Source organism: Sporosarcina sp. P16b, assembly GCF_002743065.1.
GTDB lineage: Bacteria > Bacillota > Bacilli > Bacillales_A > Planococcaceae > Sporosarcina.
The window spans coordinates 57,388-146,091 of record NZ_PDYO01000007.1 but is presented as its reverse complement, the minus strand read 5'-3'; the positions used below and the strand labels follow the sequence as shown (position 1 = coordinate 146,091).

89 protein-coding genes and 1 riboswitch (1 of these 90 only partly in view) are annotated in these 88,704 nt (G+C 40.8%); of the genes, 65 read left to right on the top strand and 24 right to left on the bottom strand.

Annotation, left to right across the window (positions count from 1 at the left end; all coding sequences use genetic code 11):
- Positions 1-98: 98 nt before the first annotated feature.
- On the bottom strand, positions 99-287 hold the full coding sequence (locus CSV77_RS16765) for a hypothetical protein (protein WP_144034673.1): 189 nt from the start codon (positions 285-287) through the stop codon (positions 99-101).
- A gap of 164 nt (positions 288-451) precedes the next feature.
- Here CSV77_RS16765 and CSV77_RS10545 point away from each other — a divergent pair, with 164 nt between their 5' ends.
- From CSV77_RS10545 to CSV77_RS10430, 24 genes are all read left to right on the top strand, one after another.
- Positions 452-979 (top strand): DUF2179 domain-containing protein, encoded by a 528-nt coding sequence (locus CSV77_RS10545; RefSeq protein WP_099631664.1) that lies wholly within the window; start codon positions 452-454, stop codon positions 977-979.
- A complete protein-coding gene (locus CSV77_RS10540; protein WP_099673386.1) occupies positions 976-1,161 on the top strand; it encodes an NETI motif-containing protein in 186 nt (61 codons plus the stop codon). The genes CSV77_RS10545 and CSV77_RS10540 overlap by 4 nt, the downstream gene beginning before the upstream one ends.
- A 127-nt stretch (positions 1,162-1,288) precedes the next feature.
- Positions 1,289-1,389: riboswitch (purine riboswitch) on the top strand.
- 160 nt (positions 1,390-1,549) lie between these two features.
- Positions 1,550-2,038 (top strand): 5-(carboxyamino)imidazole ribonucleotide mutase, encoded by a 489-nt coding sequence (gene purE, locus CSV77_RS10535; protein WP_099673385.1) that lies wholly within the window; start codon positions 1,550-1,552, stop codon positions 2,036-2,038.
- Between the two features lie 2 nt (positions 2,039-2,040).
- Positions 2,041-3,162, top strand: a complete 1,122-nt coding sequence (gene purK / locus CSV77_RS10530; RefSeq protein WP_099673390.1) for a 5-(carboxyamino)imidazole ribonucleotide synthase — start codon at positions 2,041-2,043, stop codon at positions 3,160-3,162.
- A 36-nt stretch (positions 3,163-3,198) separates the two neighbouring features.
- Positions 3,199-3,453 carry a phosphoribosylformylglycinamidine synthase subunit PurS gene (purS, locus tag CSV77_RS10525; protein ID WP_099636891.1) on the top strand — a complete coding sequence of 85 codons (255 nt, stop codon included), beginning with the start codon at positions 3,199-3,201 and terminating at the stop codon, positions 3,451-3,453.
- The gene (purQ, locus tag CSV77_RS10520; protein WP_099673384.1) at positions 3,450-4,133 is read left to right on the top strand and encodes a phosphoribosylformylglycinamidine synthase subunit PurQ; all 684 of its coding nucleotides are present in this window, start codon (positions 3,450-3,452) and stop codon (positions 4,131-4,133) included. The genes purS and purQ overlap by 4 nt, the downstream gene beginning before the upstream one ends.
- Positions 4,123-6,354 (top strand): phosphoribosylformylglycinamidine synthase subunit PurL, encoded by a 2,232-nt coding sequence (gene purL / locus CSV77_RS10515; protein WP_099673383.1) that lies wholly within the window; start codon positions 4,123-4,125, stop codon positions 6,352-6,354. Before purQ ends, purL begins: the two co-directional genes overlap by 11 nt.
- Positions 6,330-7,754 (top strand): amidophosphoribosyltransferase, encoded by a 1,425-nt coding sequence (gene purF / locus CSV77_RS10510; RefSeq protein ID WP_099673382.1) that lies wholly within the window; start codon positions 6,330-6,332, stop codon positions 7,752-7,754. The genes purL and purF overlap by 25 nt, the downstream gene beginning before the upstream one ends.
- 11 nt (positions 7,755-7,765) lie before the next feature.
- Positions 7,766-8,821 carry a phosphoribosylformylglycinamidine cyclo-ligase gene (purM, locus tag CSV77_RS10505; RefSeq protein WP_099673381.1) on the top strand — a complete coding sequence of 352 codons (1,056 nt, stop codon included), beginning with the start codon at positions 7,766-7,768 and terminating at the stop codon, positions 8,819-8,821.
- Positions 8,818-9,390 carry a phosphoribosylglycinamide formyltransferase gene (gene purN / locus CSV77_RS10500; RefSeq protein ID WP_369802758.1) on the top strand — a complete coding sequence of 191 codons (573 nt, stop codon included), beginning with the start codon at positions 8,818-8,820 and terminating at the stop codon, positions 9,388-9,390. Before purM ends, purN begins: the two co-directional genes overlap by 4 nt.
- A gap of 49 nt (positions 9,391-9,439) precedes the next feature.
- Complete coding sequence (gene purH / locus CSV77_RS10495; protein ID WP_099673380.1) at positions 9,440-10,975, top strand: bifunctional phosphoribosylaminoimidazolecarboxamide formyltransferase/IMP cyclohydrolase; 1,536 nt, start codon at positions 9,440-9,442, stop codon at positions 10,973-10,975.
- A 21-nt stretch (positions 10,976-10,996) separates the two neighbouring features.
- Positions 10,997-12,256, top strand: a complete 1,260-nt coding sequence (gene purD, locus CSV77_RS10490; RefSeq protein ID WP_099673379.1) for a phosphoribosylamine--glycine ligase — start codon at positions 10,997-10,999, stop codon at positions 12,254-12,256.
- Positions 12,257-12,605: 349 nt separating this feature from the next.
- Positions 12,606-14,321 (top strand): adenine deaminase C-terminal domain-containing protein, encoded by a 1,716-nt coding sequence (locus CSV77_RS10485; RefSeq protein ID WP_099673378.1) that lies wholly within the window; start codon positions 12,606-12,608, stop codon positions 14,319-14,321.
- Positions 14,322-14,357: 36 nt separating this feature from the next.
- Positions 14,358-15,344: a DUF3048 domain-containing protein gene (locus CSV77_RS10480; protein WP_233212219.1), complete on the top strand. Its 987-nt coding sequence runs from the start codon at positions 14,358-14,360 to the stop codon at positions 15,342-15,344.
- Positions 15,345-15,370: 26 nt separating this feature from the next.
- On the top strand, positions 15,371-15,691 hold the full coding sequence (locus tag CSV77_RS10475) for a YerC/YecD family TrpR-related protein (RefSeq protein ID WP_099631677.1): 321 nt from the start codon (positions 15,371-15,373) through the stop codon (positions 15,689-15,691).
- A gap of 82 nt (positions 15,692-15,773) precedes the next feature.
- Positions 15,774-16,472: a heptaprenylglyceryl phosphate synthase gene (gene pcrB, locus CSV77_RS10470; protein ID WP_099673376.1), complete on the top strand. Its 699-nt coding sequence runs from the start codon at positions 15,774-15,776 to the stop codon at positions 16,470-16,472.
- 44 nt (positions 16,473-16,516) lie between these two features.
- Positions 16,517-18,751, top strand: coding sequence for a DNA helicase PcrA (gene pcrA / locus CSV77_RS10465; RefSeq protein ID WP_099673375.1), 2,235 nt, complete (start codon positions 16,517-16,519; stop codon positions 18,749-18,751).
- A gap of 27 nt (positions 18,752-18,778) precedes the next feature.
- Positions 18,779-20,806 (top strand): NAD-dependent DNA ligase LigA, encoded by a 2,028-nt coding sequence (ligA, locus tag CSV77_RS10460; protein ID WP_099673374.1) that lies wholly within the window; start codon positions 18,779-18,781, stop codon positions 20,804-20,806.
- A complete protein-coding gene (locus CSV77_RS10455) occupies positions 20,790-21,923 on the top strand; it encodes a CamS family sex pheromone protein (protein ID WP_099673373.1) in 1,134 nt (377 codons plus the stop codon). Before ligA ends, CSV77_RS10455 begins: the two co-directional genes overlap by 17 nt.
- 88 nt (positions 21,924-22,011) lie before the next feature.
- Positions 22,012-22,299 (top strand): Asp-tRNA(Asn)/Glu-tRNA(Gln) amidotransferase subunit GatC, encoded by a 288-nt coding sequence (gene gatC, locus CSV77_RS10450; protein ID WP_099673372.1) that lies wholly within the window; start codon positions 22,012-22,014, stop codon positions 22,297-22,299.
- Between the two features lie 56 nt (positions 22,300-22,355).
- Positions 22,356-23,819 carry an Asp-tRNA(Asn)/Glu-tRNA(Gln) amidotransferase subunit GatA gene (gatA, locus tag CSV77_RS10445; protein WP_099636902.1) on the top strand — a complete coding sequence of 488 codons (1,464 nt, stop codon included), beginning with the start codon at positions 22,356-22,358 and terminating at the stop codon, positions 23,817-23,819.
- A gap of 2 nt (positions 23,820-23,821) precedes the next feature.
- Complete coding sequence (gene gatB / locus CSV77_RS10440) at positions 23,822-25,252, top strand: Asp-tRNA(Asn)/Glu-tRNA(Gln) amidotransferase subunit GatB (RefSeq protein WP_099631684.1); 1,431 nt, start codon at positions 23,822-23,824, stop codon at positions 25,250-25,252.
- Positions 25,253-25,351: 99 nt separating this feature from the next.
- On the top strand, positions 25,352-25,921 hold the full coding sequence (locus CSV77_RS10435) for a thioredoxin family protein (RefSeq protein WP_099673371.1): 570 nt from the start codon (positions 25,352-25,354) through the stop codon (positions 25,919-25,921).
- A 75-nt stretch (positions 25,922-25,996) separates the two neighbouring features.
- Positions 25,997-26,920 (top strand): diacylglycerol kinase, encoded by a 924-nt coding sequence (locus CSV77_RS10430; protein ID WP_099673370.1) that lies wholly within the window; start codon positions 25,997-25,999, stop codon positions 26,918-26,920.
- A 116-nt stretch (positions 26,921-27,036) separates the two neighbouring features.
- On the opposite strand, the gene CSV77_RS10425 is transcribed toward CSV77_RS10430, so the two are convergent.
- Positions 27,037-27,468 carry an NUDIX hydrolase gene (locus CSV77_RS10425; protein WP_099631687.1) on the bottom strand — a complete coding sequence of 144 codons (432 nt, stop codon included), beginning with the start codon at positions 27,466-27,468 and terminating at the stop codon, positions 27,037-27,039.
- A 315-nt stretch (positions 27,469-27,783) separates the two neighbouring features.
- Between CSV77_RS10425 and CSV77_RS10420 the strand changes: the two genes are divergently transcribed.
- The 5 genes from CSV77_RS10420 (at position 27,784) to CSV77_RS10405 (ending at position 32,271) form a co-directional block, all read left to right on the top strand.
- Positions 27,784-29,121: a cytochrome ubiquinol oxidase subunit I gene (locus tag CSV77_RS10420; protein WP_099631688.1), complete on the top strand. Its 1,338-nt coding sequence runs from the start codon at positions 27,784-27,786 to the stop codon at positions 29,119-29,121.
- Complete coding sequence (locus CSV77_RS10415) at positions 29,118-30,143, top strand: cytochrome d ubiquinol oxidase subunit II (RefSeq protein ID WP_099673369.1); 1,026 nt, start codon at positions 29,118-29,120, stop codon at positions 30,141-30,143. The genes CSV77_RS10420 and CSV77_RS10415 overlap by 4 nt, the downstream gene beginning before the upstream one ends.
- A 12-nt stretch (positions 30,144-30,155) precedes the next feature.
- Positions 30,156-30,290: a cytochrome bd oxidase small subunit CydS family protein gene (gene cydS, locus CSV77_RS17280; protein ID WP_255397320.1), complete on the top strand. Its 135-nt coding sequence runs from the start codon at positions 30,156-30,158 to the stop codon at positions 30,288-30,290.
- 67 nt (positions 30,291-30,357) lie between these two features.
- On the top strand, positions 30,358-31,722 hold the full coding sequence (gene rlmD / locus CSV77_RS10410) for a 23S rRNA (uracil(1939)-C(5))-methyltransferase RlmD (RefSeq protein WP_099673368.1): 1,365 nt from the start codon (positions 30,358-30,360) through the stop codon (positions 31,720-31,722).
- Positions 31,723-31,956: 234 nt separating this feature from the next.
- Positions 31,957-32,271: a hypothetical protein gene (locus CSV77_RS10405; protein WP_099673367.1), complete on the top strand. Its 315-nt coding sequence runs from the start codon at positions 31,957-31,959 to the stop codon at positions 32,269-32,271.
- 215 nt (positions 32,272-32,486) lie between these two features.
- On the opposite strand, the gene CSV77_RS10400 is transcribed toward CSV77_RS10405, so the two are convergent.
- Positions 32,487-33,119 (bottom strand): cupin domain-containing protein, encoded by a 633-nt coding sequence (locus CSV77_RS10400; RefSeq protein WP_369802754.1) that lies wholly within the window; start codon positions 33,117-33,119, stop codon positions 32,487-32,489.
- Between the two features lie 387 nt (positions 33,120-33,506).
- Between CSV77_RS10400 and CSV77_RS17275 the strand changes: the two genes are divergently transcribed.
- From CSV77_RS17275 to CSV77_RS10395, 4 genes are all read left to right on the top strand, one after another.
- Positions 33,507-33,629 (top strand): hypothetical protein, encoded by a 123-nt coding sequence (locus CSV77_RS17275; RefSeq protein WP_255397323.1) that lies wholly within the window; start codon positions 33,507-33,509, stop codon positions 33,627-33,629.
- A gap of 53 nt (positions 33,630-33,682) precedes the next feature.
- A complete protein-coding gene (locus CSV77_RS17270; protein ID WP_255397360.1) occupies positions 33,683-33,805 on the top strand; it encodes a hypothetical protein in 123 nt (40 codons plus the stop codon).
- Between the two features lie 53 nt (positions 33,806-33,858).
- Positions 33,859-33,981: a hypothetical protein gene (locus tag CSV77_RS17265; protein ID WP_255397325.1), complete on the top strand. Its 123-nt coding sequence runs from the start codon at positions 33,859-33,861 to the stop codon at positions 33,979-33,981.
- Between the two features lie 152 nt (positions 33,982-34,133).
- Positions 34,134-35,093, top strand: coding sequence for a bile acid:sodium symporter family protein (locus tag CSV77_RS10395; RefSeq protein WP_099673365.1), 960 nt, complete (start codon positions 34,134-34,136; stop codon positions 35,091-35,093).
- A 46-nt stretch (positions 35,094-35,139) separates the two neighbouring features.
- On the opposite strand, the gene CSV77_RS10390 is transcribed toward CSV77_RS10395, so the two are convergent.
- The gene (locus CSV77_RS10390) at positions 35,140-35,319 is read right to left on the bottom strand and encodes a hypothetical protein (protein ID WP_099673364.1); all 180 of its coding nucleotides are present in this window, start codon (positions 35,317-35,319) and stop codon (positions 35,140-35,142) included.
- A gap of 114 nt (positions 35,320-35,433) precedes the next feature.
- Between CSV77_RS10390 and nagZ the strand changes: the two genes are divergently transcribed.
- From nagZ to CSV77_RS10365, 5 genes are all read left to right on the top strand, one after another.
- The gene (nagZ, locus tag CSV77_RS10385; protein ID WP_158232062.1) at positions 35,434-37,080 is read left to right on the top strand and encodes a beta-N-acetylhexosaminidase; all 1,647 of its coding nucleotides are present in this window, start codon (positions 35,434-35,436) and stop codon (positions 37,078-37,080) included.
- Between the two features lie 18 nt (positions 37,081-37,098).
- Positions 37,099-37,731 (top strand): esterase/lipase family protein, encoded by a 633-nt coding sequence (locus tag CSV77_RS10380; protein ID WP_099673362.1) that lies wholly within the window; start codon positions 37,099-37,101, stop codon positions 37,729-37,731.
- A 103-nt stretch (positions 37,732-37,834) separates the two neighbouring features.
- On the top strand, positions 37,835-38,629 hold the full coding sequence (locus CSV77_RS10375; protein WP_099673361.1) for a VLRF1 family aeRF1-type release factor: 795 nt from the start codon (positions 37,835-37,837) through the stop codon (positions 38,627-38,629).
- Positions 38,630-38,822: 193 nt separating this feature from the next.
- On the top strand, positions 38,823-41,186 hold the full coding sequence (locus CSV77_RS10370; RefSeq protein ID WP_099673360.1) for a penicillin acylase family protein: 2,364 nt from the start codon (positions 38,823-38,825) through the stop codon (positions 41,184-41,186).
- A gap of 293 nt (positions 41,187-41,479) precedes the next feature.
- Positions 41,480-42,781 (top strand): purine/pyrimidine permease, encoded by a 1,302-nt coding sequence (locus CSV77_RS10365; protein ID WP_099673359.1) that lies wholly within the window; start codon positions 41,480-41,482, stop codon positions 42,779-42,781.
- Positions 42,782-42,819: 38 nt separating this feature from the next.
- On the opposite strand, the gene CSV77_RS16925 is transcribed toward CSV77_RS10365, so the two are convergent.
- Positions 42,820-42,993, bottom strand: a complete 174-nt coding sequence (locus tag CSV77_RS16925; RefSeq protein ID WP_158231675.1) for a hypothetical protein — start codon at positions 42,991-42,993, stop codon at positions 42,820-42,822.
- Positions 42,994-43,139: 146 nt separating this feature from the next.
- Between CSV77_RS16925 and CSV77_RS10360 the strand changes: the two genes are divergently transcribed.
- Entirely contained in the window at positions 43,140-43,694 is a 555-nt protein-coding gene (locus CSV77_RS10360; RefSeq protein ID WP_099631700.1) for a DJ-1/PfpI family protein, read from the top strand.
- An 85-nt stretch (positions 43,695-43,779) separates the two neighbouring features.
- Here the strand turns inward: CSV77_RS10360 and CSV77_RS10355 are convergent, their stop codons facing one another.
- Positions 43,780-44,403, bottom strand: a complete 624-nt coding sequence (locus CSV77_RS10355) for a Yip1 family protein (protein WP_158232061.1) — start codon at positions 44,401-44,403, stop codon at positions 43,780-43,782.
- Positions 44,404-44,545: 142 nt separating this feature from the next.
- Here CSV77_RS10355 and namA point away from each other — a divergent pair, with 142 nt between their 5' ends.
- Positions 44,546-45,565 carry an NADPH dehydrogenase NamA gene (gene namA, locus CSV77_RS10350; protein WP_099673357.1) on the top strand — a complete coding sequence of 340 codons (1,020 nt, stop codon included), beginning with the start codon at positions 44,546-44,548 and terminating at the stop codon, positions 45,563-45,565.
- A gap of 17 nt (positions 45,566-45,582) precedes the next feature.
- On the opposite strand, the gene CSV77_RS10345 is transcribed toward namA, so the two are convergent.
- Positions 45,583-46,080: a metallophosphoesterase family protein gene (locus CSV77_RS10345; protein WP_099673356.1), complete on the bottom strand. Its 498-nt coding sequence runs from the start codon at positions 46,078-46,080 to the stop codon at positions 45,583-45,585.
- Positions 46,081-46,180: 100 nt separating this feature from the next.
- Between CSV77_RS10345 and CSV77_RS10340 the strand changes: the two genes are divergently transcribed.
- The 4 genes from CSV77_RS10340 to CSV77_RS10325 all read left to right on the top strand — a co-directional run bounded on the left by CSV77_RS10340 (position 46,181) and on the right by CSV77_RS10325 (position 48,386).
- Positions 46,181-46,549: a carboxymuconolactone decarboxylase family protein gene (locus tag CSV77_RS10340; RefSeq protein ID WP_099673355.1), complete on the top strand. Its 369-nt coding sequence runs from the start codon at positions 46,181-46,183 to the stop codon at positions 46,547-46,549.
- A 94-nt stretch (positions 46,550-46,643) separates the two neighbouring features.
- Positions 46,644-47,396 (top strand): YqcI/YcgG family protein, encoded by a 753-nt coding sequence (locus CSV77_RS10335; protein ID WP_099673389.1) that lies wholly within the window; start codon positions 46,644-46,646, stop codon positions 47,394-47,396.
- 261 nt (positions 47,397-47,657) lie between these two features.
- On the top strand, positions 47,658-47,999 hold the full coding sequence (locus CSV77_RS10330) for a CHY zinc finger protein (RefSeq protein ID WP_099673354.1): 342 nt from the start codon (positions 47,658-47,660) through the stop codon (positions 47,997-47,999).
- Positions 48,000-48,059: 60 nt separating this feature from the next.
- On the top strand, positions 48,060-48,386 hold the full coding sequence (locus tag CSV77_RS10325) for a hypothetical protein (RefSeq protein ID WP_144034672.1): 327 nt from the start codon (positions 48,060-48,062) through the stop codon (positions 48,384-48,386).
- Positions 48,387-48,432: 46 nt separating this feature from the next.
- Here CSV77_RS10325 and CSV77_RS10320 read toward each other — a convergent pair whose 3' ends face one another.
- Positions 48,433-48,840: a YugN family protein gene (locus tag CSV77_RS10320; RefSeq protein ID WP_099631707.1), complete on the bottom strand. Its 408-nt coding sequence runs from the start codon at positions 48,838-48,840 to the stop codon at positions 48,433-48,435.
- Between the two features lie 161 nt (positions 48,841-49,001).
- On the opposite strand from CSV77_RS10320, the gene CSV77_RS10315 reads away from it, so the two are divergent.
- Positions 49,002-49,982 (top strand): YsnF/AvaK domain-containing protein, encoded by a 981-nt coding sequence (locus tag CSV77_RS10315; RefSeq protein ID WP_099636915.1) that lies wholly within the window; start codon positions 49,002-49,004, stop codon positions 49,980-49,982.
- A gap of 78 nt (positions 49,983-50,060) precedes the next feature.
- Positions 50,061-50,303: a hypothetical protein gene (locus tag CSV77_RS10310; RefSeq protein WP_099631709.1), complete on the top strand. Its 243-nt coding sequence runs from the start codon at positions 50,061-50,063 to the stop codon at positions 50,301-50,303.
- A 39-nt stretch (positions 50,304-50,342) separates the two neighbouring features.
- Here CSV77_RS10310 and CSV77_RS10305 read toward each other — a convergent pair whose 3' ends face one another.
- Positions 50,343-50,837: a TspO/MBR family protein gene (locus CSV77_RS10305; RefSeq protein WP_099673352.1), complete on the bottom strand. Its 495-nt coding sequence runs from the start codon at positions 50,835-50,837 to the stop codon at positions 50,343-50,345.
- 54 nt (positions 50,838-50,891) lie between these two features.
- Complete coding sequence (locus CSV77_RS10300; protein ID WP_099673351.1) at positions 50,892-52,466, bottom strand: amidohydrolase; 1,575 nt, start codon at positions 52,464-52,466, stop codon at positions 50,892-50,894.
- A 244-nt stretch (positions 52,467-52,710) separates the two neighbouring features.
- Here CSV77_RS10300 and CSV77_RS10295 point away from each other — a divergent pair, with 244 nt between their 5' ends.
- A complete protein-coding gene (locus CSV77_RS10295; protein WP_099673350.1) occupies positions 52,711-53,040 on the top strand; it encodes a YunC family protein in 330 nt (109 codons plus the stop codon).
- Between the two features lie 95 nt (positions 53,041-53,135).
- On the opposite strand, the gene CSV77_RS10290 is transcribed toward CSV77_RS10295, so the two are convergent.
- Together CSV77_RS10290 and CSV77_RS10285 are read right to left on the bottom strand one after the other, a co-directional pair.
- Complete coding sequence (locus CSV77_RS10290) at positions 53,136-53,372, bottom strand: hypothetical protein (RefSeq protein WP_099673349.1); 237 nt, start codon at positions 53,370-53,372, stop codon at positions 53,136-53,138.
- A 30-nt stretch (positions 53,373-53,402) separates the two neighbouring features.
- Positions 53,403-53,591, bottom strand: a complete 189-nt coding sequence (locus tag CSV77_RS10285; RefSeq protein ID WP_099631713.1) for a hypothetical protein — start codon at positions 53,589-53,591, stop codon at positions 53,403-53,405.
- A 642-nt stretch (positions 53,592-54,233) separates the two neighbouring features.
- Between CSV77_RS10285 and CSV77_RS10280 the strand changes: the two genes are divergently transcribed.
- Positions 54,234-58,082 (top strand): AAA domain-containing protein, encoded by a 3,849-nt coding sequence (locus CSV77_RS10280; protein ID WP_099673348.1) that lies wholly within the window; start codon positions 54,234-54,236, stop codon positions 58,080-58,082.
- Between the two features lie 4 nt (positions 58,083-58,086).
- Positions 58,087-58,821, top strand: coding sequence for a hypothetical protein (locus tag CSV77_RS10275; RefSeq protein ID WP_099673347.1), 735 nt, complete (start codon positions 58,087-58,089; stop codon positions 58,819-58,821).
- 39 nt (positions 58,822-58,860) lie between these two features.
- On the opposite strand, the gene CSV77_RS17035 is transcribed toward CSV77_RS10275, so the two are convergent.
- Positions 58,861-59,019, bottom strand: coding sequence for a hypothetical protein (locus tag CSV77_RS17035; protein ID WP_199173172.1), 159 nt, complete (start codon positions 59,017-59,019; stop codon positions 58,861-58,863).
- Between the two features lie 234 nt (positions 59,020-59,253).
- On the opposite strand from CSV77_RS17035, the gene CSV77_RS10270 reads away from it, so the two are divergent.
- From CSV77_RS10270 to CSV77_RS10260, 3 genes are all read left to right on the top strand, one after another.
- Positions 59,254-59,547: a KGG domain-containing protein gene (locus tag CSV77_RS10270; RefSeq protein WP_099673346.1), complete on the top strand. Its 294-nt coding sequence runs from the start codon at positions 59,254-59,256 to the stop codon at positions 59,545-59,547.
- A 591-nt stretch (positions 59,548-60,138) separates the two neighbouring features.
- Entirely contained in the window at positions 60,139-60,468 is a 330-nt protein-coding gene (locus CSV77_RS10265) for a KGG domain-containing protein (protein ID WP_099673345.1), read from the top strand.
- Between the two features lie 261 nt (positions 60,469-60,729).
- Positions 60,730-61,281 carry an integrase gene (locus CSV77_RS10260; protein ID WP_099673344.1) on the top strand — a complete coding sequence of 184 codons (552 nt, stop codon included), beginning with the start codon at positions 60,730-60,732 and terminating at the stop codon, positions 61,279-61,281.
- A gap of 30 nt (positions 61,282-61,311) precedes the next feature.
- Here the strand turns inward: CSV77_RS10260 and CSV77_RS10255 are convergent, their stop codons facing one another.
- Together CSV77_RS10255 and CSV77_RS10250 are read right to left on the bottom strand one after the other, a co-directional pair.
- Entirely contained in the window at positions 61,312-62,046 is a 735-nt protein-coding gene (locus CSV77_RS10255) for an HAD-IIB family hydrolase (RefSeq protein WP_099673343.1), read from the bottom strand.
- Complete coding sequence (locus CSV77_RS10250) at positions 62,015-63,232, bottom strand: glycosyltransferase (protein WP_099673342.1); 1,218 nt, start codon at positions 63,230-63,232, stop codon at positions 62,015-62,017. Before CSV77_RS10250 ends, CSV77_RS10255 begins: the two co-directional genes overlap by 32 nt.
- Positions 63,233-63,377: 145 nt before the next feature.
- On the opposite strand from CSV77_RS10250, the gene CSV77_RS10245 reads away from it, so the two are divergent.
- The 3 genes from CSV77_RS10245 (at position 63,378) to CSV77_RS10235 (ending at position 67,123) form a co-directional block, all read left to right on the top strand.
- On the top strand, positions 63,378-64,586 hold the full coding sequence (locus tag CSV77_RS10245; protein ID WP_099673341.1) for a CDP-glycerol glycerophosphotransferase family protein: 1,209 nt from the start codon (positions 63,378-63,380) through the stop codon (positions 64,584-64,586).
- 84 nt (positions 64,587-64,670) lie between these two features.
- Positions 64,671-66,029: a sodium-dependent transporter gene (locus CSV77_RS10240; protein WP_099631721.1), complete on the top strand. Its 1,359-nt coding sequence runs from the start codon at positions 64,671-64,673 to the stop codon at positions 66,027-66,029.
- 290 nt (positions 66,030-66,319) lie between these two features.
- Positions 66,320-67,123, top strand: a complete 804-nt coding sequence (locus CSV77_RS10235) for an alpha/beta hydrolase family protein (protein ID WP_099673340.1) — start codon at positions 66,320-66,322, stop codon at positions 67,121-67,123.
- 191 nt (positions 67,124-67,314) lie between these two features.
- Here the strand turns inward: CSV77_RS10235 and CSV77_RS17370 are convergent, their stop codons facing one another.
- Positions 67,315-67,497: a hypothetical protein gene (locus tag CSV77_RS17370; protein WP_158232060.1), complete on the bottom strand. Its 183-nt coding sequence runs from the start codon at positions 67,495-67,497 to the stop codon at positions 67,315-67,317.
- Positions 67,498-67,595: 98 nt separating this feature from the next.
- Here CSV77_RS17370 and CSV77_RS10225 point away from each other — a divergent pair, with 98 nt between their 5' ends.
- The 7 genes from CSV77_RS10225 (at position 67,596) to cax (ending at position 76,668) form a co-directional block, all read left to right on the top strand.
- On the top strand, positions 67,596-69,536 hold the full coding sequence (locus tag CSV77_RS10225; RefSeq protein ID WP_099673338.1) for an alkaline phosphatase family protein: 1,941 nt from the start codon (positions 67,596-67,598) through the stop codon (positions 69,534-69,536).
- 208 nt (positions 69,537-69,744) lie between these two features.
- Positions 69,745-70,770 carry an ABC transporter ATP-binding protein gene (locus tag CSV77_RS10220; protein ID WP_099673388.1) on the top strand — a complete coding sequence of 342 codons (1,026 nt, stop codon included), beginning with the start codon at positions 69,745-69,747 and terminating at the stop codon, positions 70,768-70,770.
- Positions 70,745-71,764: an ABC transporter ATP-binding protein gene (locus CSV77_RS10215; protein ID WP_099673337.1), complete on the top strand. Its 1,020-nt coding sequence runs from the start codon at positions 70,745-70,747 to the stop codon at positions 71,762-71,764. The genes CSV77_RS10220 and CSV77_RS10215 overlap by 26 nt, the downstream gene beginning before the upstream one ends.
- Entirely contained in the window at positions 71,761-73,389 is a 1,629-nt protein-coding gene (locus tag CSV77_RS10210) for an ABC transporter substrate-binding protein (RefSeq protein WP_099673336.1), read from the top strand. The genes CSV77_RS10215 and CSV77_RS10210 overlap by 4 nt, the downstream gene beginning before the upstream one ends.
- A 93-nt stretch (positions 73,390-73,482) precedes the next feature.
- Complete coding sequence (locus tag CSV77_RS10205; protein ID WP_099673335.1) at positions 73,483-74,487, top strand: ABC transporter permease; 1,005 nt, start codon at positions 73,483-73,485, stop codon at positions 74,485-74,487.
- A gap of 17 nt (positions 74,488-74,504) precedes the next feature.
- The gene (gene nikC, locus CSV77_RS10200) at positions 74,505-75,401 is read left to right on the top strand and encodes a nickel transporter permease (RefSeq protein ID WP_099631728.1); all 897 of its coding nucleotides are present in this window, start codon (positions 74,505-74,507) and stop codon (positions 75,399-75,401) included.
- A 220-nt stretch (positions 75,402-75,621) separates the two neighbouring features.
- Entirely contained in the window at positions 75,622-76,668 is a 1,047-nt protein-coding gene (gene cax / locus CSV77_RS10195) for a calcium/proton exchanger (protein WP_304442355.1), read from the top strand.
- Positions 76,669-77,343: 675 nt separating this feature from the next.
- Here the strand turns inward: cax and nspC are convergent.
- From nspC to speD, 6 genes are read right to left on the bottom strand one after another with little or no spacing between them, the layout of a single operon-like run.
- A complete protein-coding gene (gene nspC / locus CSV77_RS10190) occupies positions 77,344-78,480 on the bottom strand; it encodes a carboxynorspermidine decarboxylase (protein ID WP_099673333.1) in 1,137 nt (378 codons plus the stop codon).
- A 10-nt stretch (positions 78,481-78,490) separates the two neighbouring features.
- Positions 78,491-79,690: a saccharopine dehydrogenase family protein gene (locus tag CSV77_RS10185; protein ID WP_099673332.1), complete on the bottom strand. Its 1,200-nt coding sequence runs from the start codon at positions 79,688-79,690 to the stop codon at positions 78,491-78,493.
- A gap of 16 nt (positions 79,691-79,706) precedes the next feature.
- Positions 79,707-80,567, bottom strand: a complete 861-nt coding sequence (speB, locus tag CSV77_RS10180; RefSeq protein ID WP_099673331.1) for an agmatinase — start codon at positions 80,565-80,567, stop codon at positions 79,707-79,709.
- Positions 80,557-81,408: a polyamine aminopropyltransferase gene (speE, locus tag CSV77_RS10175; RefSeq protein ID WP_099673330.1), complete on the bottom strand. Its 852-nt coding sequence runs from the start codon at positions 81,406-81,408 to the stop codon at positions 80,557-80,559. The genes speB and speE overlap by 11 nt, the downstream gene beginning before the upstream one ends.
- Positions 81,408-82,886 carry an aminotransferase class I/II-fold pyridoxal phosphate-dependent enzyme gene (locus CSV77_RS10170; protein WP_099673329.1) on the bottom strand — a complete coding sequence of 493 codons (1,479 nt, stop codon included), beginning with the start codon at positions 82,884-82,886 and terminating at the stop codon, positions 81,408-81,410. Before CSV77_RS10170 ends, speE begins: the two co-directional genes overlap by 1 nt.
- Positions 82,873-83,697 carry an adenosylmethionine decarboxylase gene (gene speD / locus CSV77_RS10165; RefSeq protein ID WP_099631735.1) on the bottom strand — a complete coding sequence of 275 codons (825 nt, stop codon included), beginning with the start codon at positions 83,695-83,697 and terminating at the stop codon, positions 82,873-82,875. The genes CSV77_RS10170 and speD overlap by 14 nt, the downstream gene beginning before the upstream one ends.
- A 384-nt stretch (positions 83,698-84,081) precedes the next feature.
- On the opposite strand from speD, the gene CSV77_RS10160 reads away from it, so the two are divergent.
- Positions 84,082-84,489 carry a PaaI family thioesterase gene (locus CSV77_RS10160; protein WP_099673328.1) on the top strand — a complete coding sequence of 136 codons (408 nt, stop codon included), beginning with the start codon at positions 84,082-84,084 and terminating at the stop codon, positions 84,487-84,489.
- 42 nt (positions 84,490-84,531) lie between these two features.
- Positions 84,532-85,422 carry a DMT family transporter gene (locus CSV77_RS10155; protein WP_099673327.1) on the top strand — a complete coding sequence of 297 codons (891 nt, stop codon included), beginning with the start codon at positions 84,532-84,534 and terminating at the stop codon, positions 85,420-85,422.
- Positions 85,423-85,463: 41 nt separating this feature from the next.
- Here CSV77_RS10155 and CSV77_RS10150 read toward each other — a convergent pair whose 3' ends face one another.
- A complete protein-coding gene (locus CSV77_RS10150; protein ID WP_099631738.1) occupies positions 85,464-85,619 on the bottom strand; it encodes a DUF1540 domain-containing protein in 156 nt (51 codons plus the stop codon).
- A gap of 95 nt (positions 85,620-85,714) precedes the next feature.
- Between CSV77_RS10150 and CSV77_RS10145 the strand changes: the two genes are divergently transcribed.
- A complete protein-coding gene (locus CSV77_RS10145) occupies positions 85,715-87,031 on the top strand; it encodes a cytochrome P450 (protein ID WP_099673326.1) in 1,317 nt (438 codons plus the stop codon).
- 54 nt (positions 87,032-87,085) lie between these two features.
- Here the strand turns inward: CSV77_RS10145 and CSV77_RS10140 are convergent, their stop codons facing one another.
- A protein-coding gene (locus CSV77_RS10140; protein WP_099673325.1) for an AAA family ATPase crosses the window boundary here: on the bottom strand, positions 87,086-88,704 show its 3' portion. It continues 115 nt past the right edge of the window; 1,619 of the gene's 1,734 nt are visible here — the last part of the coding sequence; its start codon lies beyond the right edge, outside the window; it ends in the stop codon at positions 87,086-87,088.

The window sequence follows — 88,704 nt, the reverse complement described above, 5'->3', positions numbered from 1 at the left end:
AACCACTCATAACTTTCGTGGAGGAACAGTTGTCACTTTAACTGTTTCTCCACGAAAGTACAGCAAGCGTAGCGCGGTAGGCTTTTCAACATAACCGCTCAATAAATGGTGTCCACTTTCTTGACAGAAGACCATATCCGCTCAATGAAGCGTGCCATGCGCTCTATCGTTCCGCTTCCTCGCTCAATGCACCCACACCATCGCTCTACGTCAACGGTAATCCGCTCAATGCACCCACACCATCGCTCTACATCAACGGCAATAATCCGCTCAATAAAACCCATCAAGTGTACTATTCATCCCCTTATTTGACTACACGACTCCTGTCATGCATTCTATCCTTCTCGTCCACTCCACAAGCGTCCATCGTAATCTACCATTTAATAGACTTTCCTTGAGTTTTTAACTAAGGCGCGATACGATTATCCTACTTGTTTAAAGGAGTGATGCAATGGTAATGATATTAATAATTTTTGCAATCAATATTGTCTATGTTACTTTCATGACAATACGAATAATCCTGACACTGAAAGGCTATCGTTATATTGCTGCAACTGTGAGTATGATAGAGACAGTAATATACGTCATCGGGCTTGGTTTAGTACTTGATAATCTAGATCAAATTCAAAACTTGATTGCTTATGCGCTCGGGTATGGCATCGGGGTTATTATTGGTTCGAAAATTGAAGAACGTTTAGCACTTGGTTATATAACGGTTAACGTGATAACGGCAGATATCGATAAAGAAATGCCTGCTGTGTTGCGAAAACTTGGATATGGTGTTACAGACTCGGCAGCTAATGGACTAAGTGGTTATCGTTCAACTATGCAAATTTTGACGCCTCGTAAATACGAAGTGCAACTGTATAAAACGATAACGGAACTAGATCCGAAAGCCTTTATTATATCGTATGAACCTAAGTCGATACACGGTGGCTTCTGGGTGAAGAGTGTGAAAAGAGGCAAGTTATTCAAATGAGTAAACAAAAGGTCTGGTTTGATAGAGAAGAAAATGAAACGCTTGATGAATGTTTGGAAAGAATTCAAAGTTTGGGATATACCGTTGTTGCTAGAAGAGAGAAACCCCTATTTAAACAGGTTGGAGAAGAGTATATTCCAATAAGACAACAAACACAGTTTCAAGCTATCAAAAATAGCTAATAACTGTTAAGGGAAAGAGAACTAACGTTTAACCATTCATATGTCAACTTAAAGACGAATGATTGTAAAAGACCTATAATGTAATGTTCGTCTTTTAGTTGACGGATTATGTATTAATTGATAATATAATAAGAGTAAATGAGTTCCCCGTATATGCCGCAGAATTGGCTGTGGCGTTTCTACCAAGACACCGTAAATGTCTATACTATGTGGGAAAGCAATTTTTCTTGGATAATCATGGAGAATGGCTAAGTTACGATAGCTACGTATCCATATTGGTAAGGGTCCTTGAAAGTTCTGCTTTTTGTGCATGTGAAAAGTGGAGTTTTCAAGGACCTTTTTATTATTTTATATTAAATCATGTTGTGCATGAAGGAGCGGATTAGATTTGGAACCGAAGATTGGGATCATAATGGGCAGTAAGAGCGACTGGGAAACAATGAAGCATGCATGCGACATATTGGATGAACTAGGAGTTCCTTATGAAAAGAAAGTAGTGTCGGCCCACCGTACACCGGATTTCATGTTCGACTATGCGGAACAAGCGGAGAAAAAAGGATTATGCGCTATTATCGCAGGAGCAGGCGGAGCTGCCCATCTACCAGGGATGGTTGCAGCAAAAACGCTAGTTCCTGTTATTGGTGTGCCTGTGCAGTCTAAAGCATTGAATGGTATGGACTCGCTGTTATCCATCGTTCAAATGCCAGGAGGTGTACCTGTAGCGACTATGTCAATTGGTAAAGCGGGTGCTACAAATGCAGGCCTCCTTGCAGCTCAAATGCTCTGTGCACAAGATGAAGTATTACGCAATAAACTGCAGCAAAGACGCGATGAAATGAAGGAAATCTCGCTAGAAAGCAGTGGTGAATTAAATTGAAAATGATTCAACCAGGACAAACAATCGGTATCATCGGTGGTGGACAATTGGGACGGATGATGGGACTTGCGGCAAAAGAGGCTGGTTTCAAGATTGCGGTACTTGATCCAACAAAGAACTCCCCTTGCGGACAGTTAGCTGATATCGAAATAGTGGCTCCGTATAATGATGAAGAGGCATTGAATGAATTAAGCCAAGTAAGTGATGTCATTACATTTGAATTTGAAAATATCGACTATGAAGGTTTGAAGCGGCTGACAAAGAAAGCTTACGTACCTCAAGGTGCTGAACTAGTCCGTATCACACAAAACCGCATCAATGAAAAGGCCGAAATTCAAGCGGCTGGAGTACAGATTGCGCCTTACATAACCGCTGAAACATATAAAGAGTTAGAAGAGAAAATTGATGATCTTGGGTTCCCATGTATCGTGAAAACTGCTTTTGGAGGCTATGACGGTAAAGGTCAAGTAAAGCTTGAATCAAGAGATCAAATTGAAAGTGCCAAAGACTTGTTTACACATTCTCCTTGTATAGCAGAGGCATTTGTTCCATTTGAAAAAGAGATTTCCGTTATCATTCAAAGAAATCCAGCAGGACAAACATATTGCCTACCAATTGCTGAAAATATTCATAAACATCATATATTGCACGAATCGATTGTTCCGGCACGAGTAGAACAAAGGGTTCTGGAGCAAGCAGAAAATGCTGCAAAGAAAATCGCAGGCCATTTAGAATTAATAGGAACACTAGCAGTTGAAATGTTCGTACTGCCTGACGGTGAAATCATGATTAATGAATTAGCACCGCGTCCGCATAACTCTGGTCACTATTCAATTGAGGCATGTAACATCTCACAATTCCATCAACACGTTCGTGCAGTCTGTGGTTGGCCGTTACGTGAGCCGAAGTTATGGGGGTCGTCCATAATGGTGAATGTACTTGGGGAACATGTAGCACCGCTTCAAGAACGTATCGCGGACTATCCAGATTGGTCCATTCATTTATACGGCAAAGCAGAAGCAAAAGAAAAACGTAAAATGGGTCACGTGACAATTATGACAGAAAACCTTGAAAAAACTTTGCAAGAAATTGAACAGTCCGGTATTTGGCAAGATATTAACTAATAAAAACTATTATTTCCACTTTGGGAGGAACCGAAAATGACGAAAGTAACAATTTATGTAACACTACGTGAAAGTGTTGTAGATCCACAAGGCATCGCGACAACTGAAGCACTTCAAAAGATGGGCTATGAAGACGTGAAAAGTGTACGGGTTGGAAAATTAATCGAATTAGAGCTTGATGGATCAGAACAGACAATCGAAGCACGCGTGAATGAAATGTGTAACGATCTATTAATTAATAAAGTCATTGAAGATTATCGCTTTGAAATCGGGGAGGTTGCCAGCAAATGAAGTTCGCCGTTCTAGTATTCCCAGGTCTTACTTGTGATCTTGATATGTACCATGCAATTGAGGAAACAGTAAAGCAAGATGTTGAATACGTTTGGCATACAGAGGCCGACCAACTCGATTCATTCGATGCGGTTCTATTACCGACAGGCACTTCATACGGCAACTACTTGCGTCCGGGTGCATTGGCGAAAAGTTCACCTGCGTGTAAACAATTACAAGCATTTGCTGAATCAGGTAAATTAGTTCTTGGCGTAGGTAATGGTTTTCATATCTTAGTAGAAGCAGGCATTCTCCCAGGTGGATTCTTACGTAATCAAAGCTTGAAATTCCGTTCAGCCCTAGAAACAGTACGGGTGGAAAATAATAATACTGCTTTTACAAAAGACTATACACAAGGTCAAATGCTCACATTGCCAGTTGCTAATGAATTTGGTAACTACTATGCGGACGAGCAGACAGTGGAAAAACTAAAAAACAATAATCAAATTGTTTTCACATATGCGAATGAAAATACAGATGGTAGTACAGAAGCTATCGCGGGTATTACAAATGACAGAGGCAATGTTCTCGGTATGATGCCACTACCTGAACGTGCAGTAGAAGCAATCATCGGTGGAACAGATGGAACGGCTTTATTCCAATCAATCATGAACAGTCGGGGTGAACAGCATGTCAATTAATCACGAACCTACAGCGGAGCAAATTAAAGAAAATCGTCTATATCTCCAAATGGGCATGACGGATGCAGAATATGAGCGTGCAGTGGAAAAACTTGGGCGTATTCCGAATTATGTGGAAACAGGTCTGTTTTCAGCTATGTGGTCGGAGCACTGTTCATATAAAAGCTCAAAATCTGTATTACGCAGATTTCCTACTGAAGGTGCACGTGTACTACAGGGACCGGGTGAAGGTGCTGGAATTGTAGACATCGGTGACAACCAAGCTGCCGTTTTTAAAATGGAGTCTCATAACTCACCATCTGCAATCGAGCCTTTCATTGGTGCAGCAACAGGTGCTGGCGGAATTATTCGGGACGTATTTTCTATGGGTGCACGTCCGGTAGCATTAGTAAATTCACTTCGTTTTGGAGATTTAACAGAACCTCGAGATAGATTTTTGTTTGAAGAAGCAGTTGCTGGAATTGCAAGTTACGGTAATGCAATGGGAATCCCAACAGTAGCCGGTGAAGTCCAGTTCGATCAGTGCTATTCGAAGCGTCCATTAGTCAATGCGATGGCAGTCGGTTTGTTGAATCATGAAGATATTCAAAAAGGTGTTGCGGCTGGTATTGGCAACACAGTGATATACGCAGGTGCTACAACAGGACGTGACGGGATTCACGGAGCGACCATGTCTTCTTCTGAATTATCTATTGAAGAAGAGCAAGAACTGCCGGTAATGCAGGCGGGAGATCCATTCATTGAAAAGTTATTGATGGAGGCTTGCTTAGAACTAGTTCAATCAGATGCGTTGATCGGAATTCAAGATATGGGTGCGGCGGGTCTAACTTCATCAGCAGCAGAAATGGCTTCAAAAGCCGGCTATGGCGTGGAATTGAACTTAGACCTTGTACCACAGCGTGAAGAGAATATGACAGCGTATGAAATGATGTTGTCCGAATCTCAGGAACGTATGTTGATCGTGGTGAAAAAGGGTCGGGAAGAAGAAGTGATTGCCCTCTTCACAAAGTACGGAATTACTGCAGCGACAATTGGACATGTAACAGATGACAAAATGCTGCGTTTGCTTCATAAAGGTGAAGTTGCAGCAGAAGTTTCGGCAGATCTACTAGCTGAAGATGCACCGAGCTATCAGAAAGAATCTAAAGAACCTGCATCATTTGCGAAAAACCAAGCGATTGAAAACAAAGAACCACAAGTAACGGACTTAAAAGAAACTTTACTCGACTTATTGCAACGTCCTACGATTGCTTCTAAAGAGTGGGTATATAATCAGTTCGACACAGGTGCAAGAACGAATACAGTTTTAGCACCAGGGGCATCTGCAGGTGTGATCCGTGTTAGAGGAACAAACAAGGGTATTGCAATGACGGCGGATTGTAACTCTCGATTCATTTATTTGGATCCAGAAGTTGGCGGTAAGATTGCGGTAGCTGAAGCTGCACGTAACCTTGTATGTTCAGGCGCAGAACCAATCGCTTTGACTGACTGCTTGAACTTCGGTAGCCCAGACAAGCCAGAAGTATTCTGGCAGTTGGAAAAATCAGCGGACGGTATTTCAGAAGCATGTCGTAAATTAAATGCACCGGTCATTGGTGGTAACGTATCTCTTTCCAACGAAGTAAACGGTGTGCCAATCTATCCAACACCAACCATTGGTTTGGTAGGAATCGTCCATGATTTAGGTCAAGTGACAACGCCTGGTTTCAAACAAGCTGGAGATGCAATCTATTTGATCGGTCAAACAGAAACAGAGTTTGGCGGCAGTGAGTTGCAACAAATGATCGAAGGAAAGATCTTCGGTAAATCACCTGCAATCGATTTAGACATAGAGGCAACTCGTCAACAACAGCTTCTTGGGGCAATCCAAGCTGGAATCATCCAATCGGCTGATGATTTGTCAGAAGGCGGATTTGCAGTAGCGCTTTGTGAAGGTACATTTGGTTCACAAGGTTTGGGTGCTGACGTAACAGTGGAAGGCTCAGCAATCACTGCGTTATTCAGTGAAACACAGTCACGTTTCTTGGTTACTGTACAAGCTGATCAAGTAGCCGCATTTGAAGAGAAAGTTCAAGATGCTGTGAAAATAGGAACGGTAACAGATGGCGAAGAAATCGTCATCAAAGACGCAGAGGGAACTGTCTTAGTAGAAGGGACGGTAGAAGAATTCCAAACTGCTTGGAAAGGGGCAATCGCATGCTTGCTGAACTCAGAGGACTAAACGAAGAGTGCGGCGTATTTGGGATATGGGGACATGACGATGCAGCACAACTTAGCTATTATGCATTGCATGCTCTTCAGCATCGTGGACAAGAGGGGGCTGGTATCGTCGTAAAAGGCGATAATGGCCTCCATGCAGTTAAAGGTGAAGGCCTGGTCAATGAAGTGTTCTCAGGTGAAAAGTTGGACTCGCTTGAGGGACGAGGCGCAATAGGGCAAGTTCGTTATACGACAAAAGACGGACGTGGTATAGAAAATGTTCAACCACTTGTCTTTCGTTCCACAACGGGTAGCTTGGCGATTGCGCATAATGGGAACTTGATCAATGCGACAGATTTGAAAGAACATTTGGAGCGGCAAGGTAGCATCTTCCAAAGTACATCCGATACAGAAGTACTTGCTCACTTAATAAAACGAAGCAGTGGTTCACGTAATCATCGTGACCGGGTGAAGAAGGCACTGGCTATTTTAAAAGGTGCATTTGCATTCGTTTTAATGACAGATGAAGGGTTGATGGTTGCGCAAGATCCAAACGGTATGCGTCCATTATCTTTGGGGAAAATTGGTGATGCATGGGTCGTTGCTTCAGAAACTTGTGCGTTTGAAATTATCGGTGCTGAGTATGTTCGTTCTGTGGAACCAGGTGAATTGCTAATCATCAATGATAATGGATTAGTGTCTGAGCGTTTTGCAGAACCGGCAGACAACGCGATGTGTTCTATGGAGTATGTCTATTTCTCTCGTCCTGATTCAGATATCGATGGGATCAATATTCATGCCGCGCGTAAACGTTGTGGGAAGCAACTGGCGCGTGAAGTACAAATCAGTGCAGATGTCGTCACTGGGGTTCCGGATTCTAGTATTTCAGCAGCTATAGGATTCTCTGAACAAAGCGGGATTCCATATGAATTGGGATTAATCAAAAATCGCTATGTTGGACGAACGTTTATCCAGCCATCTCAAGCATTGCGTGAAAAAGGCGTAAAAATGAAACTGTCACCTGTACATCAGGTCGTTTATGGTAAGCGTGTGGTTATGGTCGATGATTCAATTGTTCGTGGAACGACATCTAAACGAATAGTCTCCATGCTTCGCGATGCGGGAGCAAAAGAAATACATGTCGTCATTGCTTCACCGCCATTAATCGCGCCGTGTTATTACGGTGTAGATATTAGTTCAGATTCAGAATTACTTGCGACAGGTCGTACTATAGATGAAATGCGCGATGTGATTGGTGCAGATTCACTATCATTCCTATCAATAGAGGGAATGTTGGAATCGAATGGCCGGTCATCTGAAATGAAAAACTGCGGACAATGCTTGGCTTGTTTCACTGGTGAGTATCCAACAGAGATTTATTCGGATACGGCAATGCCGCACGAAAAAGAAATCGTACGATAGGAGGCCTTTCCATGTCGAAGGCATATGAAAAAGCGGGAGTAAATATTGAAGCTGGCTATGAGTCAGTTGAACGCATGAAATCTCACGTAGCACGAACATCTCGTAAAGGTGTAGCAGGTGCATTTGGTGGATTTGGCGGAATGTTCGATTTATCTGCACTCGAATATAAAGAACCAGTACTAATTTCTGGAACAGACGGTGTTGGCACGAAGTTGAAATTGGCTTTCATGGCGGACCGTCATGACACAATTGGAATAGACTGTGTCGCAATGTGTGTAAATGATATCGTAGCGCAAGGTGCTGAGCCTCTCTATTTCCTTGATTATGTAGCATTAGGTAAAGCAGTTCCTGAAAAAGTGGAAGCAATCGTCAAAGGTGTAGCGGATGGTTGTGTACAATCGGGGGCAGCATTGATTGGTGGAGAAACGGCTGAAATGCCAGGACTTTACGAAGAAGATGAATACGATTTGGCTGGTTTTGCCGTAGGAGCGTGTGAAAAGAGCAAGCTTGTTACGGGTGAACGTGTGCAAGCAGGAGACGTACTAGTTGGAATCGCATCGAGCGGTATTCACTCGAACGGCTACTCTTTAGTACGCCATATTGTATTCGAACAATTGGGCGCCGATATTAACGATACGATTGAAGGCTATGAAGATCTTGGCACAGTAGCTGATGCACTGTTAAAGCCAACTAAAATCTATGCAAAGCCGGTACTTGAAATGCACCAACAGCTTGACGTGCACTCCATGGGTCATATTACAGGCGGTGGATTCTTTGAAAACCTTCCGCGTATGTTCACTGAAGAATTTGGAGTAGAAGTAGATCTAGGTGCTTGGCCAGTACTTCCTGTATTCCACATGTTGAAAGAAAAAGGTGAATTAACAGATCGTGACTTATATAGCGTATTCAACATGGGTGTTGGATTCGTTGTAGCCTTGCCGGAAGCAGAGGCTGAAAAAGCAATTGAAATCGCAAAAGCGCACGGTGAAGAAGCATATGTAATCGGACGTGTTACGAAGCATGCAGGCGTAACATTTAACGGTGAGCATGACGGGACATTGTCATAATGAATAAAGTAAAGATCGCAGTATTTGCTTCAGGAAGCGGTAGTAACTTTGCCGCTTTGGCAGAGGCTTGTAAAGCGGAGCGAATTCCAGCTGAAATCGTTTTGATGGTAACAGATAAACCAGATGCTTTCGTCAATGAACGGGCGAATGAAAAAGGTATTTCAATTGCAGCCATACGTCCTCGTGACTTCGAAACGAAAGAAGCATATGAACAAGCAATACTCAAAGCATTACAAGAAGCACAAGTGGAGTGGCTAATATTAGCTGGCTATATGCGATTGATCGGTCCAGTTTTATTGGATGCATATCCTGAACGGATTATCAATATCCATCCATCGCTGTTGCCTTCATTCCCAGGTAAGGATGCAATTGGACAAGCAGTAGCTGCTGGCGTTAAAGTAACTGGTGTCACAGTTCATCTGGTAGACGAGGGGATGGATACGGGTCCGATTTTAGCGCAACGCGCAGTGGATGTTGTTGATGGGGATGCCGAGCAGACCGCTTTAGCTATCCATGCCGTAGAACATGAATTATATGTAGCAACATTGCAAAACGTATTTAAAAATTGATGAGCCTGTTGAGATGACAGGCTTTTTTTATAAACTGGAGGGAATTCCTTTGAAAAAACGCGCATTGTTAAGCGTATCGGATAAAAGTGGAGTAGTAGAATTTGCGAAAGAACTTGAACAGCTTGGATATGAATTATTGTCTACTGGTGGTACGATGAAGCATTTGAAAGACAATGGCGTTGCCGTAACGGCTGTAGATGAAGTAACAGGATTCCCTGAAATCATGGAAGGCCGCGTGAAAACGTTGAACCCGATGATTCACGGTGGGTTACTTGCAAAACAAGATGACCCTGGACATCAAGCACAAATGGAAGAGCACGGCATCCAGCCAATCGATGTAGTTTGTGTGAACTTGTATCCATTCAAAGAAACGATTTCCAAACCAGATGTATCAGCGGAAGATGCAATCGAAAATATCGATATCGGTGGACCAGCAATGCTTCGCGCCTCTGCGAAGAACCATGCATACGTAACAGTCATTGTGGATGCAGCTGACTACAGTGTAGTACTTGACGAACTAAAAGCGGATGGCAAGACGACTCTTGAAACACGCCGTCGTTTGGCAGCTAAGGTCTTCCGTCATACGGCGGCTTATGATTCATTGATTTCAGGCTACTTAACAGACCTTGCAGGCGAACAATTCCCGGAACAAGTTACCTATACATACGAGTTGAAGCAACCATTGCGTTATGGAGAAAATCCCCATCAGCAGGCAGCATTCTATAGCCGTCCGCTTGGATCTGATTTCTCGATTGCCTATGCGGAACAGCTTCATGGAAAAGAACTATCTTATAACAATATCCAAGATGCGAATGCAACGATACAAATCGTTAAGGAATTTTCCGAGCCTGCAGCTGTAGCAGTTAAGCATATGAATCCATGTGGTGTGGGTACAGGAGCAACCATTGCTGAAGCTTTCCAAAAAGCCTACGAAGCAGATGCTACGTCTATTTTTGGCGGAATCATTGCATTGAACAAAGAAGTAGATCAGGAAACAGCAGTGCAACTTGCTGATATATTCCTTGAAATCGTTATTGCTCCTTCGTTTACAGAAGAAGCACTTGAGACGTTGACGAAAAAGAAAAATATTCGTCTCTTGACGATTTCATTTGAACAGCAGAAAAAAGATCAGTGGAACACGGTATCTGTTGAGGGCGGATTATTAATGCAACAGCCTGATGCCCACGGTTTTGAAGAAGCGGATATCAAAGTGGCAACAGACCGTGAGCCGACTGAGGCAGAATGGAATGCGATGAAACTTGGATGGGCCGTTGTGAAACACGTGAAATCTAATGCAATCGTCATTACGGATGAGCACATGACAATCGGTGTTGGCGCAGGTCAGATGAACCGTGTAGGTGCTGCGAAAATTGCTCTGACACAGGCAGGCGAACGTGCAAAAGGGGCAGCTCTTGCTTCTGACGCATTTTTCCCTATGGATGATACGGTTGAAGCAGCGGCAAAAGCGGGCATTACAGCAATCATTCAACCGGGTGGTTCGGTGAAAGATGAGGATTCCATTAAAAAAGCCAATGAATACGGCATTACGATGGTATTCACAGGCGTACGTCATTTCAAACATTAATAGTGCAGGGAGTAGATGAACATGAAAGTACTTGTAATTGGAAGTGGCGGTCGTGAACATGCGATAGCCAAACAGTTCAACCAAGCGCCTTCTGTATCGGAAGTATTTGTGGCGCCTGGTAATGACGGAATGCAGCAAGATGCAACATGTGTCCATATTGCAACTACAGACTTTGAAGCTTTAGCAGATTTCGCAATTGAACAGCGTGTTACGTTGACGTTTGTTGGACCAGAACAGCCGCTTGCGGAAGGTATTGCTGATTACTTCCTAGAAAAAGGTTTAACAGTATTCGGTCCGACCCAGGCAGCTGCTCGTATCGAAGGTAGTAAGTCATTCGCTAAGGAGATCATGGACAAATATGATATACCAACAGCGGCTTATGGAACTTTCACGGATGCTGAAGAAGCAAAATCATTCATCCGTGAACAAGGTGCTCCAATCGTAGTGAAGGCTGATGGATTAGCAGCTGGAAAAGGCGTAATTGTCGCAATGGAATTACAGGAAGCATTAGACGCGGTAGATGACATGATCGGCAATCAAAAGTTCGGTGAATCATCATCACGTGTGGTGGTAGAAGAATTTTTAGATGGCGAAGAGTTTTCATATATGTCGTTCGTCCATGATGGACAAATCTATCCAATGGTAATTGCACAAGATCATAAACGTGCGTATGATGGAGATCGTGGTCCAAATACAGGTGGAATGGGAGCTTATTCCCCAGTCCCACAAATTTCGGATGCAATTGTGCAGGAAGCGTACGATCGTGTAGTCGTACCAACCGTTGAAGCTATGACGGAGGAAGGAATTCCTTTCACAGGAATCCTGTATGCTGGTTTAATACTTACTGATCAAGGTCCGAAAGTTATTGAATTTAATGCCCGCTTTGGTGATCCTGAAACACAAGTTGTCTTGCCACGTATGAAGTCGGATTTTGGTAAGTTCATGGAAGCCCTGATGGCTGGAGAATCATTTGATCTTGAGTGGAATGAAGAAGCGATGTTAGGCGTAGTCATTGCATCGGAAGGGTATCCTAACGACGTAGTGAATGGTCACGCACTTCCTAACCTTGATGTACTAACAGATCAAGGGCTTGATGTATTCCATGCAGGGACTAAACTGGAAGATGATCGCTTTATCGGAAATGGTGGTCGTGTACTTCTCGTTGCAGCGAAAGCAGCCACTTTAAAAGAAGCACAAGAAAAAGTCTACACTGGTCTCGCTGATCAACAATGGGATGGATTCTTCCATCGTACGGATATCGGATGGCGTACATTTGAATAATAGATGAAACAGGATTGTCTTAGAAGTGTTGTCTGACTTCTAAGACAGTCTTTTTTTAATACTGAAGGAAGATGTTTAGTGTTTACGAACTTATAGTAAATGCTGCATACACCTTAGTTGAGTTGAAAAATATGTTATCCACAGCATTTTTTATGATCTGTGGTTTATAAGTGGAAAAGGTGTGGGTAAGTTGTTGGTAATGTGTGTAAGTTTCCAGTATTTTGTGGATTAGTGAAAATCTACTTGTGGACAACCTTTGTACGACACATCTATTCGGGATTGGATTGCTATGTTACTATAAAGCAATAGTTAACAAATAGTTAAAAAACTTTTAGGGACGGTGATCTGCATGTGGAGTGCGAAAGAAATACAGTCGCAACTAGCGATTATTAATGGTCAGAAAGCGCCTGACATCGTAATTGAAAATGCTACCTACTTACATTCTATATTCAAGAAATGGATGCAAGGGAATATTTGGATTCAGGGTGACCGGATTGTCTATTTAGGGGAACGCATGCCGGCTTTGCTTGAAGGAACAGAACGTGTCGATGCTTCAGACAAGAAAATAGTACCGGGATATATCGAGCCGCATGTTCATCCATTCCAATTATATAATCCCGAAACATTTGCAGACTATGCCTCTCGCCGTGGAACAACGACTTTTATATCAGATAACCTCATCTTGTTTTCAATGCTGAATCAGCAAACTGCAATTACATTCATTGATCAACTAAATGAACTGCCATTTGCATTTTATTGGTGGGCACGTGTTGATTCACAAACCGTACTGCAAAATGAAAAAGAACTTTTCAATCCAGTAGATATTGTGAAATGGATGGAGCGTCCTGATGTGTTGATGACAGGAGAGCTGACAGGTTGGCCTAAATTACTACAAGGTGATCAAAATATGATGCAGTCATTAGTAGAATCAAAACGTCTTGGTAAAAAGATTGAAGGACATTTTCCGGGTGCATCGGAACGTACACTGGCCCGGATGAAATTACTTGGAGCGGACGGCGATCATGAAGCGATGACTGTGGATGAAGTAGAAAGACGCTTGCAGCAAGGGTATGCTGCCACATTACGCTATTCATCAATTCGTCCCGACCTACCAGATTTATTGAAAGGTATTGTAGAGAAGGAATGGGATGTCTTTGATCATTTGATGATGACGACTGATGGTTCTCCACCTTCGTTCTACCGTGAAGGTGTTATGGACCAATGCATCCAGGTAGCACTTGACGCGGGAGTATCACCGATTGATGCGTATCAAATGGCATCGTATAACGTGGCGAGGTACTATGACATTACGGACTTGCATAGTGTAATTGCGACGGGCCGTTTTGCGACATTGAACTTTTTAGAGAATGAACATAACCCTGTGCCGACTGACGTGTTATCTAAAGGGAAGTGGGTTCTACGAGATAGTACATCGTCTGACGCCTTTAAAGCAGTAGATTGGAAAGCATTACCGACATACGAATTGCCTTATGAACTGACAGATGAAGACTTCACATTCTCATCTTCAATAGGGATTCAGATGGTCAATGATGTTATTACGAAAGTATACGAAAGTGATCTGGATCTCACTAATCCCACTATTGCTACTGGTGATGAGTGCTATTTGATATTACTGGATAAGAACGGAAAATGGCGAGTCAATACTATGTTGAAAGGGTTTGGTAATAATCTGCAAGGTTTTGCATCTTCCTATTCAAATACTGGAGATGTATTATTGATAGGACAGGATTGGCAAGAGATGAAGAGAGCATTTAATGAAATCAAGAATATAGGTGGAGGCATGGCACTCGCTGAAAATGGTAAAATTATTGAAACATTACCATTAGTGGTAGCAGGCGGACTGTCAGTTCAACCGATGGAAGTGATCATCGAAGAAGAGCTAGCAATGAGAAAAGCATTAGGAGAACGTGGCTATGCACATGGAGATGCTATATATACATTATTATTCCTTCAATCTATTCACTTGCCATATATCCGAATCACGCCAGTTGGTGTCTTGCAAGTAATGAAAAATGAACTATTAATTCCTCATGTAGAAAGGTAGGAACGTATATTGTTAGGGAATGGACGGAAGTTACTCATGATAGCCTTAGTTAGCGCAGTATGTCTTGGAGGTTGTTCTTCGAAAGATCAATCTGAACCGGAGGAACAAGAAAAAACGAATGAAGTATCGTTGTTTACAGGCGAGATAATTGCAGACTCCATAGATAACCGTCCTGTTTTAGCGACCATTAGCAATATACCTGCTGCACGTCCGCAGTCGGGACTTTCAGATGCCGATCAGATATATGAATTCTTAGCAGAAGGTCAAGTTACGCGCTATGCTGCACTTTTTCAAAGTAAAGTACCGGATCAGTTAGGGCCAATTCGAAGTGCACGTGATTATTTTGTACAATTAGCTGTAGGTATGGATGCATTTTATATAGCGCACGGTTATAGTCCGGATGCAAAAAAATTACTTGATGATCGAGTAGTCGATCATATAAATGGCATAAATCATGACGGGACATTATTCGAACGTTCAGCAGAACGCCGTGCTCCACATAACTCTTATATTTCAAAGGGACATATTGAAGAAGCTTTTAGTCTCGTGAATGCTTCTGAAAAGATCACTGCACGGCCGTCCTTTTCTTTCCTAAATCCTAATGAAAGTGATAAAATAGGGGATATGGCATCAACGGTACAAGTATCGTATAGTTCAGACCCGAATTTTATTAGTACGTATCAATATAATCAACAAGCAAATCGGTATTATCGTTCTGTCAATGGCATTGATACAGTGGATAAGTTAAACGAACGACGAATAGAATTAGCGAATATTATCGTGATGGAAATGGATCATCAAACAGTTGATCAAAAAGGCCGACTTGCAATAGATCTAGAATCAGGTGGCCCTGCTATGCTGTTTCATGAAGGGATCGCTAAACCGATCGAATGGCAAAATAAAGATGGGTTTTTAACTCCAATGGATCAAGGTATACCTGTTAAATTAACCGTAGGAAAAACTTGGATCCACATTGTTCCATCATTATCGGGTCCTTCTGCTTCCGTCACTTATACTCCGTAAGATCGACATAGAGAGAGGGCGAGAACATGCAAATAGATAAAATTCGCGGAGAACAAATAGATCAATTGTTTCAAGCCATTCTACAGCTGAAAAATGTAGAAGAATGTTACATGTTTTTCGATGACATTTGCACGATGAGCGAAGTTCAATCACTAGCACAAAGACTGGACGTCGCACATAAACTTAAACTGAAAAAAACATATGATAGTATCCAACAAGAAACAGGTGCAAGCACAGCTACGATTTCCCGCATACGTCGTTGCGTAGACTACGGGTCTGGTGGTTACAACCTCATGTTGGATCGACTCTATCCTGAACTCCAAAACAACCAAACAAAAAACGACTAACACAACCGGCCAGGGATAAAACCCCACCGGTTTTTTAAAAGTTATATAAAACGAATATACTAAAAGAAGGTGGAAAGAAAATATGGACTATAAAACATGGCGGCATGCATTTAAAATTGATCCGGCCAAATACCTCTCAGATGAACAGATAGAAGCGGTGGCGGAATCTGGAACAGATGGAGTCATCATCGGTGGATCTGACGGAATTACATTGGAAAACGTACTTGATTTACTTGCACGTTTCCGTCGCTTTTCCGTGCCACTTGCATTAGAAGTATCTACTGTAGAATCGGTAACACCAGGCTTCGATTATTACTTCATTCCAACGGTCTTAAATACGACAGATTCGAAATGGCTGAACGGTTTGCATCACGAAGCACTTCGAGAATACGGCCACATGATGAACTTCGATGAAATGGTTACAGAAGGTTACTGCATTTTAAATCCGGATTGTACAGCCGCGAAAGTGACAGGTGTAGATCGTGTTCCGGATGAAGAAGATGTACAAGCATATGCACGTATGGCTGAACACTTATTTTCCTTGCCGATTTTTTATTTAGAGTACAGTGGACAATACGGTGATCCACAAATTGTTCGGTCAGCGAAAGAGTTACTAACTAACACTCGCCTCTTTTATGGTGGTGGAATTCGCTCAACAGAACAAGCAAAAGAAATGGCGGCCATTGCAGATACTGTAGTGGTAGGAAATGTTGTATACGAAAATCTACAAATGGCTCTTAAAACAGTCGATGCTGTGAAATCTGTTCCTTTACCTGTGTGAGTAATATATAATGAGAACAAATGTTCATTAAAGGCGGTACGAATATGAATAAACTATCAGATGATTTACTAAAAGGCATGAATCCTGAGCAAGCGCGCGCGGTCAAAACGACAGAAGGCCCTTTGCTAATTATGGCGGGTGCTGGTTCAGGAAAGACTCGTGTATTGACGCACCGAATTGCATACTTGGTTGTGGAAAAACAAGTGTATCCTTCCAATATATTGGCCATTACATTTACCAATAAGGCGGCACGTGAAATGCGTGACCGAATTGATGGCCTACTTGGTCCGGGTTCTGGAGAACGTATGTGGGTTTCAACATTCCACTCGATGTGTGTTCGAATTCTACGTAGGTTCGTGGATCGAATCGGTTTATCCAAAAACTTCACGATCCTTGACAGTGCGGATCAACTAACTGCAATGAAACGTGTTTTGAAAGAACTGAATCTCGACCCGAAGCAGAATGATCCGCGAGCAATGCTCGGAATAATTAGCAATGCGAAAAATGAATGTATGGATGCGATTGAATTCCGGAAAAATTCGAATCCTCAAAACCCTCATGAACGTACAGTAGCAGATATTTACGATCGTTATACTAAAAAACTACGTCAGAACCAATCAATGGATTTTGATGATTTAATTATGATGACCACGGTCTTGTTTGAACGAGTTCCTGAAGTGCTCGAGTATTATCAAAATAAATTTCAGTATATTCATGTGGATGAGTACCAAGATACAAATAACGCGCAGTATCGTCTCGTGAAAATGCTGGCATCAAAATTCCGTAATGTCTGCGTAGTAGGCGATTCCGATCAGTCAATCTATCGCTGGCGTGGTGCGGATATCGGTAATATTCTGTCTTTCGAAAAAGATTATAAAGAAGCGAATGTTATTCTTTTGGAACAAAACTATCGTTCCACCAAGAGAATTTTGCAAGCAGCAAATGAAGTGATCGACAATAACAAAAGTCGCTATGATAAGAAATTGCGCACAGATAACCCCGAGGGCGAATTAATCTCAATCTATAAAGCGCGCGACGAAAAAGATGAATCACAATTTGTTGTGCAACAAATCATTGAGTTAAAAGAAAAACTAGGATTAACATTGGATCAATTTGCGATACTCTATCGAACTAATGCACAATCTCGTCTAATTGAGGAATATTTATTGAAGTCAAATCTCGATTATACAATTGTAGGCGGGACGAAGTTCTATGACCGCAAAGAGATTAAAGATCTACTCGCCTATTTACGTCTCATTGCGAATAACGATGATGACCTAGCTTTAGCGAGAATCATTAATGAACCTAAACGAAGCATCGGTGCAACTTCATTTGAACGCATGGCTACTTTTGCATTACAAAATGAACGCTCCATATTTGATTCGCTGCAGGAAGTGGATTTCATGGGTTTACCTAAACGAGCATTAACAGAAGCGGTAAAATTCCATGAACTCATCAATGGATTCACTCAAATGCAAGAGTTTTTATCAGTAACTGAACTAGTGAAAGAAGTCATTGATAAGTCAGGCTATCGTGAGATGTTGGAAAAAGAAAAATCCATTGAAGCAGAAAGCCGTCTGGAAAATATTGAAGAGTTCCTATCGGTTACAGAAGCGTTTGAGAAACGTGCTGCGGAAGAAGAGGAGGAACCTTCACTCGTTGCATTCTTGACAGACCTCGCTTTAGTAGCGGATATCGATACGTTGGATAAAGAAGAGAACACTTCTACTGAAAAAATCGTCCTAATGACGATGCACGCAGCAAAGGGCTTAGAATTCCCCGTGGTCTTCGTTCTCGGCATGGAAGAAAACATATTCCCACATATTCGGGCACTGACAGATCCGGAAGAAATGGAAGAAGAAAGAAGACTCGCGTATGTGGCGATTACACGCGCGGAACAGCGCCTTTACCTGACTAGCGCAGGTCACCGGATGTTGTTCGGTAAATCAAGCTTTAATCAACCATCCCGTTTCCTCAATGAAATCTCGCAAGAACTGACAGAGCTGTTGGCCGATGGGAATGGCATGAGTGTACCTTTCGCCCAAGCACCTAAAGCAAAAGCCAAACGTCCTGCGGTCAAACGTCCAGCCTATAATGAAAGTGGCGGAGAAAAAATGCAGTGGAAACCCGGAGACAAGGCATCCCATAAAATATGGGGAACTGGAACGGTTGTGAGTGTTAAAGGTAAAGCAGATGATATGGAACTGGATATTGCATTCCCAAATCCAGTAGGTATTAAGCGATTATTAGCTAAATTCGCACCGATTGAAAAAGAATAAAGCCTCTTTAAGGAGTGTGGAAAATAGATGGATGATGTTCTAGAACTAGAGAAGCGGGTAGCGGAGCTCAATAAAACATTGCATAAATACGGGCGCGCATACTATGACTTGGATGCCCCCATCGTTCCCGATTCAGAATATGATAAGAAGATGAAGGAATTGTTGGCGATTGAAAAAGAACATCCCGACTTGATCTATCCTGATTCACCGACACAACGGGTGGGTGGAGAACCACTTGAGGTGTTTAAAAAAGTCGTTCATCGTTATCCAATGCTAAGTTTAGCGAACGCCTTTAATGAAGAAGACTTAAAGGATTTCGATAGACGGGTAAAAGAAGCAACAGGTAACGCGGTGTATGTTTGTGAACTGAAGATCGATGGTCTTGCCGTTTCATTGCAATATGAAGAAGGTCGCCTTGTGCAGGGCGCTACTCGTGGAGATGGTTCAGTTGGAGAAGACATCACAGCTAACTTAAAAACTATTCGCTCAATTCCACATAAATTGAATGAGCCTTTAACGATTGAAGTGCGTGGCGAAGCGTATATGCCGAAGAATTCATTTGTTAAATTGAATGAATACCGTGATGAAGCGGGTGAAGTTCCTTTTGCCAATCCACGAAATGCAGCTGCGGGATCACTTCGTCAACTAGACTCAAAAGTAGCAGAGAGCAGAAATTTAGCTACTTTCATTTATGCGGTAGGCGGCGATGCAGATGTCTATGGTCTAGATAGTCACACGGATGCGCTCAATAAAGTGGATGAACTAGGTTTGACGACGAATAAAGAACGTAAGCGTTGTACAACAATTGAAGAAGTATTGGACTACGTAGCCTACTGGTCAGAAAATAGACTACACCTTGATTATGAAATTGACGGTATTGTAATAAAAGTCGATAACTTCGAATCGCAGGAGCAACTGGGCTATACGGCAAAGAGTCCTAAATGGGCAATTGCCTATAAGTTCCCTGCAGAAGAAGTGCACACTCAACTGTTGGATATTGAGTTAAGCGTAGGGCGGACAGGTGTAGTGACACCAACAGCTATTCTTGAGCCCGTTCTTGTGGCAGGTACGACAGTGGGACGAGCATCTTTGCATAACGAAGACTTGATCCGAGAGAGAGATATTCGTATCGGTGATCACGTCGTGTTGCGAAAGGCAGGCGATATCATACCTGAAATCGTCATGTCATTGAAAGAACAGCGAACGGGTGAAGAAGAACCATACCATATGCCTGACAACTGTCCTGTTTGCGATTCAGAACTTGTTAGGATTGAAGGGGAAGTAGCGCTGCGTTGTGTGAACCCTAAATGTCCCGCGCAGATGAAAGAAGCGTTAATCCATTTCGTTTCAAGAAGAGCCATGAATATAGATGGCGTGGGCGAAAAGCTTATTGAACAATTGTATAAGGCTAATTTGGTACAAGATGTATCTGATTTATATATTTTAACGAAAGAGTCGCTATTGAGCTTGGAACGGATCGGTGAGAAATCCGCAGCAAATATTTTGACGGCCATTGAACAGTCGAAAGAGAATTCATTGGAAAAATTGCTATTTGGATTGGGTGTTCGTCATGTCGGTGAAAAAGTTGCAAGAATCTTAGCGGAAGAATACCGTACTCTCGATGTGTTAGAACAAGCAACAGAAGAAGACCTTATGAAGATTTTTGAAATCGGTGCGATAGTTGCTGATTCTGTGACAACGTACTTTAGTACAGAAGAAGTTCACGAAGTGATGAACAAGTTGCGCTCTTACGGTGTAAATACCGTTTATAAAGGTGCCACACGTGAAGAGTTGCCAACTACTGGACCTTTCGCCGGAAAAACCATCGTATTGACAGGAAAGCTCTCAGAATTGACGCGTGGTGAAGCTAAAGAACAAATTGAATCACTTGGCGGAACTGTTAGCGGCAGTGTTAGTAAGAAAACAGATCTGGTCATTGCGGGTGAAGATGCAGGATCCAAATTGACCAAAGCAAAAGAATTGGGGATTGAAATTTGGGACGAACAAGCTATGCTTGATGCCCTTGGAGTGGATATGAATGAAAAGAAAGACTAAATGGCTTATAACGGGTATTCTGTCGGCAGTATTGCTGACAGGCTGTGTACCTTCGCCGAGCGATGATCAGGAAAAAGCAGTGCAGGAAACAGAAGAGAGTGAGCAGGAAATGGTGCTCATCCCTGATGCTCAAATTAAAAAATCCTATTACCGGACACCGGTTCCATTTAAAAAGAGCGCCAGCCGGGGGTTGATCGTCAATAATCTCCATACGAAGTACGATATTCAGGAAACAGAGGAAGGCTTACTGCGCCTGTCATCGTTGTATTACGACCCGAAAGATTATTTCTTCCAGGAGGGTCAGTATATTGACCGCGATACTGCGAAGCAATGGATCTCCAGAAAATCCAATTTTGAAGCAGGTCTCAATCCCGCAATAACCGATGATATGTCACCGGCTCAAATTGCAGATGAGGCACCGATATATCTTGCACATATCGTCGAGCAAAACTATTTACAAATGACGGACGATAAAAAAGTGAAATTGGCTGGCATTTCTATTGGACTAGCGATGAATTCGGTGTATTATCCACGTGAAGCCAGTGAACGTCGGATTGATGATAAAACAATTGAAGAAAAAGGCAAGAAGATGGCGGATATTATTTTAAGTCGGTTACGCAGTAAACCAGAGCTTGCTGATATACCAATAGCGGTTGGACTGTTTAAGCAAGAAAGTCGCAACGATATTGTACCCGGTACATATTTTGCCACTTCATTTGCTGCAAAAGGAAAAAAAGAATTCACGGGTTGGAAAGAAGTAGACGAGCAGTATGTATTACTTCCCGCGACTTCAACAACAGGGAATTATCGTGACTTGAATACGACATTCAAGAACTTCAAACAAGACATTGATGATTACTTCCCGAGCTTTGTAAATGTCATTGGAACAGCTTTTTATAAAGATCAGAAACTCAATTCATTACGCGTGGAAATTCCTATACAATTTTTTGGCAAGACGGAGCTGATTGGGTTTTCACAATACTTAACTTCATTGGTTAAAACACATTTTAAAGATGTTCCCATTGAAGTAAGTGTTACCTCAGTAAATGGGCCCGAAGTGCTGATTGTAAATGACAAGGATCGGGAGGAACCGTTTGTACACGTCTACGGATATTAACAGATTTTAGGGAGTAACACGAACTTTCCAAGAAACTGATTAAATGGTATGATTAATTGTACGATTGCAAAATGAGGAGGAACGATGTATGACAACATTTTCGAAAGAAGACGTCAAGTATTTTGCGGATTTCGTCCGTATTGGCCTCTCCGAGGAAGACAAAGAAAATTTCTCTGCAAAGATAGCAGATTTGATTGAAAGTGTAAGTGATTTAAAAGATGTGGATGTTACAGGTGTAAAACCTATGACGCACCCAGTTGCTATGATCAACGTCTTACGTGAAGATGAGCCAAAAGATATCTTGGACCGTGAAGTAATGCTGGCCAGTGCAGAAGATCAGGAAGATGGACTTATCAAGGTTCCGGATATTCTGTAATCGAATTCACAGTATAAAATACTATTATTGGCACAATGACAGTAGGAGGAAAAGTGATGACGTTAACTAGTAAAACAGCAACTGAACTTCAAGCTCTTTTACAAAAAGGGGAAGTTACTGCTAAAGAAGTAACAGAGGCAACATTACAAACGATTGAACAGCACGAAGAGAAAATCAACGCGTTCATTCACGTCGCAAAAGAAGAGGCAACAAAGCGTGCAGAACAGCTTGATCAAGAAGCTGCAACTACACGTGGCCGCCTTTTCGGAGTTCCAATCGGTATTAAGGACAATATTGTAACAAAAGATATGAAGACAACATGCGCAAGTAAAATGTTGGAAGACTTCGTACCTGTTTACAATGCTACGGCTATAGAAAAATTGGAAGCTGCGGGCGCAATTAATATTGGAAAACTCAATATGGACGAATTTGCAATGGGTTCTACAACTGAAACATCTTTTTTCGGTAATACATTAAATCCTTGGAATACAGACTATGTACCCGGTGGCTCTTCAGGCGGTTCGGCAGCAGCGGTCGCAGCAGGTGAAGTCCCACTATCCCTCGGTTCGGATACGGGTGGTTCAGTTCGTCAACCAGCTGCATTCTGTGGAATTGTTGGAATGAAACCTACATACGGTCGTATTTCACGTTTTGGTTTGACAGCTTTTGCTTCCTCACTTGATCAAATCGGTACCATGTCACGTACTGTGGAAGATAACGCATTATTGCTAAGTGTAATCGCGGGAGAAGATGACAATGATAGTTCATCTTCTGCAAAAGCAGTTCCTGATTTCACAGCAGCTCTTACAGGCGACATAAAAGGTCTGAAGGTTGCAGTTCCGAAACCTTACTTAGGCGAAGGTGTTGATACAGAAATCGTAGCGGCAGTAAGAGAAGCAATTTCTGTATTGGAATCACTTGGAGCGGTTTGTGAAGAAGTAGAATTGCCACATATTCAATATGCGCCAACTACGTATTATGTAATCTCTTCTTCAGAAGCTCAATCCAATCTTTCACGTTTTGATGGATTGCGTTATGGCTATCATACTGAAAACGCTGAAAACCTCGAACAAGCATATTTCCGTACACGTCAAGAAGGTTTTGGTGATGAAGTGAAAAAACGCATTATTTTCGGTACGTATGCAATGAGTGCGGATCATCATGAAGATCTGTATGTACGCGCACAAAAGACACGTACATTGATTGCACAAGACTTTGACTCTGTATTTGAAAAGTATGATGTAGTAATTGGACCAACTGCTGCTACAACAGCATTTAAACTTGGCGAAACAGGCGGTGATCAGCTCGTTCATTATGCAAATGATGTCTTGGCTGTACCAGCGAACCTGACAGGCCGTCCAGCACTATCCGTACCGTGTGGTTTCGTTAACGAACTACCAGTTGGAATGCAACTCATGGGTAAGCACTTTGACGAGGAAACATTATATAAAGTCGCCCATGCCTATGAGCAAGCAACTGATTTCCACAAACGCACTCCATCGATTCAGGAGGGGAAATAATCATGAACTTCGAGACAATTGTCGGATTAGAAATCCACGTAGAGCTTAAAACAGATACTAAAATCATGTCTCCAGCACCCGCTCATTTTGGGGCAGAGCCGAATAAAAATATACACGTAACAGACATCGCGTATCCTGGTGTTTTACCTACGTTAAATAAAAAAGCTGTTGAATTTGGAATGAAGGCATCTATGGCACTAAACTGTGACGTTGCGCCGATCATGAACTTTGACCGCAAGCATTACTTCTATCCTGATAATCCGAAAGCTTATCAAATCTCTCAAGACAAGCGTCCTGTAGGAGCAAACGGTTGGATTGAAATTGAAGTAGACGGTAAGAAGAAAAAAATCCGTATTGAACGTGTACATTTAGAAGAAGATGCAGGTAAACTAACGCATACAGAAAATGGCTATTCATTAGTCGACTTAAACCGTCAAGGAACACCGTTAATCGAAATCGTTACAGAAGCAGATGTGCGTTCTCCAGAGGAAGCATATGCATTTCTGGAAAAACTAAAAGCGATCATTCAATATACAGGAGTATCTGACGTACGTATGGAAGAAGGCTCACTTCGTTGTGATGCAAATATTTCCTTACGTCCATACGGTCAAGAAAAATTTGGAACGAAGACAGAGTTGAAAAACTTGAACTCGTTTAACTTTATTCGCCGCGGTATTGCTAATGAAGTAGCGCGTCAGGAAAAGATTCTCTTGTCTGGCGGTACTATTCAACAAGAGACTCGTCGTTATGATGAGGCAACTGGTGACACGGTATTGATGCGGATTAAAGGCAGTGCCAATGATTATCGCTTTATTAATGACCCGGACTTACCTGAAGTTCATATTGAACAGGAATGGATTGACCGTGTTCGTAAAGAAATTCCTGAATTACCAGATGCTCGTAAAGCACGTTATGTGTCTGAACTGGATCTTCCGGAATATGACGCACACGTACTAACTTTAACAAAAGAAATGTCTGATTTCTTTGATGCAACAGTAAAAGCTGGAGCGGATCCTAAATTGGCTTCCAACTGGTTGATGGGGGATGTATCTGCCTATTTAAATGCAGAATCGAAAGAACTGCACGATACTCCACTGACGCCTGAAAACTTGGCGCAACTTGTAAAATTGATTACAGATGGTACGATTTCTTCTAAAATCGCGAAAAAAGTATTTATTGATCTCGTGAAAAAAGGCGGAAACCCTGCCGATATCGTCAAAGAAAAAGGACTTGTCCAAATTTCCGATGAAGGTACATTGCGTACAATCATTACCGAAATTCTAGACAACAACGAACAATCAATAGAAGACTTTAAAAATGGTAAGGATCGCGCAGTTGGGTTCTTAGTTGGACAAGTTATGAAAGCTACCAAAGGACAAGCGAATCCACCACTTGTTAATAAATTATTGATGGAAGAGATCAAGAAGCGCTAATCTATCAATTAAATGAAAACGTTCCAGGAGAGGTCAAAATAGCCTGAACCTGGACGTTTTTCCACGTTAACTTACACAGTGAAACAGGGGGGGATTGTATTGAAAACAGAACAACAATATTTTGAAGATGCTGTATCCCTTCAAACGAATATGGACAAAATGGAAACAAATAAGGAAAACAGTTTTTTGATCTATAATGCATTTGAAGTACCACAGGATGATGAATTTATTGAATTGTTGAAAGAAAAGCAACCCCATATTTTAGTCATTACAGAAGACTGGTGTGGAGATGCCATGCTAAATAATCCCATCCTTCGAAAAATTGCTGAAGCTGCCAATCTAGATGTTCGCGCTGTTTTGAGGGATGAAAATCCAGAGCTGATTGATCGATATTTGACGAATGGTGGACGTTCGATTCCTATGTATCTGCTATTAAATGCTGCAGGTGAGGTAGTGGGTAAGTGGGGACCACGGGCACCAGTACTTCAAAAGTTTGTCATGGATGGTCGTGCCAAGTTGCCAGCTAAAGATGCACCTGATTTTGAAGATAAACAAAAGATGTTTTATTCTCAGTTGATGGCTGAATATACATCTAAGCCCGATAATTGGCTTGCCGTTTATAGTGATATTCGGTCGCCATGGCTTCCTGTTTTACAATTGTCTCAATAATTATGTGTAAGAAACCATTTGAAAATGGTAAAGGTCTGATTTGTTTCAGACGCGAAAGGATCGAGGGGAAAGTGTATGAAACGTGCACGCATTATTTATAATCCGACTGCAGGAAGAGAAGTCTTCCGTAAACATTTAGCAGAAGTCCTCGAAAAATTGGAGAATGCGGGTTATGAAACATCCGCTCACGCTACAACTTGCGAGGGTGATGCAACAGCGGCAGCGCGAGACGCGGTTCGCAGAGGTTTCGATGTGATTATTGCTGCAGGTGGCGATGGGACGCTCAATGAAGTAATTGAAGGTGTCGGACATTTTGACAAACGTCCAAAAATCGGCTTGATACCTATGGGAACAACGAATGATTTTGCAAGAGCATTGCGTATACCAAGAGAAATAGATGACGCTGTAGATATCATTTGCCAAGGTGATTCGATTCCGGTCGATGTAGGTTTGATGAATGATCGCTACTTTATTAATATAGCGGGTGGCGGCCGAATGACGGAATTGACATATGAAGTTCCAAGCCGTTTAAAAACAGTAATTGGTCAGTTGGCTTATTATTTAAAAGGAATTGAAATGTTGCCTTCCATACATTCCAGTCATCTTCGTATTGAGTATGATGGAAATGTATTTGATGAGGAAGCCATGATGTTTTTGATTGGCTTGACCAACTCGGTTGGCGGGTTTGAGAAATTAGCACCTAACTCCAGTATCAACGATGGATATTTTACATTGCTTATTTTAAAGAAATGCAATATTGCCGAATTTATTCGTGTGGTTACGCTAGCTTCCCGCGGAGAACATCTGGATGATCCTTTAGTTGTTTCAGCGAAGGCGGAAAAAATTGTGGTGACTTCCAAAGACGAAGTGTTATTGAACTTAGATGGAGAGTACGGTGGCGTATTGCCAGCAACTTTCCAAAATTTGTATCAACATGTCGAGATGTTCGTACCGCTTCAGAAATTACGCCCTCAGGATAAAGTGAAGCAAATCAAATAAAAGAAATAATAAAAAGACTATTCCAGTCGAATTACTAACGTTCGGATGGAATAGTCTTTTATTGTGAAAAATTAATTGGGTGAGCCCGATGCAATGCGCATCGTATCAGGTCGATATCAGATGTATTCAATCGCTTCTCCTTGTTTAGCAGCTAACTTTGGCACTTCTTTCAACGGCATCCAACGATAGCTGAATAATTGACCTGCGTCTTTACCTTCACCTTCTACGATATATTCCCATTCGTGCTTGTTTTCTCCTGTATAGGAAAAGTGGAAAATCGTACGTTCATAAATTACATTTTTATCTTCAGGGAAATATTTTGAAGCTTTTACTTTACCTTCTAGTATAAGTTCATCACGCACGATACCGGATTCTTCTTCGATTTCTCGATATAATGCATCCAATAATAGTTCGTTGCGTTCGATTGTACCACCAGGAACTTGTAAACCTGCTTCAGGCTGATCCTTTTGCTCATAAACGAGCAATTTACGGTGTCTGCCTTCCCCTTTTGTAATATACGCTATGACTTTTCTTTTTACTCTTTTCATTGACTTTCACCTCTCATTAGTTAACTAATTATACTGTAAAAACTAACAAATTACAAGTGAAATGGGTTAATTTATTAGTATACAATAATAAGATGTGCTATGAATGCAGAAATACGTCTAAATTTCAACAAATCGCTTTAAATAGGTTATTGAAAGGTGTTTTAAGGGAAAGCCTAAAATAGAATTGTGCTTAGGAGTGATTGGGTGTATAAAAGTCAAGAAAAGCGTTTGATGTGGTTGGCATTTATTGTAGCGGGTATAATGTTGCTATCAATTATTGGAAGATTATTCTCGTGAAAAGAGGAGGTGGCCTGTGTGGATCCAGTTTTATATTCTAGAATCTTGACCGAACTAACTTTATCGTTTCATATTATCTATGCCACCATAGGGGTCGGTGTCCCGCTCATGATTATGCTAGCCCAGTGGGTGGGTATCAAGAAAAACGATGAGCATTATATTTTGTTGGCTAGACGTTGGGCACGCGGTTTCGTTATCACGGTGGCAGTAGGGGTAGTGACAGGAACAGCAATTGGTTTGCAGTTGTCCTTATTATGGCCGAACTTTATGGAGCTTGCGGGAAATGTGATTGCATTACCATTATTTATGGAGACATTCGCTTTCTTCTTTGAAGCAATTTTCCTCGGTATTTACCTTTATACATGGGATCGTTTTGAAAATCAAAAGAAGCATTTTCTACTCCTTATCCCTGTCGCGCTTGGAGCTTCATTCTCCGCAGTATTCATAACCATTGTAAATGCCTTTATGAATGCACCACAAGGCTTTAACCTAGTGAATGGGGAATTAATTAACGTCAATCCACTTGTGGCAATGTTTAATCCTGCCATGCCCACAAAAGTGGCACACGTAGTCGGGACAGCTTATATGACATCCGCCTTTTTATTGGCGGCTATTGCAGCATTCCGTTTGTTGCGTGGTTCGAATCACGTCTATCATAAAAAAGCGTTATATCTGACATTGAAAGTGGGATTCATTTTTAGTGTGAGTGCAGTGTTGGTTGGAGATTTATCAGGTAAGTATTTAGCAGAGTATCAACCTGAAAAACTGGCGGCTGCAGAATGGCATTTTGAAACGGAAGAAAATGCTCCTTTAATTTTGTATGGTGTGTTGGACGATGGGGAAGTTAAATACGCCATTAAAATACCGTACGCACTTTCTATATTAGCGCATGGATCTCTTAGCGCAGAAGTCGTTGGGTTGGATCAATTTCCTGAAGAAGATATCCCTCCTCTCTATATTCATTACCTCTTTGATATTATGGTAACGATCGGAATGACATTAATGATGTTGTCAGCTATATACTGGATTGGTATGTGGCGAAGATGGTCATTTGTCGAGTCACGCTTATTCCGTTGGCTAATTGTCGCGGGAGGACCACTCGTTTTCATTTCTCTTGAAGCGGGTTGGTGGCTAGCGGAAGTAGGACGTCAGCCGTGGATATTGCGTAATATTATGCGTACTTCGGAAGGCGCGACAACTAGCGGGCAAGTACCGACTATGCTTGTGCTTTTTGCGCTTCTTTACCTGGTTCTAGGAGTCGGTAGTGTTGTTGTTTTAAGGAGAATGTTCATCAGGAATCCTGTAGAACAAGAAATCAAAGATCGGCAGCAGGAGAGGGGCGGTGACATTCGATGAATATCGAAATTCTTGGGATTACGGTATTGTGGGTGTTTTTGTTCGGCTACATTCTAATTGGTGCCATTGATTTTGGAGCAGGTTTTTTCAACGCATACAGTTTATTTACGGGCAGACAGCGAATATTGACTAATGTCATTCAGCGCTACTTATCGCCAGTCTGGGAAGTAACGAATGTCTTTTTAGTATTCTTCTTCGTAGGAATTATTGGATTCTTCCCGAAAACTGCCTTTTATTATGGCACCACATTGCTAGTCCCGGTGAGTTTTGCCATTATTCTTCTGGCAGTTCGAGGTTCCTACTATGCATTTGAGACGTATGGAGCCCGTGGTCATAAAGGATATTCATTTGCCTACGGTTCCACGGGTTTATTACTTCCGGCATCACTATCGATTGTATTAACAATTTCTGAAGGTGGATTTATTGAAATAGTGAATGGACAACCGGTTTTGGATTACTGGAAGTTGTTCACTAGCCCATTAACTTGGTCGATTGTAGTGCTTAGCATAGCGGCAACACTTTATATCTCTTCCGCATTTTTGACGTGGTATGCGAACAAAGCCGGGGATCACGAGGCGACGCATCTTTTGAGGAAATACGCGCTGATCTGGGCATTTCCAACGATCATCGCAGCTGGCGGGATTATATTTGAATTACGTAAGCATAATCCGCTCCATTACGAGAGTATTCAAACGTTCTGGCCTTTGTTTTTGATATCGCTCGTACTGTTTCTGGGTACGATTTACCTCATTTGGAGACAGCGTCATTATGGTGTGGCGTTCAGTTTACTAATGGGACAGTTCGTGTTCGCTTTCTTTGGCTATGGGGCATCGCATTATCCGTACTTGCTCTACCCGTATTTGACGATCTACGATAGCTTTACGAACCAAGCAATGGCGGTTGCTTTAATCATTGCTTTCATATGTGGATTATTGTTGCTAATTCCATCGCTTTATTTACTATTACGTATGTTCCTGTTCAATAAAGAATACGTAAAAGGAAACGAAAATCATCATGCATAAGGAGGCAATACGATGAATGAATTTTTGATTTTCTATGCGCCTTTTTTGGTGATCATTGCGGGTATACTATTATCGTTCTTTGTGGTCTTGAAAGACGATGCAGTGACTAGAAATGAGTATAAGGACAATAAAGAAACAGACGTGTGATTACGTCTGTTTTTTTGTTTGCTTCCCCGTGTTACACTAGAAGTATCTGAAAGATGGAGGAAAAATCATGAGCTTTGCAGTAAATAAAAATGAAAAGATACGAGTGACGATAGAAGATCTGACACATGATGGAGCGGGCGTAGCGAAAGTAGAAGGCTATCCGTTATTCATTCAAGGAACGTTGCCTGGAGAAACAGTCGATGTCCATGTATTGAAGACATTGAAGAAATATGGATTCGCCAAACTGCTAAATATCGTGGAACCATCTCCATCCCGTGTAACGCCACCTTGTCATGTATTCCCGACATGTGGTGGATGTCAATTGCAGCATTTGTCCTATGAGAGTCAGTTGATACAAAAACGCAAATCGGTACGCGATGTAATGGATCGGATAGCTAAGCTCCCTGATGTGCCTGTACATGAAGTAAAAGGCATGAGTGATCCGTGGCGTTACCGCAATAAATCACAAATTCCATTTGATACGGAGAACGACCGTGTAATTACTGGCTTCTATAAAGCTCGTACACATCACATTGTCGATACAGATGTTTGTCTAATCCAAACGAAAGAAGCAGACGAACTGATGACGATGCTTAAGTATAAACTTCAACAGCTTGGTATCGAGACGTATGACGAACATACACACAAAGGTTTGCTACGTCATGTAATCGTTAGAAAAGCACGTCAGACGGGTCAAGTCATGGTTGTACTCGTTACGCGACATAAAAAGTTCCCGCAAAAAGACGCGGTAGTCGAATTAATTCTACAACAATTACCGAACGTGACGTCTATTATGCAAAATGTGAATACAGCGAATACGAATGTCATCATGGGGAATGAAATGATTAATCTATACGGAGCGGATGTCATTATTGATCGGATTGGAGATACTGAATTCGAGATTTCAGCACGTTCTTTCTATCAAATAAATCCTATTCAAACGGAAGTACTGTACCAACAGGCACTTGATTATGCTGACCTAACCGGAAATGAAACGGTAGTGGATGCGTATTGTGGAATAGGAACGATTTCATTGTTCTTGGCTAAACAAGCGAAGGCTGTTTACGGAGTTGAAATAGTACCGCAGGCGATAGAAGATGCAAAGCGTAACGCGGAACTAAACAGTATTACTAACGCACATTTTGAAGCAGGTCCTGCAGAAGAGGTTATTCCAAATTGGTACGCGCAAGGTAAGCAATTTGATGTATTAGTCGTCGATCCACCACGTAAAGGGTGCGATGAAAAATTACTAGAAACCATTCTAACTTATAAACCGAAGAAGATTGTGTATGTGTCTTGTAATCCAGGAACATTGGCACGTGATTTACGCATTCTCGAAGATGGGGGCTATCGCACGAAGGAAGTCCAGCCGGTAGATATGTTCCCGCATAGTAGTCATGTGGAGTGTGTGGCGTTGATAGAGTTGAAATAACTTGGCGACAACGGGTTAGTAATTTTAGTAAATATAGATGTATATTTTAAAAACCCTCGGACGGATAGTTTGAGGGGTTTTTGATCTCCCTAGGGAATCATACTGATATGTAAAATACGCAACGATCGATACTGTATTTGAATAAATAATGAAAAACGATCGAAGAAATATCGTAAGTATCGACTTCATGTTACAATTACTGAATGAATTAATAATGTGAAGGAGGTTACACAAATGGCATTAGGTATATTGGAGATCATGTATATAGTTTTAATAATTATAGCTATAGGAATTCAAGTTGTATTATATAAAAGTAAAACCAATAACAGTATAATCATTATCAATATGTTATTTGGCCTACTTTTATCCTACTTGGCGTTTACATCTTTTCCTACAAACTTTACAATTCAAAAAACTCTATCTATTTTAATGGGGATTGTAGCTGTATTGGCAGTTGTTATGAAGTTTAGAAGTAATGAGCTTGTGTTTTTAAGTAAAATTGCGTTCTCGATTTCTATCGTGGTTAGCTTAGGGTTGCTGTTTTTATAAAATATCTTTTACTGTGAAAACAAAATGCCTATTCGCTTAGGTGAAAGGACAAAATAGTATATTCCAATTCAGTTGATCAGCTTGCGACATTCGATGTATTTAAACACCTATAAATAAGGATGAAGTGAATAGAAATGATAAAGACAAGACACTGTGTAAATGAGTGCCTTGTCTTTTTTTATTTTTCAATCATAGCAACAGCATATTTAAGCATACTAGATATACTTATTGTGAGCAGGATGTGGGGATTCCATTTCTTCCGCAATCGCCTTCGTTTCATGAATCGTACCGTACGGATGATTTGGCGGTGCATAAATAGAATACAATTTGATAGGAACAGTACCGGTATTTAATAAATTATGCCAAGTCCCAGCTGGAATAATAACAATATCCTGATCTTGAACGTGTCGCTCGAGGTCTACTTGATCTTTTCTATGTCCTATTTGAACCATACCTTGCCCTTCCTCAAGCCGAATAAATTGATCGGTATGTGGGTGCATTTCCAAACCCACATCTTCTCCCGGCGAAATACTCATAAGTGTGAGCTGAAAATGGTCACCTGTCCATAGTACGGTACGGAACGTTTGGTTTCGTGTTATTGCCTCTTCTATATTGATCGTGAAAGGCATTGGCCCATAATCCGTTCGACCATCGTGTGGTAACACAGACGAATTTTCAGCTTGATTCATTTGCTGTAAAGGCAATACGTTAAAACATGGATATATATACACAGGCTGATACCGACACACTAAATTGAAATTAGAAACAGATGGATTGATCACACTCATTCCTTTATTTGAGTATGCGGAGAAGGTAGATGTGATGAACGCAATGAAAAACTTTAGCAAATATGCCGTTCTTTCTTACACGAAATAAGAAGTGATCATTTTAACCGTAGCGTACGTAGCTGCGGGTTTTTTTTATGTACGTGTTGTTGAAATATATCTAGTCAGAGAGGCTAATTTATAGAAACTGCTGAAAAAAGTACTTTCTTGTTGATGAAAAGATTAAGTTAAATTGAAAATATATGCATAAATTCTATTTCGCTAATAAGAAAACGTTTGCAGACACAATTGCGACACATGTAAGCGTTTTGACTTTGAATGATTTGTGAAACGCTTCACATATCGGTTTCTTTTGTTGTAGAACAGAGTATGATAAGGGTAACAAAAGAAATTGGTTAGCAGATTCCATTCAAGGAACTATGCTGCCAAACAAAAGGGAGACTACACAACATGTGGGTTATCACATTGTTTGACCAAGCAAACGTACGAATCTTTGAATATGCTGAGAAGGTCGACGCAACAAATGCAATGAAAAACTTTAACAATTACGCAGTCCTGACATACACATACTAAGCGTTGGCTTTATTATTGATAAATGAATACACATTAAAAGGAGACTGGAAAACATGTGGGTAATTACATTATTTGATCAAGAAAACGTACGAATCTTTGAATATGCTGAGAAGGCAGAAGCAACAAGTGCAATGGAGAACTTTAACAAGTACGCAGTCCTAACATACACATACTAAACACTGACTTTACTATTGATAAATAAATACAAATTAAAAGGAGACTGGAAAACATGTGGGTAATTACATTATTTGATCAAGCAAACGTACGAATTTTTGAATATGCTGAGAAAGCAGAAGCAACAAATGCAATGAAGAACTTTAGTAAATATGCTGTTCTTTCATACACAAAATAATTTTACGAAAACAGAACCGTAGCGATTCAGCGCTACGGTTTTTTGATGCATCTGTAATTTTTGTTAGGTTCAATATAGATTCTCACACAATCTATTATGCTAGAATACGACTATATCAACCATTACGTCAGGCTAGTAAAGAAGGGAACTATATGTTTACTAATTTGAATACATTTTTACAACGATGGATTGCCATCTTAACACCTCTCAGCTTAGTAATAGGTGTCGTGTTTCATCAAGTAGGGGAGCAGTTATTGTTTATTGTCTCCTGGTTGTTTGCGTTTATGACGTTCGTGGGCAGTCTTGGCATGAATATAAAAGAAGTACACATGGTCAGGAAGTATCCTGCCGTAGTACTTGTTAGCATCGCTTTTCTGCACATAGTGATGCCGGCATGGGCGTACTTTTTATCCACGGTAATTTTTGATGATCACTTACTGACGGTAGGTTTTGTGTTAGCAGTCGCAATTCCGACAGGTGTCACGAGTGTGATTTGGGTAACGATTTCGAAAGGCAATCTACCTCTATGCTTATCTATCATATTGATTGATACAATATTGGCACCTATCATTTTACCGGTTATTCTTCATATCGTCGTGGGAGAAAGAGTAACCATTAATAGTATGTCACTAATACTTAATTTACTTTGGATGATCGTACTACCTACAATAGCAGGTATTACGTTAAATGAACTCTCAAAGGGGAGTGTTCAAAAGAAATGGGGGCCTCGCTTAGCTCCTTTCTCTAAATTAAGTTTGTTTGCGATTGTTGCGATTAATGGTAGTGCAGTAGCGCCTTATGTGCAGAAGATTTCTTTTGAACTCGTCGGTATTATTGCGCTTGTACTGTTCATAGCATTAACGGGCTATGCAACTGCCTTATGGATAGCGCATGTACTGTGGAGAGATCCAGTGATTGCTACGACGTTCATGTTTGTGGGCGGCATGCGAAATATCGCGACAGGTGTTGTCATCGCGACAACTTTTTTTCCGCCGAAAGTCGCACTGCCTGTCGTTTTCGGTATGCTCTTCCAACAAGTACTTGCCTCTATATTCAATAAGGTGGGGAACTGGTATGGAAGACGTCATTTCAAGATTAACGAAGAGATATAAAATAATACAACTGCCGTCATTCTGTGAACAGAACACGGCTGTTGTTTTATTTTTTCTTCTTTTTATTTTTCGGCCTAGATCCAAACTCTGCAGAAAACTCTTCTAAAGAATGGCCCTCTGGATGTTGATTATTACTGTTACTGGCTTCTTTGTTTTTATTTTCATACGTTTTCAACGGATTATGTGTCCGTTCATTCATGGTTTTCTTACTATTTTTATTCGCCATGTTCGTCCACCTCCTACAGACTAGAATGGACAAAAGTCGAAGTTTTATGCGGCGGCTGACAATATCAAAAAACGTCTAAAAGATGTTATCATGACTAAAAGAAGAGGTGGAACTATGCGAAAAGTATCTAGAGTATTCCTGTTACTCGTCGTCGGTGCACTTTTTATGATAACAATAGGGTGTTCAAATCAAGAGAACGATAAGAATGAACAATCCAAACAAATAGACATGCGAAATCAACAGAAAGAACAAGAACTGATTGCGGTACACGATGCCGCTGAAAAAGGAAAGCTACCCAGTAAACCATGGCAAGTGGGGAAAACTACTTTTCCACAAGTCCAAGAACAGTTGGGGAAAGCTGATAAGGTAGAACGTGATCGTAAGGGAATATATGCATCTTATAAAAAAGAAAAATTGAAGCTTCGTTTGACAGAGAACAAGAAGGTTTATAAATTACGTATAGCGGAATCGAAATTCGTTGACATAACGCAATTGCAGACCAAGGAAGTACTAGGAGTTCCAGATGGACTTGAACAAGTAGGTGGGCAAACAGCATTTATTTATGAATTGAATGATGAATACCAATTAACTTTGCTGTTTTCTTCAGCAGAAAACGATGCAACCATCGCAGAAATTGCTGTTCTCCATAAGCCGAGTGCGGAAATTCAGGATGTGATACAGGAAATGCAACTTGATGAAAAACTCGGTCAATTGATTCTTATGGGTGTGCAAGGTCCGCAACTGGATTCTGTAGCGAAAGGATTTATTCAAGATAGGCATGTCGGTGGCATTATTTTATTTAAACGCAATTTCGTTTCTGTTGCGCAATCGCTTAGTTTGATTAATGATTTGAAACAGGCGAATACGAATGCGAAAACGCCGTTATTTATTAGTGCAGACGAGGAAGGTGGACGTGTTACACGATTGCCAAAAGAACTCGTAAAAACACCTTCTAATCGTAAAATCGGACAAGCTGAAAACGGGAAATATGCATATGATGTTGGAGAGTTAATTGGCCGCAAAATGAGTGCATTCGGATTGAATATGAATTTTGCACCTGTACTGGACGTCGATAGCAATCCGAATAATCCAGTGATTGGTGATCGCTCGTATGGCCATGACGTACGGCTAGTCAGTAAAGCAGGAATCGAACAGGCCAAGGGTATGATGTCGCAACATGTCATACCTGTCGTCAAACACTTCCCAGGACACGGTGATACCAGTGTAGACTCACATATTGATTTGCCTGTGATCAAGCATACTAAGGAGCGCTTGAAGAACGTAGAACTATTTCCCTTTAAACAGGCGATTGAAAGTGGCGTAAATGCGATTATGGTAGGACACTTACTTGTAGAGGCATATGATCCGAAAACACCTGCATCATTTTCAAAAATCATCATTCAAGACGTATTACGTGATGAATTACAGTTCGATGGTGTGGTGATTACAGACGACTTGGTCATGGGAGCTATTGAAAAGAACTATACAATTGGAGATGCGGCAGTTCAATCTATTGCAGCGGGTGGAGATATTTTACTTGTTGGGCATAAATATACGCCAGTAGACGAGCTACTCACTGCATTACAAACGGCTATAAGTGAAGGAGTCATTACAGAACAACGAGTCAATCAAAGCGTCGAGCGGATTTTACTGCTAAAGCAACAGTATAAAGTGGTGGATATTCCACAAGAGCAAGTCCATGTGGAAGAACTGAATGAACAAACGAAGGAGCTTGTAAAGAAAATTCAATCGGGTATTTAACGATAAAGGGGTGTTTGCATGGAAGAACGTGTTCTTTTGTTACATGGTTTCAATAAAAATTCACGTGATATGCAGACGTTGTCTATCTATTTAGAACATCAGGGATTTCATTGCAGATCACTCGACTTACCGTTAACATATCATGAATTTGACCAATCCATTTATCTTGTGGAAAAACACTTGTCCGATATGATCTCACAAAAAGATACTCCTATTCATTTGGTTGGTCACAGTACAGGCGGTCTACTTATTCGAAAAGTGTTGCAAGAAACTGAATGGAAGGATTCAATTGGTCACTGTGTACAAATTGCTACGCCAAACCGTGGAAGTCAGCTGGCGCATGTGGCGAGTAAAATTACAGGATACACTGAATACTACAAGACATTACGCTCATTAAACGCAACGTATATTGAACAGTTAAACTTGCCGGATATGACTCCTTTTGCGATTGGCGCAATTGCGGGAAATCGAAATCATTTATGGCTTGGGAAATTGCTTCAGGGAGAAAATGATGGACGGGTGGAGTTGGATTCAGTTTATTATCCGGGACTTGCTGATTTTATAAAGTTGCCCTATGGACATAAAGAAATCCATCACCAGAAAGAAGTAGCGGAATTAACTGCACTTTTTTTGAGAACTGGGCATTTTTGATGAAGCATTGCTTTTCTATTTGAAAAAATTCACAGCTCCAATTACCTTGTAATATTCACTTCAGCGGGCATGCTATAGCTGAGGGAATAAGGAGGATGATTGGATGAGTATTAGCGAAGAATTGAAAAAGTTGAAGGCATTTCACTGTGATGATCGATGTGTGCTGTCAGTATACTTAAACACGAACCCTGCAGATCCTGACCAACAACAAGCTGCATGGAGAATTCATTTGAAATCAGGTTTGAAAAGGCTTGATGAATATCTCGTCGCATCCGGAGATGAAAAAGAATTGACTGCATTTCGTTCATTGAAAGACCGTGTGATGAAAGAAGTTGAAGATAAGCAAAATGATTTGGCGAAAGGGGTTATCATTTTTGCGGCAGCGGATCCTGAAATATGGTCTGTTCATTATGTTCAAGTAGCAGTCAAGACGAGCTTTCATTGGGAAAACCAAGCCATGACGAATGAATTTGAGTATATGTTACAAGCATATCCAGAAGCGGGAATTATACTCCCAAGCTACAGTAATGTCCGGATTTTGGATACAGCAATGGGGAGAGTCCATGACGAAACCGTGTATGAATTTGATTCGGGTCTCGATGTCTGGAAAGAACAGAAAGGTGTTAAGTCGTCCATACAACGGGGAGTAGGAGGACATACAGACGAATTTGATCATCGATTAAAGGAGAATCTGGATCGCTTTTATAAAGGCATGGGTTCTGTAGTTGGTAACATGAAAAAGAAGCGCGGATGGAAAGAAGTGCATGTGGCAGGGGAAGCTGAACTGGCCAATAGCTTCGCGTCCATCTTGCGTGAAAAGCCTGAAAGCTGTATTCATAAAAACTTTGGAAAATCGAACAATAATCACGTCATCCAAAAGATTTTCGAATCCCGCTAAGTAGTATCAAAAGAGGATGTTCTAGAAGTCAGCGACTTCTAGGATATCCTTTCTTTATGTAGTTTGTTTTTTAAAAAATTCAAATACAGTTAAAGGGATTGAAGTTTCGGTATCACTACATTTCTTTAATGGATAATAATTAAAGGAATTTCAGAATATTACTAGTATACTAAGTTCTAAAGGGGGGAATGACATGGGAAGAGGCAGAAAGATTACGCTGTGGGCACTCAGTATACTGTCAATTATAGCTGTCCTTGTTGTGATATTTGCAAACGCTTACACTTCGAAATCGAAACCGCTTGTAGAAGGAAACCATCAAGTCTCATTCATCGATCAAGAAGTAATCGTTACACGGGATAACAATGGGGTACCGCATATCAACGCTGCTTCGGATGAAGATCTATACCGAGCGCAAGGTTATGTGCAAGCGCAAGACCGTTTATTTCAAATGGATCTAGCCCGAAGGCAGGCGAGCGGTCGTCTGGCGGAAGTCATCGGTGATAAGGCAGTCGATACTGATAAGTTATTTCGTACATTTAGTTTGCGAAATGCCGCAGAAGCTTCATATGATGGATATGGAGAACAGGCAAAAGCAGTACTTGGCTGGTATGTGGAAGGAGTCAATGCATTCATTCGGGAAGCTAAATCGAAAAAGAAATTGTCTTATGAATTTGCACTTCTTGGATATGAGCCTGAAGAGTGGACAGCGGTTGATTCATTAACGATTGGGAAGTATATGGCTTATGACTTGGGGGGGAGATGGCAACCACAAGCCTTCCGCCACTGGGCGATCAATGCGTTTCCAGAAGAAAAAGTGAAAGATTTATTCCTGACGTATCCGAAAAATGCAGAATCTATCATGACGGCTAATAAAGAGCATAACGTAGAGGTAGCGGGACGTTTTCTACCGGAACTTTCACCACCTGAATACAATGGAAGTAACAACTGGGTAGTATCAGGAGAAAAGACGGCTTCCGGTAAACCATTACTAGCTGATGATCCGCATTTAGGACTGAGTACACCGTCTATTTGGTATCAAATGCATTTACAATCCCCTGAACAAAATGTTGAAGGAGTAATCTTTGCGGGGATTCCTGGAATTATTTTAGGAAATAATGAAGATATTGCCTGGGGGGTTACGAACGTTGGACCGGATGTGCAAGATCTTTATATTGAAGTTCCGCATCCAAGTAAAAAAGCCCAATTCCGTTATGATGGCAAGTGGGAACAGGCAGAAGTACGAGATGAGACGATTAAAGTTAAAGATGCTGAAGATGTTCCCTATGAAGTACTTGTCACAAAACACGGTCCGATTATTTCAGATATTATATACAAAGAAGAAAATCCTGATGCATTATTCTCCATGCAGTGGACGGCGCTCGAGCCCACGCTTGAGCTCGAAGCAATTATGGAAATGAATAAATCATCAGACTGGAAAAGTTTTGAGAAAGCATTAGAGAAGTTTCACGCACCTGCACAGAACTTCGTCTTCGCTTCGACGGACGGCACAATCGCGTATAAAGCAAACGGTCGCATTCCCAACCGTAAACAAGGTGACGCACAATTGGCAGTGCCAGGAGATTCTTCTGATTACGGTTGGGAGGGTTATATTCCCTATGAAGAACTACCACGTGTAGTTAATCCCGAAGAAGGTTTCATCGCCACAGCAAATAATGAAGTGGTAGACGAAAATTATCCATATCACATCACAAAGTTCTGGGCACAACCATACCGCTTTGAACGGATTGCAGAAGTGCTACGAGGAGGAGATAGTTTCACAGTGGATGACATGATGAAACTGCAAATGGATCAAAAAAACCTTTACGCTGCGGAATTCCTTGCATCCATGATTACATCAGTAGAGAACAAAGACCAATCAGGTGATTACAAAGAAGTATTAAATACATTGAAACAATGGGATCAAGTTGATTCAAAAGATAGCAGTGCTCCGCTAATTTTCCACCAATGGATGAAACAACTGCAAATTGATATGTTCCGCAATGAAATGCCGGATGATGTCTATGAACTAATGCCAGGTAAAAACCAGATTACAGACGAACTTCTGCGTAAAGGCTATAGTGGAGAAAAAAGTGTCTGGTTAGAAGAAAAGCGGGGCATTGATCAATGGGTGTATAATTCATTCATTAACGCAATAAATAAAATTTCTGATGACTTCGGCTACAAACAACAAAAATGGGCATGGGGCGACTATCACCAACTGACATTCCCACACCCGCTAGCAAGCGCATCACCTATATTCGCCAAATTATTAAATCCCGAAAAACAGCCAATCGGCGGTTCCAATATTACAGTGCAAGCTGCTTCCTTTAAAGACGACGGCTCCGTCAACCACGGCGCATCATGGCGTTTTGTTGCAGATCTAGACGACTTAACAAAAACATATCATGTCGTTGGGCCCGGCCAAAGCGGACATCTGAAATCCAAATGGTTCCACGACCAAGCAGAAGACTGGGCAAAAGGCCAATACCACGAAACACTCATGACACAAGAAATCCCTGACGGACGTGTACTTACGTTGCAACCGACCGGTGAATAATGAAAAATGTATGATTAGTTAATTATGTAGGATTAGGCTGAAGACAAACTCCTGAATTAGGGGGTGTCTTTAGTCTTTTTTCCATTTTAAGTTTGTATCAAGACCTAAATTTAAGAAGCAACATTAGTGGATCGTAAGTCTAAGACTACCGGAGGGTGAGCGTGCGCCTGAAACGTCGTTCAACGGTGCTTCCTCAAATCCTTATCTATTCTTATCCTATATGATAAAAAAATTATTCTCATGGTATACTATATGAATTCTAATTTGCACGGCACTATTGGAGGAATCGTCTAATGAAACATCTAGCAGGCGGCGTACAATGGACCATCTTTCTCATTGCATCATCTATTGCTGCCCCCATCGCAATCGCGCACGCCTTTGGTATGGACTCAGTAGCGACATCGCTATTTATGCAAAGAACTATATTTGTTCTCGGTGTTGCCAGTCTGATTCAGGCATTTTTCGGACATAAAATGCCCATCAACGAAGGTCCCGCAGGCTTATGGTGGGGAATTTATGTGGTCTATGCCGGTATGGTCGGCATTTTTTATACAACCTCAACAGACGCCTTGCAAGCATTGCAAAGTGGTATGTTATACAGCGGTGTGATATTCATGATCCTCGCAGCGACAGGAATCATCACGAAAATGAAAGTACTCTTCACACCAGCAATCACGTTTACGTATCTAATGTTGCTGATCTTACAATTAAGCGGAACCTTTATTAAGGGAATAATAGGGATAGAAGAAGTAGGAGACCATCTGGATTCAGTCATTTTTCTCGGAAGTTTCATTGTTTTACTCATCACGTTTGTTGCGATGGCAAATAAACGCCCGTTCATTTCTAAATATGCGATATTGATCTCCATTGCACTTGGCTGGGGGATTTTCTTGCTACTAGGAAAAACACCAACCATCGCGAAAGTGTCCGATCAGCTAATCCAACTACCGAAAATATTTGTTTATGGAAAACCTGTATGGGATAGTGGTGTTCTCGTTACAGCGATCTTCATTACATTATTGCTAGTAGCGAATATGCTTGCATCAATTCGTGTCATGGAACATTTGTTGAAGGAATCTTTTCATATTAAAGCGCCAGATCGATTACGACAAGGAGCATTTGCTTCAGGATTCATCCATCTGATCGCAGGCGCTTTTTCCGCCATTGGATCCGTACCGATTTCAGGATCTGCTGGATTTGTTGGTACGACACGTATGCCATCTATAAAACCATTTATTATTGGCAGTACGCTATTAGTACTCATTACGTTGTTTCCAAGTATTATGGCGATATTTGCGGCTTTACCAGCGCCGGTTGCATACGCTGTAACTTTCGCCATCTTTACAAAAATGGTCTCGATGGCATTCAATGAACTTGATGCTGATCCAGAAAAAGAGCGTGCACGTCAAGCTGTAGCTTTTGGATTAATGGTAGGTGTAGGGACTATGTTTGTCCCGGGAGAAAGTTTGTCGCAACTTCCTCCCATTGTAGCTTCCACATTATCTAATGGATTGATTACAGGAACGATTCTTGCAATACTTATTGAGCAATACATGATACGCAGAAGTCGGAGAAATCGTTATAGTAAGATGTAAAAAGCCAAACAGTATGAACTGTCCGGCTTTTTCACGAATTATTTTCTTTTATCCTCTGTTGCCCGATAGACTTCTTTCAAAGCATCCCGATATTCTTTACCGCTTGCATTTTCTCGGGCACGTGAAGCTTCTTCGGCAGATACTTCAAACTCCATTCCCATTTCTTCGTTGATCGTTCCTTTATGAAACAAATGACGTATATCTCGATCCATAGAAATCCCTCCTACTCATAATATGGTGTAATTTGCGATAGTCATACATAAAGAAGAGGAATTCAGCAAAAGAAAGAGGATTCATTATCAAATTGTCGAAAGAAGTAAAGTAGTAACACAATTCAGAATAGGGAGAGGATCTGCACATGAGTAAAAAAGTATTGATTCTTGGTGGAGATGCAGTAGAAGCACTGGAAATTTTCTATCCTTATTATCGTTGTTTGGAAGAAGGATTCGACACAACTATTGCTTCACCATCAGTAAAAAAATTATATACCGTTACCCATGATTTCATCGATGGAATGGAAACGTATGTTGAAAAACCCGCGTATGGCTTGGATTCACATATTGCCTTCAAAGATGTCAATCCTGCAGACTATGATGCGCTCATTATTCCAGGTGGACGTGCACCAGAGTATATTCGTCTAGATGAATCATTACCAGATATTGTCCGCCATTTCTTTGAAGAGAATAAACCCGTGGCGGCAGTTTGCCATGCTGCTCAAGTGTTATCCGTTATTCCGGATCTCATGCAAGGCAGGGAATATACAGCATATATCGCGTGTAAGCCAGACGTTACAGCAGCTGGTGCTACGTATATAGAAAAAGATCTTCATACAGAAGGGAATCTAGTATCAGGACATGCTTGGCCAGATCTTCCAGGCTTAATGAGAGAATTCATGAAAATGATCAATAAATAATAAAACGCATAGCACATTAGGCTTTGCGTCAGACTGAAGACGTTTCCTGAAGTGGAATCGCCTTCGGTTTTTTTATATATTGATTTTAGTAAGCCCAAAAAACCACTATCAAAAAGATAATAAATGGAATCATTAATGCTAAAAATAAACCGGCAACAATCATAATCGTACCAAATCCACGCCATGAAGAGAAGTGATGGACAATCCCAATCCCTTTCGATAATATCACTGTACTAAAGATACCTAGAGCCAATGTTAGTAAATTAGCGAGTAATAATACAATAGATAATGATCCAAAAACGTCAACACTTGCAGTATTCGTCATATCCTCAAATAAATTCTTGCCGTAAATAATGACTAATAGCAAGTTAATCGGCAACATCCAAATCAAAGGTATCGAAGCGATTGGCGTCATTTGCACCATATCCTTAAAGTTCCCTTTACCTCCGAGCCATTTACCTACCCACGTGTAGAGAGCAGAACTAATGAACAGGCTGATCATAGTTCCGATGAACGATGACACGATACCGAGTAGGATCATTACCGGCAATGACAGATTGGGTAAAATATCCGTTTCAGCGAATGATGTTATACCGACGCTGACCGACGTAAGGAATAAGATGAAAAAACTATAACTCCATGTTTTGTATTCAAGAACATAACGAATCGTTTGTTTAGGTTGTGTCCATATTGAAATAAGTGGTTGCATAAGAAGACCTCCTTTCATATAGTCTACTATACGTTCAAAGACTACCATACGTTTCATAAAGTTCGTTTAAAATCCTTGAACAGTAAAAATTAGCAGAGATTTGCTATACTTTCTCTAGTAACTATTAGAGGAGGAATTATTCATGGCAAAATTATTTAGTCCTTATACTATACGTGGTGTAGAGTTTAAAAACCGTATCGCAATGGCACCGATGTGTATGTATTCTTCACATAATCAGGATGGGAAAGTAGAAGACTGGCATAAAATCCACTACGCAACGCGTGCGGTAGGACAAGTTGGTCTGATCATCGTTGAAGCAACAGCCGTTCAACCGCAAGGAAGAATCTCAAGTGAGGATTTAGGGATCTGGTCAGATGAGCATATTGAAGGTTTAACTGAAATCGTTCGTTTAAACAAACAGCATGGTGCCCGCACCGGTATCCAATTAGCACACGCAGGAAGAAAGGCGACAGTGGATGGAACAATTCATGCGCCAAGCCCTATTGCGTACAATGAAAAACATAAAACACCGACAGAAATGACTGTCACTGATATTGAAGAAACCATTGAAGCATTCAAACAAGGAGCGCTCCGTGCCAAACAAGCTGGATTTGACGTGATTGAAATCCATGGTGCACATGGCTATTTACTTAATGAATTCCTGACTCCACTATGTAATCATCGTGAAGATGAATACGGTGGATCCGCAGAAAATCGCTATCGCATACTAGGGCAAGTAATTGATGCAATTCGTTCTGTTTGGGAAGGTCCGTTATTTGTCAGAATCTCGGCAGAAGATTATCAAGAAGGCGGTATGGATTCTTCGCAGTATGCAGAAATGGCGGGCTGGATGAAAGAACAAGGTGTCGATCTAGTCGACGTTAGCTCAGGTGGAGTAGTTCCGGCTGCTATTCATCCTTTCCCAGGCTATCAAGTGCCCTTTGCAGATACAATCCGTCAGCAAGCAAATATTGCAACGGGTGCGGTAGGATTGATTACATCAGCCCTACAAGCAGAAGAAATTTTACAAAATGACCGTGCGGATATCGTATTGCTCGCTCGCGAATTATTACGTGATCCTTATTGGGCGTACACAGCAGCAAAAGAACTGGGAGTAGAAATCGAATCACCCGTTCAATATACACGCGGTTGGACATATTAATCCATTCGTTTTGTACTTTACGTTTTATTATCAAAAAATAATAACTCTGCACGAATCCCATCATCAATATGTAAGATAGCGAAAGAGTAATGGGGTAATTTACGCTTATCTGTTGGTGAACCGGGATTCAGTAATAGGGTTTTATTCAAGTAACGAAGCATAGGAATGTGGGAGTGCCCGAAGACGATGACGTCTAGTGGCACTCCTTCAAATGCTTCAATAGCCCGTTTTTCTGTAGTCTTTTTCTCGCCATGACCATGTACTAATCCAATGTTTACGTGCCCCGCTTGAATCACTTGCTGCAATGGAAACCGTTCTTTTATATCCTCTCCATCCACATTTCCAAAAACGCCTTTTACTTCCGCAAATTCAGAAAGCATCTGCACGACCTCGACCGATTTCCAATCACCTGTATGTAAAATTAAATCGGCCGTCTCACATTCTTTTATTAATCGTGAAGGCAAACCTTTTCCTCTTCCAAGCATATGTGTATCTCCTGTAACGACGATTTTCATACTGAGCCTCCTGTATTTGTAATTGCTTATATCATTTCCATTATCGCTGAATAGCAAACAAAGAATCGGACATACTACTGCTATGACGGGAGGCAATTTTATGGAAGACTATACATTTACGGATGCGGTACTGGCAGATTACAAAACTGGTATGGGTGCAATGAGCGAACAGTTGCCAAAGTTCATGAAATCATTCCACGCATTTACGGAAATTGGTTTTGAAGAAGGAGAAATCAGTCAGAAATATAAACAGTTGATTGCACTAGCAGTAAGTATCTATGCACATAGTGAGTTCTGTATTATTTTCCATACAAAAGCTTGTATGGATGCAGGTTGTACAGTTTCAGAAGTATTAGAAGCTGTTGGTGTTGCAGCTACGCTTGGTGGTGGAAGTGCCTTAAGCCAAGCAGTCACATTGGTTATGCAAACGATTGATGAATTACAGGATGATCCAAAACCTATACAATGAGAAAACATCTTATCGATCGCCATTCGATAAGATGTTTTCTTCATTTCATATGTTTCATTATGCGAAAGACGGGGTAACGGATATACAGCATAGTATGTTAGAGGGGGATAAAACGTTGATTCAAACATCAAACGCTTTATTGACAAAAGAAGACTTTACAGAACGTAATGATTTACCGGAATGGTTACGTAGAGAATATCAGACATTTCATGATATCGTGACCGATAAAACATTCCCATGCTATTTTGGTATGGCTGGTGAAAATAAAGGCGAGTTGCGCTATGCCTATATTTCACAAAAAGACTGGTCGAACTTACCGCAAGCGCTAGAAGCTTTTTTAAAACTATTTGAAAATCCAAAGCATAAACGCCATGGTCTGTTTGTATTTGTTGAACCCTTTGAAATAGAAGGAACAATAGAAGAATATCGCCAACAGTTTTGGGATATTTTGCAATACTTGCATAAAGAAGATAAAGAAGAATGGCCTGCTGAAGCGCCACGAGATCCTGATCATTATCTGTGGGACTTTCATTTCCAAGGTGAGCCGATTTTTGCTTTTGGTAATGCACCCGCCTATAAGCAACGAAAAACGCGTGATTTGGGAAATGCAATGGTCATCGGGTTCCAGCCGCGCAAAATTTTTAAAGGTCTGACAGGTACGGAAAAAGGCGGAATCAAATCACGTGAAAAAGTTCGTGAACGTGTAGAGGTATGGGATAACCTACCGAAGCATCCCGATATCAGCCATTACGGAGATCCAACGCATAATGAATGGAAACAGTTCTTCATCGGCGACGACAGTGTGCCGTTAACAGGAAAGTGTCCATTCACTCATAAGGATATGTAAACTGAGGATGTCTCTGCAGTCGTGAACTTACGGTTGCCGGAGACATTTTTTATATGACTGAGTTTCGAAACAAAGGATGAATAAAAAGAGATGAGTGAGTAGATTGAAGCTTGAACCCGGGACGCGTATTTTATAGCCAAAGTGGTGAGTCTATAAATTTGCAGCCCCTTACTCATCCACTCCATTTCAAATCCCTCTCTATTTTTAATTGCTTAACAGGCCTCCATACTTTTATGATGTACATAAGAGGGGTGCGTAAAAATGAAAAAATACGATCAAGAAGTTCGGGGCTTACTAGTGGATGATGAAACGCGCTGTATCCATTACGCAACAGAAACAGACAGAATTGCCATCAAGTTCTATTGTTGTGAAATCTATTATCCATGTCACCTATGCCATGAAGAAGCGGGTTGCGGTCATCACGCTGTTTGGCCAGTTAGTCGATATAATGAAAAAGCCATACTGTGCGGTAATTGCGGCCACGAACTCACCATTACTGAATACTTACAATGCGACTATCAATGTCCTTCTTGCGACGCGGGATTTAATCCAGGGTGTGGTCTGCATAAGGATCTATACTTCGAAAACGAGGCGAGCCACTAATTGGTTTTAACCATGACCAACAGGGAACACTAAGTAAAACAAGTAAAGTGAGGGGTTTACATGAAGATGCCGACGATGGATACAGAAGAATTACTGTTATTTGCAACAGAGGCGGATGAATCGGGAACAACTTGGATTCAGCAAGCCGATTATGAAGCAGAAGAGGCAATCATGACGGATGAAGACCTTGCCGGCAGAGAACCTTTGCAACGGCTTAGAATAGTAGTAGAGTCGAATGGAAATACCAAATACTTCGAATCCCTTTTCTATACAGGGGCTGAATTAGAAGAGTTAATGAGCGAACTAGAACCGGTTTTCAAGAAATATCCTAAAAAAGTGCTAGATTCAGATGAAATGGATGAAAAAATACAAGGTTTAAAAAAATAGTAAAGAGGATCTTCTGCCAAAAATTCGGCAAGAAGATCCCTTTTTTTCATTCCAAGTACTGTAGTATTTCTTCAATTGCTAGTTCACCGGCAATTTCCCAACGACTTTTATCACGAATTTCTGCATCTCGATCCAACGGTTCTTGGAATTGATTGAAAGAACCACTTATTAAAGAACTTGAGTCGGGATCTAATCCCGTATTCACCACATGTTTGATGACGTAAGGTTTTTTAAATTTAATGGATGTGTTGAAATCATCAAGTTCACCGTCATGAACTTCAAAGGGGACACGTAAGTAAATGGTTTCGCCAGCTTCTCTATGAAGGATGGAATCAAAACTACCTTTATGATAATCCCAGCCTCCGCCAAAATGATACCCGTGCTGATCGACTTTATCCCGTAAAGTCCCAAAACAAGCTAGTTTGCCTTCAATCGGCGTATCTAATTCCAGCATGAAATCACTCCTTTTTAACAGCATTCCTTACTAGCAAATATTTATACATCCCCAAAAAATTTAACGAAAAGGTTTCTAATTTCCATAACCCGGGTACATGTATCAACACGACGTTAAAAAGAGTTCTAAATAATTCATTACAACATTAGGAGGAGATTTATATGGGTAAAAATAGATATATTGGAATGTACTATAATGAAACAGATCTGGTGAACCGTCTGGATGAGTTGAAAAGAGAAGGATGGCCTGAAGATGATATTTATGTCGTTGTGAAAAATGAAGATCAATTAACTATGCTTAGAAGTCGTACGGATGCAGAAATTAAATCAGCTGACGATTCATGGTGGGATCGTTTTATGGGGTTTGTTTCTGGAGAAGACCATGTACGTCGTATGGTAGATAGTTTAGATTTCGGAACAGAAGACACAGTAAAGTATTATCAGGAAATTGAACAGGGTGGCATGTTGCTATATGTTGATTCTGGTGAAGCAAATCGCCACTACATGGACAACACCGAGTTCTACGGCAGAATTGGAAAAAGTACAGACGTGAATCTTGGAGCGAATGGCTTGAGCGTAACTGACCAAGAATTGAATGGAGGAGATCCGGCATTCAGATTGAACCAAACGCTTCCAGACCATACACTTAACCAACACAATCGGGACGTAGATTCTGGCCTTCATGCAACTGAACATGCTTTCACTGACACAGATACAGAAGAAGAGCGTCTACGTTTACACGAGGAACGTCTTCAAGTGGATAAGCATGAAACACAGCGTGGAGAAATCCGTGTTGAAAAAGAAGTAGTAGAAGAACCTAGATCAGTAGATGTTAGCGTTTCGCACGACGAAGTGACAATCGAACGTAGACCAGTTGTAGATGGAGAAGGTGGTTTTGACGGTCGCAATGGCAATGACGCGGCAGCGTTCAGGGAAGATGATGAGACAATTCGCATTCCGATTACTGAAGAACAAGTGGAAGTAACAAAGAAACCAGTTGTCACGGAAGAAATCATACTCAAGAAGCGTGAGGTTGTAGAGAATGAAACGATTCACGAATCAGTGAAACGTGAGGAAGTACATTTTGAAAAAGAAGGAGACGTAGAAGTTAAAGGCGATCAGTTGGATAAAGACCGTTTCTAAAAAACATGTAGCAAATACCTTGTCATTCCCTTTCTGGATACTGTAGGATAGACGTAACAGCCAGGAAGGGGAGATGACATGTTTAAGCATCCAGGTATTGCCGCCGTGCTTAGTTTTTTCTGGACTGGCGTCGGTCAAATCTATAATGGACAAATCCTTAAAGGGATTTTACTTATTATCTTGCAAGGAATCAACGGTCTGCTCATGTTTGTAGGTATCGGTTTCATTACGTATCCCATTGTATGGATTTGGGGTATGTATGACGCTTATAAGACTGCCGAGCGTATGAACTACAATCAAAATCAATATAATCAACATTGAAAAATGTCCCAGCCAGTAGTGGCAGGGACATTTTTATGTTCACTTATTTAATATCCATGTAGAGTAATTTAAAACTAGTGCAAACATAACCCATCCAATATAAGGAACCATCAACCCGCCTGCGATACGATCAGTCTGATTGAATTCATAAGCGGTCATAGCAATTGCACCTAACAAAATCGTCATCTCTATCAGTGCTGTACCTCGTAAATTCCATTTGAAGAACAAGAAGGACCAAAGAAAATTAAGGCCTAATTGTACGTCATACAAAGAGATAGCGGTATCTTTCCATTGCGATGGCTGCTTCATTTCCACGCGGTAATTCGCAACACCCATTATCGTATATAAAGCTGTCCAAGCAAGTGGAAATGTAGCTCCAGGAGGAGAAAATGAAGGTTTCTTCAACTTGGCATACTGTTTTTGTGTATTGCGGTTAGCAAGAAATCCGATAATCGATCCGCCCACTACTGGAATTAACACGTTACGCGTGAGCTTCTTCCAATCCAGTTCACCATATACTTTTAATAATTCCAAGGTAAAACCCCCTTTTTAGAAAGTTTCCCCCATTCGCTAGTTACTAAACAGTGATTACGTATTCGCCGTATACATAATTTCACCAGCGACAATAGTTTTTTCTACTTGTATTTCAGTTATTTGATCAACGTCTATAGTGAAAACATCGTCTTTCAAGACCGTGAAGTCTGCATCAAATCCAACTGAGAGTTTTCCTCTTGAATGCATTTTACCTATAGTAGCCGCTGCGCCTGAAGTAAATAATTGTACTGCCTCATAACGACTAAGTTTTTGATCTGGCAAATATCCTTCATGCTGTTCCGTACATAATCTTCTGGTGATCGCTGCGTGTATACCTAGCAAAGGATTCGGGTCTTCAATAGGAGCATCTGATCCCCCACCACAAATAAAACCTTTAGTTAGAAGCTTCTTCCATGCATATGCCCAGTCAAGCCGGTCTTCACCCAGTCGGTCCCTAACCCAAGGGAAATCAGAAGGAACGAACGCAGGCTGTATATCTAAAACAATGGGAAGCCTTTGCATTCGCTCTACTAAATCATCACGTAATAAAATGACATGTATAAACCGATCTTTCTTGCCGGCTGGAGCAGGATACTTTTCAATGACATCTAGTGCCTTTTCAACTGCTAGATCACCAATCACATGTATGGCAACAGCTTCTCCATAGTGTCTTGCCATTTTGACATAGTTCTCGATCTCTTCATCGGTCAATATAGCTGTTCCTACATTATCGGGTTCATCGGTGTACGGCTCACTTAACAGCGCCGTACTGCCGCCAAAAGCGCCATCAATGAAGAACTTCATCTCACCAGGCTCTACCCACGGTGTATTATAGAGCACATGGTCTTCCATCAAATCAGAAAATACACTAAAATGACGCAGTAAATGAGCACGGAATTTTCGATCACCACCGAGAACATTATTGAAAGCTTTCAATGGCGTCTGATAGTGACCATAGTAACCTAAGTCATCGGTCACAACACCTGTCAACCCAACAGATAGTAAATGATCAACAGAAGTTTCCAAAGCTTTCGTTACATAGTCCTCTGTTGGATTCGGTAAAAGTTGAAGCACTCGCTGCATAGCGCCTTCTTTCAATAACCCTGTCGGCTCGCCGTTATGATCGCGTTCAATAACACCATCATCAGGATCAGGTGTCTCTTTTGTGATACTAGCTAGTTCCAGAGCCTTTGAATTGACGATAGCAGCATGCCAACAAGTGCGTTTTAATAGCATGGGTGAATCTGTTACAGCATCCAACTCATAGCGAGTGAAGATTTTCTTGTCAGGAAAATTATTCTCATCCCAACCTTCCCCAATGAACCACTCGTCCTTTGGTAATTCTTTATAGGAGTTTAGGAGTAGCTCCATCATATGTTCTGAAGAAGTGGTGTTGGATAAATCAAGGCGCAACAGCTTTTCACCTTGGCCGATCATGTGCATATGATTATCGATAAAACCAGGGTAAACAAAAGCACCTTGCAAGTCTATTTGAGTATCAGCTTGATTTTTTAGTTCATCATATGAACCGGTCGCTAGTATTTTTCCGTCGTTTGTCAGTAAAGCATCTATTGTATGTCCTTCATTTTGCATCGTATAAAAGAGTGCATTAAACCAAATCGTTGTCATACCGAAACCTCCTTATCTACCTATAGTAAACTGAATAAGATGAATCAACAAATAGTAGATGAAAAATTTTATATGAAATACGTTGAGCTAATTAGCGATTCTGAAGTGTAGGTTGGATATTCACACAACAGGGTAGCACATGAATACATAACGACGTCATACCTTTAGCATAGTAGGTAAGCTTTTCAGGCATTCCAGTGTGGGAAAGGTTGTAAGATGATGCACGTTTTGACTGGCCTATCATATGCTGTTAAAGAAAGGGGTGGGTGTCTTGATTGAACATCAAAGCATATCTATAGATGGACAGTCATTTCAAGCAGTTACGGTAAAACTACCTAAAACGACGCTACTTACAGTTTCGAATGACAAAGGGTATATTATGTGTGGGGCACTTGATGTAGGATTATTAAATAGTGTACTAGCAGACCGTAAAATTGTTGCGGGACGCGCGGTTGGTGTGAAAACGATAGAGCAATTGCTGGCAGCCCCGCTAGAATCTGTAACGCTGGAAGCTGAGAACTATGGCATTTCCGCAGGTATGATTGGATCAGAAGCACTATTAAAAATGGCATAAAAAGTGACGCCCGTCTTGATGGGCGTCACTTTCTAATCAGCTTTCATATCGGTTAAGTACTCTACGTGTTTATTTCAGTGTATTTCAAAACATCATTATTCCTTTTCATATTTCTCTTCACTGGACGAACGATTTTTCGTCTCACGATGATGTCTTTCTTCTTCTTCCTCCATACGAACATCTTCCAAAGGAATAGCGTCTACGGTCTGCATATCTTCATGCATATCGTAAATACTTTCCTTATCGGTTTTTAAATTTTCGGGGTTATCCATATAACCGCCCTCTGCCTTTTTACGGTCTTTTTCTGTAAAAACTCTTTTCTCTTCGCTCATGCAAATCTACTCCTTTGCGATTCAATATATTTAGTCTAAAAATCTACCTAGTAATCCTTTATTTGGTTCGGGTTTCTGAGTATTACCTTTACGTTCGCCGCGCATAGGTGTGTCATTGAACTCGTCGAATTGACGAGACAATTTGTCCCGTGCATCTTTGTTACGCATTAAATAGGCTGCTCCTAAACCAATAGCTGTCAACGCCATTCTTTTTTTCATATAATGCTCCTCCTCGTTATTGTTTCTTATATGTTGTTTTCCCAGTTTTCATTCATACTAAACAACTCACATGGTTTAGCGACAAAACAAAAAACAGTCAGTGATTAAAACCTTCTAATCACTGACTGTTCTTCTCTAACTATGCGGAAAATTTTATGTTGCGATTACTCCATACTGACGACATTGTACCCTCGTCGTATGCGTCTTGCATGTTACACTGCTTAACTTCTTTGAAGCAGGTATTTCACGTGCACTTACACAAAAAACTTCTTTCGCATTACCTGGTAAACCTGTCTTTCATTTGGAATCTTAAAAACAGATTCCCAAACCGAGTGTACCACTTGCCAGTAAAGAAAAATTTTCCGCCAAGGCTGTGCATCTCGTCCAGATCTAGCAGCTTACTTCACTAACTAGTTCCTTCAGTTTGCCTTGTAGTAATAGTATACCCATACAAACTATTTCTAAACATCTTTTTTAAATTAATTTGAAAAGTTTTTTTGAGATTTTTCTTACTCGCGGTATATGCACTTATGATCTATAATAGAGGACTGAGGTGAGAGCTTTGAACAAGGGAATAACAGGGAGAAGCACGATGTATAATCTTGCTGAAGTAAAGCCCTATGTTGAAAAGAATGAACTACCATGAGTGTGTTACAAAATATAGAAATGATACTTTGCAGTCTGGAAATAACGAAAAATGCACGAAAAGGTTTGGAACAGTGGTTTCTAAGTGAAGAGGCTTTTGTTTCTTCAGAGTCTGTTTTTGATATACATATTGAAAAGAAACCGGAGAATCGTATGGGGAACCAATCCTATGCGCTGTTTTTTGATCCACATACAAATAAAAGGTTTGCCAAAGAAGTACAGCAACGTGTGGCAGTTATGGAGTGCGTATTAAAACCGGATGGCTTGCTGGCAACAGGCTTTCATGTCAGAGGGGCAAGAGAGCCTGTTCAGACAAATCGGCGGCTACATACAGCAATAAAATTCAGGTTAAACCGTGCAGGAGTCGCACTGCCAATTGAATTTTATACAAGGTTACGTCAATTGCCCATCGCAGAAGAGCGTTCAGAATATGTAAAAAAACGCATTGAAAGTTGGGAAGGCTATCTACAAATTGCAGAGAAAAATGCGGATGTAGCGGATATCTCCTGTACATTTAGCCAAGCCAGTTTTACTAGTGATTTTACAAAGGTACGTCTTCAATGTAAAGATTTGCAAATGAAGAATTGGAAGCAACTCCGTGGATTTAGTGTAAAAATGAATGAACTCTCCACTGAGATCGGTCAAGTCATCGATGCTCAGAAAGGACAGAAAATCCTTGTCGTAGAACTAAATCAACGGTTTCAGAAGAAAGCAAGATCTGAACACTGGTTACCAACACGTAATAAAAGCCTAGTGCTGACGAACTATGCTGAATTAAGTCAGATTCGTCGGTTACGTAAAGGTTTCAAAGACTTACAAGATGGTCTAGCGGCAAATGCGAATTTGGAAAAGATCTTATTTGAGGAACGACCTGTCGTGCAAATTACGAATAAACAGCCGAAACTGGAGTTTCATAATAATTTAAATGAATTCCAGCAAGAAGCAGTCTCGGGCGCGATGAAAGCACATGACTTGTTTGTAGTCCAAGGTCCTCCCGGCACAGGTAAAACAACGGTAATATCCGAAATTTGCTATCAGAACGTCAAAGCCGGCTTGCGGACACTTGTTGCATCCCAATCAAATCTAGCAGTAGATAACGCACTCGGCCGATTACTTACAGATCCAGCGACACGTATTTTACGTTATGGGCGATCAGAAAGTATCGAAGAAGAGGGCAAGCGTTTCATGGAAGAAAATGTGGCGTTGCACTGGAGAAATGAAACAATTGAAACCGTACAAGCAACACGTGCAATTTATCGGAAAAAAGATATCGAATTGCAAAAGCGTGCGGATCAATTATCCAATCAGGTTAAACAGAACACAGAATTGAAAATCACATTAACTGAGCAACTACAAATGCAAAACATAGTGCAAGAGAAGTTAAAAAAACTAAAGTCTGAATACTTTTCACGGAAATCTCTGCTTGAGCAGTCTGTACGCAGGCTTTCTCAAAGGCAGCAAAAAATGGCGCAAACTGAAGTTGACCTTGCTCAACACGTAAAGGAAATTGCAGGGTTACAGAAACAGCTAAAAACAGAGCCGAATAAAGAAGAATTGTCAGGTCAAGTGGAAGAATCTTTACAAGAGCAGTGCTTATTAAGACAGACACAATCATACATCAACTGGCTTGCAGAAATGCGGAGCAATACCGAAGCACACCAAAAGATTATGGAAGAATACAAAACTCTTCCTGATAAAGAACGATTGCTACAAGCAACACATCGTCTCGTAAAGTCTCAGACGAAAATGAAAGATATCCAACTGACGCTCGCTGAAAACCAGATTGAATTACCTATTCATATTACGTTGCGGAATAACGACTTACAACGAATCATCAAGTCGATTGAAAGTGGAGAGTATTCCTATGAATTTCAGGAATGGAAGGAACTTCATGAACGATTTCAGACGGCTATTAAAAAAACACAAATTCTTTTGCAGACGCACCGTTATCCGGTAGAAACCATTACTAAGCGCTCAACCGAAAATTTCACAACTATACAAGAAATGCATGAAATGATTGATCGTTTAGGAAAGTTTTTAATCAATCCTACAACAAAAAAAGTGCTGAAAAATAAAGAAATTTCATCCGGGAAAACGGAAGTTCTACAAAAAATCGCACAAGGTATGTCATTGTTTTACGGTAAAGAAGAGATCGTTCGTGCAAAAGGAATTGATCTTCAACAACAGAAAGTCCACTCTGTAAAGGAAGTATTTGCGGAAGTGAAATATGAAATTTTGAGATTCCTCCAACAGGAACTTCATGAAATACAAGCCAATATACAGCGAAAAGAAGAGTTGAAGCAACATCTGGAATCCAAGCAAATAGCATTGGAGAAACAGATTGATGAATACCTACAAACCAACGGGCCGCCTGAAAAACAGTGGCAGGGAAATCAACTCACACAGGCAATTGATCAGCTTGAAACGAAGATATTGGAGTGCCGACAACGAATAAAAAACGTAACGCAATTAGCAGCAACCTTAACTACTTCGGAACTAAAGTATTCTCAAGCAAAACAACTACTTGAACAAGAAAAAATAGAATTCAGAGAAGTAGAGCAAAAAACATTGCAATTACAAGAAGAACAGCATCAACGACAGCAGAGAATAGAAGAACTTGCCGTTCAATTGAAACCAGATTTACAAGAGCAATTAGAGAAAATAGAAATAGAACTTGCTCAAGCTGAAACACGAAAAGCAGAAATAGTAAAAGAACAACAACAGCTTCCTATCCTACAAGAACTACAGGCGCAGTGGGAGGAATTGCTGCGTGATGCCAATGAATATGACCTTGACGAAATCCGTAAGCTGTATATCGATCATGCGAACGTAATAGGCACGACATGTGTCGCATCAGCTTCTAAAAAGTTTATGGAAGAATACCCTGTCTTTGATGTAGTGATTATTGATGAAGTATCTAAAGCAACACCGCCAGAATTATTATTACCCATGCTAAAAGGTAAGAAAATTATTCTAGTGGGTGACCATCATCAGTTACCGCCACTTGTAGGTCAAGAAACGATGGACGAACTGGTAGATCAGCAAAAAGATCCTGAAGTGCAACGTGAAATGAAAAAACTACTTAATGAATCATTATTCGAACGGTTATTCCGTACGTTGCCCAAGCAAAACAAAACGATGCTCAGTATTCAGTACCGGATGCATGAAAAAATCATGGAAACTATCGCACCATTTTATAAAGACGGGGACTATCAATTACAATGCGGGCTTCCCAATTCAGACGAATTGCGTGATCATCTGCTCGAAAGCAGTAATATCACTAGAAAAGACCATTTGCTATGGCTAGATACACCCAATACACCTTCATTTTTCGAAAATCAAGTCAAAGGGGGGACAAGTCGTTTCAATGAAGCGGAGCTCACCATCGTTCAAGATACGTTGCTAGATATTGAACAAGCGACGGAAAAAGCTAAAAAAGACGGCCTTATGAAGCCAGACGGAAAGAAAAGCGTCGGTGTTATTAGTTTTTACGGTGAACAAGTGAAGCGAATTGATCGATTGATCCAACAAGAAATTCGTCCCAAACAATTACATTGCCGAACAGGTTCGGTAGATAAGTTCCAAGGTATGGAAATGGATATTATTATTTTGAGCTTCGTTAGAAATCATGGTGAGAAAAATGGTGATGTTGGATTCGCTAAAGATTATCGACGTTTAAATGTGGCGTTATCACGTGCGAGAGAATTGCTCATTATCGTCGGCAGTTCTGAAATGTTCACTATCCATACTAAAAATGCCTCTACGAGAAATATGTATAAGCAATTGCTAGAAGTTGTAGATCATCAAGGTGGATTGCGCAAAATAAACCAAATCCAGGGGAGATGAATAAATGGATTTGCTTCGAAAAAAGTTGCAACAAGAACTCGAGCAACAACCCGATATCCAAATACAACAATCAGACAGTTGGGGATTGCCGGTCGAGCTAATTAATATACCTTACACAATCATTAAGCGTACGACGATGGACATATTAATGAAAATGATCTTATTAACGATTCAAAGGTTAGATGTATCTGAACCCAAGGTAATTGCAGATTTTCTTGCCGTCGAACCACTGTTTATAGAGAATTTGTTTGGAAAGATGGAAGCTGCACAGATGATCAAGTTGCGTGAAGACAGTTTTGAATTGACGGGCCTAGGAGTAAATCAATTACAATCAGGTATATACGAACATCCACCTGAAGAGGCAGAAAAAAAGTTTTATTATAGTCCTTGCCACAATTCAATTTTATGTGAACAACCTGAAAAAGTTTTCACGGCAAAAGGTAAAGAGTTTAGATTAGCAAAGAAATTCCCAGGAAGTCTGCAAGAACTAGATGATGAACAATTGCGGGTGACACTACTTGCTACTCGCGTAGAGATTGCAGAAGGTTCACTTCAGAATGTGGTTGATAAAATAGAGATCCCGCAAAAGCTTGGTATCCAACTTATTCCTTGCGTGGAGTTTTATGTTTACAATCGTGTGGAAAACAGCTATTTCACTAGAGTGTGGAATACTTTAACGGAAGAATGGGATGAGCATTTGGAGAAACTTCTAGATGATCAAGCCCCACTTCGGAAATAAATAAAAAAGATCAGGGAAATTTCCCCTGATCTTTTTTACTTAAGACTTCCGCTTTTTTTGTGTGGGAGCTTTACGTAATTCGGCGAATTCTTTCGCGATTTCTTCATGCATATCGCGTGCAGCAATCGTCTGGTTCTTTGGCGTTTGTGGTAAGGAGCCGGCCGATTTACTTCCTTTAGTATGTTCATCTCTTCCCATTTGTCAATCTCCCTTCTGTAAGTACCTTCATACGTAAGTTGGTTCAAAAATGAAAAGTTATACGTGAAAATAGGGATAGCGTTTGGCAAATTCATTTAAATGGGGAATGAATTCTATTCTGTAAGTCTTCCATTCGAAAAGAAGCTGTTTAAGATGTCTTGTGTTTAGCACGTAGTATATTGGGAATATATTCATTAAGCTTTGTAAGTTGAATAATAAGGAGGAAGAATATATATGGCTAACCAACATCATACAGAACAAAAGAAGAAAATGACTTTGAAAGAAGCGGGACGTAAAGGCGGTCAAGCCACCTCTAAAAAGCATGACAAAGAGTTCTATGAACAGATTGGTCGTAAAGGGGGGGAAGCCACAGCTAAAAAGCATAGTAGCGAATTTTATAAAGAAATTGGTCGGAAAGGTGGAAAAGCTACTTCCGAGAAGCACGATAAACAATTTTACGAGAATATTGGACGTAAGGGCGGTGAAGCTCGCGCCAGTCAGCGTAATGAAAAACATACATCCGTATGATTTTACATGGTAAAACAGTCAGCAGTTCTCAAAGATTCTTTACACTAAATAACACAGTAAAAACCGGGGAAGTATGGATAACCCCGGTTTTTCTAATGGATTAATGCCACATTGCAACACTTAGGATGTGCGTTTTTTAATAAAACAGCAGCTCGGCATAATATGGCAAACCCTCGGAAAATGTCTTCTTTTATATCCATAAAGAGTTTTTTAGCATTTGTTGCAAAGATTGTGAAGCATTACTGCCTGTTTTATATTCATCGTACACCACGATTGTGTCTCCTCTCTTTTAAAAGATCTAAAAGGTCTATTGTAAGTATTCTTAATTGTATAAGAAATATGCAGCTTTTATTGTAAAAGATAAATAAATTCAGATTTAAATGGGGATAACCAAGAATAAATTTGTGATTTGTCAAAGCTAGCGGGTATTAACATCTAAAAATATAAATAAAAAATAGAATCGTCTATCACTTTTATACTAATATGCCATTAAAATCATTTTAAAAGTTTATTCTCATGTCTGCTGGGAATATATCTAGTAAGCTTGTCGACGAGCTAAAAATGATTAATGTAATAGGAGGAATTATAAAAATGGCTAACCAAAACAATCGCAACAACAATGATGAGAAAATGAGTCTTGAAGAAGCGGGACGTAAAGGCGGAGAAGCTACCTCTAAAAATCATGATCAGGAATTCTACGAAGAAATCGGTCGTAAAGGTGGGGAAGCCACCTCTAAAAACCATGGCCAGGAATTCTATGAAGAAATCGGTCGCAAAGGCGGGGAAGCAAGAGCTAATGAGAACGACTCAAATAACTCAGGCAACTCGAACAACAATAGCCGCAATAATGGTAAAATGAGCCGAGAAGAAGCGGGCCGTAAAGGCGGAGAAGCACGTGCTAGACAGCGCGATAATAACTGATAACTGGGAATGCTATATACACAGAAAATCTAATATAAAGGCAAAATGAAATTACTCTTGAATCATATAAATGATTCAAGAGTATTTTTACGTAGTGAAATGGGTGTTTTGTCTGAAACGTGAATTCATTTTTTAAATTTGAAGTTAAACAGGCAATTAATCATAAAGTATATTGATTGAATATATAAGGGTTAGTATAATATTCTCAGGAATAAAATACTGTGGAAGAAACATATATAAGGGAAACAGGGATGAATGAGAATGAATAATCAGGTTGTGTCTTTAAATGTACTACAATGTATTGACGGTGTTATGAAAAGTGTGTGTATGAAAGAAGAAATCCGAAAAGTTCATGATGGAATCAATATGAGTTATAATTTTATAGGAAAATATATTGGATTTGACGAAGGGCGGCTGAAAATTGCCTATGGAGAGCTCGCTTTTTTCTGTTCGTTTGAGACATATGTACAGACCCTTACCATGCATGAACTGGGACACGCCATTGATCTGCCTGCTTTAGAAGAATCATTAGCGAGAACCATGGAAATTTTCACTATGAAAAAGAGTTTTACTATGGAAGAGATTTATCAATCGCCTGATTTGTTGGAAATGCTGATTGAAGAAGATGAAATGAACTTAGTTTTCGAAGTAACCGCTTGGAAAAATGCGTACAAGTTGAACGAGCGGTATCAGATGGTCAACCTAATGGATTTCCATTCAATTAAAAATACTAGTCTGGCTACCTATAACAAACTCTCTCAAAATCATTTACAAGTTTACCGTCAGCTGATAAATGAAAATTCTTTAAATTAAAAACCAATTGGACACCAAGCCAACTGGTTTTTAAATGTGAATTGTAGGATAGAAATGGTCCCAAGCTTCTTTTATGCCGTCTGCATAATACCCTTCAGCGCGGTAAAGAAGCGCATGGGGTGGCAGCCCATTCAATTCATCTTGAGCATTTCCAACAATAACGGCGGGATAATCAAGTGACAGCATTTCAGCGTCATTGCCTGAATCCCCCGCGAGTAAAATATTCACGCCTTTCTTAGCATATTCAAGAAGGACATATTCCATTGCTTTGCCTTTACCGCTACGTTCAGGTAGTATATCCAAATCACTTCCTGAACTGTATACGATATGACAGGGAATATGATGAGTATCGAGCTTAGCTTGAATAGCTTGTACGATATGTGGCTGACAGGAATCTAGGGTATAGGATATACGCTTTTGATGAGGTAAGTTCTGCCGGATAATCGAATGGAAGTCTGCAGAAGCTGATAGAACGTCATTAGGTGACCACGTTTCATTTACCCATGCGGCCCATGTCCTGTCTTCTGACCAATCAGGTGCATGGTAAATTGCTGTTCCAACATCCGTGATGAGGATATCGGGCAGCGGCAATTTTTCTTGTTTGATGAGTGAAAGCGCCGAATTTAAATGTCTGCCTGTTACATAAACGAGGGCAGGATCAAACTGTTTGTCACGGTAGAATGAGAAAAGGTTATTTAATGCTGTCTGATCACCGACTAACGTATTATCCAGATCAGTCGCCAGCAAGTACGATTTTTGTTTCATTGGCAACTCCTTTGTATACTCTTGCCATTTTGTATGCGATTACTCTCCAATCAAATTCCTCACGTGCATAAGCAGCTGCTCTCTGTCCTAGCTTTTTGGTGAAATGAGGCTTATTCAATAGAGTAGACATGGCTTGTGATAGTTGAAAGGGATTGTTATGCTCCACGTGCAGACCTGTCATGCCATGCATTATAATGTTCTGCAGTCCCCCGACTTTTGAAGCAATAACAGGACTTCCACATGCTTGCGCTTCCGCAGCGACCATTCCGAATGATTCATAATATGACGGGACAATAGTAGCGATTGAGTTAGTAAACAATCGAGCCAGTTGCTGTTGATTTTGAGGGCCCAGAAATTCCACTTTGTGATTAAAGCCTTCAATTGCCATACGAAGCTTCCGGCTCTTCGGTAAATGATTTGTAGGAGAAATACACGATTCACTGCCGCCTGCAATAATCAGCTTAGTACGGTCTGTGGAAGGACGGTCTTTTATAAACAGTTCAAATGCCTTTAGGAGAGTGTATATACCTTTCGTTGTTTGCAATCTACCGGCAAACGCAAAGTAAGGTGATACTACAAGTTTTGGCTTGTTCGCTTGAAACGCTTCGTCAACACCGATAGGAATAACTTTCATAGGTGCTGGATTATCTATAAATTCACGGATTAGTTGTTTTTCCGATTGAGTTGTAACTACAATCAAATCTGCTGAAGTCAGAATCATTTTTTCAGTAAGCAAGCGGAGTGCTTCCGTGTTACCTGTTGCTTTCTGCTTCGCCATGCCCAGCGAATGATTCGTGTGAATCCAAGGAATACCCCACTTTTGCTTTATAAAAGAACCAACAAGGCCCGATAACCAATAATGAGTATGCACGACATCATAATCTTTGAAGTTAAGGGTCTTTGACATTTCATCAAAGAAGGCGGGAATCAGACGGTACATTTCATTTTTTTGCACAAAATAATGTTTTCCTGCTGCTATGCGTATGACACGGCAGGCGGTTCCGAAACGTTCAACTTGAGGTGTATCTAGACTATTCCAATGCGTGACCACATCTACCGCATACCCCTCACTCTCTAAAGCTAGAGCCAGTTGTCTAACATAATTATTTTGGCCGCCGGCTTGCTCACTGCCTAGTGGTGCTAACGGATCACCATGATCAGAAATAAACAATACTTTTCTTACCATGTCTTTTAATGCTCCTTTCTTCATGCTTTTCAAACAAATAATTCTTAAAGCTCTATTCATTTACCCTAAATATCTCAAAGAGAAACATATATTGGTTTATTATGTATAAATATAGGGGAAATGAAGGAAGTCTGGAGGTGAATGTATGCAGCTAAAACAAAGCCCTGTATGGAAAACAGGATGGACATATGTTAAAATTCTGGCAGCCTATGTAATCACTAAATTATTTTATCGAAAGAATACCGACATAATTCTGTTGATTGGTGGAAATCTTGGAGAAAAATACGAGGATAACGCTGCGGTGTTCCATCGCTACGCTATAGATAACTTTTCGGATCAAATGGATATTTATTGGATGTATGATCCGCAATACGATTACATAAAAAAACATCAGATTCCGAATGCTGTGCCGCTTGGTAGTTTACGTAATTATTTATTATTCTTTCGAGCGAAGTATTCCGTTCATGGTCATTCCATCATGTATGACTTGGCTCCTTATATGGATAAGTTCATCTTCTTGAATAAAAAAACCGTGATGTTGCATATCAGTCATGGTATTGAATGTTTCAAAAAGATTTTAATTCAGAAAGAAGATATCCCATTATTGGAAAGGTGTAATTACTTTAATTGTGCTTCGGAATATGAATATAATATCAAGCGTAATGAATGGGGTATACCAAAAGAAAAGTTGGTTGTGACAGGTATGGCTCGTTTTGACCTGTTGCCATTCAATCGGCCTTCCTCTAAAATTAAACGTCTTTTGCTAATGTTTACTTGGAGAGAGTGGCTATTTGACCTAACTGAAGAAGAATTTTTAGAAAGTATGTATTTTCAATCAACCGTGGAACTTCTAAATAGCGAAAAGCTACAAGAGCTCGTCCAAGAGGAGAAGCTTGAAGTGAGGGTTATCCTACACCCTTTCATGAAACGTTATGAAACATATTTCAGAAAGAATAGCTTAATTAATGACCAGATATCTTTTTTCAGTTTCGATGAAATAGTAATTATGCGAGAATTGCATGATGCGGATCTGCTGATAACAGATTACTCCAGCATTTGCTGGGATTTTCTTTATATGAATAAACCTATTATTTTCTATACGTTCGATCAACAAGCATTTTTGGAAAATCGAGGTTCCTATTTAGATTTGGATACAGATCTATTTGGCTATAAGGCGAATAATCAAGGAAAGGTACTCCATTATTTAGAAACTATTATTGAAGAAAAACGATATGATAATCCTTTTTTCGGCAGAGCATCCGAATACATTGACTTTTTCGATCAGCAAAACTGTGAACGTCTAGCAAAGGCTCTTTTTCAAAAGGAGTTTGTATTGAATCAGAGAGGTCATTAATAGCATTCTAAGAATGAAAAACATTTTCCTCTTGTTTCTATCGAAGCAGTACAGTATAACTGTAATAAACAGAAGTAAAGGAAAATGGGTGAAAAAGTGGAACAACGTAAAGAACAATGGTCTTCAAAGCTTGGATTTATTATGTCCTCGGCAGGTGCAGCAATTGGCCTTGGAGCAATCTGGAAATTCCCATATGTTACAGGAATGAGTGGTGGTGGCGCGTTTTTCCTATTATTCGTTATATTTACAGTTTTGATCGGATTACCAATGTTGATTTCCGAATTCATTATTGGACGTGGTTCAGGTAGAGAAGCAATTAATGCCTACAAGAAGTTGGCGCCAGCCAGTGCATGGCCGTGGATTGGCAAGCTCGGTGTTGCTGGATGTTTTCTTTTACTATCTTTCTATAGTGTAGTTGGCGGTTGGGTATTCGTATACAGCGGGTTATCCATTGGTGGCAAGATCATTAGTGAAGGTGCTTCCTATTCGGATCAATTTGGATCGGTTGTAGGTTCGCCAATCACGACATTGATCGGTCTGTTTCTATTTACTATCATTAACATATTAGTCGTTTCTTCCGGTGTACAAAACGGGATTGAAAAAGCGAATAAATATATGATGCCTTTATTATTTGTGTTTTTTATCATTTTAGTTATTCGTTCATTGACGTTGCCTGGTGCAATGGAAGGTGTATCGTTCTTTCTGAAGCCTGATTTCTCTAGCATTACAAGAGAATCCGTGTTATATGCACTTGGTCAGTCTTTCTTTTCATTGGCCGTCGGATTTTCTTGTATGGTAACGTATAGTTCATATTTGAAAAAAGATGTTAGTTTAACTTCATCTGCTAGTTCCGTAGTGGGGATGAATTTATTTGTTTCATTACTAGCAGGTTTAGCTATTTTCCCAGCAGTCTTCGCGTTCGGTCAAGAACCGGCTGCAGGACCAGAATTACTATTCATGGTGTTACCGGCAGTCTTTTCACAACTTCCACTCGGGCAAGTATTCTTGGCGTTATTTTTAATTTTGTTTTTGTTTGCAACATTGACGTCCTCGTTTAGTTTGTATGAGATTATTGTGGCAGCCATGACTGCAAGTGGCAAGCGGACACGTAGGTCAGTGACTTGGTTGATTGGTGCGGTTGTTTTCATTGCCGCGATTCCTTCTGCATTGTCTTCGAGTACGTTGTCAGGGTTCTTACTATTCGATAAGAGCATTTTTGATGCAACCGATTATCTGGTTAGTAATATTTTGCTACCAGCAGGATGTTTGCTAATCGCGTTGTTTATCGTCCACAAGATGGACCAAGTGTTGGTGCGCGATGAATTTACATTGTATAATACGCAATCCAAAGGCTTCTATCCGCTATGGCACTTTTTAATGAAGTGGGTAGTGCCATTGACTATTATTGTGGTGTTCTTGAATACACTCGGGATTGTGAAATAAGGTAGGTACGGTAAAGAACTGTTGATCCAACTAGTTCGCTAATGCAATGTATGTTCCTCGTGCTCATTATAATGAAACTAACTCTCATACTTGAGGAAGTTTCCTCTTCCGAAATGAAAACCGGTCACAATAAAAATAGCATTTTGTTCTTTAAGACTCTCTTCTACGAGAGTCTTTTTTAATATGAAAATTAGAGATTCCTAAAGGTTGATTTGACTTATTCATATCAAAAATATATAATACCTATTAAACATGTTGGAATAATATATTTTGACGGGAGTGGGGAAGAAATGCAAAAAATGATCGCGATTCGTTCTGGGGAAAATAATTTATCTGGTGCATTGCATCTGCCTGAATATAGAAAAGAAGCCATACCACTACTTATATTTGTTCATGGATTTGTGGGCAGTAAAGTAGGGGAGCACCGTTTGTTTGTAAAAGCTACACGGTACTTTACGGAGCGTGGATATGGGGTATTCCGCTTCGATTTTAGCGGTTGTGGTGAAAGTGATGGGGATTTTGCAGATGTAACTATAACCAATCAATTGAATGAATTACAGGATGTCATAAATTATTTAAGTTCAATCCGAGGGATAGATAAACAACGCTTTACGATAGTGGGACACAGTATGGGTGGAGCTGTTGCATCACTTACAGCAGCGAGCGATACACGAATTAAGCAATTAATTCTTTGGTCTCCGGTAGGCATGCCATACGAAGATATTACAGGGATTCTTGGACCGAAAGCAGTTCATGAGATTGTTAGACAAGGCAGTCATGATTACCATGGGTTTATGATCAGCCAAACGTTCTTGAAAGATTTGAAAAAACATCACCCAATTGAATCAGTTCGTTCATTTACGGGGCCAACGCATATTATTCATGCAAGGGCCGACGAGCAAATTCCGAAAGAACATGCGACGCGATACGCTAATTCACTCAATAAACGCGTAAATGCCGAGCAAGTAGTTGAACAGTATATCGACAAAGCAGATCACACCTTTTCTGGTTATTCTTTTGAAGATGAACTATTTGAGAAAAGTTTGGCGTGGCTAAAAGGTAATTCGGCAGAAAGGTTTGTAGTGCAAAAATAAAGTGATTGAGATCTCCCGCAGAGTATAAATATGGCGGGAGATTTTTTTGAAATAAAATTAGGGTGACCTGATCTGTTCCCGCCGATGGTTTAGCAACTTGAATGAAACGCTCATTCAAAATGTCCCACTCTACAATAAGTTCTAAATTTATACAAATTCAGAGCGGCGGTTCTTGAACGATAAATAATAAGCTATGTCAGCAATGTCCACCGCCTATATTTTGAATGCAGTGCGAATCTACTCAGGTACCTAAGGAAATCAGTTCCTATGGTATCAGGAGGTTGGGACTGAAATCCTTCGTAATTTTGCGGCGCTGCATTCAAGTTATTGACGTACTTCTGATGATGTTTACTATGGTGGATTTCATTTTTCACCTCCAGGAAAACGGTAAGAAACTATTCATGATTTTCTAGTTAGCAAGTTTACCTTGTTTTCATCAAGGGAATAGTTTTATAAAGCGAGGGATGTAAGCATGTTTAAACCTATAAATATCTTTTTCATTATTATTTTATCTAGCATGACCGTTATTACAACTCATTCAACTGGAAAAGCCGCTGAGACAACTGGCACAATTAGTGTCGTGTCATTTGACGGCTTGGGATATGGGGATGCACAACGTTACATAGCTAAAGGAATCATGCCCAATTTAGAAGAATTTCAGCAACAGGCAGCCTACGCCACAGATTTTGTTACCATTACACCATCATTGACGGCACCATCACATGCAGCAATGTCTACTGGTGCTGAACCTTCAAAGACAGGTATTGTCAGTAATCAGTTCCATTCATCGGGAGAAAAAGTGAAAGATGACCAAAGTGGGTTTTCACAGACGTTAGGTGTTACGCCTATATGGAAAGAGGCAAGAAATCAAGGGAAGGTCACAGCAACCGTCTCCTTTCCCGACTCGAATCCGGATAACGCATCTGCTGCTACGTACGCTGTTTATTCGGGTGGAACCTTAGCAGAATCGAAACTTCATGACTTGGAGTTTTCAGAGATTAAGGATGGACGCGTTGAACAAATAAATGCAAGAACTTCCAAGGTAGAAGAAGCAGTTATTTCATTGGATATAAAAAACTCCCCTACTCAAAAGTTATACATTTTGCGAACAGATGAAAAAGAATCGAACTATTATATTTCCATGGATAGAAAGAAGTTAGGCGAAGAAGTATCACCCAATGATTGGATGGCTGTCGCGCTGAACTTACATAATCTCGATAGCGCAGGATTTTATGTGAAACTAAAAGGAGATCCTGAGAACAAAGAAGAACTTCAGCTATTTCAAGGTACTGTAATGGGCGGACTATACAAAGGACCTGGTCAATTTGCAGATAAGATTCAATCTGAATTCGGATTTTACCCAGCAGCTGATGAAATTGATGCGTTCAAAAATGGGGATATAACGAGGAAGGAATATGAACAAGTTGGCGAACGATTTGCGAATTGGGTGACGGATGTTAGCTTTTATATTAAGGAGCATTATCAGCCCGATCTGCTATTTTACTATTACTCCCTAGTAGATAATGAATTACATGAATTCCTATTAAGAGAACCCGCACAACCTGGATATCAATTAGCGAATGTATTGGAAAAAGAGGCATATGTCAGCTGGGCGTTTGGCCAAGCAGATCGAGCAATCGGTCGAATTAAAAACAATCTTAATGATGACGACCACTTATTGATTGTTTCCGATCATGGGTTGGAACCAATTCATACCAGACTTTCGCCGAATAAGGAATTGGAAAAGGCAGGACTACTTGTAAAAGATAAAAAGGGAAATATAGATGCATCTAAAACCAAAGCTTATGCAGAAGCGAGTGGAACGATCGCTCATGTCTATGTAAATTTGAAAGGCAGAGAGAAAAAAGGAATTGTGAAAAAGGAAGAATATGAACAGGTGAGGAATGAAATTGTATCGACCTTTACTAATAGGACCGTTTTCACTAGCCTAACCCAAGATCCGGAAAAGGTAGCACAACCTATTTTACGTTGGCTTACTAGTAAAAGTAAAAACGTTGAAAAGGTTTATATGTATCCGACTTTGTCTGTATTATCTAGCGAAGAGCAGTCACAAGTGTATCCATATGAGACTATTTGGACAGACGACTCAGAAGGGTATTCTGAGTTAAATAATAATAATAGTGGAGACGTGTTTTTATCTGCAGCTCCTGGATTTTTAATGGGGAAAGACGCAAAAGTTGCTGTCGAACCAACGCTGGAATTAGGGAGTCATGGCGGAAATCCTGAGCGTTTGCAATTACGGCCAATTTTATATGCGTCAGGACCTATGATTCCGCCGGGGGAAATGAACAAAAGAATTACGATGACAGATATTGCTCCAAGTGTATATGAGTTATTGGACTTGCAAATTCCCAATTTTGTAGATGGAGAAGCCATTTGGTTAAGGGAATAGTTATATAGGTGAAATGAAAAGTATAATATTCTGATGCATATTGTTTTTCAGGAAGTGCGTAGGTAGAACATTACCTATCGCACTTCTTTTGTTATTAACAGAAGTCTCTTAACATATTACTTTATTAAAAAAGCATCTTGCGTTTAATCAGAATAAAAGTATAATAGTGATTAATTGGTTATTTCAGAAAATGGAAAAAGGTGAGCAAATGAACGAAAGAAGGAAATTACTTGAAGTGAATGATTTGCAAACGACCTTTTTCACGGATTCAGGAGAAATTCCAGCGGTAGATCATGTGGACTTTTATGTGAGAGAAGGGGAAGTCTTGGGGATCGTTGGAGAGTCTGGTTGCGGAAAGAGTGTCACCTCTTTATCTATCATGCAGTTAATACCAAGTCCACCAGGGAAAATCACCGGAGGGGAAATCCTTTTTGAAGGTCAGGATCTCCTGAAAAAAACAGAGAAGGAAATGAGAGAGATTCGTGGGAACGACGTCGCGATGATTTTTCAAGAGCCTATGACTTCTTTGAATCCGCTATTCACTATTGGCAATCAGATGTCTGAAGCCATTTCAATTCATCAGAAGAAGTGGTCGAAAAAGCAAATTAAGGAACGGGCAATCGAAATGTTGAAATTAGTCGGACTACCCCGCTCGGAGGAAATTATGAAAGAATATCCTCATCAGTTATCTGGTGGTATGCGACAACGTGTCATGATTGCAATGGCGCTTGTATGCGATCCGAAAGTCCTCATTGCAGATGAGCCTACAACAGCACTTGATGTAACTATTCAAGCACAAATTCTGAAATTGATGCGAGAGTTAAACGAGCGTATGAATACAGCAATTTTACTCATTACACATGACCTAGGAGTAGTGGCTGAAACGTGTGAACGCGTCGTAGTCATGTATGCAGGACAAGTCATTGAAGAAGCAGTGACAGAAGTGATTTTTAAGAATCCTTGTCACCCATATACACGAGGATTGATTCAATCCGTGCCAGATATGCGCAATAAAAAAGATCGTCTCTATTCGATTCAAGGTAACGTACCAAAACCAGGATCTATTGAAAAGGGATGTAGATTTGCAGCGAGATGTGAAAGCGCTTTCTCAAGATGTTGGACAGAAACACCAGAATTGTACCGAAACTCCGACAATCATCAAACAAGATGCTTCTTATATGACGAACGAGAAGGAGTGATAAGTGCAAATGAACAAACCATTGCTAAGAGTTGAAGGGTTGAAAAAATACTTCCCGATTCGCAAAGGATTGATTGGTAAAACAGTAGGTCATGTCAAAGCAATCGATAATGTTTCATTTCATGTAAATGAAGGAGAGACGCTCGGAATCGTTGGGGAAAGTGGTTGCGGGAAGTCTACGACAGGGCGGACGATTATGCAATTGCTGGAACCTACAGAGGGAGTCGTCGAATTCCGAGGAAAAGATTTGACGAAGCTCGCTGCTAATGAAATTCGAGCGGTTCGTCGAGATATTCAAATGGTCTTCCAAGATCCTTATGCCTCTTTGAATCCTCGTCATACAATCGGAAAGATTTTAGAAGAACCATTGATTGTCCATGGTGGGGGCAATGCAAAGGAACGTCGTGAAAAAGTCGTAGAGTTCCTAAAAATTGTCGGTTTGAGTGAATACCACGCAAAACGCTACCCTCACCAATTCAGTGGGGGGCAGCGTCAGCGAATTGGTATAGCACGTGCTTTGATGACGAATCCCAAATTGATTATTGCAGATGAGCCAGTGTCTGCGCTTGACGTATCCATTCAGGCGCAAGTATTAAACTTAATGCAGGATTTACAAAAGGAATTCAACTTGACGTATATCTTCATTGCACATGATCTTGGTGTTGTACGCCATATCAGTGATCGTGTGGCAGTCATGTACTTGGGAAAAATTGTGGAGATTACTGAAAGTGAAGAGTTATATGCAAACCCCCTCCATCCGTATACACAGGCTTTACTGTCTGCGGTACCTGTACCAGATCCAAATTATAAAAAGGAACAAATCATTATTGAAGGGGATATGCCAAGCCCCGCGAATCCGCCAAGCGGTTGTGCATTCCACACTCGCTGCCCTTTCAAAATGGATGTGTGTACGAAAGTAATTCCTGTATTAGCAGAGGAGAAAATTGGTCATTCTGTTGCTTGCCATCTTTATACGTCGGAAAGCAACGATGATATAGAAAGAAAAAAACAATTGGAGGGATCTGTATGAGAAAAGGGAAACTGTGGTCGTTCGCATTGATCATGCTTCTTGTCTTATCGACTGCTTTGGCAGCTTGTTCAGGCGGTGATGATCAAGAAGGCAGTGGCGACAAGGACAAAGATGCTGCAGATAAAGGCGGCAGTGAGAACAAAACGTTAGTATTTGGACGAGGTGGAGATTCAACATCTCTTGACCCATCCCGCGTAACAGAAGGGGAAACATTTAAAGTAACGGTCAATTTATTCGAAACCTTATTAAACTTTGGGGAGCAGGATACTACGATTCAACCAGGACTTGCTAAAGAGTATGATACAAGTGAAGATGGATTGACGTATACATTCCAATTGGAAGAAGGCGTGAAATTCCATGATGGAACTGATTTTAATGCAGAAGCAGTCGTAAAGAACTTTGAGCGTTGGGCTAATGGAGATTCAGATACATTCCCATACTATAACTCTATGTTCGGTGGATTTAAAGACGATGAAGAGCACGTAATTGAATCTGTTAAAGCAGATGGAAATTCCACAGTGATTATTACATTGAAGCGCCCACAAGCGCCATTCTTGAAAAACCTTGCGATGAGTATGTTCGCTATTTCAAGTCCCACGGCTTTCGAGAAGGGCGACGATGAGTATGAGCGTAACCCAGTCGGAACAGGTCCATTCAAGTTTGTAGAATGGAAGCCAAATGAAACCATTACAATTGAAAAGAACGAAGACTATTGGCAAGAAGGATTGCCGAAATTGGATCGTATCATTTTCCAAGCAATCCCTGACAACTCTGCCCGTCTGAATGCTTTACTTTCCGGTGAAATTGATTTAGCAGATGGAATCAATCCAGCTGATGGAGTAAAGATAGAAGATAACGATGCATTGCAGTTATTCGAGCGTCCTTCCATGAACGTAGGATATCTTGGATTAACAGTAACTCGTGAACCATTTGATAAAAAAGAAGTTCGTCAGGCAATGAACTATGCTATTGATAAACAATCAATTATCGATTCATTCTTTGAAGGACGTGCAGAAGTGGCGAAAAATCCAATGCCTTCATCTATTTCAGGTTATAACGAAGATGTAGAAGCATATGCATATGATCCTGAAAAAGCTAAAGAACTATTGAAAGAGGCAGGTCTTGAAGATGGATTTGAAATGGAGCTATGGGCTATGCCAGTTCCACGTCCATACATGCCAGACGGCACAAAAGTAGCTGAAGCTATTCAAAGCAACTTGGCTGACGTAGGTATTAAAGCAAAAATCGTTTCGTATGAGTGGGCGACTTACCTGGATAAGGCGAGCAAAGGGGAAGCAGATGCTTTCATGCTTGGTTGGACTGGGGATAATGGAGACGCAGACAACTTCCTGTACGTATTGTTGGATGAAGACAATATCGGAAGTAATAACTACACGTACTTTAAAAACGACGAAACACATAAGCTATTCCTAGAAGCGCAAACAGAAGTAGACGAAGACAAGCGTATTGAGTTGTATAAGCAAGCTCAAGAAATTCTTCACGAAGAAGCTCCTTGGGTACCACTTGCACACTCTATTCCATTATTAGGCGGAGCGAAGGAACTAACAGGGTTTGTTCCGCATCCTACTGGTTCTGATCTGTTGTCGAATGTTGAATTTAAGTAAAAATAGGTAAATTACATGATGAAAGAAGAGGGAGAAGCCAGCATTCTCCCTTTCTTTGATTCATAAATAATAAAAGCCGGAGGGGTGAAAGAGTTGTTCAACTATACGATTAAGAGGCTTTTACAGCTGATTCCTGTCCTGCTTGGTATGACATTTTTAGTTTTTATGTTGATTCGCGCAATTCCTGGTAATCCAGCGCAAGTTATTTTAGGACAACAAGCAACAAAAGAAGCGGTGGAAGCTTTGACGATCAAGCTAGGTCTTGATCAACCATGGTATACACAATATTTCAGTTATCTTGGCGGCATTTTAAAAGGTGATCTAGGGGAATCCATGCGTACTCGACTTCCTGTGGCGGACGAAATTTGGCCTTATCTAGCAGCTACATTAGAATTGGCCTTATTTGCGATGATTATCGCGGTCTTTGTAGGGATTAATGCGGGTATTATTTCTGCTTGGTTCCAAAACTCGTGGTTTGATTATTCAGCAATGGTATTGGCACTAGTCGGTGTTTCCATGCCTATTTTCTGGTTAGGATTAATGGGACAATGGGCATTTGCAATTGAATTGCAATGGTTGCCGACAACTGGGCGTGAAAATGTCCGTGATCCCGTATCTGCCATAACCAATTTATACATAATTGATACGCTCATCCAGGGCAGGTTTGATCAATTATGGGTAGTCATTAAACATTTGATCTTACCTGGGCTAGCGCTTGCGACCATTCCGATGGCGATTATCGCCCGGATGACGCGTTCGAGCATGCTAGAGGTGATGCGTTCTGACTATATTCGTACAGCACGAGCAAAGGGTCAGAAAATGTTTTGGATAGTATATAAGCACGCATTAAAAAATGCAATCATTCCTGTTTTGACAGTTATCGGTCTGCAAATTGGTCTACTCCTAGGTGGAGCTATTCTGACAGAAACAATCTTCGCGTGGCCTGGAATTGGACGCTATATCTATGATGCAATCAACTTTAGAGATTATCCCGTTATTCAATCAGGCATTCTTATCGTAGCATTTATCTTTGTCATGATTAATCTAATCGTCGATTTACTATATGGACTGATCGATCCAAGGATTAAGTATGATTGAGGAAGGAGGAACAGTTCATGTCAGAGTTTACACCTAAGGTAGACGGAGTGGTGGAAGCAGAATTAGAAAAAACAATAGGACCTTGGCGGGAAGCTTGGGTAGGTTTTCGCAAAAGTAAAGTAGCAGTCGTAGGCGCAGCCATTGTGATATTCTTTATTGTACTTGCACTATTCGGTCCTCTTGTCACAAAAGAGGGCATCAACGAACAATTCATGACAGATCGACTGCAACCTCCTTCTTCGGAGTATTGGTTTGGAACGGATGACTTTGGCCGTGATATATTCTCACGCATTATCCACGGTGCGCGTATTTCGTTATCTGTCGGATTCTTCTCGGTCGTCGGTTCGATTGTAGTGGGGAGTTTTCTTGGGATCATTGCGGGTTATTACGGCCGCTGGATCGATACTATTATCTCTAGGATATTTGATATTATGCTTGCTTTCCCTTCTATTTTACTGGCTATTGCGATTGTATCCGTATTGGGACCAAGCTTACGTAATGCGTTGATTGCGATTGCAATCATTAACGTACCGAACTTCGGACGATTGATACGATCCAAAGTATTGAGTATTAAAGAAGATGAATATATTATAGCGGCAAAGGCAATTGGTATGAAAGACTTCAGAATTCTGTTTTCGCATATTTTACCTAACTCGATGGCGCCTGTTATCGTACAAGGTACATTGGCGATTGCTACAGCTATTCTCGAAGCAGCAGCACTCGGATTCCTAGGATTGGGGGCAGAAGCTCCATACCCTGAGTGGGGAAAGATGTTAGCTGACTCCAAAGATTATTTACAAAATGCTCCCTGGACAATGATTTTCCCGGGACTCGCCATTATGCTGACCGTATTAGGCTTTAACTTGATGGGTGATGGGTTACGTGATGCGTTGGATCCGAAAATGAAGAGTTAAGCTGTTTTTTTATGATGAATATAATCTAAAACGATAAAGGATAGAGGACAGTCTAATGTACAGACTGTCCTCTATCCTTTTTTAATTCTAATAGGCAATAATTTTTTATGCGCTATTTGCCATAGCTATACTCTGTTGAAAAGTCATTTATTAACCAGTTTATTTGCCCTCTGAATAGGGAATGCTTATAACAAATTGATTATGAAAAGAGGTGGAGACACTGAATAAAGTATTTACTGTCATGGCATTTACAGGTGTACCTTTAGTATTTATTGCATCATTCTTGAATTGGTCGGATTTATGGATGTTTGCGTTGTGTTGTTACAGTATTATTGCTCTAGCTGGATTCATTGGAAGAGCAACAGAAAGTTTAGCGATTGTCAGTGGACCACGAATTGGTGGTTTATTAAATGCAACATTTGGTAATGCAGTTGAACTTATTATTTCCATATTTACATTGAAAGCTGGATTGATTGCAATCGTACTAGCATCGTTGACGGGTTCAGTATTAGGAAACTTATTATTAGTTCTCGGTCTGTCATTTTTCGCAGGCGGTGTAAAGTATAAAAGACAAAATTTTAATATCTTTGATGCCCGATTTAATTCCGCATTATTAATTTTTGCGATTGTCGTAGCATTTGTCATTCCGGAAGTTTTCTCAATGACGATGGATACTAGAACTGGACTGAACTTGAGTGTCGGTATTTCCATCATTCTCATCCTGATTTACTTGGCGGGTCTAGTATTTAAGTTATTTACTCATCGAGGCGTGTTCGGTTCAGAAAATCATGAGACGGAAGAAGTGCCGGAGTGGACAAAGAAGAAATCTATAGTGGTCCTGTTAGTTGCGACAGTAGCAGTTGCATTTGTTTCTGAAAAGCTTGTGCACACATTTGGTACGCTAGGTGAAAAGTTTGGCTGGTCAGAATTATTTATCGGTGTAATTATCGTTGCTATTGTTGGTAACGCGGCAGAGCATTCTTCTGCAATTACATTGGCAATGAAAAATAAAATGGATGTATCTGTAGAGATTGCAATCGGTTCTACATTGCAAGTAGCGATGTTTGTCACACCGGTTCTAGTATTAATATCATTACTGATGCCTACCGCAATGCCGCTGGTATTCACGTGGCCCGAGTTGGTCGCGATGATTACTGCCACATTACTAGTCGTCAATATATGTCATGACGGTGAGTCAAACTGGTTTGAGGGACTCGTGCTTTTTTCAGCTTATCTAATCATGGGGATAGGATTCTTCTTACTGTGAGTGATAAGTATATGGTTTAAGATCGGGATAGAGGTAAGTAACGTTGATCTGCGTTCCAGGCGGACGCGTTCGGGAGGGCCCGCGGTGAACCAACTAGTCGCGGTGCTCCTTTAGTTGTTTCATGATCCTCCCCGAGTCGCCGCCTTCCACTACGATCAACTGGCGTTATCTTCTGATGGTCGCGAGTGGAATGAAAAACTAATGTACTATTCTAACTTGTACTGGAATATAAAAAGTATCAGTGTGTTGATTGATAATTCTAATGAAACCTTAAACTATTATAGACTTTTACACATTACTTATTTGTATCAAAGTGTAAAAACCCGATTCGCATTTTTCAGCGAATCGGGTTCTTTACGTCTTAAACGAAATAGTCGAATGGAGTAAAGAAAATGATGTAATTTTGATTAATAGTTAGGAACTTAAACTCCCCTTTCTGAAATCAGAAAAAGACACCAGTTGATTATAGTGGAAGGCGGCTACCGATGGATAAGCGTGCGCCTTGAGACCCCGCAGGTAGCGAAAGCCGTAACGAAGAACGGCTTTTGCGAGTAAAAGCGAAGCGTTAGGAGTACGTCTTTGCACTTAGCGGACGAGGAGGCTCAAGCCACGCCCATGAGAAAGCGTCCGCCTGGAACGCAGATCAACTTACTCTCAAATTCACACTCACTACGCTTAAGACAAACGCTGCCTAAAATCCTCATAACCAAATTGCTTCACAACGTTGATTTCACCATCGGCAGTATGTAGAACGATCGATGGCAAATTAACGCCATTGAACGTATTGTTCTTTACCATCGAATAATGTGCCATATCGCAAAATACTAGGCGATCACCAGGTTGCAATGGCTGATCGAATGAATAATCACCAATAACATCACCTGCAAGACAAGTTGGCCCGCCTAATCTATAGGTATGGGCTTTTTCATTTGGCGTACCTGCCCCAATGATCTCAGGACGATAAGGCATCTCCAAAACATCTGGCATATGACAAGAAGCCGACGTATCGAGAATAGCAATGTCCATCCCATTATACATCGTGTCAAGTACTGTCGCGACGAGAAAGCCTGTGTTTAAGGCAACGGCTTCACCCGGTTCTAGGTACACTTCAAGGTTATATTTATCTTGCATGAAACGAATGCAACGGATTAATGTCTTTAGATCGTAATCGGCCCGAGTGATATGATGACCGCCACCGAAGTTGATCCACTTCATCTTCTGTAAATAGGGACCGAACTCTTCATCGATGATTTGGATCGTCCGCCACAACGTATCGGAGTTCTGCTCGCACATCGTATGGAAGTGCAGGCCGCTAATACCTTCGAGTTCGTCAGCTTTGAAATTATCTAACGTAACACCAAATCTCGAATAGGTGAAGCAAGGGTTGTACATATCCACTTCAATCTCCGAGTACTCGGGATTGATTCGGATTCCACATTCAATGGACTTTTCCTGCTCCTGAACTCGGCACTTAAACAGCTTCCACTGCGCAAATGAATTGAATACCAAATGATCAGAGTAGCGAAGGATTTCCTCAAACTCATTCTCGTGGAAAGCAGGGGCATACGTGTGAACTTCTTTCCCCATCTCTTCAAAGCCGAGACGCGCTTCAAATAAACCACTTGAAGTAACGCCATGCAAATACCGACCGATTAATGGATAAACTTCGAACATCGAAAACCCTTTTTGTGCGAGTAAAATCTTGCATCCTGTTTGGTCGATAATAGATTTCAATTTTTCTAAGTTAGCAATCAGCAATTTTTCATCCACAACATAACTAGGTGAAGGGACTGCTTGGACATCAAATTTCATACTATTCTCCTCAATCTATCAAAGTTGGATTGAAATCTTCGTGCCAAGGTAAACCATACTCATTCAACGCATCCATAAATGGATCCGGATCGAATTCTTCAATATTGAAGACCCCTGGCTTTTTCCATTTGCCTGTTAACATCATCATCGCACCGATCATAGCTGGAACACCTGTTGTATAGGAAATAGCTTGTGATCCCACTTCTTGATAGCACTCTTGGTGATCACAAATATTGTAAACATAATACGTTTTTGGCTCACCGTTCTTCGTACCTTGATAGATACAACCTATATTCGTTTTTCCTTTCGTACGTGGTCCAAGAGAAGCAGGGTCCGGTAGTACCGCCTTTAAGAATTGTAGTGGAACAATTTGCTGACCTTCAAAATCAATCGGTTCGATGGATGTCATACCCACATTTTCAAGTACACGCAAATGCATCAAATACTTTTCGGAGAACGTCATCCAGAAACGGATTTTATTTACACCGGTAATATTTTTCGCTAATGACTCAAGTTCCTCATGGTATAGCAAATAGACATCTTTTGGTCCGATTTCAGGTAGATCATAGACGCGTTTCACTTCAAGAGGTTCTGTTTCGATGAACTCTCCATTTTCGTAATAGCGTCCGTTAGCTGTGATTTCACGGATGTTGATTTCCGGGTTAAAGTTAGTTGCGAACGGATAGCCGTGGTCGCCTGCATTGGCATCGACAATATCAATCGTATGGATTTCATCGAAGTAATGCTTCAATGCATATGCGGAGAACACACCGGTTACGCCAGGGTCGAAACCGCTGCCGAGCAATGCGGTAATACCTGCTTCTTCAAACTTCTCTTTATAAGCCCACTGCCATTTATATTCAAATTTCGCTGTATCAAGCGGTTCGTAGTTTGCAGTATCCAGATAGTCTACATTTGTTTCAAGACATGCATCCATAATCGTCAAGTCCTGATAAGGCAATGCGACATTAATGACGATATCTGGTTTAAATTCATTGATTAACGCGACAAGTTCAGGCACGTTATCTGCATCTACTTGAGCTGTTTGGATTTTCGTTCGTCCACCGTCCAGCTTTTCTTTCAATGCATCACATTTAGATTTCGTGCGACTCGCGATACAAATTTCTTCAAATACATCGGGTACCTCACAACACTTATGCACGACAACACTTGCCACGCCGCCAGCTCCAATAATTAATGCTTTTCCCATTAAAGACACCACCAATTTAGTTATTTTTGTTTATAGCAATCGTTAATTCACGTAACACTTTACAAGCCACGGCTGTTGATGAGCCGCTTTGGTCGTAGATAGGGGACAGCTCGTTGATATCACAGGCAACGATATTCAAACCGCTGACCGTCAAAATCGCTTGTAGCAATTCAACAAAGCTGACGCCACCCGCTTCCGGCGTACCAGTTCCCGGGAATACGGAAGGGTCTAAGACATCTAGATCAATCGTCAAATAGACGGGTTTATCCTGTAACTTCTTAACCGTATCTTCAAGTCCGTCAAAATTAAATTTATTCATAAAGACATGTTGCTTAGCCGCCCATTCAAATTCTGAACGATCACCGGAACGGATACCGTATTGATAGATTTTATTATCTCCGAGCAAGTCCCAGATTCTGCGAATAACCGTAGCATGAGATAGGCGTTGATCTAAATATTCTTCGCGCAAGTCTGTATGTGCATCGAATTGAATGACATGTAAATCAGGATGCATTTTCGCAACAGCACGTACAGCTCCCAAAGTGACTAAATGTTCACCGCCAATCATGCAAGGGATTTTCCCATCCTCCAAAACGAGTGAAGTGAACTGTTCAATTTGCTCAAGAGCACGCTCCGTGTTACCAAAACTTAATTCCAGATCACCGCCGTCGAATAATGAGTAATCCGTTAAATCTGCTTCTTGATAAGGACTATATGTCTCAAGACCGAATGATTCGCTTCGCATCACTTTACTAGCGAATCGTGTACCAGGACGAAAAGATGTTGTGGAATCAAAAGGAGCACCGAATATTACGAATGAAGCCTCCTCGTAGTCTGCTTCGAACCCTAGAAATGTTTCTATATTTTTATTTAGCATGGGTTAATAGCTCCTTAACATAATTCGGTAAAGCGAATGAGCCGACATGAAGTTTTGTATTATAATATTTTGTTTGCAAACCAAGTGCATTCCATGAATTGGCATCCAAATCATCTATCGGGTCATATTTTTTGGAAGCAAATCCGAACAGCCAGTGCCCCGATGGATAGGTTGGTATGTGTGCTTGATAGACTTTAGAAACGGGGAAGAATCCCATAATACTTTTATGTGCTCGTTGCATACCGCGTGCATCTTCGGCGTAAAAAGCACTTTCATGCTGATTTACAAGAATGCCTTGGCTATTCAAAGCCTTGTAGCAATTGCCATAAAACTCTTTCGTGAAGAGTCCTTCACCTGGCCCGAATGGATCGGTGGAATCGACAATGATCAAATCATAGGCATTTTCTTGCTGACGAACGAATTTCAGACCATCCTCAAAATAGAGTGTAACGCGTGGATCAGTCAGTTGGGCTGCGGTTTGTGGTAAAAATTCTTGGCACACTTTCACAACTTGCTCATCAATCTCCACCATATCGATTTGTTTGATTGATGGATAGCGCGTCAATTCGCGTACGGTCCCACCATCACCTGCACCGATGACCAACACGTTCTCGATGGACGGATTGGTAGCCATCGGCACGTGAACAATCATATCGTGATAAATGAATTCATCTTTTTCTGTCACCATGACATAACCATCCAATGTCAAAATTTTACCGAACTCTGTCGTTTGGAAGACATCAATTTTCTGGAATTCACTCGTCGCAGTATATAGATGTTCTTCGACACGAAATGAAAATCGTGTATGGGGTGAATGATCTTCAGTAAACCATAGATTCATTAGACGTCCTCCTTTACTACATTAATCCAATCAACTTTTGCATCTTCGGTACCCGTCAAGAAACATCCCTTGTCCTTACAGTAATTGATGTATTCAATTATTTCATTTGTGATTCGTTCTCCGGGTGCCAGAATTGGAATGCCAGGGGGATAGCACATGACGAATTCGCTTGCCACGCGTCCTGAAGATTCGTAAAGTACTAATGTCTCCTTATCCGCGTAAAAAGCCTGTTGGGGCGATTGAACAATTTGCGGATTGATATATTCGTGGTCGAATAACGAACTAGGATCCTTTTTATAACGACGATTGATTTCTGCTAGTGCTGCGACCAATCGTTCAAGATCGAGTGTACGGTCCCCGACTGAAATATAGGCAAGGATATTCGCTACGTCCCCGAACTCAATTTGGATATCGTATTCATCGCGTAAAATATCATATACTTCAATGCCAGCCAGACCCATTTGACGCGTATGAATCGACAATTTGGACTCGTCAAAGTCATAGATGGTATCGCCGTTTATCAGCTCTTTAGAGTATGCATAATAGCCGCCGATCTGATTGACTTCATCGCGGGTATACTGCGCCATCTTGATCACTTCATCGAAGATTTCCTGCCCGTGTAATGCCAGGTTTTTCCGTGAAATATCCAATGACGACATCAATAGATAAGAACCGCTCGTAGTCTGCGTTAGGTTAATAATCTGTCGCGTATAGCCTTCACTCACCGCATTATTGATTAATAAAAAGGAACTTTGTGTTAAAGATCCACCTGATTTATGCATACTGATAGAAGCCATATCCGCGCCGACGGACATCGCGGAAGCAGGCAGTTTATCGTTAAAATAAAAATGCGTGCCATGTGCTTCATCCACTAGCACGAGCATACCGTGTGCATGTGCTATATCAGTAATGGCTTGCAAATTGGAGCAAATACCATAATAGGTTGGATTATTAATGAGAATCGCTTTGGCGTCTGGGTGATCCACGATGGCTTTCTTAACTTCATCTACTGCCATACCGAGTGCAATGCCAAGATCCTCTTGCACTCCCGGATTCACATAGATAGGAATAGCACCACTTAAGATCAAGGCATTGATTGCACTGCGATGAACATTACGCGGCATGATGATTTTCTCTCCTGCTTTACAAGCTGTCATGACCATCGCTTGTACAGCAGAGGTCGTCCCGTTTACAAGCAAGAAAGCGTGTTTCGCGCCGAACGCGTCCGCTGCCAACTCTTCAGCTTCACGTATGACAGAAACAGGGTGGCATAAATTATCAAGAGGTTTCATGGAATTCACGTCGTGTTGTAAGCAAGTCTCCCCGAGAAAATCTGCGAGCTCCTTATTGCCTCGACCGTGCTTGTGTCCGGGTACATCAAAAGGAACGACACGTGCTTCTTGATATTGTTGCAATGCTTCCATAATAGGAACGCGATGTTGTGATAATTTCAATGGTCTCTCCTCACTCATTTTCATAGACGTTGGAACCGCTGTAGATTTCAATCATCTCTTTGCGAAGATTATGAGAAATTTGAAGGCGTTCCTTTGGCGGTAATTCCGAAACATCTTTGTTGAATAGGTAATCTTGTAAATCAATCTCTTTAATGAGTAATTTCGTATGGAAGATATTCGCTTGGTAAACATTTATATCGATTGCATCATATTTTTGCAATGTTTTCTGATCAATGAAGTCTTGAATGGATGTAATTGCATGATCCATGAAAAGTTTTTTACCGTCTACTGACCGTGTAAATCCACGCACGCGATAGTCTGCGGTAATAATATCCGAATCAAAGCTTCCGATCAGGTAGTCGAGCGCATTCAACGGAGAAATCTCTCCACACGTCGACACATCTATATCTACACGAAATGTCGCAATGGAGTTATCGGGATGATACTCGGGATACGTATGGACAGTCACGTGGCTCTTGTCTAAATGACTGACGACGGAGTCTTTATCTGGCAAGATAGGTATCGCGCCTTGATTACAAGAAGGATCAATTTGTGATGCAGGGAATTTTTCCTCTGAAATCATCAACGTTACACTAGCACCTTGTGGGTCGTAATCTTGTTTACTGACATTCAATACATGCGCACCAATCATTTCAGTAACATCGTAGAGAATTTTCGTTAAACGTTCTGAATTGTATTGCTCATCTATATAGGCGATATACTCACTTTGCTCTCTTCTACTCTTTGCATAGCTCACATCGTAAATGTTGAAGCTAAGAGTTTTGGTGAGGTTGTTAAAGCCGTAGAGCTTCAGCTTATTTTCCAACCGAAACATCCGTCCTTTCAAAATTGCTTTTTTAAAAAGTATAATCACATAAAAAAGTCCCTCTCCAATCCACATGAAATAATACAAACATGACAGATTGGAGAGGGACCTTTACTCTGTTTCGCTTGTTGATATAAGAATAGATATTCACTCTATTCCATTACATAACAGGTGATTGGATTGGCGTAATGCTCACAGGTACTCTTTCTAAATTAAAAAACTTATGAAATTGATTTCATTATAAAGGAAAAAGAATGAAAAATATATACTTTTTATAGAAAAATATTAGAAAAAGCTTTTTTATGGCAAATGGTAAAATGCTTTGAATTGTCGTCAGAACGTCTTTACGATATGGTATATAAAACAATTACTACATTCTATGGAGGTAATGAAATGAACGATACAACAGTGGAATATTTGGAACAGGTTCGACAAGACTTCGAAACAAGTCCTTTTTGGAAATTTGCCGGTCTGCAAACACAAAAATTAGAAGCGGGTCAAGTGGAATTATATTTACCTTATCGTCAAGACTATGATAATGTACGTGGAACTATTCACGGTGGTATGTATATGTCCGTTCTCGATACGACGATGGGAATGCTTTGTCGGTCGATGGGTGCAAATGATGTCATGACGATACAAATGACGACACAATTCCTAAAGCCGGTCGTTCAGGAAACCGTTTATTCAAAAGCTGCCGTTATTAATAGAACACGCTCTACGGCTCTGGTTGAAGGAACGTTATTCAATGAGAAAGATGAATTAGTTGCTCATTGCACCGCTACGTTCAAGTTGAAATGATTATTATTTACTCTGTAATTTCAAATCAAGGCAGGTTTTCATATGAATAAGAAAGCTTTCTATTTAGGATTATTCACCGTTGTCGCATGGGGCTCTAGTTTTGCTGCTATTCGAGTGAGTTTGCTAGGAGGGTATTCTCCTGGGCATTTGGTGTTGACACGGTTCATCGTCGCTTCATTAGTATTTATTTTATATGCATTATGGCCGGGAACGAAAATTCGTCTGCCTGCAAAACAGGATATATGGAAGATCATGCTACTAGGCTTCGCGGGAATCAGTATTTATCACTTTGGTCTGACATACGGAGAACAAACTGTATCAGCTGGAACGGCCGGTCTGTTTATCGCAACGGTGCCGATTTTCACTTCGATAATCGCAGTGATTTTCCTAAGTGAGAAAATTAGTCGATTAGGTTGGATTGGTATGGCAATTGGATTATCGGGTGTTGCGTTGATAACGATAGGAAGTTCGGAAGGTGCGTTGGAAGTATCGGTAGGCGCGTGGTTCATTATTATTGCGGTTATTTCTACTTCTATATTTTTCGTCTTTCAGAAACCTTTATTCAACCGTTACACTCCTGTCGAGTTGACAGCATACTTCACATGGGCGGGTACCTTACCGTTTTTATATTTCACACCAGGCTTGCTAAATGAAATACAAGGGGCTACGCTTGAAGCCACATTATCAACAATTTATATGGGGGTTATTCCAGCAACGATTGCCTATGTAACCTGGTCTACTGCGTTGTCGATTGCCGATGCGGGAGCAGTTTCGAGTCTACTCTATATAGAGCCAGTCGTGGCGATATTGGTTGCATGGGTATGGCTACAAGAACTCCCGAGTGGATTGTCTATGATTGGTGGAGTGATTGCAGTTTTGAGTGTGATAGCTGTTAACTGGGAAGCGATGCGTACGCGTTCAACTTATCAATAAAAAAGCAGCCAAGCATGAAAGCGTGGCTGCTGCACGGTGGATCATCCTTTTGGAATGAACGTATTACAATCTGTTTCGGCTGAGTCTTTTGCTTTTCTTCCTTTTCGTGAAATTACTTTGATTTCATCTGCTCCACATTGGTTACCTGATTCCCAAAAATGACAATTTGTCACTTCACATAATACGTCTTTTGCCAATTGACCCACCTCCTTTTTACTAGCATATCCAGAAACACAGCATACATACTGGAGATAGAGAAGTAATACAATATGATAATTTTGGAGGAGAGTTTATGGTTACTGTACAAGATATTGCAACGCCACGATTACAGAACTATTTGGAATTCGTGCGTGATCCGATTGCTTTTTTTATGCGAGTACAGCCACTTGGTGATGTGATTTCATTGAAGACAGGCATTTCACCGACGTTTGTGGTTAACAGTCCCGAAGCAATTCGAGAAATCTTGATTCGTCAAGACCAGTCATTTATTAAAGGACGAACAACGACTGTGTTGCAGAGAACAGTGGGAGAGGGTCTATTGACGACGGAAGGTGAACGGCATGCGACGCAGAAGAAATATATTCAACCAGCGTTTTATAAAGAGGTGATGGAACGTTATGCCTATTCGATCATTGATGAAACGGAGAAGCTAGTCAAACGTCTTGAGCATGAAGAGGAAGTAGATATACATACAGTAATGATGCGTTTGACATTGTCGATCATTACACGAACAATGTTTTCGACTGATGTCTCTGCAGAGGAGAAAGAACTTGCAGATGCCGTCACAACAACGATTGAGCAAAGCGTCAAAATTTTATTTAGTCCTGTGATGATTCCATCTTCTGTTCCGACTAAAGCCAACTTGAAACATAAAAAAGCGATACAAACACTTGAGGAAATGATTGACGATGTATTAGTCGCTGCAAAAGAACATCCAGAATGGTTTAAAGACTCGTTGCTTGGCATGATGATGGCGGTTACAGATGAGGCCGGAAACAGGTTGCCTGACAAAGAAGTACGTGATCAGATGATGACGATGTTGCTCGCAGGACACGAAACAACGGCAAACTTATTAGGCTGGTTATTTGCTGAAATTGCACGGCTTCCTAAAGTAGAGAAGCGTCTGTTGGATGAATTGAATTCCGCGAACTTGGTAGGTAACCCATTTAATTGGATGCGAGAATTACCATATACACAGCAAATTATTGAAGAAGGCTTGCGTCTTTATCCGCCTGCTTGGCTAATTTATCGCGAACTTAACGAACCGGTCGAGATGTTTGGAAGGTCTTTTAAAAAGGGAAGCACGTTTATGATTTGTCCATTTGCGATTCACCGAAATAAAGAGATGTTCCCAGATCCTGACACATTTGATCCCGATCGGTTTGCGACAGGTAATAAGTATGCGCCATTTAGTTATTTCCCATTCGGAGGTGGTTCACGCAGTTGTATCGGTTCTCGATTTGCTATGCTAGAAGCGACATTGATCATATCGGTACTTTATAAGAAGTTTATCTTTCGCAATATGCGACCACATGCGCCCGTTCCGGAACCATTGATTTCGTTGCGGATCAAAGATGGATGGCCGATGAGGTTAGAGAAGCGCTGTTAACCAACGCAAACTAAAAAAACAGCGATCATCAAGAGGATGATCGCTGTTTTGCTATCAGATAAACACTACCGCATCTTTAGGAGTCGACAACTCGACTATGCGTTGTACTTCGTCACCTTCAAGCGTTTCTTCTTTATATAGTGCATTGACTAACTCTTCAAATTGATACGCGTGCTCCTTAATGAGCGTTTCCGTCTTTTGCGCAGCTTGATCAAATAGCATTTGCATTTTTTCTTCACGTTCAGCTTTATTGAAGATCAAAGAAAATCCTTCTTGGAACAATCCAGTATTCACCATACGCTCAAGAATCTCTTTGGCCTGTTCCACATCGCCTCCAACTCCGATACTGTGCTCCCCCAAATAGAGACGCTCTGCAATGCCGCCCGCTAAAATCATACTGACTTGATCAAGCAATTCGCTAGCAGTAGATAAATGTAATTCCTTTTGAATAGGGGCTACATAACCGAGTGCTTGACCCCTTGGAATAATCGTCGCTTTTCTTACAGAACCTGGCTTTGTAAGAGCAGCGATGATGGCATGTCCGGATTCGTGAATGGCTACACGACGCTTCGTTTCTTGGTCGCTTAACGTGCGTGCTGTATTTCCAAGGATTGTCCGGTCAATTGCAAAATCTAAATCATGCTTCTCGATTAATTTCCGTCCTTCGCGAATGGCCCGGCGGCTGGCTGTTTCGAACAAGCTACTTATTTCTGCGCCAGAAAAACCTGAAGTGCTATCTGCAAGTGTATCGAGAGACGCGACCACATTAGGAGCCAACGTTTTGCCGTTTGTATGGATATCGATAATTTCGCGACGTCCTTTTGTATCCGGCAATTGAACATGAAAAGTAAAGTCGATACGCCCAGGTCGTAAGAATGCATCATCCAGCATATCTTTCCGATTCGTAGCTGCAATGAATAAAACACCGTCATTATCATTACCACCGTCAAGTTGAACTAGTAGTTCCGTTAACGTCTTTTCAGATTCTTCTCCACCATGTTCTTTTCTTTTTCCAGCCAACGCATCTACTTCGTCTATGAAGATCACAGCAGGACGTTGTTTGCGTGCATTTTCAAAAAGTGTACGCACTCGTGAAGCTCCAACACCTACAAATAATTCTGTAAAGGCTGCTCCACTAGAAGAATAAAAAGTAGCTCCTATTTCTTTTGCGATAGCTTGAGCTAGTAATGTTTTACCTGTCCCCGGAGGTCCATATAGTAAAATACCTTGAGGCAAGGCAATGCCCATTTCATTTGCCGCTTCAGGGTTTTTGAATACTTCTAACGTCTGTTGGATTTCATCCTTCATTTCTTGAGGGATTCCACCGATATCATCCATTGTGATGTCAGGTAGAGGAGTCGCCTTTGACGCTTGATGCTTCATAGCTGACGCGCCAACATTGAGCTTACCTTTTTTATGAAGAATGAAAAGTGTCAAAAGAGCTGCCAATACAAGCCCACCAAAAATCCAACCGCCCATCGAACTCTCTGCTTTATATTGATACGTTACATTATATTTCTGTACTAAGTCATCCACTAATGTACTTTGTGGACGCACCATCGTGCTGTATGTTGTGTTATCTACAATGATGGATAACTTTCCTTTGGCCGTTTCGTTTAATAAGACACCAGCACCTGATTGTTCAGCAATCAGTTTTTCCATCTGAGCAAATG

Excerpts from the sequence above, each read along its gene's own strand:
- namA (WP_099673357.1), top strand. The coding sequence starts at position 44,546 with ATGGCAAAATTATTTAGTCCTTATACTATACGTGGTGTAGAGTTTAAA.
- CSV77_RS16925 (WP_158231675.1), bottom strand. The coding sequence starts at position 42,993 with ATGGATCGAGATATACGTCATTTGTTTCATAAAGGAACGATCAACGAA.
- nikC (WP_099631728.1), top strand. The coding sequence starts at position 74,505 with ATGTCAGAGTTTACACCTAAGGTAGACGGAGTGGTGGAAGCAGAATTA.
- gatC (WP_099673372.1), top strand. The coding sequence starts at position 22,012 with ATGACAACATTTTCGAAAGAAGACGTCAAGTATTTTGCGGATTTCGTC.
- purF (WP_099673382.1), top strand. The coding sequence starts at position 6,330 with ATGCTTGCTGAACTCAGAGGACTAAACGAAGAGTGCGGCGTATTTGGG.
- CSV77_RS10480 (WP_233212219.1), top strand. The coding sequence starts at position 14,358 with ATGATAGCCTTAGTTAGCGCAGTATGTCTTGGAGGTTGTTCTTCGAAA.
- CSV77_RS10345 (WP_099673356.1), bottom strand. The coding sequence starts at position 46,080 with ATGAAAATCGTCGTTACAGGAGATACACATATGCTTGGAAGAGGAAAA.
- CSV77_RS10250 (WP_099673342.1), bottom strand. The coding sequence starts at position 63,232 with ATGGTAAGAAAAGTATTGTTTATTTCTGATCATGGTGATCCGTTAGCA.
- CSV77_RS10315 (WP_099636915.1), top strand. The coding sequence starts at position 49,002 with ATGGGTAAAAATAGATATATTGGAATGTACTATAATGAAACAGATCTG.
- CSV77_RS10455 (WP_099673373.1), top strand. The coding sequence starts at position 20,790 with ATGAAAAGAAAGACTAAATGGCTTATAACGGGTATTCTGTCGGCAGTA.
- CSV77_RS10360 (WP_099631700.1), top strand. The coding sequence starts at position 43,140 with ATGAGTAAAAAAGTATTGATTCTTGGTGGAGATGCAGTAGAAGCACTG.
- purD (WP_099673379.1), top strand. The coding sequence starts at position 10,997 with ATGAAAGTACTTGTAATTGGAAGTGGCGGTCGTGAACATGCGATAGCC.
- ligA (WP_099673374.1), top strand. The coding sequence starts at position 18,779 with ATGGATGATGTTCTAGAACTAGAGAAGCGGGTAGCGGAGCTCAATAAA.
- cydS (WP_255397320.1), top strand. The coding sequence starts at position 30,156 with ATGAATGAATTTTTGATTTTCTATGCGCCTTTTTTGGTGATCATTGCG.
- CSV77_RS17275 (WP_255397323.1), top strand. The coding sequence starts at position 33,507 with ATGTGGGTTATCACATTGTTTGACCAAGCAAACGTACGAATCTTTGAA.
- CSV77_RS10485 (WP_099673378.1), top strand. The coding sequence starts at position 12,606 with ATGTGGAGTGCGAAAGAAATACAGTCGCAACTAGCGATTATTAATGGT.
- speE (WP_099673330.1), bottom strand. The coding sequence starts at position 81,408 with ATGAATCTATGGTTTACTGAAGATCATTCACCCCATACACGATTTTCA.
- CSV77_RS10275 (WP_099673347.1), top strand. The coding sequence starts at position 58,087 with ATGGATTTGCTTCGAAAAAAGTTGCAACAAGAACTCGAGCAACAACCC.
- CSV77_RS17265 (WP_255397325.1), top strand. The coding sequence starts at position 33,859 with ATGTGGGTAATTACATTATTTGATCAAGCAAACGTACGAATTTTTGAA.
- CSV77_RS10285 (WP_099631713.1), bottom strand. The coding sequence starts at position 53,591 with ATGAAAAAAAGAATGGCGTTGACAGCTATTGGTTTAGGAGCAGCCTAT.
- CSV77_RS10300 (WP_099673351.1), bottom strand. The coding sequence starts at position 52,466 with ATGACAACGATTTGGTTTAATGCACTCTTTTATACGATGCAAAATGAA.
- CSV77_RS10270 (WP_099673346.1), top strand. The coding sequence starts at position 59,254 with ATGGCTAACCAACATCATACAGAACAAAAGAAGAAAATGACTTTGAAA.
- purQ (WP_099673384.1), top strand. The coding sequence starts at position 3,450 with ATGAAGTTCGCCGTTCTAGTATTCCCAGGTCTTACTTGTGATCTTGAT.
- CSV77_RS10290 (WP_099673349.1), bottom strand. The coding sequence starts at position 53,372 with ATGAGCGAAGAGAAAAGAGTTTTTACAGAAAAAGACCGTAAAAAGGCA.
- purS (WP_099636891.1), top strand. The coding sequence starts at position 3,199 with ATGACGAAAGTAACAATTTATGTAACACTACGTGAAAGTGTTGTAGAT.
- purM (WP_099673381.1), top strand. The coding sequence starts at position 7,766 with ATGTCGAAGGCATATGAAAAAGCGGGAGTAAATATTGAAGCTGGCTAT.
- CSV77_RS10280 (WP_099673348.1), top strand. The coding sequence starts at position 54,234 with ATGAGTGTGTTACAAAATATAGAAATGATACTTTGCAGTCTGGAAATA.
- CSV77_RS10390 (WP_099673364.1), bottom strand. The coding sequence starts at position 35,319 with ATGGCGAATAAAAATAGTAAGAAAACCATGAATGAACGGACACATAAT.
- purK (WP_099673390.1), top strand. The coding sequence starts at position 2,041 with ATGATTCAACCAGGACAAACAATCGGTATCATCGGTGGTGGACAATTG.
- CSV77_RS10215 (WP_099673337.1), top strand. The coding sequence starts at position 70,745 with ATGAACAAACCATTGCTAAGAGTTGAAGGGTTGAAAAAATACTTCCCG.
- CSV77_RS10430 (WP_099673370.1), top strand. The coding sequence starts at position 25,997 with ATGAAACGTGCACGCATTATTTATAATCCGACTGCAGGAAGAGAAGTC.
- CSV77_RS10320 (WP_099631707.1), bottom strand. The coding sequence starts at position 48,840 with ATGCTGGAATTAGATACGCCGATTGAAGGCAAACTAGCTTGTTTTGGG.
- CSV77_RS10155 (WP_099673327.1), top strand. The coding sequence starts at position 84,532 with ATGAATAAGAAAGCTTTCTATTTAGGATTATTCACCGTTGTCGCATGG.
- CSV77_RS10395 (WP_099673365.1), top strand. The coding sequence starts at position 34,134 with ATGTTTACTAATTTGAATACATTTTTACAACGATGGATTGCCATCTTA.
- CSV77_RS10260 (WP_099673344.1), top strand. The coding sequence starts at position 60,730 with ATGAATAATCAGGTTGTGTCTTTAAATGTACTACAATGTATTGACGGT.
- CSV77_RS10330 (WP_099673354.1), top strand. The coding sequence starts at position 47,658 with ATGAAAAAATACGATCAAGAAGTTCGGGGCTTACTAGTGGATGATGAA.
- nagZ (WP_158232062.1), top strand. The coding sequence starts at position 35,434 with ATGCGAAAAGTATCTAGAGTATTCCTGTTACTCGTCGTCGGTGCACTT.
- CSV77_RS10185 (WP_099673332.1), bottom strand. The coding sequence starts at position 79,690 with ATGGGAAAAGCATTAATTATTGGAGCTGGCGGCGTGGCAAGTGTTGTC.
- CSV77_RS10325 (WP_144034672.1), top strand. The coding sequence starts at position 48,060 with ATGAAGATGCCGACGATGGATACAGAAGAATTACTGTTATTTGCAACA.
- CSV77_RS10160 (WP_099673328.1), top strand. The coding sequence starts at position 84,082 with ATGAACGATACAACAGTGGAATATTTGGAACAGGTTCGACAAGACTTC.
- nspC (WP_099673333.1), bottom strand. The coding sequence starts at position 78,480 with ATGAAATTTGATGTCCAAGCAGTCCCTTCACCTAGTTATGTTGTGGAT.
- CSV77_RS10295 (WP_099673350.1), top strand. The coding sequence starts at position 52,711 with ATGCTGTTAAAGAAAGGGGTGGGTGTCTTGATTGAACATCAAAGCATA.
- CSV77_RS10310 (WP_099631709.1), top strand. The coding sequence starts at position 50,061 with ATGTTTAAGCATCCAGGTATTGCCGCCGTGCTTAGTTTTTTCTGGACT.
- CSV77_RS10540 (WP_099673386.1), top strand. The coding sequence starts at position 976 with ATGAGTAAACAAAAGGTCTGGTTTGATAGAGAAGAAAATGAAACGCTT.
- purL (WP_099673383.1), top strand. The coding sequence starts at position 4,123 with ATGTCAATTAATCACGAACCTACAGCGGAGCAAATTAAAGAAAATCGT.
- pcrA (WP_099673375.1), top strand. The coding sequence starts at position 16,517 with ATGAATAAACTATCAGATGATTTACTAAAAGGCATGAATCCTGAGCAA.
- pcrB (WP_099673376.1), top strand. The coding sequence starts at position 15,774 with ATGGACTATAAAACATGGCGGCATGCATTTAAAATTGATCCGGCCAAA.
- CSV77_RS17270 (WP_255397360.1), top strand. The coding sequence starts at position 33,683 with ATGTGGGTAATTACATTATTTGATCAAGAAAACGTACGAATCTTTGAA.
- CSV77_RS10245 (WP_099673341.1), top strand. The coding sequence starts at position 63,378 with ATGCAGCTAAAACAAAGCCCTGTATGGAAAACAGGATGGACATATGTT.
- CSV77_RS10255 (WP_099673343.1), bottom strand. The coding sequence starts at position 62,046 with ATGAAACAAAAATCGTACTTGCTGGCGACTGATCTGGATAATACGTTA.
- CSV77_RS10235 (WP_099673340.1), top strand. The coding sequence starts at position 66,320 with ATGCAAAAAATGATCGCGATTCGTTCTGGGGAAAATAATTTATCTGGT.
- CSV77_RS10405 (WP_099673367.1), top strand. The coding sequence starts at position 31,957 with ATGGCATTAGGTATATTGGAGATCATGTATATAGTTTTAATAATTATA.
- gatB (WP_099631684.1), top strand. The coding sequence starts at position 23,822 with ATGAACTTCGAGACAATTGTCGGATTAGAAATCCACGTAGAGCTTAAA.
- CSV77_RS10365 (WP_099673359.1), top strand. The coding sequence starts at position 41,480 with ATGAAACATCTAGCAGGCGGCGTACAATGGACCATCTTTCTCATTGCA.
- CSV77_RS10475 (WP_099631677.1), top strand. The coding sequence starts at position 15,371 with ATGCAAATAGATAAAATTCGCGGAGAACAAATAGATCAATTGTTTCAA.
- CSV77_RS10145 (WP_099673326.1), top strand. The coding sequence starts at position 85,715 with ATGGTTACTGTACAAGATATTGCAACGCCACGATTACAGAACTATTTG.
- CSV77_RS10225 (WP_099673338.1), top strand. The coding sequence starts at position 67,596 with ATGTTTAAACCTATAAATATCTTTTTCATTATTATTTTATCTAGCATG.
- gatA (WP_099636902.1), top strand. The coding sequence starts at position 22,356 with ATGACGTTAACTAGTAAAACAGCAACTGAACTTCAAGCTCTTTTACAA.
- CSV77_RS10425 (WP_099631687.1), bottom strand. The coding sequence starts at position 27,468 with ATGAAAAGAGTAAAAAGAAAAGTCATAGCGTATATTACAAAAGGGGAA.
- CSV77_RS10210 (WP_099673336.1), top strand. The coding sequence starts at position 71,761 with ATGAGAAAAGGGAAACTGTGGTCGTTCGCATTGATCATGCTTCTTGTC.
- CSV77_RS17035 (WP_199173172.1), bottom strand. The coding sequence starts at position 59,019 with ATGGGAAGAGATGAACATACTAAAGGAAGTAAATCGGCCGGCTCCTTA.
- speD (WP_099631735.1), bottom strand. The coding sequence starts at position 83,697 with ATGTTTCGGTTGGAAAATAAGCTGAAGCTCTACGGCTTTAACAACCTC.
- CSV77_RS10170 (WP_099673329.1), bottom strand. The coding sequence starts at position 82,886 with ATGAAAATGAGTGAGGAGAGACCATTGAAATTATCACAACATCGCGTT.
- CSV77_RS10415 (WP_099673369.1), top strand. The coding sequence starts at position 29,118 with ATGAATATCGAAATTCTTGGGATTACGGTATTGTGGGTGTTTTTGTTC.
- CSV77_RS10240 (WP_099631721.1), top strand. The coding sequence starts at position 64,671 with ATGGGTGAAAAAGTGGAACAACGTAAAGAACAATGGTCTTCAAAGCTT.
- CSV77_RS10220 (WP_099673388.1), top strand. The coding sequence starts at position 69,745 with ATGAACGAAAGAAGGAAATTACTTGAAGTGAATGATTTGCAAACGACC.
- CSV77_RS10335 (WP_099673389.1), top strand. The coding sequence starts at position 46,644 with ATGTTAGAGGGGGATAAAACGTTGATTCAAACATCAAACGCTTTATTG.
- CSV77_RS10340 (WP_099673355.1), top strand. The coding sequence starts at position 46,181 with ATGGAAGACTATACATTTACGGATGCGGTACTGGCAGATTACAAAACT.
- rlmD (WP_099673368.1), top strand. The coding sequence starts at position 30,358 with ATGAGCTTTGCAGTAAATAAAAATGAAAAGATACGAGTGACGATAGAA.
- CSV77_RS10265 (WP_099673345.1), top strand. The coding sequence starts at position 60,139 with ATGGCTAACCAAAACAATCGCAACAACAATGATGAGAAAATGAGTCTT.
- CSV77_RS10545 (WP_099631664.1), top strand. The coding sequence starts at position 452 with ATGGTAATGATATTAATAATTTTTGCAATCAATATTGTCTATGTTACT.
- CSV77_RS10380 (WP_099673362.1), top strand. The coding sequence starts at position 37,099 with ATGGAAGAACGTGTTCTTTTGTTACATGGTTTCAATAAAAATTCACGT.
- CSV77_RS10370 (WP_099673360.1), top strand. The coding sequence starts at position 38,823 with ATGGGAAGAGGCAGAAAGATTACGCTGTGGGCACTCAGTATACTGTCA.
- CSV77_RS10375 (WP_099673361.1), top strand. The coding sequence starts at position 37,835 with ATGAGTATTAGCGAAGAATTGAAAAAGTTGAAGGCATTTCACTGTGAT.
- speB (WP_099673331.1), bottom strand. The coding sequence starts at position 80,567 with ATGCTAAATAAAAATATAGAAACATTTCTAGGGTTCGAAGCAGACTAC.
- CSV77_RS10355 (WP_158232061.1), bottom strand. The coding sequence starts at position 44,403 with ATGCAACCACTTATTTCAATATGGACACAACCTAAACAAACGATTCGT.